At 65.2% G+C, this 113,389-nt stretch carries 109 protein-coding genes, 1 tRNA gene and 1 pseudogene (1 of these 111 running past the window's edge); 30 read left to right on the top strand and 81 right to left on the bottom strand.

What is annotated here, in order from left to right; translation table 11 throughout:
- The 5 genes from pimD to QX010_RS01565 form a co-directional block, all read right to left on the bottom strand.
- A protein-coding gene (gene pimD / locus QX010_RS01585) for a pimeloyl-CoA dehydrogenase small subunit (protein ID WP_316177193.1) crosses the window boundary here: on the bottom strand, positions 1–916 show its 5' portion. It extends 227 nt beyond the left edge of the window; 916 of the gene's 1,143 nt are visible here — the first part of the coding sequence; it begins with the start codon at positions 914–916; its stop codon lies off the left edge, out of view.
- Positions 917–1,061: 145 nt separating this feature from the next.
- On the bottom strand, positions 1,062–2,252 hold the full coding sequence (pimC, locus tag QX010_RS01580) for a pimeloyl-CoA dehydrogenase large subunit (RefSeq protein ID WP_315805747.1): 1,191 nt from the start codon (positions 2,250–2,252) through the stop codon (positions 1,062–1,064).
- Positions 2,253–2,514: 262 nt separating this feature from the next.
- Positions 2,515–3,702 (bottom strand): acetyl-CoA C-acyltransferase, encoded by a 1,188-nt coding sequence (locus QX010_RS01575; RefSeq protein WP_315805746.1) that lies wholly within the window; start codon positions 3,700–3,702, stop codon positions 2,515–2,517.
- 19 nt (positions 3,703–3,721) lie between these two features.
- The gene (gene pimA, locus QX010_RS01570; protein ID WP_316177191.1) at positions 3,722–5,386 is read right to left on the bottom strand and encodes a dicarboxylate--CoA ligase PimA; all 1,665 of its coding nucleotides are present in this window, start codon (positions 5,384–5,386) and stop codon (positions 3,722–3,724) included.
- Between the two features lie 175 nt (positions 5,387–5,561).
- A complete protein-coding gene (locus QX010_RS01565; protein ID WP_316177190.1) occupies positions 5,562–7,655 on the bottom strand; it encodes a 3-hydroxyacyl-CoA dehydrogenase NAD-binding domain-containing protein in 2,094 nt (697 codons plus the stop codon).
- 213 nt (positions 7,656–7,868) lie between these two features.
- Here QX010_RS01565 and QX010_RS01560 point away from each other — a divergent pair, with 213 nt between their 5' ends.
- The 9 genes from QX010_RS01560 to QX010_RS01520 all read left to right on the top strand — a co-directional run bounded on the left by QX010_RS01560 (position 7,869) and on the right by QX010_RS01520 (position 17,803).
- Complete coding sequence (locus QX010_RS01560; protein WP_315805743.1) at positions 7,869–8,765, top strand: IclR family transcriptional regulator; 897 nt, start codon at positions 7,869–7,871, stop codon at positions 8,763–8,765.
- 66 nt (positions 8,766–8,831) lie between these two features.
- Positions 8,832–9,629, top strand: a complete 798-nt coding sequence (locus QX010_RS01555; protein ID WP_316177188.1) for an ABC transporter ATP-binding protein — start codon at positions 8,832–8,834, stop codon at positions 9,627–9,629.
- Positions 9,626–10,339: an ABC transporter ATP-binding protein gene (locus QX010_RS01550; RefSeq protein ID WP_316177186.1), complete on the top strand. Its 714-nt coding sequence runs from the start codon at positions 9,626–9,628 to the stop codon at positions 10,337–10,339. Before QX010_RS01555 ends, QX010_RS01550 begins: the two co-directional genes overlap by 4 nt.
- Positions 10,340–10,352: 13 nt before the next feature.
- Entirely contained in the window at positions 10,353–11,231 is an 879-nt protein-coding gene (locus tag QX010_RS01545) for a branched-chain amino acid ABC transporter permease (RefSeq protein ID WP_316177184.1), read from the top strand.
- 2 nt (positions 11,232–11,233) lie between these two features.
- Complete coding sequence (locus QX010_RS01540; protein WP_316177182.1) at positions 11,234–12,250, top strand: branched-chain amino acid ABC transporter permease; 1,017 nt, start codon at positions 11,234–11,236, stop codon at positions 12,248–12,250.
- A gap of 10 nt (positions 12,251–12,260) precedes the next feature.
- Positions 12,261–13,484 carry an ABC transporter substrate-binding protein gene (locus QX010_RS01535; protein WP_315805738.1) on the top strand — a complete coding sequence of 408 codons (1,224 nt, stop codon included), beginning with the start codon at positions 12,261–12,263 and terminating at the stop codon, positions 13,482–13,484.
- A 313-nt stretch (positions 13,485–13,797) separates the two neighbouring features.
- Positions 13,798–15,021: an ABC transporter substrate-binding protein gene (locus QX010_RS01530; protein ID WP_315805737.1), complete on the top strand. Its 1,224-nt coding sequence runs from the start codon at positions 13,798–13,800 to the stop codon at positions 15,019–15,021.
- A 249-nt stretch (positions 15,022–15,270) separates the two neighbouring features.
- Positions 15,271–16,494 (top strand): ABC transporter substrate-binding protein, encoded by a 1,224-nt coding sequence (locus tag QX010_RS01525; protein WP_316177179.1) that lies wholly within the window; start codon positions 15,271–15,273, stop codon positions 16,492–16,494.
- A 28-nt stretch (positions 16,495–16,522) separates the two neighbouring features.
- Positions 16,523–17,803, top strand: coding sequence for a glycerate kinase (locus QX010_RS01520; RefSeq protein WP_315805735.1), 1,281 nt, complete (start codon positions 16,523–16,525; stop codon positions 17,801–17,803).
- Positions 17,804–17,821: 18 nt separating this feature from the next.
- Here QX010_RS01520 and QX010_RS01515 read toward each other — a convergent pair whose 3' ends face one another.
- Positions 17,822–18,328: a MarR family winged helix-turn-helix transcriptional regulator gene (locus tag QX010_RS01515; RefSeq protein WP_315713766.1), complete on the bottom strand. Its 507-nt coding sequence runs from the start codon at positions 18,326–18,328 to the stop codon at positions 17,822–17,824.
- A gap of 196 nt (positions 18,329–18,524) precedes the next feature.
- Here QX010_RS01515 and QX010_RS01510 point away from each other — a divergent pair, with 196 nt between their 5' ends.
- The 3 genes from QX010_RS01510 to QX010_RS01500 are packed head-to-tail and all read left to right on the top strand — an operon-like array spanning position 18,525 to position 22,060.
- The gene (locus QX010_RS01510) at positions 18,525–19,565 is read left to right on the top strand and encodes a branched-chain amino acid ABC transporter permease (RefSeq protein ID WP_316177177.1); all 1,041 of its coding nucleotides are present in this window, start codon (positions 18,525–18,527) and stop codon (positions 19,563–19,565) included.
- A gap of 3 nt (positions 19,566–19,568) precedes the next feature.
- Positions 19,569–21,338, top strand: coding sequence for a branched-chain amino acid ABC transporter ATP-binding protein/permease (locus tag QX010_RS01505; protein WP_316177175.1), 1,770 nt, complete (start codon positions 19,569–19,571; stop codon positions 21,336–21,338).
- Positions 21,335–22,060 (top strand): ABC transporter ATP-binding protein, encoded by a 726-nt coding sequence (locus QX010_RS01500; protein ID WP_315805732.1) that lies wholly within the window; start codon positions 21,335–21,337, stop codon positions 22,058–22,060. Before QX010_RS01505 ends, QX010_RS01500 begins: the two co-directional genes overlap by 4 nt.
- Positions 22,061–22,089: 29 nt before the next feature.
- Here the strand turns inward: QX010_RS01500 and QX010_RS01495 are convergent, their stop codons facing one another.
- The 7 genes from QX010_RS01495 to QX010_RS01465 all read right to left on the bottom strand — a co-directional run bounded on the left by QX010_RS01495 (position 22,090) and on the right by QX010_RS01465 (position 32,818).
- A complete protein-coding gene (locus QX010_RS01495; protein ID WP_316177173.1) occupies positions 22,090–22,896 on the bottom strand; it encodes a shikimate dehydrogenase in 807 nt (268 codons plus the stop codon).
- A gap of 99 nt (positions 22,897–22,995) precedes the next feature.
- A complete protein-coding gene (locus QX010_RS01490) occupies positions 22,996–24,141 on the bottom strand; it encodes an ABC transporter substrate-binding protein (RefSeq protein WP_316177171.1) in 1,146 nt (381 codons plus the stop codon).
- 213 nt (positions 24,142–24,354) lie between these two features.
- Positions 24,355–24,774 (bottom strand): thioesterase family protein, encoded by a 420-nt coding sequence (locus QX010_RS01485; protein WP_316177169.1) that lies wholly within the window; start codon positions 24,772–24,774, stop codon positions 24,355–24,357.
- Positions 24,775–24,925: 151 nt separating this feature from the next.
- Complete coding sequence (locus QX010_RS01480; RefSeq protein ID WP_316177167.1) at positions 24,926–25,690, bottom strand: SDR family NAD(P)-dependent oxidoreductase; 765 nt, start codon at positions 25,688–25,690, stop codon at positions 24,926–24,928.
- Between the two features lie 26 nt (positions 25,691–25,716).
- Positions 25,717–27,618 (bottom strand): feruloyl-CoA synthase, encoded by a 1,902-nt coding sequence (locus tag QX010_RS01475; protein WP_316177165.1) that lies wholly within the window; start codon positions 27,616–27,618, stop codon positions 25,717–25,719.
- A gap of 1 nt (position 27,619) precedes the next feature.
- Complete coding sequence (locus tag QX010_RS01470; protein ID WP_315805726.1) at positions 27,620–28,423, bottom strand: crotonase/enoyl-CoA hydratase family protein; 804 nt, start codon at positions 28,421–28,423, stop codon at positions 27,620–27,622.
- 903 nt (positions 28,424–29,326) lie between these two features.
- Positions 29,327–32,818: an indolepyruvate ferredoxin oxidoreductase family protein gene (locus tag QX010_RS01465; protein WP_316177163.1), complete on the bottom strand. Its 3,492-nt coding sequence runs from the start codon at positions 32,816–32,818 to the stop codon at positions 29,327–29,329.
- Between the two features lie 77 nt (positions 32,819–32,895).
- On the opposite strand from QX010_RS01465, the gene QX010_RS01460 reads away from it, so the two are divergent.
- Complete coding sequence (locus QX010_RS01460) at positions 32,896–33,072, top strand: hypothetical protein (protein ID WP_316177161.1); 177 nt, start codon at positions 32,896–32,898, stop codon at positions 33,070–33,072.
- 63 nt (positions 33,073–33,135) lie between these two features.
- Here the strand turns inward: QX010_RS01460 and QX010_RS01455 are convergent, their stop codons facing one another.
- Positions 33,136–33,780 (bottom strand): trimeric intracellular cation channel family protein, encoded by a 645-nt coding sequence (locus tag QX010_RS01455; protein ID WP_316177159.1) that lies wholly within the window; start codon positions 33,778–33,780, stop codon positions 33,136–33,138.
- Positions 33,781–33,930: 150 nt separating this feature from the next.
- Here QX010_RS01455 and QX010_RS01450 point away from each other — a divergent pair, with 150 nt between their 5' ends.
- A complete protein-coding gene (locus tag QX010_RS01450; protein ID WP_315800940.1) occupies positions 33,931–34,344 on the top strand; it encodes a hypothetical protein in 414 nt (137 codons plus the stop codon).
- Positions 34,345–34,557: 213 nt separating this feature from the next.
- Entirely contained in the window at positions 34,558–34,866 is a 309-nt protein-coding gene (locus QX010_RS01445) for a hypothetical protein (protein ID WP_316177157.1), read from the top strand.
- 67 nt (positions 34,867–34,933) lie between these two features.
- Here QX010_RS01445 and QX010_RS01440 read toward each other — a convergent pair whose 3' ends face one another.
- Together QX010_RS01440 and QX010_RS01435 are read right to left on the bottom strand one after the other, a co-directional pair.
- The gene (locus QX010_RS01440; RefSeq protein ID WP_316177155.1) at positions 34,934–35,752 is read right to left on the bottom strand and encodes an isocitrate lyase/phosphoenolpyruvate mutase family protein; all 819 of its coding nucleotides are present in this window, start codon (positions 35,750–35,752) and stop codon (positions 34,934–34,936) included.
- Between the two features lie 46 nt (positions 35,753–35,798).
- Positions 35,799–36,113 (bottom strand): NIPSNAP family protein, encoded by a 315-nt coding sequence (locus tag QX010_RS01435; protein WP_316177153.1) that lies wholly within the window; start codon positions 36,111–36,113, stop codon positions 35,799–35,801.
- A 75-nt stretch (positions 36,114–36,188) separates the two neighbouring features.
- Between QX010_RS01435 and QX010_RS01430 the strand changes: the two genes are divergently transcribed.
- Positions 36,189–36,887 carry a winged helix-turn-helix domain-containing protein gene (locus QX010_RS01430; protein ID WP_315714525.1) on the top strand — a complete coding sequence of 233 codons (699 nt, stop codon included), beginning with the start codon at positions 36,189–36,191 and terminating at the stop codon, positions 36,885–36,887.
- A gap of 105 nt (positions 36,888–36,992) precedes the next feature.
- On the top strand, positions 36,993–37,997 hold the full coding sequence (locus tag QX010_RS01425; protein ID WP_316177151.1) for an alpha/beta hydrolase: 1,005 nt from the start codon (positions 36,993–36,995) through the stop codon (positions 37,995–37,997).
- Positions 37,998–38,092: 95 nt separating this feature from the next.
- Here QX010_RS01425 and QX010_RS01420 read toward each other — a convergent pair whose 3' ends face one another.
- Both QX010_RS01420 and QX010_RS01415 read right to left on the bottom strand, forming a co-directional pair.
- Positions 38,093–38,452, bottom strand: a complete 360-nt coding sequence (locus QX010_RS01420; protein WP_316177150.1) for a twin-arginine translocation signal domain-containing protein — start codon at positions 38,450–38,452, stop codon at positions 38,093–38,095.
- Positions 38,453–38,580: 128 nt separating this feature from the next.
- Positions 38,581–38,894, bottom strand: a pseudogene (locus QX010_RS01415) (hypothetical protein).
- Between the two features lie 227 nt (positions 38,895–39,121).
- Between QX010_RS01415 and QX010_RS01410 the strand changes: the two are divergent.
- On the top strand, positions 39,122–40,396 hold the full coding sequence (locus QX010_RS01410; protein WP_316177149.1) for an STAS-like domain-containing protein: 1,275 nt from the start codon (positions 39,122–39,124) through the stop codon (positions 40,394–40,396).
- 18 nt (positions 40,397–40,414) lie between these two features.
- Here QX010_RS01410 and QX010_RS01405 read toward each other — a convergent pair whose 3' ends face one another.
- From QX010_RS01405 to QX010_RS01395, 3 genes are all read right to left on the bottom strand, one after another.
- Complete coding sequence (locus QX010_RS01405; protein WP_410051913.1) at positions 40,415–41,119, bottom strand: alpha/beta hydrolase; 705 nt, start codon at positions 41,117–41,119, stop codon at positions 40,415–40,417.
- Between the two features lie 176 nt (positions 41,120–41,295).
- Complete coding sequence (locus QX010_RS01400; protein ID WP_316177147.1) at positions 41,296–41,754, bottom strand: hypothetical protein; 459 nt, start codon at positions 41,752–41,754, stop codon at positions 41,296–41,298.
- Between the two features lie 384 nt (positions 41,755–42,138).
- Positions 42,139–43,671 carry an acyl-CoA carboxylase subunit beta gene (locus QX010_RS01395; protein WP_315800948.1) on the bottom strand — a complete coding sequence of 511 codons (1,533 nt, stop codon included), beginning with the start codon at positions 43,669–43,671 and terminating at the stop codon, positions 42,139–42,141.
- 125 nt (positions 43,672–43,796) lie between these two features.
- On the opposite strand from QX010_RS01395, the gene QX010_RS01390 reads away from it, so the two are divergent.
- The 3 genes from QX010_RS01390 to QX010_RS01380 all read left to right on the top strand — a co-directional run bounded on the left by QX010_RS01390 (position 43,797) and on the right by QX010_RS01380 (position 46,093).
- Positions 43,797–44,231 (top strand): DUF4260 domain-containing protein, encoded by a 435-nt coding sequence (locus tag QX010_RS01390; protein ID WP_316177145.1) that lies wholly within the window; start codon positions 43,797–43,799, stop codon positions 44,229–44,231.
- A gap of 307 nt (positions 44,232–44,538) precedes the next feature.
- Positions 44,539–45,507 carry a dienelactone hydrolase family protein gene (locus QX010_RS01385; RefSeq protein WP_316177144.1) on the top strand — a complete coding sequence of 323 codons (969 nt, stop codon included), beginning with the start codon at positions 44,539–44,541 and terminating at the stop codon, positions 45,505–45,507.
- 100 nt (positions 45,508–45,607) lie between these two features.
- Entirely contained in the window at positions 45,608–46,093 is a 486-nt protein-coding gene (locus tag QX010_RS01380; protein ID WP_316177142.1) for a hypothetical protein, read from the top strand.
- A 164-nt stretch (positions 46,094–46,257) separates the two neighbouring features.
- On the opposite strand, the gene blaOXA is transcribed toward QX010_RS01380, so the two are convergent.
- The 4 genes from blaOXA to QX010_RS01360 all read right to left on the bottom strand — a co-directional run bounded on the left by blaOXA (position 46,258) and on the right by QX010_RS01360 (position 49,930).
- Positions 46,258–47,076, bottom strand: coding sequence for an OXA-1091 family oxacillin-hydrolyzing class D beta-lactamase (blaOXA, locus tag QX010_RS01375; protein WP_316177140.1), 819 nt, complete (start codon positions 47,074–47,076; stop codon positions 46,258–46,260).
- An 82-nt stretch (positions 47,077–47,158) separates the two neighbouring features.
- Entirely contained in the window at positions 47,159–47,440 is a 282-nt protein-coding gene (locus tag QX010_RS01370) for an EscU/YscU/HrcU family type III secretion system export apparatus switch protein (protein ID WP_315714536.1), read from the bottom strand.
- Complete coding sequence (locus QX010_RS01365; protein ID WP_316177138.1) at positions 47,437–49,086, bottom strand: flagellar hook-length control protein FliK; 1,650 nt, start codon at positions 49,084–49,086, stop codon at positions 47,437–47,439. The genes QX010_RS01370 and QX010_RS01365 overlap by 4 nt, the downstream gene beginning before the upstream one ends.
- A 61-nt stretch (positions 49,087–49,147) precedes the next feature.
- Positions 49,148–49,930, bottom strand: a complete 783-nt coding sequence (locus QX010_RS01360) for an ATP12 family chaperone protein (protein ID WP_316177137.1) — start codon at positions 49,928–49,930, stop codon at positions 49,148–49,150.
- Between the two features lie 89 nt (positions 49,931–50,019).
- Between QX010_RS01360 and QX010_RS01355 the strand changes: the two genes are divergently transcribed.
- Positions 50,020–50,460 (top strand): hypothetical protein, encoded by a 441-nt coding sequence (locus tag QX010_RS01355; RefSeq protein ID WP_316177135.1) that lies wholly within the window; start codon positions 50,020–50,022, stop codon positions 50,458–50,460.
- A gap of 58 nt (positions 50,461–50,518) precedes the next feature.
- Positions 50,519–50,692, top strand: coding sequence for an RNA polymerase sigma factor region1.1 domain-containing protein (locus tag QX010_RS01350; RefSeq protein WP_316177133.1), 174 nt, complete (start codon positions 50,519–50,521; stop codon positions 50,690–50,692).
- A gap of 9 nt (positions 50,693–50,701) precedes the next feature.
- Here the strand turns inward: QX010_RS01350 and QX010_RS01345 are convergent, their stop codons facing one another.
- Positions 50,702–52,084: an RluA family pseudouridine synthase gene (locus QX010_RS01345; RefSeq protein WP_316177131.1), complete on the bottom strand. Its 1,383-nt coding sequence runs from the start codon at positions 52,082–52,084 to the stop codon at positions 50,702–50,704.
- 106 nt (positions 52,085–52,190) lie between these two features.
- On the opposite strand from QX010_RS01345, the gene QX010_RS01340 reads away from it, so the two are divergent.
- On the top strand, positions 52,191–53,138 hold the full coding sequence (locus QX010_RS01340) for an alpha/beta hydrolase (RefSeq protein ID WP_315800956.1): 948 nt from the start codon (positions 52,191–52,193) through the stop codon (positions 53,136–53,138).
- 156 nt (positions 53,139–53,294) lie between these two features.
- On the opposite strand, the gene QX010_RS01335 is transcribed toward QX010_RS01340, so the two are convergent.
- Genes QX010_RS01335 through QX010_RS01325 form a run of 3 tightly spaced genes read right to left on the bottom strand, consistent with a single transcriptional unit; the run spans position 53,295 to position 56,458 of the window.
- Positions 53,295–54,629 carry a replication-associated recombination protein A gene (locus QX010_RS01335; RefSeq protein ID WP_316177129.1) on the bottom strand — a complete coding sequence of 445 codons (1,335 nt, stop codon included), beginning with the start codon at positions 54,627–54,629 and terminating at the stop codon, positions 53,295–53,297.
- Positions 54,626–56,020, bottom strand: coding sequence for a DegQ family serine endoprotease (locus QX010_RS01330; protein WP_315800958.1), 1,395 nt, complete (start codon positions 56,018–56,020; stop codon positions 54,626–54,628). Before QX010_RS01330 ends, QX010_RS01335 begins: the two co-directional genes overlap by 4 nt.
- Before the next feature lie 60 nt (positions 56,021–56,080).
- On the bottom strand, positions 56,081–56,458 hold the full coding sequence (locus tag QX010_RS01325) for a helix-turn-helix domain-containing protein (RefSeq protein WP_315800959.1): 378 nt from the start codon (positions 56,456–56,458) through the stop codon (positions 56,081–56,083).
- A gap of 117 nt (positions 56,459–56,575) precedes the next feature.
- Between QX010_RS01325 and QX010_RS01320 the strand changes: the two genes are divergently transcribed.
- Entirely contained in the window at positions 56,576–57,592 is a 1,017-nt protein-coding gene (locus QX010_RS01320) for a zinc-binding alcohol dehydrogenase family protein (protein ID WP_316177127.1), read from the top strand.
- Positions 57,593–57,831: 239 nt separating this feature from the next.
- Here the strand turns inward: QX010_RS01320 and QX010_RS01315 are convergent, their stop codons facing one another.
- Positions 57,832–58,227 carry a hypothetical protein gene (locus QX010_RS01315; protein ID WP_316177125.1) on the bottom strand — a complete coding sequence of 132 codons (396 nt, stop codon included), beginning with the start codon at positions 58,225–58,227 and terminating at the stop codon, positions 57,832–57,834.
- A gap of 211 nt (positions 58,228–58,438) precedes the next feature.
- Between QX010_RS01315 and chrA the strand changes: the two genes are divergently transcribed.
- Positions 58,439–59,668 carry a chromate efflux transporter gene (gene chrA / locus QX010_RS01310; protein WP_316177123.1) on the top strand — a complete coding sequence of 410 codons (1,230 nt, stop codon included), beginning with the start codon at positions 58,439–58,441 and terminating at the stop codon, positions 59,666–59,668.
- Between the two features lie 78 nt (positions 59,669–59,746).
- Here the strand turns inward: chrA and QX010_RS01305 are convergent, their stop codons facing one another.
- Complete coding sequence (locus QX010_RS01305) at positions 59,747–60,043, bottom strand: hypothetical protein (protein ID WP_316177121.1); 297 nt, start codon at positions 60,041–60,043, stop codon at positions 59,747–59,749.
- Between the two features lie 362 nt (positions 60,044–60,405).
- On the opposite strand from QX010_RS01305, the gene QX010_RS01300 reads away from it, so the two are divergent.
- Complete coding sequence (locus QX010_RS01300; RefSeq protein WP_316177119.1) at positions 60,406–61,869, top strand: hypothetical protein; 1,464 nt, start codon at positions 60,406–60,408, stop codon at positions 61,867–61,869.
- A gap of 139 nt (positions 61,870–62,008) precedes the next feature.
- Here QX010_RS01300 and QX010_RS01295 read toward each other — a convergent pair whose 3' ends face one another.
- From QX010_RS01295 to rpsL, 34 genes are all read right to left on the bottom strand, one after another.
- Positions 62,009–63,346 (bottom strand): chloride channel protein, encoded by a 1,338-nt coding sequence (locus QX010_RS01295; RefSeq protein ID WP_316177117.1) that lies wholly within the window; start codon positions 63,344–63,346, stop codon positions 62,009–62,011.
- Between the two features lie 21 nt (positions 63,347–63,367).
- Positions 63,368–63,664, bottom strand: coding sequence for a DUF1330 domain-containing protein (locus QX010_RS01290; protein ID WP_316177115.1), 297 nt, complete (start codon positions 63,662–63,664; stop codon positions 63,368–63,370).
- A gap of 8 nt (positions 63,665–63,672) precedes the next feature.
- Positions 63,673–64,467, bottom strand: coding sequence for an SDR family oxidoreductase (locus tag QX010_RS01285; RefSeq protein ID WP_316177112.1), 795 nt, complete (start codon positions 64,465–64,467; stop codon positions 63,673–63,675).
- A gap of 322 nt (positions 64,468–64,789) precedes the next feature.
- Positions 64,790–65,203 (bottom strand): 50S ribosomal protein L17, encoded by a 414-nt coding sequence (gene rplQ / locus QX010_RS01280; RefSeq protein WP_006611863.1) that lies wholly within the window; start codon positions 65,201–65,203, stop codon positions 64,790–64,792.
- Positions 65,204–65,320: 117 nt separating this feature from the next.
- Complete coding sequence (locus QX010_RS01275) at positions 65,321–66,352, bottom strand: DNA-directed RNA polymerase subunit alpha (protein ID WP_315800968.1); 1,032 nt, start codon at positions 66,350–66,352, stop codon at positions 65,321–65,323.
- A gap of 112 nt (positions 66,353–66,464) precedes the next feature.
- Positions 66,465–66,854, bottom strand: a complete 390-nt coding sequence (rpsK, locus tag QX010_RS01270) for a 30S ribosomal protein S11 (protein ID WP_006611861.1) — start codon at positions 66,852–66,854, stop codon at positions 66,465–66,467.
- A 129-nt stretch (positions 66,855–66,983) separates the two neighbouring features.
- Positions 66,984–67,352: a 30S ribosomal protein S13 gene (gene rpsM / locus QX010_RS01265; RefSeq protein ID WP_315714555.1), complete on the bottom strand. Its 369-nt coding sequence runs from the start codon at positions 67,350–67,352 to the stop codon at positions 66,984–66,986.
- 195 nt (positions 67,353–67,547) lie between these two features.
- The gene (locus QX010_RS01260) at positions 67,548–68,417 is read right to left on the bottom strand and encodes an adenylate kinase (RefSeq protein WP_316177111.1); all 870 of its coding nucleotides are present in this window, start codon (positions 68,415–68,417) and stop codon (positions 67,548–67,550) included.
- Positions 68,418–68,501: 84 nt separating this feature from the next.
- Positions 68,502–69,836, bottom strand: a complete 1,335-nt coding sequence (gene secY / locus QX010_RS01255) for a preprotein translocase subunit SecY (protein ID WP_315714557.1) — start codon at positions 69,834–69,836, stop codon at positions 68,502–68,504.
- Positions 69,837–69,992: 156 nt separating this feature from the next.
- Positions 69,993–70,478 carry a 50S ribosomal protein L15 gene (gene rplO, locus QX010_RS01250; protein ID WP_009031841.1) on the bottom strand — a complete coding sequence of 162 codons (486 nt, stop codon included), beginning with the start codon at positions 70,476–70,478 and terminating at the stop codon, positions 69,993–69,995.
- A gap of 11 nt (positions 70,479–70,489) precedes the next feature.
- Complete coding sequence (gene rpmD / locus QX010_RS01245; RefSeq protein ID WP_006611856.1) at positions 70,490–70,681, bottom strand: 50S ribosomal protein L30; 192 nt, start codon at positions 70,679–70,681, stop codon at positions 70,490–70,492.
- Positions 70,682–70,725: 44 nt separating this feature from the next.
- Positions 70,726–71,298 carry a 30S ribosomal protein S5 gene (gene rpsE, locus QX010_RS01240; protein ID WP_006611855.1) on the bottom strand — a complete coding sequence of 191 codons (573 nt, stop codon included), beginning with the start codon at positions 71,296–71,298 and terminating at the stop codon, positions 70,726–70,728.
- A gap of 48 nt (positions 71,299–71,346) precedes the next feature.
- Positions 71,347–71,709, bottom strand: a complete 363-nt coding sequence (rplR, locus tag QX010_RS01235; protein WP_006611854.1) for a 50S ribosomal protein L18 — start codon at positions 71,707–71,709, stop codon at positions 71,347–71,349.
- Between the two features lie 11 nt (positions 71,710–71,720).
- Complete coding sequence (gene rplF, locus QX010_RS01230) at positions 71,721–72,254, bottom strand: 50S ribosomal protein L6 (protein WP_172108074.1); 534 nt, start codon at positions 72,252–72,254, stop codon at positions 71,721–71,723.
- Between the two features lie 13 nt (positions 72,255–72,267).
- Positions 72,268–72,666 carry a 30S ribosomal protein S8 gene (gene rpsH / locus QX010_RS01225; RefSeq protein WP_315714559.1) on the bottom strand — a complete coding sequence of 133 codons (399 nt, stop codon included), beginning with the start codon at positions 72,664–72,666 and terminating at the stop codon, positions 72,268–72,270.
- Between the two features lie 13 nt (positions 72,667–72,679).
- Positions 72,680–72,985, bottom strand: a complete 306-nt coding sequence (gene rpsN, locus QX010_RS01220; protein ID WP_315800970.1) for a 30S ribosomal protein S14 — start codon at positions 72,983–72,985, stop codon at positions 72,680–72,682.
- A 43-nt stretch (positions 72,986–73,028) separates the two neighbouring features.
- A complete protein-coding gene (gene rplE / locus QX010_RS01215) occupies positions 73,029–73,586 on the bottom strand; it encodes a 50S ribosomal protein L5 (protein ID WP_315800971.1) in 558 nt (185 codons plus the stop codon).
- Positions 73,579–73,893: a 50S ribosomal protein L24 gene (gene rplX / locus QX010_RS01210; RefSeq protein ID WP_315737601.1), complete on the bottom strand. Its 315-nt coding sequence runs from the start codon at positions 73,891–73,893 to the stop codon at positions 73,579–73,581. Before rplX ends, rplE begins: the two co-directional genes overlap by 8 nt.
- Entirely contained in the window at positions 73,893–74,261 is a 369-nt protein-coding gene (rplN, locus tag QX010_RS01205; protein WP_006611848.1) for a 50S ribosomal protein L14, read from the bottom strand. Before rplN ends, rplX begins: the two co-directional genes overlap by 1 nt.
- A gap of 99 nt (positions 74,262–74,360) precedes the next feature.
- Positions 74,361–74,609 carry a 30S ribosomal protein S17 gene (gene rpsQ, locus QX010_RS01200; protein ID WP_015667612.1) on the bottom strand — a complete coding sequence of 83 codons (249 nt, stop codon included), beginning with the start codon at positions 74,607–74,609 and terminating at the stop codon, positions 74,361–74,363.
- Positions 74,610–74,619: 10 nt separating this feature from the next.
- Positions 74,620–74,826, bottom strand: coding sequence for a 50S ribosomal protein L29 (gene rpmC / locus QX010_RS01195; RefSeq protein WP_006611846.1), 207 nt, complete (start codon positions 74,824–74,826; stop codon positions 74,620–74,622).
- A gap of 5 nt (positions 74,827–74,831) precedes the next feature.
- Positions 74,832–75,245 carry a 50S ribosomal protein L16 gene (rplP, locus tag QX010_RS01190; RefSeq protein ID WP_008963467.1) on the bottom strand — a complete coding sequence of 138 codons (414 nt, stop codon included), beginning with the start codon at positions 75,243–75,245 and terminating at the stop codon, positions 74,832–74,834.
- A gap of 40 nt (positions 75,246–75,285) precedes the next feature.
- Positions 75,286–75,996: a 30S ribosomal protein S3 gene (gene rpsC, locus QX010_RS01185; RefSeq protein ID WP_012045041.1), complete on the bottom strand. Its 711-nt coding sequence runs from the start codon at positions 75,994–75,996 to the stop codon at positions 75,286–75,288.
- 21 nt (positions 75,997–76,017) lie between these two features.
- Entirely contained in the window at positions 76,018–76,398 is a 381-nt protein-coding gene (gene rplV, locus QX010_RS01180; protein ID WP_315714562.1) for a 50S ribosomal protein L22, read from the bottom strand.
- Positions 76,399–76,408: 10 nt separating this feature from the next.
- Complete coding sequence (gene rpsS / locus QX010_RS01175; protein WP_006611842.1) at positions 76,409–76,687, bottom strand: 30S ribosomal protein S19; 279 nt, start codon at positions 76,685–76,687, stop codon at positions 76,409–76,411.
- Positions 76,688–76,699: 12 nt separating this feature from the next.
- Positions 76,700–77,533: a 50S ribosomal protein L2 gene (rplB, locus tag QX010_RS01170; RefSeq protein ID WP_006611841.1), complete on the bottom strand. Its 834-nt coding sequence runs from the start codon at positions 77,531–77,533 to the stop codon at positions 76,700–76,702.
- 12 nt (positions 77,534–77,545) lie between these two features.
- Complete coding sequence (locus QX010_RS01165; RefSeq protein ID WP_172108066.1) at positions 77,546–77,845, bottom strand: 50S ribosomal protein L23; 300 nt, start codon at positions 77,843–77,845, stop codon at positions 77,546–77,548.
- Positions 77,842–78,462, bottom strand: a complete 621-nt coding sequence (rplD, locus tag QX010_RS01160; protein ID WP_006611839.1) for a 50S ribosomal protein L4 — start codon at positions 78,460–78,462, stop codon at positions 77,842–77,844. The genes QX010_RS01165 and rplD overlap by 4 nt, the downstream gene beginning before the upstream one ends.
- Complete coding sequence (gene rplC / locus QX010_RS01155) at positions 78,463–79,182, bottom strand: 50S ribosomal protein L3 (RefSeq protein ID WP_006611838.1); 720 nt, start codon at positions 79,180–79,182, stop codon at positions 78,463–78,465.
- A 57-nt stretch (positions 79,183–79,239) separates the two neighbouring features.
- Positions 79,240–79,548, bottom strand: a complete 309-nt coding sequence (rpsJ, locus tag QX010_RS01150) for a 30S ribosomal protein S10 (protein ID WP_002712302.1) — start codon at positions 79,546–79,548, stop codon at positions 79,240–79,242.
- Positions 79,549–79,638: 90 nt separating this feature from the next.
- On the bottom strand, positions 79,639–80,829 hold the full coding sequence (gene tuf, locus QX010_RS01145; RefSeq protein ID WP_006611837.1) for an elongation factor Tu: 1,191 nt from the start codon (positions 80,827–80,829) through the stop codon (positions 79,639–79,641).
- A gap of 39 nt (positions 80,830–80,868) precedes the next feature.
- Complete coding sequence (fusA, locus tag QX010_RS01140) at positions 80,869–82,941, bottom strand: elongation factor G (protein ID WP_316177107.1); 2,073 nt, start codon at positions 82,939–82,941, stop codon at positions 80,869–80,871.
- Positions 82,942–82,974: 33 nt separating this feature from the next.
- Positions 82,975–83,445: a 30S ribosomal protein S7 gene (rpsG, locus tag QX010_RS01135; RefSeq protein ID WP_006611835.1), complete on the bottom strand. Its 471-nt coding sequence runs from the start codon at positions 83,443–83,445 to the stop codon at positions 82,975–82,977.
- 30 nt (positions 83,446–83,475) lie between these two features.
- Complete coding sequence (rpsL, locus tag QX010_RS01130) at positions 83,476–83,847, bottom strand: 30S ribosomal protein S12 (protein ID WP_006611834.1); 372 nt, start codon at positions 83,845–83,847, stop codon at positions 83,476–83,478.
- Between the two features lie 649 nt (positions 83,848–84,496).
- Between rpsL and QX010_RS01125 the strand changes: the two genes are divergently transcribed.
- Positions 84,497–85,729 carry an NAD(P)/FAD-dependent oxidoreductase gene (locus QX010_RS01125; protein ID WP_316177106.1) on the top strand — a complete coding sequence of 411 codons (1,233 nt, stop codon included), beginning with the start codon at positions 84,497–84,499 and terminating at the stop codon, positions 85,727–85,729.
- Here QX010_RS01125 and QX010_RS01120 read toward each other — a convergent pair.
- The 15 genes from QX010_RS01120 to QX010_RS01050 form a co-directional block, all read right to left on the bottom strand.
- Positions 85,657–87,981 carry an ABC transporter ATP-binding protein gene (locus QX010_RS01120; protein WP_316177104.1) on the bottom strand — a complete coding sequence of 775 codons (2,325 nt, stop codon included), beginning with the start codon at positions 87,979–87,981 and terminating at the stop codon, positions 85,657–85,659. The genes QX010_RS01125 and QX010_RS01120 overlap by 73 nt on opposite strands.
- Positions 87,982–88,067: 86 nt before the next feature.
- A complete protein-coding gene (locus QX010_RS01115) occupies positions 88,068–90,131 on the bottom strand; it encodes an FAD-dependent oxidoreductase (RefSeq protein ID WP_316177103.1) in 2,064 nt (687 codons plus the stop codon).
- Between the two features lie 338 nt (positions 90,132–90,469).
- Positions 90,470–94,669: a DNA-directed RNA polymerase subunit beta' gene (rpoC, locus tag QX010_RS01110; RefSeq protein WP_315800976.1), complete on the bottom strand. Its 4,200-nt coding sequence runs from the start codon at positions 94,667–94,669 to the stop codon at positions 90,470–90,472.
- A 131-nt stretch (positions 94,670–94,800) separates the two neighbouring features.
- On the bottom strand, positions 94,801–98,919 hold the full coding sequence (rpoB, locus tag QX010_RS01105) for a DNA-directed RNA polymerase subunit beta (protein WP_315800977.1): 4,119 nt from the start codon (positions 98,917–98,919) through the stop codon (positions 94,801–94,803).
- A gap of 548 nt (positions 98,920–99,467) precedes the next feature.
- The gene (gene rplL / locus QX010_RS01100) at positions 99,468–99,845 is read right to left on the bottom strand and encodes a 50S ribosomal protein L7/L12 (protein WP_172108050.1); all 378 of its coding nucleotides are present in this window, start codon (positions 99,843–99,845) and stop codon (positions 99,468–99,470) included.
- Positions 99,846–99,905: 60 nt separating this feature from the next.
- Positions 99,906–100,424 carry a 50S ribosomal protein L10 gene (rplJ, locus tag QX010_RS01095; protein ID WP_315801370.1) on the bottom strand — a complete coding sequence of 173 codons (519 nt, stop codon included), beginning with the start codon at positions 100,422–100,424 and terminating at the stop codon, positions 99,906–99,908.
- Between the two features lie 723 nt (positions 100,425–101,147).
- Positions 101,148–101,795, bottom strand: coding sequence for an Isoquinoline 1-oxidoreductase subunit (locus QX010_RS01090; RefSeq protein WP_315800978.1), 648 nt, complete (start codon positions 101,793–101,795; stop codon positions 101,148–101,150).
- The gene (locus tag QX010_RS01085; protein ID WP_316177100.1) at positions 101,792–103,975 is read right to left on the bottom strand and encodes a xanthine dehydrogenase family protein molybdopterin-binding subunit; all 2,184 of its coding nucleotides are present in this window, start codon (positions 103,973–103,975) and stop codon (positions 101,792–101,794) included. The genes QX010_RS01090 and QX010_RS01085 overlap by 4 nt, the downstream gene beginning before the upstream one ends.
- 2 nt (positions 103,976–103,977) lie before the next feature.
- A complete protein-coding gene (locus QX010_RS01080; protein ID WP_315800980.1) occupies positions 103,978–104,442 on the bottom strand; it encodes a (2Fe-2S)-binding protein in 465 nt (154 codons plus the stop codon).
- A 214-nt stretch (positions 104,443–104,656) separates the two neighbouring features.
- Positions 104,657–105,607: an NAD(P)-dependent oxidoreductase gene (locus tag QX010_RS01075; protein ID WP_316177099.1), complete on the bottom strand. Its 951-nt coding sequence runs from the start codon at positions 105,605–105,607 to the stop codon at positions 104,657–104,659.
- 76 nt (positions 105,608–105,683) lie between these two features.
- Positions 105,684–106,376: a 50S ribosomal protein L1 gene (gene rplA / locus QX010_RS01070; protein ID WP_315754183.1), complete on the bottom strand. Its 693-nt coding sequence runs from the start codon at positions 106,374–106,376 to the stop codon at positions 105,684–105,686.
- A 6-nt stretch (positions 106,377–106,382) separates the two neighbouring features.
- Complete coding sequence (gene rplK, locus QX010_RS01065) at positions 106,383–106,811, bottom strand: 50S ribosomal protein L11 (protein WP_012045056.1); 429 nt, start codon at positions 106,809–106,811, stop codon at positions 106,383–106,385.
- A 382-nt stretch (positions 106,812–107,193) separates the two neighbouring features.
- Positions 107,194–107,751, bottom strand: coding sequence for a transcription termination/antitermination protein NusG (gene nusG / locus QX010_RS01060; protein WP_009031827.1), 558 nt, complete (start codon positions 107,749–107,751; stop codon positions 107,194–107,196).
- The gene (gene secE, locus QX010_RS01055) at positions 107,751–107,942 is read right to left on the bottom strand and encodes a preprotein translocase subunit SecE (protein ID WP_315800982.1); all 192 of its coding nucleotides are present in this window, start codon (positions 107,940–107,942) and stop codon (positions 107,751–107,753) included. Before secE ends, nusG begins: the two co-directional genes overlap by 1 nt.
- 288 nt (positions 107,943–108,230) lie before the next feature.
- The gene (locus QX010_RS01050; protein WP_316177652.1) at positions 108,231–110,096 is read right to left on the bottom strand and encodes an invasion associated locus B family protein; all 1,866 of its coding nucleotides are present in this window, start codon (positions 110,094–110,096) and stop codon (positions 108,231–108,233) included.
- Between the two features lie 359 nt (positions 110,097–110,455).
- On the opposite strand from QX010_RS01050, the gene QX010_RS01045 reads away from it, so the two are divergent.
- Positions 110,456–111,676, top strand: coding sequence for an ABC transporter substrate-binding protein (locus QX010_RS01045; protein ID WP_316177097.1), 1,221 nt, complete (start codon positions 110,456–110,458; stop codon positions 111,674–111,676).
- Between the two features lie 89 nt (positions 111,677–111,765).
- Here the strand turns inward: QX010_RS01045 and QX010_RS01040 are convergent.
- Positions 111,766–111,841 (bottom strand) — tRNA-Trp (locus tag QX010_RS01040).
- Between the two features lie 150 nt (positions 111,842–111,991).
- On the opposite strand from QX010_RS01040, the gene QX010_RS01035 reads away from it, so the two are divergent.
- Entirely contained in the window at positions 111,992–113,227 is a 1,236-nt protein-coding gene (locus QX010_RS01035) for a serine hydrolase domain-containing protein (protein WP_316177095.1), read from the top strand.
- Positions 113,228–113,389: the final 162 nt, after the last annotated feature.

Genomic DNA, 113,389 nt, shown 5'->3' with positions numbered 1-113,389 from the left:
AGTCGGCGGCCATGGTGGCGAACATCGACATCGAGCGGGCCTGCTCCAGCGCGACGAACATGTCGGAGGCGCGGTGCTGCAGCGACTGGAACGAGCCGATCGCGACGCCGAACTGCTTGCGCGTCTTGATGTACTCGACCGTGGTCTTGAGCGACTCGTCCATCAGGCCGACGGCTTCCGCACACAGTGCGATGCGGGCCTCGTCGACGACGCGCTCGATCAGCGGCAGAGCGTTGGCAGGATCGCCGATCGCGGCGTCGGCGCCCACTTCCACACCGGTGAAGGTGATGTCCGCCGCGTGCAGGCCGTCCTGGGTCGGATAGCCCTTGCGGGTGACGCCCTTCGCGTCGGCCGGCACGATGAACACGCCGATGCCGGACTTGTCGCGCTGGCCACCGGAGGTGCGCGCGGAGACGATCAGGGTGTCGGCATTCTCGCCGTTGAGCACGACGAACTTCTCGCCGTCGATGACCCAGCCGTCGCCCTTCTTCTTGGCGGAGGTGGCGACATCGAACAGGTCGTAGCGCGACTGCTTCTCGAGCTGCGCGAACGCAAACGTCTTGCTGCCGTCGATGATTCCGGGCAGGTGCGCCGTCTTCTGCGCTGCCGAGCCGCCATGGCGGAGGAAGCCGCCGGCCAGCACGACCGTGGCGAGATACGGCTCCAGCACCAGCGCGCGGCCCATCGCTTCCATCACGATCATGGTCTCGACGCCGCCGGCGCCGAAGCCGCCGTCGTCCTCGGAGAACGGCAGACCGAGCAGGCCCTGCTCGGCGAGCTTGGACCACATCGTCCGGCTCCAGCCGCCCTTCTCCTTCATGTACAGCTTGCGCTTGTCGAAATCATAGGCATCCGCCAGCAGGCCGTCGATGCTGTCCTTGAGGAGACGCTGCTCCTCGGTGAGATCAAAATCCATTGGTTGACTCTCCAGTATCCCCATTCTCCGTCATGCCCGCGCTTGTCGCGGGCATCCACATCGGGCCTTCGCGGGGCTCCGCGTGGACGGCCAGGTCAAGCCCGGCCATGACGGCGTGCGTTGTCGAAGCGCTGCGGCTCACAGGTCAGAGCCCCAGCACCGCCTTGGCGATGATGTTGCGCTGGATCTCGTTGGAGCCGCCGTAGATCGAGACCTTGCGGTTGTTGAAGTAGCTCGGCGCGATCTGCGCGGTCCAATCCATGGTCTCGTTGCTGTCGTCGTCGCCATGGATGTCGTAGGGCGCGGCGAACGGACCGATCACCTCCATCAGCAGCTCGGTCGTGGTCTGCTGAATCTCCGAGCCCTTGATCTTCAGCACCGAAGACGCCGGATTGGGCTTGCCCTTGCCGTGCTTGCCCTCGTCGGCGACGACACGCAGCTGCGTCAGCTCCAGCGCCTTGAGCTCGACCTCGCACGCGGTGAGCTTCTCGCGGAACGACGGGTCTTCCAGCACCGGACGGCCGCCCGCCTCGATCTTGGCGGCGAGCTCCTTGATGCGGCGGATGCGCTCCTTGGAGACGCCGACGCGGGCGATTCCGGTGCGCTCATTGCCGAGCAGGAACTTGGCGTAGTCCCAGCCCTTGTTCTCCTCGCCGATCAGGTTCTCATAGGGTACCTCGACGTCGTCGAAGAACACCTCGTTGACCTCGTGGCCGCCGTCGATGGTCTGGATCGGACGCACGGTGACGCCCTTCGACTTCATGCTGAAGACGATGAAGGAGATGCCCATCTGCTTCTTCGCGGAGGGATCGGTGCGGCATAGGCAGAAGATCATGTCGGCGTGCTGGGCCAGCGTGGTCCAGGTCTTCTGGCCGTTGATGATCCACTTGTCGCCGCGGCGCTCGGCCTTGGTCTTCAGCGAGGCCAGGTCGGAGCCGGAGCCCGGCTCCGAGAAGCCCTGGCACCACCAGTCGTCGACATTGGCGATGCGCGGCAGATACTGCTTCTTCTGCGCCTCGTTGCCGAAGGTGTAGATCACCGGGCCGACCATGCTGACGCCGAAGGCGAGCGGCTGCGGCGCCGGATAGGCCTGCAGCTCCTCGTTGAAGATGTAGTGCTGCACCGAGGTCCAGCCGGTGCCGCCATATTCCGTCGGCCAGTGCGAGACGCCCCAACCCTTCTTGTTGAGGATGCGCCACCAGGTCACCATCTCGTCCTTCGACAGATGGCGGCCCTCGATCATCTTCCGCCGTGTCTCCGGCGGCACGTTGTCCTTGAAGAACTGCCGGACTTCCTCGCGGAACGCCTGCTCTTCCTTCGTGAATGCAAGATCCATTGGATCGCTCCCTTAGGTACTCGAATGGTTCGTTTCGCTCCGCTGTCGTCCCTGCCTAGTGCGCAATTGCGCACGCGGCGCAAGCGACCCATAACCACCGGCTAACGTTGGAGGCACAGGCGACTGCCATTGTGCCCCAAGCAACATCACGCGGTATGGGTCCCGGGTCTGCGCCCGCGAGCGCTGTTGCGCGCGCGGGCTTGCCCGGGACGACAGCTGTTTGAAATCCCGCGCGACGCTCGCCCGGGATGACGGCTGTTGTTTACTGCAGCACCTCGAACAGGCCGGCGGCGCCCATGCCGCCGCCGACGCACATGGTGACGACGGCGTACTTGGCCTTGCGGCGGCGGCCTTCGATCAGGGCGTGGCCGGTGAGCCGCGCGCCCGACATGCCGTAGGGATGGCCGACCGCGATGGCGCCGCCATTGACGTTGATCTTGTCGGGGTCGATGCCGAGCTTGTCGCGGCAGTACAGCACCTGCACGGCGAACGCCTCGTTGAGCTCCCACAGGCCGATGTCGTCGACGGTCAGCCCGTGGCGCTTGAGCAGGCGCGGCACCGCGAACACCGGGCCGATGCCCATCTCGTCGGGCTCGCAGCCATGCGCGACGAAGCCGCGGAAGATGCCGAGCGGCTGCAGGCCGCGCTTCGCCGCAGTGGCGTCGCTCATGATGACGCAGGCCGAGGCGCCGTCGGAGAGCTGGCTGGCATTACCCGCGGTGATCGAGAAGCCGTCGCCGCGCACGGCCTTGAGGCCGGCAAGACCTTCGGCGGTCGTCTCGGGACGCGGCCCCTCGTCCTGCGACAAGGTGACGTCCTTGAACGAGACATTGCCGGTGGCCTTGTCGGTGACCGCCATCTTGGTGGTGATCGGCGCCAGCTCGTCGTTGAACTTGCCGCCCTGCTGCGCGGCCGCGGTGCGGCGCTGGCTCTCCAGCGCATATTCGTCCTGCCGTTCGCGGGAGATGCCGTAGCGCTTGGCGACGATCTCGGCGGTGTCGATCATCGGCATGTAGACGTCGCCCTTGATCTCGAGCAGCGCCGGATCGGTGGCCTGGAAGCTGTTCATCTTGTCGTTCTGGACCAGCGAGATCGATTCGCCGCCGCCGCCGACTGCGATCTCGACACCGTCGAAGATCACCGAGCGCGCCGCGAGCGCAATCGCCTGCAGACCGGAGGCGCATTGGCGGTCGATCGTGGTGCCGCCGACCGACACCGGCAGGCCGGCACGCAGCAGCGCCTTGCGCGCGATGTTGCCGCCGGTCGAGCCCTGCTGCAAGGCCGCGCCCATCACGACATCCTCGACCTCTGCCGGATCGACCTTGGCGCGCTTGACCGCCTCGCCGATGGCGTGGCCGAGCAGCGTCGCGCCGCCGGTGGCATTGAGCGCGCCGCGATAGGCCTTGCCGATCGGCGTGCGGGCGGTGGAAACGATGACGGCATCGGTCATGGGCGACCTCCTGTTGTTGTCACTGATGTTTGATTTGAGACGCGGGTGATTGCTGCTGGCGCAGTTCGTGACGCGACAGCTTGCCGACCGGCGTGCGCGGCAGCTCGTCGACGTACTCGACCGCCGCCGGCAGCTCGTGCTTGCCGAGCTTGCCGGTGAGGAAGGCGCGGAGATCCTCGACCGGGAACGGCGCAAAGCCGTCGCGCAACTTGATGAAGGCCTTGGCCGCCTCGCCGCGATAGGCGTCGGGAATACCGATCACGATGACCTCCTGCACCGCCGGATGGGTGTAGATCGCCTGCTCGATCATCTGCGGATAGACGTTGAAGCCGCCGGAAATGATCATGTCCTTCTTGCGGTCGACCAGGAAGTAGAAGCCGTCGGCGTCGACATAGCCGATGTCGCCGGTCAGGAAATGATCGCCGACGAACGACTGCGCCGTTTCCTCCGGCCGGTTCCAATAGCCCTTGGTGACGTTCGGCCCCTTGATCCGGATCTCGCCGACCTCGTTCACGCCGAGCACCTTTGCGGGATCCTCGAGCGACACGACGTCCATCTCGATGCCGGGCAGCGTGATCCCGATCGAGCCGGGCTTGTCCGGGCCACCCTTGGGATGGGCGGTGCCGGGCGAGCAGGTCTCGGTCATGCCCCAGCCGCTCTTCAGCTTCATGCCGACGCGTCGCTCCAGGATGCGCGCGACCTCGACCGGCAGCGGCGCGCCGCCGGAGCCGACGCTGGTCAGCGACGACAGATCACGCTTGTCGAGATCGGGCAGGTTGGCGATCGCGATCCACATCGTCGGCACGCCGGGAAAATAGGTCGCGCGCTTGACCTCGATGTCGCGCATCACGGCGTCGAGATCGAAGCGCTGGTGCAGCGAGATCAGGCTGCCGAGGCGCAGCGAGGTCAGCAGCACCACCGTCAGTGCATAGATGTGGAACAGCGGCAAGACGCAGATCACGCGGTCGGAGCCGTTACCGTTTGCACGCGTCGCGCGGCCCCAGACTTCGGCGATCGACACCGCGGAGGTGAGATTGCCATGGGTCAGCATCGCACCCTTGGGCAGGCCGGTGGTGCCGCCGGTATATTGCAGCAGGGCGATGTCGTCGGGCGAGATCGAAGGCCACGCCATAGGCGCAACGGCGCCTTCGACGAAGGCGCGGTGCGTGATCACCGCGGGACTGTCCGGCAGCGCCGTCTGCGGCGTACCGACTTTGCCCCAATTATCATCCTCGCAGACGATCAGGCGATCGATCAGTCCCTTGGCGAGGAACTTCAGCGCGGTCGGCAGCAGCGCTGATAGGTTCGACGTGACGAGAATGCGCGCGCCGGAATCGCTGAGCTTGTGCGACAGCGCGATCTCGCCATCGAGCGGCGACAGGTGCACCACGCGGGCGCCGGCCTTGAGCGCGCCGAAGAAGTTGATCGGATGATCCGGCGTATTGCCGAGGAACAGCGCGATCGACGCGCCCTTGCCGAAGCCGGCGCGCAGGAACGCCGCGGCGGCCTGGTCGACGAGCGCCGCGAGTTGCTTGAAAGTGATGGGGCGGTCGCGGAATTCCAGCGCGTCGCCATCGCCGAAGTCACTGACCGCCTTTGCCAGCAGATCCGGCAAGGTGCCACGCGCGATCGGCGCGTCCCAGCGGACGCCTTCGGGATAGAACTGTTCGCCAGGATGGGTCATGCGAGCTCAATGTCCGTTGGCGTAAGACGGCCCCGCTGTCTCCGTTCCCTCCCCCCTTGTGGGGGAGGGTCAGGGAGGGGGGTGGCCCCGGGCGAGACTGCCCGTGTGGACCCCCAACCCCTCCCCGCAAGGGGGAGGGGAGCGCAGCCGGGCGCAGAGTGATAGTTGGGCCGCCTCAAGCGGCCTTCCCCTGCGCCAGCGAGGCGAAGGTCTTGCCTTCGTCGGCGAGCTTCTTCAGCAGCGGCGCTGGCTCCAGCGACGGGTCATTGGTCTCCTTGGCATAGAACGCCAGCCGCTCGGCAATGTGCTTCAGGCCGACGCTGTCGGCCCAGTACATCGGGCCGCCGCGATAGATCGGCCAGCCATAGCCGTAGAGCCAGACAACGTCGATGTCGGACGGACGCGCGGCGATGCCCTCGGCGAGGATCTTCGCGCCCTCGTTGATCATCGGATACATCATGCGCTCGAGGATCTCCTCGTCGCTGACCGCGCGGCGCTTGAGGCCGAGCTTGGCGAGCGTCTCGTCGATCAACTTCTCGACATCGGGATCCGGCAGCGGCGCACGCGAGCCGGCCTCGTATTTGTAGTAGCCCTTGCCGGTCTTCTGGCCGAAGCGGCCGGCTTCGCACAGCGCATCCGCGATCTCGCTCTTGATGCCGCGGTCCTTGCGCGAGCGCCAGCCGATGTCGAGGCCGGCGAGATCGCCCATCGCGAACGGGCCCATCGGCATGCCGAACTTGGTGACGACGGCATCGACCTGCTGCGGCAGCGCGCCTTCGAACAACAGCTTCTCGGCCTGCTTGCCACGCTGCGCCAGCATGCGGTTGCCGACGAAGCCGTCGCAGACGCCGACCACGGCCGGCACCTTGGCGATCTTGCGGGCGATCGACACGGCGGTGACGAGCGCATCCGGCGCGGTCTTCTCCGCGCGCACGATCTCGCACAGCTTCATGACGTTGGCCGGCGAGAAGAAATGCATGCCGAGCACGTCCTGCGGACGGCTGGTCTCGGCGGCGATTGCGTCGATGTTCAGATACGAAGTGTTCGAGGCCAGCACCGCGCCCGGCTTGGCATATTGATCGAGCTTGCCGAACACTTCCTTCTTCACGGCCATGGTCTCGAACACCGCCTCGATGACGAGGTCGGCGTCCTTGACGTTCTCAAGACCGACCTTGCCGTCGATCAGCGCCATGCGCTTGGCCGGGGCGTCCGCCGGAATGCCGCCGCGCGCGGCGGTCGCCTCCCAGTTCTTCTGCATGATGCCCATGCCGCGCTTGAGCTGCTCCTCGGCGGTCTCGATCAGGGTGACCGGGATGCCGGCATTGGCGAACGACATCGCGATGCCGCCGCCCATGGTGCCGGCGCCGATGATGGCGACGCGCTCGACCTTGCGGCCCTTCGTGCCCTCGGGCACGCCGGCAATCTTGGCCGCCTCGCGCTCGGCAAAGAACGCGTAGCGCTGCGCCTTGGACTGGTCGCTGGTGAGCAGCTTGAGGAAGCCCTCGCGCTCCCGCTTCAAGCCCTCGTCGAACGGCAGATCGATCGCATAGCCGACCGCATCGGCCGCCGCGAACGGCGCCTCCAGCCCGCGCGACTTCTTGGTGATCGCAGCGACCGCATTGGTGAAGATCGAGCGATCGGCCTTGGCCGCGGCGATCTTGGAGTCATCGTCGCGCAGCTTGCGCAGCGGACGGTTCTCCGCCACCACCTTGCGCGCGAAGGCTTCGCCGCCCGATGCCGACCCCTCGACGATCTCCTCGATCAGGCCCGCCTTCAGCGCTTCGGCTGCGCCGATCGGATCACCGGCGACGATCATCTTGACCGCGAGCTCCGGCCCCACCGCGCGCGGCAGGCGCTGGGTGCCGCCCGCGCCCGGCAGCAGGCCGAGCTTCACCTCGGGCAGTCCGAGCTTCGCTTCCTTGGTGGCGACACGATAATGACAGGCGAGCGCCACTTCGAGACCACCGCCCAGCGCCGTTCCATGAATCGCCGCGATGACCGGCTTGGGGCTGTTCTCGATCGTGCTCAGCACGTCGTTGAGCGCCGGCGGCTTCGGCGGCTTGCCGAACTCGGTGATATCGGCGCCGGCAATGAAGGTGCGTCCGCCGCAGGTCAGCACGATGGCCTTGATTGCGGGATCGTCGATCGCCGCCTTGACGTTGTCCAGGATGCCGCCGCGAACTGCGGCACTCAGCGCATTGACGGGCGGACTGTCGATGGTGACGATGCCGATGATGTCATGACGATCAAGCTTTGCCACTTCGCTCACGCGTAAGCTCCTTGGGATGTCGTTTCTTTGCGGCCGGTTAACGTTCCGACCCCTTCTTGGCTCTTCATTTGCGCAGAGGTTCAGCCTTGCTTGCGTCTACCCGCTGCCGGACATCAATTCCGCAGTGCGAAATCTAATTCCACATCTTGACAGCCAGGGTTATTTTGAAGCACGAGCGTTGTCAACGAGGCTCATCAATCAACAGCCGATGACATGAAACGCCCAGGGAAGAAAGCTGCGACCGATCGCAACTTCGTCGTTGCGCTGTCGCGCGGCCTCGAGGTGCTCAGGGCTTTCCGGCCCAATGACGGCCTGCTGGGCAACCAGGAGATCGCGGCGCGCACCAACCTGCCCAAGCCGACCGTGTCGCGCCTGACCTACACGCTGACCAAGCTCGGCTATCTCACGCCCGTTCCCCGCTTCGAGAAATATCAGCTGGCGCCGTCAGCGCTGCTGCTCGGCTACGCCGCGCTCGCCAATCTCGGCGTGCGCCAGCTCTCCGAGCCGTTCCGCGAGCAGCTGATGCGCGAGACCGGCGGTGCGGTGGCAATCGGCGGCCGCGACCGGCTCAGCATGATCTATATCGGCCAGAGCCGGCACGGCGTCGTCAACGTCGAGCTCGACGTGGGCTCGCGCATTCCGATTGCGACCACCGCGATGGGCCGGGCCTATCTCTGGGCGCTGCCCGAAGAGGAACGCGCCGTGCTGATGCGCGAGATGCGCGAGCATTACGGCAACCGCTGGCCCAAGATCCGTGACGGGATCGAGCGCGCCGGCGAAACCGTCGCCAAGTACGGCTTCACGATCTCGGCCGGCGAATGGCAGGATGACGTTCACGCCGTCGGCGCGGCGTTGAGGCTCAACGATGGAACGGGTCCTTACGCGATCAATTGCGGCGCGCCTGCATTCCGCTTCACGGAAGAGCGCCTGCTCACCGACATTGGACCTCGTCTCGTGGCGATGGTAAGGAAAATCGAAGCAGCGCTTGGCGGACTTGCGCCGCAAACTAATCAGACGAATGTTCATGCGAACAATTCGTCTCACAAAGAACTCAATAAAAAGCCGAAGCCAGGAGGAAAAGTTGCCCGTGTTGCCGAGGGTATCAGATAGCCTGCATCATCGCGGTCGGCTGGCGCCGCGTCCTGACCTGAACGATTTCGGGAGGGGCGAGACGAGATGACGCAGGCACAACTCGCCCAGACCAACGATCCGCTGCTCGCCGTCCGCGACGTCAGCGTCGTGTTCGGCGGCATCGTGGCGCTCAACGGCGTCTCGTTCGACATGCGCCAGGGCCAGATCCTCGGCCTCATCGGCCCGAACGGCGCCGGCAAGACCACGCTGTTCAACTGCCTCAGCCGGCTCTACCAGCCGAGCTCCGGCGACATCCTGATGGAAGGCCACAGCATCCTGAAGCGGCCGCCACACCGCATCGCCGAGATCGGCATCGGCCGCACCTTCCAGAACGTGGCGCTGTTCCCGAACCTGTCGGTGCTCGACAACGTCCGCGTCGGCACGCATGCGCGGACCTCGAGCGACATCATCTCCGATTCGCTTCGTCTCGCCTGGATCCGCCGCAGCGAGACTTCGGTGAATACCAAGGTTCACGAGATTCTCGCCTATCTCAATCTCGAGGAGGTCGCGCACAAGACCGTGTCCGGGCTGCCGTTCGGCACGCAGAAGCGCGTCGAGCTGGCGCGCGCGCTCGCCGCTGACCCGAAGATCCTGCTACTTGACGAGCCCGCCGGCGGCCTCAATCACGAGGAAGTCTATGTGCTCGGCGACCTGATCCGTCGCATCCGCGACGAGCGCCATGTCACTGTGCTGCTGGTCGAGCATCACATGGGACTGGTGATGTCGATCGCCGACCACGTGGTGGCGCTGAATTTCGGCCGCAAGCTCGCCGAGGGCACGCCCGCGCAGGTGCAGGCCGATCCCGACGTCATCAAGGCCTATCTCGGGAGCAAGGATCAATGACGGCGCTGCTCAACGTCAAGGACCTGCGCGCCTATTACGGCCAGGTCCAGGCCCTGCACGGCCTCTCCTTCTCGCTCAACGAAGGCTCGCTGACGACCCTGCTCGGCGCCAATGGCGCCGGCAAGACCACCACCCTGCGCGCGATCTGCAACATGGTGCGCTCGACCGGTGCGATCGAGTTCGAGGGCAAGCCGCTCAACAACAAGTCGACCGAGAGCATCGTCCGCTTCGGCATCGCGCACGTCCCGCAGGGTCGCGGCACCTTCACCAACATGACGGTGGAGGAAAACCTGCAGCTCGGCGCCATCACCCGCTCCGACAAGGCGGGCATCGTCGCCGACATCGAGCGGATGTACTCCTACTTCCCCAAGCTGAAGGAGCGTCATACGCAGCAGGCCGGCACCCTGTCCGGCGGCGAGCAGCAGATGCTGGCGGTGGCGCGGGCACTGATGCTGCGTCCCAGGTTGATGCTGCTCGACGAGCCGTCGTTCGGCCTCGCGCCGCTGGTGGTCCGCGACCTCTTCGGCATTCTCGGCAAGATCAACCGCGAGGAAAAGGTCTCGATCCTCGTCGTCGAGCAGAACGCGCAGCTCGCGCTGGAGCTCGCCGATCGGGCCTATGTGATCGAGACCGGGCGCATCGTCATGTCCGGCGCGGCCTCGGACATTGCGAACGACGAGAACGTCCGCAAATCCTATTTGGGCTACTAACGGAGGCGGGACAATGGAGCTGTTCACCAACCAGGTCCTGGCCGGCATTGCGACTGGCGCGATCTACGCCTGCATGGCGCTCGCGGTCGTGATGATCTACCAGGCGATCGACCATCTCAACTTCGCGCAAGGCGAGATGGCGATGTTCTCGACATTCATCTCCTGGCAACTGATGCAATGGGGCCTGCCCTACTGGGTCGCCTTCGTGGCGACGCTGGCCATCTCCTTTGCCGGCGGCATCGCGATCGAGCGCGTGCTGTTCAAGCCGCTCACCAAGGCGCCCATCCTGACCCAGGTCGCCGGCTTCATCGCGCTGTACTCGATCATCAACTCCTTTGCCGGACTGACCTGGGACTTCACCATCAAGCAGTATCCGACGCCGTTCGGATCGTCGCCGTTCCTGGGCAGCCAGCTGATCTCGACGCACCAGGCCGGCATGATCGGCATCACCTTGCTGCTGCTGATCGGCCTGTATTTCTTCTTCCAGTACACCAGGGTCGGGCTTGCGATGCGAGCGGCGGCGGCGGTGCCTGAGTCGGCACGGCTGGTCGGCATCAACACGTCTTGGATGATCGCGCTTGGCTGGGGCATGGCGGCAGCGATCGGCTCGATCGCCGGCATGCTGATCGCGCCGGTGGTCTTTCTTGAGCCGAACATGATGGGCGGCGTGCTGATCTACGGGTTCGCCGCCGCCGTGCTCGGCGGCCTGACCAGCCCGTTCGGCGCGGTGCTCGGCGGCTTCCTGGTCGGCATCTTCGAGAATCTCGCCGGAACCTACATCCCGCATGTCGGCAACGAGATGAAGCTGCCGATCGCGCTGGCCCTCATCATTTCCGTCCTGGTCATCAAGCCCGCCGGCCTGTTCGGCCGCAACATCGTGAAGCGAGTCTGATCATGAGCGCATTCGAGGACATCACATCCCAGGCGCCCGCGGTCGAGGCCGTTCCGAAGCGGGCCATGACCTTGAGCTCGGGCACGACCTTCGTGGTCGTGCTGCTGCTCCTGGTGGTGCCGCTGTTCGTCAAGAACTTCATCATCTTCCAGATGACGATGCTGCTGATCTACGGGCTGGCCGTGCTGGCGCTGAACATCCTGACCGGCGGATCCGGCCAATTCTCGCTCGGCAACAGCGCCTTCTACGCCATCGGCGCCTATACGTCGGCGATCCTGATGGAGCAGTACAATGTCAACTACGCGCTGACCCTCCCGATCGCCGGCGTGATCTGCTTCGGCGCCGGCTTCCTGTTCGGCCAGCCGGCGCTGCGGCTCTCTGGCGTATATCTCGCGCTCGCCACCTTCGCGCTCGCCACCGCGATGCCGCAGATCCTCAAGCTCGGCTTCTTCGAGGAATGGACCGGCGGCGTGCAGGGCCTCGTCGTCACCAAGCCGGACGCGCCGTTCGGCCTGCCGATGTCGCAGGACATGTGGCTGTACTACTTCACGCTGGCGATCACGATCGCGATCTACATCTTCTCGGTGAACCTGCTGCGCTCGCGCTCCGGCCGCGCCTTCATGGCGATCCGCGACAACGAGATCGCGGCATCCGCCATGGGCATCGACGTCGCGACCTACAAGACGCTGGCGTTCGGCGTCAGCGCCGGCATCACCGGCGTCGCCGGCGGCCTCGGCGCCATCGCCGTGCAGTTCGTGGCACCCGACAGCTACACGATCGTGCTCGCGATCTCGCTGTTCCTCGGCATGGTCGTCGGCGGCGTCGGCTGGCTGCCCGGATCGTTCGTCGGCGCGGCCTTCATCATCTTCGTTCCCAACATCGCCGAAGGCATTTCGAAGGGCCTGTCCGGCGCGGTGTTCGGCGTGCTGCTGTTCCTCGTCATCTTCCTCGTGCCGCACGGCTCGCGGCAGGTGGCGATGGTGGCGCAGCAGCTGCTCGGCAAACTCAGAAAGAACTAAGGAGGAACTCTTGCAGGTCGTTCAACAACTACGAATCGCCGCGATCGCGACGGCGGTCATCGCCCTCACCTCGGGCGCAGCACTCGCCCAGAAGAAATACGATACCGGCGCGTCGGATACCGAGATCAAGATCGGCAACATCATGCCCTATAGCGGACCGGCGTCCGCCTACGGCGTGATCGGAAAGACCGAGGAGGCGTATTTCAAGAAGATCAACGCCGAGGGCGGCATCAACGGCCGCAAGATCAACTTCGTCAGCTATGACGATGCCTATTCGCCGCCCAAGGCGGTCGAGCAAGTGCGCAAGCTGGTCGAAAGCGACGAGGTCCTGTTCGTCTTCAACCCGCTCGGCACGCCCTCGAACTCGGCGATCCAGAAATATCTCAACGGCAAGAAGATCCCGCAACTGTTCGTCGCCACCGGCGCCACCAAGTGGAACGACCCGAAGAACTTCCCCTGGACCATGGGCTGGCAGCCGAGCTACCAGAGCGAGGGCCGCATCTACGCGAAGTACCTGCTCAAGGACAAGCCCGGCGCCAAGGTCGGCGTGCTGTTCCAGAACGACGATTTCGGCAAGGACTATCTGAAGGGCCTCAAGGACGGCCTCGGCGACAAGGCCGCGTCCATGATCGTCATGGAGGAGAGCTACGAGACGTCCGAACCCTCGATCGACGGCCACATCGTCAAGCTGAAGGCCTCCGGCGCCGACGTCTTCTTCAGCGTCACCACGCCCAAGTTCGCGGCGCAGGCGATCAAGAAGCTTGCCGAGATCGACTGGCATCCGACGCATCTGGTCGTCAACGTGTCGGCCTCGGTCGGCAGCGTGATCAAGCCGGCCGGCTTCGAGAACTCGCAAGGGATTCTTTCGGCCGCCTACGCCAAGGATGCTGCGGATCCGCAGTGGAACGATGATCCCGGCATGAAGAAGTTCTTCGACTTCCTCGCGCAGTACTATCCCGACGCCAACAAGCTCGACAGCTCGACCGTCTACGGCTACGGCGCCGCGCAGACGCTGGTGAAGGTGCTGCAGATGTGCGGTGACGACCTGACCCGCGCCAACGTGATGAAGCAGGCCGCGAGCCTGAAGGACTTCGCGCCCGACACGCTGCTGCCGGGCGTCAAGATCAACACCTCGGCTACCGACTTCGCGCCCATCGAGCAATTGCAGATGATGCGGTTCAAGGGCGAGAAGTGGGAGCTGTTCGGCGAGGCGATCAGCGGCGCCATCGAGTAATCGCGCATCGCCGCAGAAAGCGGTGCCGATCTCCACTGGCCCTCCGCGCCATCGGCGCGGAGGGCTTTTTCATATCTGGATCGGCGTCGAACTATTCATCTCAGGCTGTTCTTGCAGAGCACTCACCCGCCGAGATTGCGGAGACCTCTCGCAGTTGCACATGATATGGACCGCCAAGGCACCGCGAAAACACGGACCGTGCCGTGATGTCGCAACCACCCCGGTGCAGCTCTGCTATAGTTCCAGCCAGAACAAGAGCCGCCATCAAGGCGGCCGAGACACGTCAACCAAACCAACACGGGAGAAACGCACCATGATGATCACGCGAAGGGCCGCCCTCGCCTCGGCTGCCGCCATCGTTCTCGCCTCGAGCTCCGCAATCGCCGCCGACAAGAAATACGATACCGGCGCCTCCGACACCGAGATCAAGATCGGCAACATCATGCCCTATAGCGGGCCGGCCTCGGCCTACGGCATCATCGGCAAGACGGAAGCGGCCTACTTCAAGAAGATCAACGCCGAGGGAGGCATCAACGGTCGCAAGATCAACTTCATCTCCTATGACGACGCCTATTCGCCGCCGAAGACGGTCGAACAGGCACGCAAGCTGGTCGAGAGCGATGAAGTGCTGTTCATCTTCAATTCGCTGGGCACGCCGCCGAACTCGGCGATCCACAAATACATGAACTCGAAGAAGGTCCCGCAGCTGTTCGTCGCCACCGGCGCCACCAAATGGAACGATCCGAAGGACTTCCCCTGGACCATGGGCTGGCAGCCCAACTACCAGAGCGAATCCAGAATCTACGCAAAATATCTGCTGAAGGAAAAGCCGGACGCGAAGATCGCGGTGCTGTATCAGAACGATGATTACGGCAAGGACTATCTGAAAGGGCTGAAGGATGGGCTTGGAGCCAAGGCCGCCTCAATGATCGTCATGGAGGAGAGCTACGAGACCGCCGAACCCTCGATCGACAATCACATCGTCAAGCTCAAGTCCACCGGCGCCGACGTATTCGTGAACATCACCACGCCGAAATTTGCGGCGCAGGCAATTAAGAAGGTCAAGGAGATCGAGTGGAAGACGCTGCATATCCTCAACAACGTCTCCGCCTCCGTCGGCAGCGTGCTGAAACCGGCCGGCTATGAGAATTCACAGGACATCCTCTCGGCGGCCTATCTCAAGGACGTCTCCGATCCGCAATGGAAGGATGATGCCGGGATGAAACAGTTCCTCGACTTCATGGCGAAGGATTTCCCGGATGGCGACAAGCTCGATGGCGGCACCGTCGTCGGCTACAGCGTGGCCCAGACGCTTGTGCAGGTGCTGAAGCAGTGCGGCGACAACCTCACCCGCGAGAACGTCATGAAGCAGGCCGCATCCCTGCGCAACTTCCGCACCGAGATGCTGCTGCCTGGCATCACGATCAACACCTCGGCAACCGACTTCGCGCCCGTCAGCCAGTTGCAGCTGATGCGCTTCAAGGGCGAGAAGTGGGAGCTGTTCGGCGACGTGATTTCCGCCGACGTCGGCGGCTAACGACGGAACGCAATTGAAACCGCCTCCTGCGGCTTCGCGCCGCAGGAGGCGCTCTCTCCAGGCATCTTTGCTGTCTTTGCCAAGAATTTCTTAAGCTAGGAGTTGAAAGAGAGGCGGTCATGCAGCGGCGGCGGTTACGCCGAGCGCGCGGCTGCGCTATGGGGACTCGTCCGGAGTGAAACGAGTCGCCCGTGCTGCGGGCGAATCCAACAACAAGGCCAAGCTCCAAGGCCGAGAAGGAGTCCCCACGTGACCACTGCCCTCACCCGCCGCACACTCTCCAGCCTGCTCGGCCTCGCCTTGGTTGGCGCCGCTGCCGGCAGCGCCTATGCCGACAAGAAATACGACACCGGCGCCAGCGACACCGAGATCAAGATCGGCAACATCGTGCCCTATAGCGGCCCGGCCTCGGCCTACGGCTCGGTCGGCAAGGCGATGTCGGCTGTGTTCAAGAAGGTCAATGATGAGGGCGGCATCAACGGCCGCAGGATCAATTTCATCTCGTACGACGACGCCTATTCGCCGCCGAAGACGGTGGAGCAGGCACGCAAGCTGGTGGAGAGCGACGAGGTGCTGTTCCTGTTCGGCGTGCTCGGCACTGCGCCCAACACGGCGATCCAGAAATACATGAACGCCAAGAAGGTGCCGCAGCTGTTCGTCGCGACCGGCGCCACCAAGTGGAACGAGCCCAAGACCAATCCGTGGACCATGGGCTGGCTGCCGAGCTATCAGTCGGAAGCCCGCATCTACGCCAAATACCTCACCGCGCAGCAGCCGACCGGCAAGATCGCGGTGCTCTACCAGAACGACGACATGGGCAAGGACTATCTGAAGGGTCTCAAGGACGGCCTTGGCGACACCTCCCTCGTCGTGCTGGAGGAGAGCTATGAGATCGCCGAACCCACGGTCGAGTCGCACATCGTCAAGATGAAGTCGGCCAATCCCGACATCGTCGTGCTGTTCACCACACCGAAGTCCGGCGCCCAGGCGATCAAGAAGCTCGGCGAGATGAACTGGAAGCCGCTGACCATCATCTCGAACGTCAGCGCCTCGACCGCGGCCGTGATGCGGCCGGCCGGCGTCGAGAACTCGCAAGGGGTGATCTCGGCCGCCTATGCCAAGGATGCCTCCGATCCGCAATGGGCCAACGACCCCGGTCTCGGCGCGTTCAGGGAACTGCTCGCCAAATATCTGCCGGAGATCAACCCCGTGGATTCGTCGGCGCTGACCGGTTACAACATCGCCACCACGATGGTCGAGGTGCTGAAGCGATGCGGCGACGAACTGACCCGCGCCAATGTCATGAAGCAGGCGGCAAGCCTAAAGCAGTTTGCGCAGGGCGGGCTGTTGCCCGGCATCACGCTGACCACCGGTCCGGACGACTTCCAGCCGATCGAGCAGCTGCAGCTGATGCAGTTCAAGGGCGAGCGCTGGCAGTTGTTCGGCGAGGTCATGAGCGGCGAACTGAAATAGGCTGCGCACGGCACGCGGGCGGCGCCGCATGACCAGCCGCCGTCCGTTGTTGCGCGCGATCTTCGATGCCGCGGTCGCCGCGGCGCATCCTGACATGGTGCTGCCGGCATTCCTGCCGGCGGCTCCCAAAGGACGAATCATCTGTCTCGCCGCCGGCAAGGGCGCGGCCGCGATGGCGGTCGCGGCCGAGCGCCACTACCTGGACACGCTGGGATTCGATCCCGCGAAGCTGACCGGCATCGCAACCACCCGCCATGGCCATGGCGTGCCGACCCGGCGGGTGAAGGTCATCGAGGCCGGACATCCGATGCCAGACGAGGCCGGGCTGAAGGCCGCCGACGAGACGCTGCAACTGGCGGCAACCGCCGAGCCCGGCGACCTGATGCTGGTGCTGCTCTCCGGTGGTGGGTCCGCCAATTGGGTCGCGCCGGTGAACGGCGTCAGCTTCGCGCAGAAGCAGCAACTGACCCGCGCGCTGCTCCGCTCGGGCGCACCGATCGGCGAAATGAATACGGTCCGCAAGCATCTGTCGCGGATCAAGGGCGGCCGGCTGGCGCGGGCCGGGCAGAAGGCCGAGATCGTGACCCTGGCGATCTCCGACGTGCCGCATGACGATCCCTCGGCGATCGCATCGGGTCCGACGGTGCCCGATCCGACCACGCTGGCCGATGCCCGCGGCATCGTCGCCAAATACAAGCTCGAGGTCGACCCGGCGATCAGCCGGGCGCTCGATGATGCCGCCAATGAGAGCTGCAAGCCCGGCGATGCCGCCTTCGCCCGCGCCTCGTTCGAGCTGATCGCGCGCCCCGCCAGCTCGCTCGAGGCCGCCGTGGCCAGCGTCAAGGCGGCGGGCTACGACGTGCTCGATCTCGGCGCCGATCTCGAGGGTGAGGCCCGCGATGTCGCGGCCGATCACGCCAAGCTGGCGCGCGAGGCCCGCGCGCTCGGCCGCCGCATGGCGATCATCTCCGGCGGCGAGCTCACCGTGACGGTGCGCGGCCAGGGCCGCGGCGGCCCGAACCAGGAATATGCCTTGGCGCTCGCCGACCTCCTCAAGGACATGGAGGGCATAGCGGCGCTCGCCGGCGACACCGACGGCGCCGATGGCGGCGGCGGCAGCGCCTCCGATCCGGCCGGTGCACTTGTCGATGCCGAGGTCATCGCCGCGATGCGGGCGCAGGGGCTGGATCCGCAGGCCTATCTCGCCAACAACGACGCCACCGCATTTTTCGCCGCGACCGGCGGCCTGCTGCAGACCGGACCGACGCTCACCAACGTGAACGACGTCAGGGTCATCCTGGTCGATTGAGGGGCGCGCCTGCGTCCTTCAGAACTCCTCCGCGATCTTGGTGAGCATCGCCAGTAGCGCGTCGCGCCCATCCGGGCCCAGCAGCTCGTTGAGCCGCGCCTCGTGCTTCGACACCACCAGCTTCTTGGCGCGGGCCAGCACGGCGCGGCCCTTCTCGGTCAGCATCAGGATGTGCGAGCGCCGGTCGTTGGCCGAACGCACTCGCGCACACAGGTCGCGGCTCTCGAGGCTGTCCAGCAGGGACACGAAGTTCGGCCGCAGGATGCCCAGGGTGTTGGCGATCTCGGTCTGGTTCCGGCCCGGATTGGCGTCGAGCAGCAGCAGCACCGAGAACTGGGCCGGCGTCAGTTGCAGCGGCGCGACGCAGCGCAGGAAGTCTTCGAACACCTTCAACTGCGCCCGTTTCAGCACATAGCCAAGCAGATCCGACAGCTCGCCGAGCTGGACCGCTTGCGTCTCATCGGCCGCTACGGCAGCTTCCTTGCGGCTTTCCCTCTTGCTGACGGGCTTGGCGCTATCGGCCATCACGGTCCGCCAAATTCATCGCATTTGCTTCCATCCCTGGTCTCGAACGCCGCAGCCGGAACAGCGGCCTTGAGATTATAATCGATAATTGTTATCCACTATATCAAACACGGGCAGCCCAATTCAACTGCCCCGACCTGCGGACGGCGCATGGCGTCGCCCGCATCCGGTCACCACAGAGGGGGAGCGTCCGGTCTTGAACACAACGATCCTGCTGTTCCTGTTGCAGGACGGCATTACCAATGGCGCGATCTACGCGCTGCTCGGGCTGGCGCTCGTGCTGGTGTTTGCCGTCACCCGGGTGATCCTGATCCCGCAGGGCGAATTCGTCACCTACGGCGCCCTCACCTATGCCTCGCTCGCTGCCGGCCAAATGCCGGGCACGGCGAAGCTCGCCGTCGTGATCGGGCTCGTGGCCTTCGCCTTCGACCTTTACGCCATGCGCAAGACGCTGCACGCGCCGAAGATCGCGCGCACCTTCGGCCTCAACGTGGTCCTCCCGGTGGCCATTCTGCTCGCCAGCATGTGGGCGGCGAACCAGCGCATGCCCGCCGGCGTCAGCCTGGTGCTATCGCTGCTGATCGTGGCCAGCATCGGCCTGTCGCTCTACCGCATCGTGTTCCAGCCGCTCGCGCACACCTCGGTGCTGGTGCTGCTGATCGCCTCGGTCGGCGTTCACTTGGCGCTGCAGGGCCTCGGCCTGCTGTTCTTCGGCGCCGAAGGCCAGCGTGGCCCGACGCTGCTGAATGCCAGCGCGACGCTCGGCTCGCTGCGCTTTACCGGACAGGGCATGGCGGTCTACGGCATCACCATCGCCTTCATCGTCGGCCTCTGGCTGTTCTTCGGCCTGACCCTCTACGGCAAGGCGCTGCGCGCCACCGCCGTCAACCGGCTCGGCGCCCGCCTCGTCGGCATCCGCACCACGCTGTCCGGCCAGATCGCCTTCCTGCTGGCCTCCAGCATCGGCGCGCTCTCGGGCATCCTGATCGTCCCGATCACGACGCTCTATTACGACACCGGCTTCCTGATCGGCCTCAAAGGCTTCATCGCCGCGATCATCGGCGGCCTGATCAGCTATCCCCTGACCGCCGTCGCCGCGCTCGTCGTCGGCATCGTCGAGGCGTTCTCCTCGTTCTACGCCTCGAACTTCAAGGAAGTGATCGTCTTCACGCTGCTGATCCCGGTCCTGCTGCTGCGTTCGCTCGCCGCGCCCGCGGTCGAAGAAGAGAAGGATTGAGCCGTGCGCGAGCGTTGGCCTCTCATCATCTTTGCCGTCATCGTTGCGGCGATCCCGTTCATTCCGGGCATGCCGCCGTTCTGGATCGTGCTGCTCGACAATATCGGCCTGTCCGCGCTCGTCGCGATGGGCCTGGTGCTGTTGACCGGCGTCGGCGGCCTCACCTCGTTCGGCCAGGCCGCCTTCGTCGGCTTCGGCGCCTACACGACCGCGGTGCTCTCGGCGCAGTATGGCATCTCGCCCTGGCTGACCTTGCCACTGTCGCTGCTGGTCTCCGGCCTCGCCGCGGTGCTGCTCGGCCTCGTCACGGTCAGACTGTCCGGCCACTATCTGCCGCTCGGCACGCTCGCCTGGGGTCTCGGCCTGTACTACCTGTTCAGCAAGCTTGCCTTCCTCGGCCGCAATGACGGCATCTCCGGCATCCCGCCGCTGTCGATCGGCAGCCTCAAGATGCTCGATCCCGGCACGATCTATTTCGCGATCTGGGCCGCCGTTCTGATCTCTGCGCTGCTGACGATGAACCTGCTGGACTCCCGCACCGGCCGCGCCATTCGCGCCCTGCGCCGCGGCCACATCGCGGCGGAAGCGTTCGGCGTCTACGCACCCCGCGCCAAGCTGCTGGTGTTCATCTATGCCGCCGTGCTCGCCGGCCTCTCGGGCTGGCTCTATGCGCACTTCACCCGCGCCGTGAACCCGACGCCGTTCGGTGCCCAGGCCGGCATCGAATATCTGTTCGTCGCCGTCGTCGGCGGCGCCGGCTATGTCTGGGGCGGCGTGCTGGGTGCTGCGATCGTCGTTGTGCTGAAGGAGGTCCTGCAAAGCTACCTCCCGCTGCTGCTGCATGGCGAGGGCCAGCTCGAGACCATCGTGTTCGGCATCCTGCTCGTGACGCTCCTCCAGCTCGCTCCGACCGGCCTGTGGCCGTGGCTGACGGCGCGCCTGCCGTTCAAGCCGCTGGCGAAGAAGCCGGACACCACAATCAAGCTGCCGGCCCGCGAGCGGTCCGCGACGACGCCCAACGTCCTGCTGCAGGTCGACAACGCGCGAAAGCAGTTCGGCGGCGTGGTTGCGGTCAACAACGTCTCCTTCGACGTCCAGGCCCGCGAGATCGTCGCGCTGATCGGCCCGAACGGCGCCGGCAAGAGCACGACCTTCAACCTGATCACCGGCGTGCTGCCGCCGACCTCCGGCAACATCTCGGTGCTCGGCAAGGCCGTCGGCAACGCCCCGCCGCAGGACGTCGTCAAGCTCGGCATTTCCCGCACCTTCCAGCACGTCAAGCTGGTGCCGGACATGACGGTGCTGGAGAACGTCGCGATCGGCGCCCATCTGCGCGGCCATTCCAATGCGCTTACCAGCATGTTCCGGCTAGATCGCGCCGACGAGGCCAAGCTGCTCGCGGAAGCCGCGCGCCAGATCGAGCGCGTCGGGCTCGGCGACCAGATGCACCAGCTTGCTGGCTCGTTGTCTCTCGGCCAGCAGCGCATCGTCGAGATCGCCCGCGCGCTGTGCGTCGATCCGATGCTGCTCTTGCTCGACGAGCCGGCCGCGGGATTGCGCCACATGGAGAAGCAGCGCCTCGGCGCGCTGCTGCGCGACCTCCGCGCCGGCGGCATGTCGGTGCTGCTGGTCGAACACGACATGGGATTTGTCATGGATCTCGCCGACCGCATCGTGGTGCTCGATTTCGGCACCAAGATCGCCGAGGGCACACCAGCCGCGATCAAGACCAATCCCGAGGTGATCAAGGCATATCTCGGAGCCGCTGCATGAGCACCTTGCTGGAAGTCGCCGACGTCCACGTCTCCTACGGCAAGGTCGAGGCTGTCAGATCGGTCTCGCTGACCGTCGCCGAGAACGAGATCGTCACCATCATCGGCGCCAACGGCGCCGGCAAGACCACGCTGCTCAGTGCCATCATGGGCGTGTTTCCGCTGAAGGGCCGCGTCTCCTTCCTGGGCGAGGACATGGCCCGACTGGAGATCGAGGACCGCGTCGCGCGCGGTCTCTGCCTGGTGCCCGAGCATCGCGAGCTGTTCGCCACCATGAACGTCGAGGACAATCTGCAGCTCGGCGCCTTCAGAATGTCGAAGGCCCACGCTTCCAGAGGCTTCGAGCACGTCTACACGCTGTTTCCGAAGCTCAAGGAGCGGCGCAAGCAGCTCGCCGGCACGCTCTCGGGCGGCGAGCAGCAGATGCTGGCGATGGGCCGGGCGCTGATGGGCGCGCCGAAGATGCTGATGCTGGACGAGCCGAGCCTCGGTCTGGCGCCGATCATCGTCGCCGGCATCTTCGAGATCGTCGCCAGGCTGCGCCAGGAAGGCGTCTCGGTGCTGCTGGTCGAGCAGAACGCCAAGGCCGCGCTCAAGGTCGCCGACCGCGCCTATGTCATGGAGCTCGGCGAGTTCGTGCTCAACGGCAAGGCCAGCGAGATCGCCACCGACGAGCGCGTGGCGGCGAGCTATCTCGGCTTTGCCGAGGCGGCTGCGAGCTGAGCCTGTTGGCGATGGGGTGAGGCGCGGCTTCAGGAGGGCGCCTCCTTCGACAGCAGGAAATCGACCATTACGCGTTCCAGCGCCTGGTACATGTCGGTGCCCGTCGCCGTCAGGCAGCCGCGCTGGCGCGCAGCGGAGATGAACGGCGACACCTCCGGCCGGGTGATCACGCAGCCGCAATAGGCCGACGGGCTGACGGTCGCCATGTCGACCGGCAAGGGATCGCCGGGCTGCATGCCCGCCGGCGTCGCATTCGCGACCAGGTCGAAGCCGCTGGCATCGGTGCCGCCGACAACGGCGCGGCCTTTGCCCCGCTCGTTGAGGCGCGCGATCAGCACATCGCGGCGTCCGGGATCGCTGTCGTGAATGGCAAGCTCGCGCACGCCGGCATCGATCAGCGCCAGCGCAATCGCCGAACCCGCTCCGCCCGCGCCGATCTGCAACGCCCGGCATCCTGCGGGATCGAAGTCCTTGGCTTTCGCCGCGCCGACGAAGCCGAGGCCATCGACCATGTCACCGTGCCACCCGCCGCTTTCACCACGCCGCATCAAGTTGACGGCGCCGATGAACTGCGCACGCTCGGTGGCGGTCGCGCAGGCGCGGTAGCAGGCGAACTTGTGCGGGATCGTCGCGACGATGCCGTCGAGATTCCTGACCCGAGTCATTGCCGCCAGGAAGTCCGCGAGAACGCCCGGCGCGACCTGGACCGGGACGAGGATCGCATCGCTGCCCTGCTCGGCAAACGCCTGGCTCACGCCGGCCGGCGCACGCACCTGTGCGATCGGATCGCCGATGATGATGTGGAGCCTTGTGGCGCCGGTGGGGGCTGGGATCATGGCGGGCCTCTCGGAAAACTACAAAGATCCTCGTCCAAATGGCCGAAAGGCCGGCTCACGGAGCCGGCCTTTCTCAATCAAACGCTATGGTCTCGCGGCTCACTTCGCCGGGACGTACTTCCCGTCCTTCACGGTCAGGATGATGCGGGCTCGGTCGTCGAGGCCCGAGCGATCCTTTTCGGTGAAGTTGTAGACGCCCTGCGAGGCCGCCAGGTCCTTCTCGGTCAGCAGAGCCTGGCGGATGGCCTCGCGGAACTCCGGCGTGCCGGGCTTGGCGGTCTTCAGCGCCACCGGGATGATGCGCTTGAGGATCTCGAACGCATCGAAGGAATGACCGGCGAACTGGCTGCGGCTGTTCGGGCCGTACTTGGCCTCATACGCCTTGTTCAGCTCCATGCCGGGCTTCTTGGTGAGCGCGCTGTCGTCCTGCGTCTCCGGCGACATCACCGGACCCGACGCCATGATCACGCCCTCCGCCGCCTTGCCGGCGATGCGGATGAAATCCATGCTCGCGGCGCCATGGGTCTGATAGATCAGGCCGGTGTAGCCACGCTCGCGCAGCTCGGTCTGCGGCAGCGCGGCCGCGGTGCCGGAAGCGCCGACCAGGATGGCGTCCGGATTGGCGGCGACCAGCTTCAGCACCTGGCCGGTGACCGACGTATCGGGGCGCGCGAACCGCTCCTCATCGGCAATCGTGATGCCCATCGGCACCGCCTGGTTCTTGAGATCGTTGAACCAGAGATCGCCGTAGGAGTCGGAGTAGCCGATGTAGCCGACGGTCTTGATGTTGTGCGCCTTCATGTGCTCGTACAGCACCTTGCCCATGATCGGCACCGGCTGCGGCATCACCACCGACCATTTCATCCGCTCGGGCGTGACCGGGAACGGTGCCAGGCCGAAATGCGGGATGCCGGCCTCATTGGCGACGTTGGACACCGCGATGGTCGGCGGCGTCAGCGCCGAGCCCATGATGATGTCGGCTTTCGACTCCGTCACGAAGCGGCGCGCATTCGTCGTCGCCGTGGTCGGATCGCCGCCGTCGTCGAGCACGATCACCTTGAGCGGCACGCCGCCGATCTCCTTCGGCACGAACTCGAGCGCATTGCGCTCGGGGATGCCGAGCGCAGCGCCCGGCCCCGTCGTGGTCGTGGTGATGCCGATGGTGATCTCGCTGGTCTGCGCCAGCGCAGGAGCAGCTGCGAGCATCGCGATGACGCCTGCCGCCGCCAGATAGGCCTTCCTCATAAAATCCTCCCTTAATCTTTTCGGTTCAGCTCGTGATCCGCCGATCCTGTTTGCAGTCCCGCCCCGTGTCCGGGGCGCCTTCCAACACGGCCGGCCGATATGTGTCCAAACGTGATCATAGCATTGAACACGAGAAGATCACTCCTCACCAGTCGACCAAAGCATGACAGCTGAACATCCTTAAGACGGTCGCATGTCGCACCTATTCCAGCCTCATCCGCCGAGAAACTTGGCTCGCATCTCCTCCGGGAACGGCGCCGATTTCAGTCTGTCCGGGTCGGCCGGATCGCGGCCGACCAGCACCCGGGTCTCGAACCCTTCGATCGCCAGCGCCTCGCCCTTGAACACCTTGTGGATGACGTCGAAGGACGAACGCTTGATGCTCTCGACCCGGCTCTCGATCGTGATCCAGTCACCATAGGTCGAGGGGATGTAGAACTTGGCGCGGGTGTCGACCATGGGGATGCCGACCAGGCCGTAGCGACGGACGATGTCCTGCTTGGAGAACCCGGCCGCCTCGAACATGACGGAAGTCGCATCGTCGAACATCGCGAAATAGCGCGGATAGTAGACGATGTTGGCGGGGTCGCAGTCGCCCCACTGGATCTGCACGTCGCGGCGGTTGACGAACATTTTTTTAGCCTCACTCCGTCGTCATTCCGGGGCGCGCGGAGCGCGAGCCCCGAATCCATTTATCCATTGCGCCAGACGCCAAATGGATTCCGGGGCCGACGCTTTCGCGTCGTCCCGGAATGACAACCATGAAGACGTCCGCGGGCGGCACCTACTTCGGCGCCATGCGCAGCGAGCCGTCGAGGCGGACGACCTCGCCGTTGAGGTAGGCGTTCTCAACCATGTGCAGCGCCAGCGCGGCAAACTCGTCGGCGTGACCGAGACGGCGCGGGAACGGGATCGCGGCGGCGAGCGAGTCCTGGGCCTCCTGCGGCAGGTTGGCGAGCAGCGGCGTCAGGAACAGGCCGGGCGCGATGGTCAGCACGCGAATGCCGAACTGTGCGAGCTCGCGCGCGATCGGCAGGGTCATGCCGACGATGCCGCCCTTGGAGGCCGAATAGGCCGACTGTCCGATCTGCCCGTCATAGGCGGCAACGGACGCGGTGTTGATGACCACGCCGCGCTCGCCGGTCGCCTGCGGCTCCAGCTTGGTCATGCCGTTGGTCACCAGGCGCAGCATGTTGAACGAGCCGATCAGGTTGACCTTGATGACCTTCTCGAAATCGGCCAGCGGCATCGGGCCGTCACGGCCGACGACGCGCTTGGCGACGCCGATGCCGGCGCAGTTCACCAGCACGCGCGGCTGCTGGCCGAGCGCCTTGACCGCCTCGGCGACACCGGCTTCAGCGCCGGCGGCGTCGGACACGTCGCACACCACCGAAACGCCCTTGATCTCAGCGGCGACCTCCTCGGCCAGCTTAGCGTTCAGATCGAACACCGCAACCTTGGCGCCCTGCGACGCGAGCTTGCGGGCGGTGGCGGCTCCGAGGCCGGAGGCGCCGCCGGTGACGATGGCGGCCTGATCCTTCAACAACATTGTCGTTTCTCCCTTGGATGCGTCGATCAGCCAGCGATGATGATGTCGTCGTCCGGCGTCGCGGCGTAGATGCGTTCGATCAGGTCCTTGCGGTTCTCCAGCACGGCGCGCTGGTTGATCGATCCCTTGTCGGTGACCTCGCCCTTGTCGATCGACAGCGGCACGCCGAGCAGGACGGCGCGCGTGATGCGCGTCGACGAGCCGGTCGCGGTGCCCTGGAACTTGGCGAAGCGCTCGCGGAACGCCTGGACGATGAGCGGATCCGCCGCCGTCGCGGCGAGATCGTCCATCGGCAGGGTCGCATTGATGAGCCGGCAGCCGTCGAGATCGAGCACGACGATGGCCGCGATCTCGTCGCGGTTGATGCCTGCGATGATGACGTCGCGCGCCAGCGGCGCGCAGGCGGCGATGAAGCGCGCCCTGAGAGGACCGACCGAGACCCAGGTGCCCGACGCCAGCTTGAAGTCCTCGGCAACACGGCCGTCGAAATCGAAGCCGGCATTGAAGTCGTCGGGATCGACGGGCTTCAGCGCGTCGCCCATCTTGTAGTAGCCTTCGTCATCGAAGGCCGCGGCCGAGACCTCCGGCAGGCGCCAATAGCCCGACGTCACGTTCGGCCCCTTGGCGCGCACTTCCATCTTGCCGTTGTTGGGAACGAGCTTGGCCTCGTTGCCGGAGACCGGCAGGCCGACATGGCCGGAGCGGCTGGTGCGCGGATTGACCGACATGAAGAACGGTGCGGTCTCGGTGGAGCCGAGGCCCGTCAGCATCGGCACGCGAGTGCCCGTCTCGGCCACCGAGAGCTCGTCGAGCTCGTTCCAGACATGTGGCGCGAGTGCGGCGCCGGAGAAGAACATCGCGTGCAGCCGCTGGAAGAAGGACTTCCGCAGCGCCGGGTCCTCGCGGAAATAGGGCAGCAGCGACTCGTAGCCCTTGGGGACGTTGAAATAGACCGTCGGCGAGATCTCGCGCAGGTTTCGCACGGTCTCCTCGATGCCGCCGGGCACCGGTTTGCCCTGGTCGAGATACATCGAGCCGCCGTTGAACAGGGTCAGGCCGATATTGTGGTTGCCGCCGAAGGTGTGATTCCATGGCAGCCAGTCGATGATCACGGGCGGCTCGTCCTTCAGGAAGGCGAGTGTCTCGCGGATCATCACCTGGTTGGCACAGATCATCCGCTGGGTGTTGATCACGGCCTTCGGATTGCCGGTCGAGCCCGAGGTCAGCAGGAATTTCGCGATCGTGTCGGGGCCGATCTTGTCATGGGCGGCGTCGAGGCCAGGAAACAGCGGCGATGCGATCAGATCGGCGAGCATCGTGATCTTGCGGCCCGGCACCGAGCCGAACGACGCCACGATCTCGGTGCCGTCGGGTACGTTGGCGATGAGCGCGTCGGCGAACTTGTCGGCGTCGTCGACGAAGACGAGGCCCGGCGTCAGCAGCTTCATCAGATAAGCGAGCTTGCCGTAGTCGCGCGACACCAGCGAATAGGCCGGCGACACCGGGCAGAAGGGCACGCCGGCATAGAGCGAGCCGAACGCGACCAGGGCATGATCGATCGAATTGCCCGACAGGATCATCACCGGGCGGTCCGGCGAGAGTCCGCGGGCGAGCAGCCCCGAGGCGATGTGCCGGCTCGCCGCCAGCAGTGTGGCATAGGTCAGCTCGCGCCAGCCCTCGGGCCCGACGCGCTCGGCCATGAACACGCGCTCTGGTGTGGCTTTGGCGAAGTGATGCAGCCGATCCGTGATCCGCTGCGGATAGTCGCCGAGCGGCTGCTTCGGACGGAGATAGATGGTGCCGTCGTCGCGGCGATCGACGGTGACCGCGGGATCGTTGAACGAGATCGCGCGCAACGGATGAACACTGGCGGTGCGCGCCGTGTCGTCCGTTCCTCCCTGTGTGCTTCTTATTGTTTGTGTGGTCATGTCACGTCGGCTTCACTTTGGCGGTCTTGTGATCGAGGAAGGCGCGGATGCGACTCTTGGCCTCCTTGTCGCTCTGCGCGACGGTGGCCATCAGCGATTCCATCAGCAGACCGGTCTGCGGATTGGCCTCCGCGATCATCGGCAGCGCCTGCAGCACCGCGAAATTCGTCAGCGGCGCGTTACCCGCGATCTTGGCGGCCAACTCCATGGCCTTGGTCATCGAGGCACCGGCCTCGACGAGATATTGGGCGAAGCCGTAGGACGAGCCTTCGGTCGCGGAATAGACGCGACCGGTCAGCATCATGTCCATCATGCGGGCGACGCCGATCAGGCGCGGCAGCCGCACCGAGCCACCGCCTCCGACGAAGATGCCGCGCTGGCCTTCGGGCAGCGCGAAGTAAGCCGACGGCTCGGCGACACGGATATGCGCGGCGCAGGCGAGCTCGAGACCGCCACCGATGACGGCCCCCTTCAGTGCGGCGATCACCGGCACGCGGCAATACTGGATGCGGTCGAACACGCGATGCCACATCTGCGAGTGCACCAGGCCCTCGGTCGCGTCGCGCTCGCGCAATTCGGAGAGATCGAGGCCGGAGGAGAAATTGTCGCCGAGGCCGTGGATCACGACGCAGCGGACGTCGTCGGGCAGGCTGGTGAAGCGCTCGCCGATGGCGAGGATGATGCCGTCATTCAGCGCGTTGCGCTTGGCCGGGCGGTTGAGCCCGATCGTCAGGACGGCGCCCTGCTGTTCGATCTGCAGCAGAGACGGATCGCCCGCTGGCGTGGCGGTGTCGGCGTTTCCCATCGCTTGATTGTGTCCTGTTCAGAATAGTTATGTTTTATAACGATCTTCGCGGGAGTCAATAAGCGGCGCCCGACATCATGTTGTGCGATGCAAAACAACAAGCCGCGGGGGGCGCGGCCAGACGCAGCATGGTAAGGCCCGCCTGCGCGCAAAGGCAAATGACATGATCCGGCATTCCCGCGGCGAAATCACGCCCGGGGCTTTGCTGATCGTGTTCACCCTCCGGTGCGGAGGGCGCAGGGAAGGCCAGGCGTCGGCTGACGCCTGCGGCCCGCCTGCGAAAAAAATGCAGGCGGCAGGTACCACAGGTGCAGCCGAGAACACCCGGCCTTCCCTGCGCGATGGTCTTCACGCTTATACGCAGTCTGCCTGGTGCGCCGGGCTTGTTGGCCACCATGATCCGCGCGGCGCGTCAGCGCCGTCACGAACGTGACACCAGCGTCGGGGTGCCAGCACGCTGCGACTTCACGTCCGCGCCGAACCGTTCGTCCGCGCATCCCTCAAGGACACGCTGCGGCTCCATCGCGGCCATCGCTCCCCGCCCCGCGTGTCGTGACGATCGCGCGCAACGCCCCTTCCGAGTGAGGCGGGATGGCGGCAATAAAGCATGATTTCCGATATTCGTCAATATAAATCTGTAAATCAGAATTTGAACGAGGCCTGTCACCCGGGTGAGCGCAGCGACACCCGGGACAGCCGTCCCGCATATCGCTTCGCTCATGCGGGCTACGGCTCTCTCCGCGTCATTGCGAGCGAAGCGAAGCAATCCAGGACGGCCCGTAGGACTCTGGATTGCTTCGTCGCTGCGCTGTTCGCAATGACGTTGAAACCGTAGGGTTCCGAGCTTGCGGTGAGACGGTGGGCACGCGCCGCCAGGGGCGGCGCTTTGCCTACCCTACGGCCCTACTCCGCCGCCATCTGGCGTGGCGCCGACGGCGGGTTGGCGAGGTCGGCCGCCAGTTGCGCGTAGCGCGCCTTGGCGTCCTGCACGGCCTTGTCCTTCACCGGGCCGTAGCCGCGGATCTTGTCGGGCAGCGACAGGAATTCGACGGCGATGTCGGCATTGGCGGGCGACAAGAGGCTGAGCACCGTCGCGACGTCCTTTTCGTAGCCGGCGATCAGGTCGCGCTCCATCTTGCGCTCGGCGGAATAGCCGAAGATGTCGAGCGGCGTGCCGCGCAGGCCCTTCAGCCTCGCCAGCAGCCGGAACATCTTCATCATGCCCGGGCCATAGCTCTTCTTCTTCGGCCGGCCCTGGGGATCGAGGCCGGAATTGAAGATCGGCGGCGCCAGGTTGAAGGAGATCTTGTAATCGCCTTCGAAGGCGTCGTGGAGCTGCTTCTCGAAGGTGCCGTCGGAGAACAACCGCGCCACCTCGTACTCGTCTTTGTAGGCGAGCAGCTTGGCGTAGTTGATCGCAACGGCGCGCGGAAGTGCCTCGCCGTAGCCGCCCTTGTCGGCGGCCTCGCGCACCTGGTCGACCAGCTTGCGGTAGCGCTTGGCGAGCCGGGCGTTCTGGTAGGCCGCGAGATAGGTCATGCGATGGGCGATGATCTCGTCCAGCGTCATCGCGTCGAGCGATTTCGGCGGCACCGTCTCGTCCTGTCCGGTCATCATGCCGGCGACGCGCTCGGGGTTGACCACCACGAGGCGGCCGAGCCGGAATGCCTCGGTGTTCATCTTGACCGCGACGCCGTTGATCGCGATCGCCTTCTCGATGGCCTCGGCCGAGAGCGGCAGCAGGCCCTTCTGATAGGCATAGCCCATCATCATCATGTTGGTGGCGATGGAGTCGCCGAGCAGTGCCTCTGCCGGCTTGGTGAAGTCGAAGAACGTCGAGTCCTTGCGCAGCGCCGTTTCCAGCAGGCTCGTCACCTTGCGGTTCTGGAAGTTGAAGTCGCGGTTGAGCACGAAGTCGGCGGTGGGAATGAGATGGCTATTGATGACGCCATGGGTGCGCTCGGCATCGCACAGCGTGATCGTCTCCTTGGCACCCGCGACCACCTCGTCGGCGGCGATGACGAGATCTGCGGTGCCGGTGACGATGCGCGAGCAGGTCACGTCGGCGGTGTTCTCCGACAGGCGGACGTGGCTGAGCACCGCGCCGCCCTTTTGCGCGAGGCCCGACATGTCGAGGATCATCGAGGCCTTGCCCTCGATATGGGCGGCCATGCCGAGCAGCGCGCCGATGGTCAGCACACCGGTGCCGCCGACGCCGCCGACGGCGACATTGTAGGGCCGCTCCAGCGACGGCTTGGTCAGGGGCTCCGGCATCACGCCGATGTCGCCGAGCTCGGCCGGAGCCCGCGAGCGCGGCTTGCCGCCGTCGATGGTCACGAAGGACGGGCAGAAGCCCTTCACGCAGGAATAGTCCTTGTTGCAGGACGACTGGTTGATGACGCGCTTGCGGCCGAGTTCGGTCTCCAGCGGCTCGACCGAGATGCAGTTCGACTGCACCGAGCAGTCGCCGCAGCCTTCGCAGACGGCCGGGTTGATGAAGACGCGGCGCTGCGGATCCTCCATCGTGCCGCGCTTGCGGCGGCGGCGCTTCTCGGCGGCGCAGGTCTGCACGAACACGATGGCGGAAGCGCCTTTGGTCTGGCGCAGCGTCTTCATGACGTTGTCGAGCTCGTCGCGATGCGCCAGCTTGACGCCGGGCGCGATGCTGTCGGCCGGATAGGCATCCGGGTTCTCTGAGACCAGGTAGATCTCGCGGATGCCCTCGGAATGCAGCTGGAAGGTGATCTGCTGCGGCGACAGATCGCCGTCATGGCGCTGGCCGCCGGTCATCGCGACGGCGTCGTTATAGAGAATCTTGTAGGTGATGTTGGCCTTGGAGGCGACCGCCTGGCGGATCGCGAGGCTGCCGGAGTGGAAATAGGTCCCGTCGCCGAGATTGGCGAAGATGTGCTCCTCATTGGTGAACGGCGCGATGCCGACCCACGGCACGCCCTCGCCGCCCATATGCGTGAAGGTCTCGGTGTTGCGGTTCATCCACAGCGACATGAAGTGGCAGCCGATGCCGGCGAGCGCGCGGCTGCCCTCGGGCACTTTCGTCGAGGTGTTGTGCGGACAGCCGGAGCAGAAATACGGCGTGCGCGCCACCGGCGAGACCAGCTGCATCTGCGAGGCGTCGCGGCCGTTGAACCAGTCGGCCTTGGCGCGCAGCATCGCCTTGATCTCGGGATTGAGGTCGAGGCGAAGAAGCCGCTCCGTGAGCGATGTCGCGAGCGAGGCGACGGAGAGCTCGGTCGCGAACGGCAGGAAGCGCTTGTCGTGGTCGTCCATCTTGCCGACGATGCGCGGGCGGACGTCATCGCGCCAGTTGAACAGCTCCTGCTTGACCTGGTTCTCGACGATCTCGCGGCGCTCCTCGACGATGAAGATCTCCTCGAGCCCGACCGCGAACTGGCGCACGCCCTCCGGCTCCAGCGGCCAGGGCATGCCAATCTTGTAGAGCCTGAGACCGATCTTGGCGGCGACCTCCTCGGTGATCCCCAGCTCGCGCAGCGCCTGACGGATGTCCTCGTAGCTCTTGCCCGACGCCATGATGCCGTAGCGGGCGTTCGGCGAGTCCATCGTGATGCGGTTGACCTTGTTGGCGCGGGCGAAGGCGATCGCGGCAAAGCCCTTGTAGTCCTGCAGCCGGCGGTCCTGGTCGAAGCGATCGTCGGGCCAGCGCAGATTGAGGCCGCCCGGCGGCAGCTCGAAGTCGGTGGGGATGACGAACGGCGTCATCTCGTCGTTGAGGTTGATCTCCGCGGTCGTCTCGACCGTCTCGGTGATCACCTTCATGCCGACCCAGCAGCCGGAGTAGCGCGACATGGCGATGCCGAGCAGGCCCATCTCGATCATCTCGTGGATCGAGGACGGATAGAGATAGGGCATCAGCGCCGACATGAAGGCGTGGTCGGACTGGTGCGGCACGGTAGAGGACTTGGCGCCGTGGTCGTCGCCGGCGAGACAGAGCACGCCGCCGTTCTTGGCGGAGCCCGCGGCATTGCCGTGGCGGAACACGTCACCACAGCGGTCGACGCCGGGGCCCTTGCCGTACCAGATGCCGACCACGCCGTCATACTTGCCGCCGGGCGACAAATGAAGCTGCTGCGAGCCCCACACGGCGGTCGCTGCCAGGTCCTCGTTCACCCCGGGCTGGAACTTGATGTTGTACTGCTGGAGATGCTTGCGCGCGGAGAACAGCTGCTGGTCGTAGCCACCGAGCGGCGAGCCGCGATAGCCGGAGATGAAGCCGGCGGTGTTGAGGCCGGCGGCGCGGTCGCGCCGGATCTGGGCCATCGGCAGCCGCACCAGCGCCTGGATGCCGGTCAGGAAGATGTGGCCGGAGCTTGCGGTGTATTTCTGGTCGAGATTGATCTCGCTCTCGTTGATGCCCATTCCGCCCTCTTGCCGTGCTTTATCAGGGGTGCGCCGCTGCCGCCGGACGGCGGAAGCGCGCGTTCTGCCAATCATTTATGTCTGCTTTTGAAGAATGCGCATCACAAATCTCGTCCGCGCAGGGCAGCCAACCGAAATCGCAATTTCATGGCGGCAGCCGGCTGCGGCTTTTGCGGTTTGTGTCGAAAACGGCGGCTGCCGCGAAATGGGATGATGCGCGCCATGGCTTTGGCGGCTCGGCGGACGGTGACTGAACCGTTGTGGCCGGCGCGATTCTGGCCCCAACGAATTGTGCAATGCGATAAGACCGCCGCCGTTCAGCCACGCTCCTCACCTGAAAAGACGAAGCGCGGCATGTTCCATTTATAGCGGATCGCGAGCAGCCGGAACGACAGTCCGAGCGCGAAGGTCAGCGCCGTCCACCATCCGCTGGCGATGCCGAGCGACAGCCCCGTCGCATAGACCAGGCCCGTGACGAGGGAGACGCTGGCGTAGAGCTCGGCGCGAAACAGCAATGGCACGTCATTGCACAGGATGTCGCGCAGCACGCCGCCGGCGCAGCCGGTGATCATCCCGGCGACGATGACGATGCCGATCGGCACGTTCATCTGCCAGGCGATGTCGCAGCCGGTCATCGTGAACACGACGAGGCCGACGGCATCGAGAACGAGGAACGCCATCGTCAGCCGGTGAACCAGGCGCGCCATGGCGATCGTCACGAACGGCGCCAGCACGGTGAGCAGCAGCAGGGACGGCCGCTCGACCCAGGCGAGCGGATAGTGGCCGAGCAGAACGTCGCGCAAGGTGCCGCCGCCGAGCGCGGTGATCGCCCCCAACAAACAGACGCCCATCCAGTCCATGCTGCGGCGTCCCGCCGCGAGCGCGGCCGTCATCGCCTGCGCCGCCAGCGCCACCCAGGTCAACAGATGCAGCACGCTGTCACCGGGCGGCAGGTTCCACATCGAGGGGGCTCCAGCTGGACAGAGAATCGCAAAGCAGGCGAGGAACCTTAGCGCGGCACGCAACGGATCGACTGGGGGAATTCGCAAGGTTTCGCGGAACAGAGCCGGGGCTGCGCTGGTTGTCGGGTGACAATCGCAAAGGAGGACATCATGGCCAACGAACGGCTCCCGAACGAACGCTATCCCGACGGCATCAACCGGCCGGACATGACCACGCGCCCCGGCATGGCCGGTGCTGACATGACCGCTGCCGAGTACGAGCGCGCGGCGCGGATGGACAGCCAGCTGCAGCCCGATCCCGAGCTGAGGGAAGGCTCCGCCTCGACCGGCCGTATTGCCGCCTACGCCCTGGGCATCGCGATCCTGCTCGGCGCCGTGTTCTACGGCCTCAACAACATGTCGATGCGTAGCGATCAGGCGAGCACGACGCCCGCCTCGCAGTCGGCGTCGACGAGCAATGGCAGCAGCAACAGCTCGTCCGGCGTGACCACCGGCGCCGCGGGCGACCGCACCACGCCGCCGCCGGCCCCGAAGGCTCCGACCAACACCAACAACGCGAAGTAATTCGTCAACTATCCCACGAACGGCGTGCCGCCGTTCTCAACTCGGGCGGCGGATGAGCGATCGTCCGCCGCCTTTTTGCGCCCGCTCATCACCAAGGCTGATATCGGCGCGCGCGTTATGGCGCCAACAAACGAGTTTCAAGGTGGAACGATCTGCGCGCTTGCCGATTGCCTGTGCGGCACTTTGACCCACACTGATTGGAGGAGATTTGTGATGAAGGCTTTCATTTTCGCGGCCGCAGCAGGCACGCTCGTGATGACCGCAGCACAGGCTGCGCCGCTCTCGGTCGACGTCTCGGCCGTCCCCCAGCGCGACGTCCAGACCGTCCGCATGGTCTGCAACGAGGACGGCCATTGCTGGCGCGAGCGCCATGAGCGCCGTGTGATCATTCACGAAGACCGCGACTCCTACGCCTATGCGCCGCGCGAGCGCTACATCGAGCGTCGCACCTATGAACACCGCGACGGCATCGGCATCCGCGCCCCCGGCGTGAGCGTCGGCATCGGAACGGACCGCTACTGAACAGTCGTAGCGAACGGATTGGAAAAGCCGCGGCAAGTCCGCGGCTTTTCTACATGCGTGGCCCAACTCAACCGAAGAGCTTGTTCAGCTCGCCGCCGGGATAGCCGCCTGCCAGCTCGGTGAAGGTGCCCTGCTCGGCCATCTCCCTGGCCGCGCGCATGAAGCCGGCCCAGGCCATCCGAGCCAGCGAACCGCCGACGCTGATGCGGCGCACGCCGAGCTCGGCGGCCTGGCTGAGTGAGAGACCGGACGCCCCGATCAGCAGGTTGACCGGCTTTGGCGCCACCGCTTTGACGACCGCCATGATCTCCTCGACCGACTTGATCCCGGGGGCGTAGAGACAATCCGCGCCAGCCTCGGCATAGGCCGTGAGACGCTCGGTCACCAGCGCGAGGTCGGGCTTGCCCCAGAGAAAAGCCTCGCAGCGGCCGGTCAGCAGGACATCGCCGCCGCTGGCATCGATCGCCTGGCGCGCGGCGCGGATGCGCGCCACCGCCAGTTCGCGTTCGTAGAGCGGATCATCCTTGTCACCCGTGGAGTCCTCGATCGACAGACCCGCGACGCCGGTCGCGACCGCACGCGTGACGTTGGCGGCCACGCCCTCGGGGGCATCGGCGAAGCCGCCCTCGAAATCGGCATTGACGGGAATGTCGACCGCCGCTGACAGCGCCGCCAGATGCGCGAGCATCTCATCGAGCGTCGTGCCGGTGTCGGCCTTGCCAATCGACCACGCGAAGCCGGCGCTGGTCGAGGCGATCGCCTTGAAGCCGAGATGCTGCAGCATTTTCGCCGTGCCGGCATCGAACGGGTTCGGCAAAATAAAGCAGCCGGCCTCGTGCAATTTGCGAAAGGCCGCGCGCTTGTCCGCCGTGCTGGTCACCGTCATGTCATCCTCCCATGCATCTCTTCGTTGCACCAGGATAGTCCCGCTCTCATGGCGCCGCCACGACATTGCGCAGAAATGTTCGTTCTTCGCCCAGAATGAGTTTGTGCTCCTCCGCGAGTGCGAAGTTCGCCCGTCCCTCGCCATCGCTTCGCAAGGTTGCGCGATAGCGCTCGTAAGCCGCGAGACTGTCGAATGAAATCAGGCCATAGGCGACGTCGTTGGTGCCTTCATGAGGCATGAAATAGCCGATCAGGTCGCCGCCGCAGCGGGGAATGATCGACAGCCAGCGCCTGGCGTAGGCTTCGAACACGTCGCGCTGATGCGGATCGATGCGATAGCGGATGAAGACGGTGATGGCCATGACAACCTCCGGTAAGTTTCGTATCATCGACACTATCCGCTTGCGGGGCGAGAATGCTTCGGCTAGCATCGAACTATGAAATCGGGTCCGGACATTGCGATGGTGGCGGCGCTGGTCGGCGATCCCGCCCGCGCCAACATGCTGACGGCGCTGCTCTCGGGCCGGGCGCTGACCGCGACCGAGCTCGCCCAGGAAGCGGGCGTGACGCCGCAGACGGCGAGCTCGCATCTTGCCAAGCTCGAAGGCGGCGGCCTGGTCGAGCCGGAAAAACAGGGCCGTCACCGCTACTACCGGCTCGCCGATCCGGACGTCGCCGACGTGCTGGAGAAGCTCGCCGGCCTTGCCGCGCGCGCCGGCCACATGCGGGTGCGCACCGGACCGAAGGAGCCGGAGCTGCGGCGGGCGCGCATCTGCTACGATCATCTTGCCGGCGATCTCGGCGTGCAGATGCTCGACAGCATGACCCGGCAGAAGCTGGTGCGCCGGCGCAAGCAGGAGATCGTGCTGACCGAGGACGGCAAACATTTCCTGGCGCAGCATTTGCGGATCTCGCCGGAAATGCTGGCGCATCCGCGCCGGCCCGTCTGCAAGGCCTGCCTCGACTGGAGCGCGCGGCGGCATCATCTCGCCGGCACGCTCGGCGCAGCGTTGATGAAGCGCTTCACCGAGCTGAAATGGGCGGCGCGCGATGCCACTCCAGGCAGTCGCGTGGTCAATTTCAGCCGCGCCGGCGAAAAGCATTTCGCGGCGCTGTTCGGTCCGGCCGAGGACTGACGATCACGTGCTGTTTATCGCAGCAATGCCTTCGTGCATTGCGGCCAGAGCGAACGCAGGGCACGGCGAGACGGTTGACGACCCCATCTCGCTCCCGGAGTCTCCATGTCCCGTTTCGCTGCCGCGCTCTGCGCTGCCCTGCTCACCGTCGCGCCGATCGCCGCCCGCGCTGTGGAGATGCCGCGCGAGCCCTATGGCATCAACCTCGAAGGCTTCGCCTATCCCTACCCGGTCAGCCTGCTGCCCTTGGTCAACGACAGCGAGCAGCTGCGCATGGCCTACATGGATGTCGCGCCGGCGCAGCCGAACGGCCGCGTTGCGCTGCTGCTCCACGGCCGCAACTTCCCCTCGAGCTACTGGGCGCCCGTGATCAAGACACTGACCGACGCCGGCTTCCGCGTCGTGGTGCCCGACCAGGTCGGCTTCGGCAAATCAACCAAGCCGTCGGGCGAACTGCATTTCGACACGCTGGCGCGCAACACCATGACGCTGCTCGATCACCTCGGCATCGCCAAGGCCGACATCGTCGCGCATTCGATGGGCGGCATGCTGGCCGTCCGCATCGCCCGCGCCTATCCCGACCGGGTCGCGCATCTCGTGCTGACCGCGCCGATCGGGCTCGAGGACTACCGCGCCTACGTGCCGCCGGTCCCGTCGGAAAAGATCAGCGAGAGCGAGGACCGGCTGACGTCGGACGGCTATCGCAAGCAGCTGGAGACCAACTACGCGCTGAAGCTGCCGCCGGAGCAGGTCACGCCGTTCATCGATGCCCGCTTCAACCTGAAGCAAAGCGCCGACTATCCGCGCTGGCTGAAGAGCTTCGTCAGCTCCTATCAGATGATCTACCGCGAGCCGGTGGTGCACGAGATCCCGCTGCTGACGCAGCCGACGCTGTTCATCATGGGCGCGGACGATCACAACGCGCCGGGACGGCCGAACGCGCCGGAAGCCTTGAGAGCGAAGATGGGCCAGAACGCCGAGCTGGCAAAGGACCTGGCCAGCCGGATGCGCGATGCCCGCGCCGAGGTGGTCGCCAATGCCGGCCACCTCGTCTTCCTCGACGCGCCGGACAAATACGACGCGCTGCTGCTGGACTTCCTCGGCAGGTAGTTCAAACGGACACGACCGGCAGGGATCGCGCCGATCCCTGCCGTGCCGCAATCACGAGTCCGAAACGGCGCCTGGCCGCAGCGCGGCCGGGCCGATCACCAGGAGTGGCGCCGATGCCAATGGCGGCGCCAGTGCCGATGATGGTGACGCCAGCCCCAATGGCGGCGCCGCCAACCCCAATGCCGCCGGCGCCAGCCCCAGTGATGGCCGTGGCCGTGATGTCCGTGATGATGACCGTGGTGTCCCCAGTGCACCTGCTCCGGCGCGAGCCGATCGGCCTCGTCCTGCGAGCCGACCGCGCGATCGACGTGCTGATCCCTGGCTGAAGGCGCGGCTTCGTTCAGCGGCGACGGCGAGAGCGGCGCGGCGACCGCATCGCTGGTGCGAAGCACGGCGCCGGCCGCCGCTGCACAGCCGAGCCCCAATGCCAGCTTGAGGAAATTCCGTCGTTCCATCGCACGCCTCCATGATCCACGAGCCAGAGCATGACGGAGTATTCGGCCGATCACCTGAACGTGAGCTGAACCGGATCGCAGTACGGTGATGGAAGCGCCACGCCTTCGTCGTCGAAGGCAACGCAAGCTCAGCCGTCGACCGTCTGCGCCAGCACGAAGCTCTCGCGCGTCCGGGTCACGTCGGGCCAGTCGCGATTGAAATCGGCGGTCAGGCGTTTCATCTCGCGCCGCCGATCGCACGCTCCACCGCGGCGATGGCATCGAACTGATACATCGCCTGATGCACCCTGGGATCAGCGAGACTCCACACCCGCCACGCCTTGCGCACGCCGAAGCTCCTGATCGCGTCGGGCAGATGAACGTCGCGATACCAGCGATCGAACGCATCGCGCCGGGCGGGATCAGGCACGGTCGCGCGCACGACGAAGATGGCTGACGGCACTACTCGCAAACCGCCGTCCCCCCGGCAGCCTGATGAACCGCCTATTTGGGCCATCGAATCATTAACGGCCGCATGACCGGAATGTACTGCCCCGCTCGGTACAACCATACGACTTAGATAAGGGGCGGACCAGAGGCGCATGACACATTGCCAGCACCGATTGAATCACTTCGACTTAAAATCCCCGGTCGAATATAGTGCAACTGCTCAGAATCATGAGGTTCGGCATGCCGCCAAATTCCAAATCCGTCGACCGCTCCTTTGAGCTGACCACGTTAGGCCCGCGTGTAGAATTCAAGGGGCACTACGATATAACGCAATTTCGACGGGCTGTTGGAGCAATTCGTGAGCTCACGCTAGATCGGGGCTACATGGATCTGATATTAGATTTTTCTAACTGCACATTTACGCACGCACCTCCAATGCTCGCGCTCGCCACAGCCACGGAGTACTATCGCGAAAACAAAATTGACTTCGAACTAATTCTTCCAGACGACGAAAATCTCAATCGCCTGTTTCGAAACTCGAACTGGGCGCATCTTATTGAGCCTGAAAACCATCCTCACTCTGAATTCTCAAGCCCAGTACATTTGCCCGCCGTCCGATACCGCACCTCGGATGAACAGCACCGCATTGTAGATGACATCTTAAACAAGATTCTAGCTAGCATAACGGACTTCAACCGCTCGCACTTTAAGGCAATCGAATGGTCGATAAATGAGATAACGGACAACGTATTAGTTCATTCAGAATCACCTAAGGGTGGACTAATTCAGCTCACAGCAATGAAAAACGCAAAGAAAGTCGAATTTGTAGTTTGCGATTGCGGCATCGGAATCCCCCAGTCACTTAAGTCCTCTGGGCTAAAAATCGGCTCCGACGTTGACGCACTGGCAAAAGCAATCGAACAGGGAGTTACCCGAGATAAATCCATTGGACAGGGGAACGGTCTGTATGGCAGCTACCAAATTGCTGTCAAGAGTGGCGCAAACTTCAGTCTACACTCCGGAAACGCAACACTCTACTACGCGCCCAAGACGGGAATGCACACGCGCAAAGAAACAGCCTTTTTTCCCGGATCGGTGGTTGTCTGCGCAATCGACTACACTCAACCCCTTCTTCTTGAAGAAGCACTGAACATCAAGTCGAAGGGCTATGTACCAGTTGACATGATTGAATTGAAGTACGAGTCGACGGAAGATGGCAACATTGCTTTTATTCTGAGAGATGAAAGTGTCTCATTTGGCTCGAGACCTGCCGGCACGCCCGTACGAAAGAAGTTGAAGAACTTGATCAGTTTCCTTGAGGGAAAAAGGGTGGTTGTTGATTTTTCTGATATTCACCTTGTCTCAAGCAGCTTCGCCGACGAGGTATTTGGAAAACTCTTTGTGGATCTGGGTCCAGTGGAATTTTCTACTAAGGTCGAGCTCAGAAATATCGACCCGACGGTCAAACTATTGATAGAGAAAGCCATAATTCAACGAATGGCCGCCACTAGATGAATTCTGTGCACTGACCGCTCAGCGAAACCCCGCGGCCAGGCCGACCACCTGCCCGTCGAGCCCGTTGAAGCCGTGATGGCCGCGCGCCTGACAGGGATCCCCCTCTTCCGCGCCGCCCGACAGCCACTTCGCGCGCGCCCGGCCGCCGGACCATCTGATGAACGGGTCGACGCCTGCCGGCAGCGTGAACTTGCAGGCGTCGCTGGTGTGATGGATGACCAGCGTCCGCGGCAAGGCGGAGGGCGAGCCGAGGATCGACATCACGTTCGAGGAGCTCCCCGACTCCGGACTGAGGAAGCCCGAGGTCAGCACCAACGCATCCGGCCGGGCACCGCGCGCGATGCCTTCCGCGGCGCGCAACGTGCCGCGGCTGGTGCCGATCACCGTCACCGGCCGCTTGATCGTGGCCATGTAGTCCACCGCGGCCTTCAGATCGGTACTGGTGTCCGCGACCATCACGGCGAGCCCGCGTGCGGCATAAGCGTTGCGCGTGCGCACCAGCTGGTTGCCGAGCAGGCCGTGAATGTCGCCGCGCTCGCCGACATGGATGGCGCCGTCACCGCCGGGCAGCAGGATCACGCTGGCGCGCACCGAGGCCGGCCTGATCAGCGCGACGCGGGAGCCGCCGATCGTCACGGTCTCATCGGCGAAGGCTGCTCCGGCTGCGACAGCCGACATCGCAACTGCCAGCCAGATCCGTATCCAATTCGCCGGTCTGATCATCGGAGCCTCCCCGCGCGGACTCGCGCTGCCGCGGGAGACTATCAGAAATCAACGAGGCCCGGAGTGCCTAGGAGTCCGGGCCTCGTCACCTCGCGACCTCGCGCGAGCGAAGCCGGTCGGTATTTGACAATGTCTAGCGTCCGATCACGCCGATCGCATTGAGCTGGCTCAAGCCGTCAGTAGCAGCGCGTGATCGTGACGGTGTGATCGCCACCCCGGCGTCCCGGCACCGTCACGGTCTGCATCGGACAGCTCGATACGTAGGGGCGATCGGATGGCACGACGTTCGGTGGAAAGCGGTGGGCCCAGTCCCACGGGACGTCGTAGGTATAGGTGTAACGCACGTCGGCCGAGGTCCGCTCCGGGATCTGCTGCGGCACGGGCTCGTCATAACCGCCATAGGCGAATGCGCCGGCGGCCGGCAGATAGGCGCGAGCGCCGCGATAATGGTGATGACGCAGGCCGGGCCTGATCCCAGGCGCCGGCCGGACGACCTGGCTCGGTCCAACGGGACCGGCAGCCACCGCGGCGCCAGACCGGGCCGATGCGGCCTCGGTCGAGAAGATCAGCGCAGCGGCCGCCGCGCAGACGACGAAAACGCCTGAATTCCGAAATGCCGATGTTCTGTCAGCCATGATACGCGACCCTACTCTTCCGACCCACCCGACAAGGCTAGGCCAGCGGCCCAGTTCCCGCAAACCCATCGTTAAAGGTTAGTTAAGCGACAGGCTTAACGCCAGGGCCCGACCCGGCTCCGGATTGCCGCAATTCCCGCAATGCGACCAGCAACCCAGAGCCGGGCACGAGGCCCCCGGATTGCTTCGTCGCTGCGCTCCTCGCAATGACGATGGGTGCGGCGGGCTCTCATCCCCCGGCCGACGCAGCAGGACGGCGACGGCGCCCGGCGCGCGCGCCGCGTTCTCCGTCATTGCGAGCGAAGCGAAGCAATCCAGGGCCACGCGGCAGCTCGCAATGATTTTGTCGCCGCCGCCCGCGAGGACGACGGCTCGAGCCGATGCCTACAGCGGCAGATTGTCGTGCTTCTTCGCCGGCATCTCCATCTTCTTGTCGCGGAGCATCGCGAGCGCACGCGCGATGCGGCGGCGGGTGGAGTGCGGCATGATGACGTCGTCGATATAGCCGCGCTCGGCGGCGATGAACGGCGACAGGAAGCGGTCCTCGTACTCCTTGGTGCGCGCGGCGATCTTGTCCGGGTCCGCCATGTCGGCGCGGAAGATGATCTCGACCGCGCCCTTGGCGCCCATGACCGCGATCTGCGCCGTCGGCCAGGCGTAGTTCATGTCGGCGCCGATCTCCTTCGACGCCATCACGTCGAAGGCGCCGCCATAGGCCTTGCGGGTGATGACCGTGACCAGCGGAACGGTGCACTGCGAGTACGCGAACAAGAGCTTCGCGCCGTGCTTGATCAGGCCGCCATATTCCTGTGCTGTGCCCGGCAGGAAGCCGGGCACGTCGACGAAGGTGACGATCGGGATGTTGAAGGCGTCGCAGAAGCGCACGAAGCGCGCGGCCTTGCGCGACGCGTCGGAGTCGAGCACGCCCGCCAGCACCATCGGCTGGTTGGCGACGAAGCCGACGGTGCGCCCCGCAATGCGGCCGAAGCCGGTGACGATGTTCTTGGCGAAGGCGTCCGCGATCTCGAAGAAGTCGCCCTCGTCGACGACCTTCAGGATCAGCTCCTTCATGTCATAGGGCTTGTTCGGATTGTCCGGGATCAGGGTATCGAGCGACATGTCGACGCGCTCGATGTCGTCGAAGCTCGGCCATTCCGGCACGCCGTCGCTGTTGTTGCTCGGCAGGAAGTCGATCAGCCGGCGCATCTGCAGCAGCGTCTCGACGTCGTTGTCGAAGGCGCCGTCGGCAATCGAGGAGCGCGTCGCGTGCACCGAGGCGCCGCCGAGCTCCTCCGCGGTGACGACCTCGTTGGTGACGGTCTTCACGACGTCGGGGCCGGTGACGAACATGTAGCTGGTGTTCTTCACCATGAAGATGAAGTCGGTCATGGCCGGCGAATAGACGTCGCCGCCGGCGCAGGGACCCATGATGACGGAGATCTGCGGGATCACGCCCGAGGCCAGCACATTGCGGCGGAACACGTAGGAATAGCCCGCGAGCGCCGCGACGCCCTCCTGGATGCGGGCGCCGCCGGCGTCATAGAGGCCGATGATGGGGCTACGCGCCTTCATCGCCATGTCCTGCAGCTTGGTGATCTTCAGCGCGTGGGTCTCGGACAGCGAGCCGCCGAACACGGTGAAATCCTTGGCGAAGACGAAGGTCTTGCGGCCGTTGACGGTGCCCCAGCCGGTGACGACGCCGTCGCCGGGGACCTTGGTCTTCTCCATTCCGAACTCGGTCGAGCGGTGCTCGACGAACATGTCGAACTCCTCGAACGAGCCCTTGTCGAGCAGCAGCTCGATGCGCTCCCGGGCGGTCAGCTTGCCGCGCGCATGCTGCGCCTCGATGCGCTTCTCGCCGCCGCCGAGCTTGGCGCCTTTGCGCCGTTCCTCGAGGGTGTCCAGAATGTCCTTCATGCGCTTCCCGCCCGTTCCCGATGTCGTGACTGTTGGCGGCCTTCTAACACGGCTATTTCGAAGCCGGAAAGCCGCTTTCGGCAGTGCCGCCCCTCCTCCCACAGCTCGGAATTGGAAGCAGAATCATGGATATGGCCGCGCAACCGGACCTGGTCACTGAGCCCTTGGGCACATCGCGTGGCGCCGTCCAGGGCGGCCTGCGCCTGCTGCTGCGGCTCGAAGGGTTGGTGCTGGCGGCCGCGGCGATCGCCTTCTACGCCCACCAAAGCGGCTCGTGGTGGCTGTTCGCGGCCCTGTTCCTGGCGCCCGACGTCAGCTTCGCCGCCTATCTCGGCGGCCCGCGGATCGGCGCCGTGGCCTACAATGCCGTCCACAGCACGCTGGCACCCGCCGCCCTGCTCGCGATCGGGCTGGCGGCCGGACAGCCACTGGTGGTCGAGATCGCCACGATCTGGCTGGCCCATGTCGGCGTCGACCGGCTCGCCGGCTACGGGCTGAAATATGCCGACGGCTTCGGCTTCACCCATCTCGGCCGGATCGGCGGAGTTCGTCGACCCTGACACCGCGGTCCGAGATGCCGGAGTCTCAAAGAGGCGCGCCGCCCCTTGTTTCGCGGCGCACCAGGCTCGGTGTTGTCCACCGCTGTCAGCCAGCGCGCCGCGCACGGCTGTTTGACAGCTCCGCGATCGCTCGTTCTACTTGGTTGCAAAGCCGCGCCACAAGCGGCGAGCCAGGAGGACGGTCATGGAGCGACTCATTGTTGCTGCCTCATCGATGCTTGCCGTGGGCGCTCGTGTCGCCCTCTCGCATCGACCGCGCCGCGCCGTTGGAGGGTCCCGTTGCCGACAGGCGGCGGTGGCCGTGACGATGCTGCTGACAGCCTTGGCCGGTGACTTCGGCAGCAGCGCCAGCGCCCAGGGCTTCACCAAGGATATGCCCGCCCGGGTCGAGATGTATCCGATCCCGTCGCTGACCTTATCCGATCGGCAGTTCCTCTCCGGCGACGACGGCGGCAAGCCGGTGACCGTCGTCGGCGAAATGCGCGTCGCGCAGGGCAGCGGCAGGCTGCCGGTGGTGGTGCTGATGCACGGCTCCGGCGGCGTCGGCGCCAACATCGCGGCGTGGAGCCGCACCTTCAATGCGATGGGGATCTCGACCTTCGCGATCGACGGCTTCACCGGGCGCGGCATCACCGCGACCAGCACCAACCAGGCCCAGCTCGGCCGGCTGAACCTGATCATGGACATCTACCGTGCGCTGGACGTGCTGGCGAAGCATCCGCGCGTCGATCCCGAGCGCATCGTGCTGATGGGCTTTTCACGCGGCGGTCAGGCGGCGCTGTATGCGAGCCTCGAGCGCTTCCACAGGCGCTGGAACAATTCCGGGCTGCAGTTCGCCGCCTATATCCCGTTCTATCCCGACTGCTCGACGACCTATCTCGGCGACACCGACGTCGTGGCGCGGCCGATCCGGATCTTTCACGGCGGGCCGGACGACTACAATCCGGTGCGGACCTGCAAGGCCTATGTCGAGCGGCTGAAGGCCGCGGGCCGCGACGTCGCGCTGACGGAATACGCGGACTCGCCGCACGGCTTCGATCTCGGCCTGCTCGGCGCCAACATGCTCGCCGTCGCGCCGAAGGCGCAGACCGTGCGCAACTGCCGCATCAAGGAGAGCGACGGCGGGATGCTGATCAATGCCGACACGCAGCAGCCCTTCACCTATCAGGACGCCTGCGTCGAGTTCGATCCGCATGTCGGCGGCAATCCGGCCACGGCCGAGGCGGCGCGCCAGGCGGTGACGGATTTCCTGCGCGCGCTGTTCAAGCTGTCGTGAGCAAAAATAGAACGATTTGGATCAATTTTTGAGGTGACAGATCGAACGTATCGGGTCTTGCTGCGTTGTCGCTCGCTTTTCGACGATGAAACGGAGCCCGATGATGCGCGCCTCTCGCCTTGCGATCCCCACTTTGCTGACCGCCCTCGCCTTGGGCGGCACGGCCCATGCGGCGCCTGCCGCGCCGTTCCGGGGGCTGCAGGGCTCCTGGACCGGCGGCGGCGTGATCAGCCTGTCCGACGGCAACCAGGAGCGGCTGCGCTGCCGCGCGGCCTATGACGTCGGCGGCGCCGGCGAGCAGCTCCGGCTCAACATCCGCTGCGCCAGCGACAGCTACAACATCGACCTCTCCAGCGACGTCGCCTATCGCGGCGGCGAGATCTCGGGGCAATGGAGCGAGTCGAGCCACAACGCGTCCGGCACGATCGAGGGCCGCGCCGTCGGCAACCGCATCGAGGCCCAGGCGCGCGGGCAGACGTTTTCCGCCGGGCTGTCGCTGACGACGCAGGGACGCCGGCAGACCGTGTCGATCCGCCCGGCCGGCACGGACATCAGGGGCGTCGACCTGGAGCTGGCGCGGCGGTGACGTACGCTAGGTCGCCACGCTATCGTTGCTTCGCGTAGCAACACGCCGCTCTATCCACGTCATTGCGAGCGCAGCGAAGCAATCCAGAGTCTCACACACCACACTGGATTGCGTCGCTGCGCTCGCAATGACGGTGGCGAGAGCATGCGCGCCTCACGATACGCTCACAACGCGCCGATCTCCTTCAGGCACGCTTGGGTCAACGTCATGCGGGCTTCGACGTGGCGCGGCTCCGGGCAGTCCATGTTGAGCGCGAACACGGTCGGCTGATCCCCCTTGTCGACCCAGCCGACCATCCAGCCGAGTGAGCCCTGCTCCTTGCCGAGCAATCCCGACTTGAAGTGAATGACGGCGTCGCCGACCTTGGTCGTCGGAATGATGTCGCGCGTCAGATCCTGGCTGCGCTTCGACACCGTCAGCGCGCCACGGCGCAGGCGATCGATGAAATCGACCTGCTCCACCGGATCGATGCGAAGCGCGCCGGTGAGCCAGAACTGGTCGATGCCGCCGCCGATGTCGTGATTGCCGTAGTCGAGCTCCTCGAGATATTTTTGCATCCGCTCGGGACCGATGCGGCGCGCGATCTCCTGATAGACCGGCACGGCGGAGACCGCGATCGCGCTGCGCAAGGTGTGATCCTTGTTCCAGGCCTCGATCGATCTCGTGACGCCATCCCATTTGAACACGTCCTTGTCGGGATCCTCGACGACGCCGGTCTCCAGCGCGATCAGGGAGTTCGCGATCTTGAAGGTCGAGGCCGGCAGCTTCGCCTCGCCGGAGCGATCGGCATCGCTGGCGATGATGAGATATTCCTCGACCTTGTACGCCAGGAACGTGCCCTTGGTGTTCTCGTCGGCGAAGCGCTTGGCGAGATCGCCGCGGATCTCGTTGCGCGGCGGTGCGACATGCGCAAATGCGCGCGCGGGCAACAGGCTGGCGCCGGTCATCAGGGCGAGCGCGTGGCGGCGGCTCATCATGGGCATCGCAAATCTCCGTCGTCGTTCGCCCTCCCTACCACAGGGCGGTGACGACCGACGCATGACGGAGATCACAAATGCGGCGCGCTCAGCGCATCGGCCGCGACAGGTTGAGCACGAACACCAGCACCTCGGCGACGGCCTTGTAGAGCTCCTCCGGGATCTCGTCGCCGAGCTCGACATTGGAGAGCGCGCCGGCCAGCACCTCGTTCTCCTCGATCGGGATGTCGTGCGCCTTCGCGACCTCGATGATCTTGGCGCCGATCGTGCCCTTGCCCTTGGCGACGACGCGCGGCGCGCCCTGGCCCTTGTCGTAGTGCAAGGCGACGGCGAGCTGGGTCTTGTTGGCGGCCTTCACCTCGATGCTCATAGCGCGCGATCCAGGAAATGGCCGGCCCTGGGCGGCATCACGGCCGGCGGCGCGCCGTCCTGCACCACGAGATCGCCCGGCGAGAGCTCGGCACGGCTGAGGGCCTGGCTGAGGTCGGCAAGGCCGGCGCGCAGCCGCGCGGCGGTGACCGGACGCTCGGCCCACATCCGCACGGAGGTGCGCTCGGCGCTGAATGAGATCATCGCATGCACCGGGCCGGCCGGCTCGACGTCGAGCGAGAAGCGCGCCCGCCAGACGCGCTTGGCCGCGTCCGGCGATTGCGTGCCGCCGTCGCGCGCGATCTCGAACTGCGCCATGGCCGTGCCCTGCGGGGTGGCGAAGGGAATCTCGAAGTTCCAGCGCGGCGGCGCCGGGTCGGTGCGCGCGGTCGAGGCGTCCGGGCGATCCGGCAGCGAGGCGACCTGCAGCAGGGTCTGGCGCGACAGCGCCTGGTCGGTCTCGTCGAGCAGCCGGTGCGCGATCGCCGACAGCGGCGTGTCGGGACCGAGCGTCGGCATCGCCACGGCCTGCGGCATCGGTGCAGCCCCGCGGAACGGCGGCGGCGGGGTGTTGGTGCGCACGACCATATCGGCGCGGCCGTTGGCGTTGCGTCCGGGAACGAGGCCCGCGGCGCGCGGAATCTGCTGCTGCGCTTCCTGCAGCACGGCCAGCACCGTGCCGGGCGTGAGCGACTGCGCCTTGGCGCCCGTCAGGGCCTCGATCAGCGCCGAGCCGGTGAAGCCGGCAGACGCGGCGTCGGGCCGCCCCATTCCCGTGGCCCAGGGCTGGGGCGGCAGCTCGATCTCGATGTCGGGCACCAGCGAGGGAGCGCCGCTCTGTTGCTGCGCGGCGGCGGCGCGGCCGGCCTCCGACAGCACCGAGGCATAGGAGCCACCGGGCGACGGCTGCGCCGATGCCGCCATACCGGGATCGGCGGTCTGCAGCACCGTCGCCAGCGTCTGGCGCAGCACGATCAGCGCCGCCTTCAGGTCGGGCGTGCCGGTGCCGGTAGTGCCATTGGCGAGCGAGGATTCCAGGAACAGGCCGGATTGCTGCACGGCGGTCTGCACATCCTCCGCAGTCAGCGCCGGCGAGAGCGGGGTCTGCTGCGCCAGCACCTGGGCCACGGCGGCTCGCAAGGCCGGTGGAAGGTTCGGCGAGTCGGCGACGGCCTGGAGATCGGCGAACAATTGGCCCTGGCTGCCCTGGCGGGTCGCCGCCTCCTCGCTGGCGATCGACAATGCGAGCCGCTCCAGCCCGGTCAGCGGATCCGGCGGTGGCGGCAGCGCCGGTGCCAGCCGGCCGGTGACGTCGACGACGGTGGCGGCCGGCGTCGGGGTGCCGGTGGTGCCAGTGGCAGCGCTGCCGCCCTGCCCGACGATGGCGAGCTGCAGCCCTTGCGCGGTCTGCGACACCGCGACCTGCACGGTCTGGCCGGCCTGCAGCGGCAGCTCGCTCGCGAGCTCCATCGACAGGTTTCCGATCGCGACCTGGACCAGGTTCTCGGCGAGCACCTGCTGCACCCTGGCGCTGACCAGTGCGCCGGCCTGCAGCGTGGTCGCTGCCGCCACCGTGGTTCCGGCCGGCGAGCTGCCGACGCCGCGGACGGCGCTCACGGAAGGCGACGGGGTGACACTCTGGACCATGCGCGTACTCGGGTTACGCGCACAGCCTAGCGGGTGCCCCTAAACCCGGCGTTAACCGGCCTCAGAGCGCGGCGTCGACTGCCCGGAGGATGCGGACGGCGGCTTGGTAGTCGATCTGCTTGGCGGCGCGGCGGCTCATCGCCTCCTCGTCGGCCCCCCATTGCGCGACGTTCCAGTCCTCGTCGACATGGGCTGCCGCCCAGACCTGATCGGCGTCGCGCACCCCATGCACCAGCGCCAGCGCCAGCAGCGCCGAGCCGGTCAGTGTGGTGACGACATGCGCGGCCGCCACCGTCCACGGGCCGGTCGGCAGCGCAGCGCGCGCGGCCTGGACCGCAGCCTCCGGCTGGGCCACATGCATGATGCCTTCGGACAGGATGAAATGCGCGCCCAGGCCGTCGCGCGCCCAGTCCAGCACCGGGTCCCAATGCTCGGCCTCGCGCGCGACCAGCCCCTCGGGATGACCGGCCCGGTAGAACAGCAGGTCGGACTGGAGATATTTGGCAATGTCCTCGCGCACCGCGTCGGTGCGGTCGACCACCGACTGCACGACGCTGTTGGCGAACCGCGTCAGCGGCATCGTGGCGGGATCGATGTTCTCACCCTGGGCCTGCCACTCGGCGGCGACGGCCTCCGCCAGCTCCCCGGCGGGAACGATGACGACGCGCCCCGACGGCGTGCGGATCGGCCGGCCATCGAGGGTGACGTTGAAGCCGCCCTCGGCCGCGGCGGTCCCGGCCTCCTTATAGAAGCGCTTGCGCAGCGGCGTCCGCATCGCCTGGCGCGCCGATTCCTGCGGATCGAGCGGCGACCGGCCGACGACCTCGTCAAACAGTTCACGCATCAGAATTCCAGCCCTCTCGCGGGATGATCACACGGGATCCGTTGTTTTCGCGGTAGATAAGCCCTGTCCGCCCGAAATGCGAGCTGCCGATGCGTCCGCTGCTCTCCGCCCTCGTCCTGCTCGGCAGCGCCGTTGAGGCCGCCGCCGGCTTCCGCTCGCCGGAATCGCTGGTGCGCAACGTCTATGCGCATTACGGCCGGGGCGCGCCGGAGCTCTCCGCCGGGCTGCCGCGGACGGCCGAGACCGCGCGGCAGTTCTTCGATCCGAGCCTCGCCGGGGCCTGGGCGGCGCCGCGGCGTGAGCCCTACGATTTCCTGGTGCAGAGCCCACGCTGGAAGCTCGGCCCGGTCGCGATCTCGATCTTGCGCAAGCAGTTCGACAAGACCTATGTCGCCGCCAGCTTCGACAACCAGGGCCACCGCGTGACGATGAACTTCATCGTGGTCAAGGGGCCGGACGGCTGGGTCATCCTCGACGTCGAAACGCCGCACGATTCGCTGCGGTTATTCCTGGAGCAGTTCCGGAAGTGAGCCGCGGCGGGATCGACTCTCCTCGCCTTAGATAGAGGCCCACCTCAGGAGGATAACCATGACTGTGGCCGAGATCATTCGTCGCGCGATCGCGCTGAGTGAGCCGGACGGCGAGATCACGTTCGACGAGCTGAACGACCTTTTCGGTCCGGAACGCCCGCCCGAGGACGTCGAAGACGTGTTCTTGGCGCTTCATGACGCGGGCATTCAGCTCGTTGAGCAGAGGAGCTGAATCTGCCGCTCACTCCTCCGGCGCGTTCTCGATCGGGTCGAAGCGGTCGTGCTCGAGGCCGAGCAGGTTCCAGGACTGCAGCATGTGCGGCGGCAGCGGCGCGGTGGCGTCGATCACGCCGCCGCGCGGATGCGGGATGACGATGCGGCGCGCCAGCAGATGCAACCTGTTCTGCAGGCCGCCGGGCAGCGCCCAGTTCTCGATGTTGAAATATTTGGGATCGCCGACGATGGGATGGCCGATATGGGCCATGTGCGCACGCAGCTGATGGGTGCGCCCCGTCACCGGCTTCAAGGACACCCAGGCGAGCTTGCTGGCGGAGGCCTCGACCACGGCGTAATAGGTCACGGCGTGGCTGGCGCCCTCGTCGCCATGGGCGGCGACGCGCATGATGGTGTCGTCCTCGCTCTCCTCCTTGGCAAGATAGGTGGAGATGCGGCCCTGCTTGGGCTTGGGCACGCCCGCCACCAGCGCCCAGTAGATCTTGCGCGCCGAGCGGCTGCGGAAGGCGCCGGTCAGATGCGTGGCAGCGAAGCGGGTCTTGGCGATCAGCAGGCAGCCGGAGGTCTCGCGGTCGATGCGGTGCACGAGCCGCGGCTTCTGGCCCTTGGCGTCGCGCATCACCTCCAGCATCTGGTCGATGTGGCGGGTCATGCCGGAGCCGCCCTGCACCGCGAGCCCGGCCGGCTTGTTGAGGACGAGCACGTCGTCGTCCTCGTACAAGGTCATTGCCTTGAGGCTCTCCAGCGTCTTGCGCTCGCCCTCGGTGAGGCCGGCGCGCTCCTTCGGCGCGTCCAGCTTGAGCGGCGGAATACGCACGCTCTGGCCTTCTTCAAGGCGATCCTTGGAGTCGGCGCGCTTGCCGTCGACGCGCAGCTCGCCTTTGCGGACGATGCGCTGGATGTGCGAGAACGACAGGCCGGGAAAGCGCGCCTCGAGGAAGCGGTCGACGCGCATGTTGTTCTCGTCGGCCGTGACCACCACGGTCTGCACCTTCGTCGGCAGCAGCGGCGTCTCCGGCTCGACCTTCTTCGGCGGCAGCGCCGCAGGCCTGCGCTCGGCACGCTCCGAGCTGAACCGCGCGGGCTTGCCGGCACCGGCGCGCTTGGCCGGCGGCCGCTCGCGCGGGGCGAAGCTGTCGCGGCGATCCTCTCCCTCGGCGCGCGGCGCACGGCTGCGCTCGGCCTTGCCGCGCCCGAAATCGCCGCGCGGTGCCGCCTCGCGGTCACCGGCAAAACGGTCGCGCCGCGGCCGCTCGGCATCGGGACGCTTCGCAGACTCACGCTTGGCCGCGGCGCCTGCGCTGCGGGCGGCCTCGGCCTTCGGCCGCTCGCTGCGGCGATCGGTCGGGCGATCGGATCGGGTCTGGGTTCGCTTGATACGGCGGCTCATGGCAGGTTGCGTATCGCAAAAGCCCCTGCCAGTCACGGCGAAATCGCGATAAATCCGCTTGTGAGTCGGCCGCTTGGGCCATCGATACTGATCGGAGCGAATTCGAATGACGCTCACGCGACTGGGCCTGGCGATCCTGGCAGCCACGCTGGCGACGACCGCCACGCAGGCGCAGCAGAGCCCCATGCCCGACGACATCGCCTGGAAGCTGATCGAGATCGGCCGAGTCATCGCCCCGCCGAAGACCGCCGCGATCTACGCGCCGCTGCAGGCCAAGGAACCCTACACCGGCGTCAAGGTGCAGCGCGATGTGAGATACGGCACGGCCGAACGCAATCTGCTCGACGTCTTCACGCCGGATGCCGCGGCCGCGCCCCGGCCCGTGCTGATCTTCGTGCATGGCGGCGCCTTCATCGGCGGCAACAAGCGCACCACGCCGGACGGCCCGTTCTACGACAACATCATGCTGTGGGCGGTGAAGAGCGGCTTCGTCGGCGTCAACATCACCTACCGCCTGGCGCCGAAATTCTCCTGGCCTGCCGGCGTCGAGGATGTCGCCAGCGCGGTGCAATGGGTGGCCGCCCACGCCGCCGAGAACGGCGGCGATCCCGCGCGCATCTATCTGATGGGCCATTCGGCCGGCGCGGTGCACGTCGCGACCTATGTGGCGCATCCCGAATTCCACAAGGTCGCCGGCGGCGGCCTTGCGGGCGCGATCATGGCCTCGGGCGTCTACGACCTCACCGCGACGCCGCTTGGCGACCAGGAGATGGCCTATTTCGGCACCGATCCCTCGCGCTTCAAGGAGCGCTCGTCGCTGCAGGGGCTGCAAGCCTCGCCCTTGCCGCTGATGATCGTCTCCGCCGAGCTCGACCCGCCGCGCTTCGTCGAGCAGTTCGATCTGCTCAAGCAGGCCGCCTGCAAGCGACCGTCCGGCTGCGCCCGCGCGGTGATGCTGCCGCAGCACAGCCACATGTCGGAGGTGTATGCGATCAACACCGAGGACGACCGGCTGACGCGGGAGATTGCGGAGTTCGTCAAGACGGGGAAGTAGTAGCACGCTCCCTCCACCGTCATTACCCGCAGCGAAACAATCCAGGGCGTCGCGAGGACTCGGGATTGCTTCGCTGCGCTCGCAATGACGTGGAGAGAGCATGACGCAACATAAGCAGCGCGACACGCGGTGACAGAACGAGCGGCGTCGGGGCTCCTACCCACCCCGCTCCTTCCGCAGCTTGGCCCAATATTCCAGCCGCTTCCTGATCTCGCGCTCGAAGCCGCGCTCGGGGGGATCGTAGAACTGCTGGCGGCCGAGGGCGTCGGGGAAGTAGTCCTGGCCCGAAAACGCGTCCGGCGCATCGTGGTCGTACTGATAGCCCGCGCCGTAGCCTTCGCCCTGCATCAGCTTGGTCGGCGCGTTCAGAATGTGCTTCGGCGGCAGCAGCGAGCCGCCCTCCTTCGCCACGCGCTTGGCAGCGCCGAACGCTTTGTAGGCGGCGTTCGATTTTGGCGCGGTCGCGACGTAGATCACGGCCTGCGCGATCGCGAGCTCGCCCTCGGGAGAGCCCAGGAAATCATAGGCGTCCTTGGCGGAGTTGGCGATCACCAGCGCCTGGGGATCGGCGAGGCCGATGTCCTCCACCGCCATCCGAACGATGCGGCGCGCGAGGAACAGCGGATCCTCGCCGGCGTCGAGCATGCGGGCGAAGTAGTACAGCGCCGCATCCGGATCGGAGCCGCGCACCGATTTGTGCAGGGCCGAGATCAGGTTGTAGTGGCCGTCGGCCGATTTGTCGTAGATCGGCGCACGGCGCTGCAGGATGTCCTGCAACTGCACCGCGTTGAAGATCTCGTCCTTGCGCGCCGAGCGCCAGACTTCCTCGGCGAGCGTCAGCGCAGCGCGGCCGTCGCCGTCGGCCATGCGGATCAGCACGGCGCGCGCCTCGTCGTCGAGCGGCAGCTTGCGGCCCTCGACCGCCTCGGCGTTGCCGTAGAGCTTCTCGATCGCGGCGGCGTCGAGCGAGTGGAACACCAGCACGCGCGAACGCGACAGCAGAGCGGCGTTGAGCTCGAACGACGGATTCTCGGTGGTGGCGCCGACCAGCACGACGGTGCCGTCCTCCATCACCGGCAGGAAAGAGTCCTGCTGCGCGCGGTTGAAGCGATGCACCTCGTCGACGAACAGCAGCGTGCCCTGCCCGGTCTCGCGTCGCGCGCGTGCCGCGTCGAAGACTTTCTTCAGGTCGGCGACGCCGGAGAACACCGCCGAGATCTGCTCGAAATGCAGCTCGGTGGCGTCCGCCAGCAGCCGCGCCACCGTCGTCTTGCCGGTGCCGGGCGGGCCCCAGAAGATCAGCGAGCCCAGCGTGCGCGTCTCCAGCATGCGGGTCAGCGCGCCGTCAGGGCCGAGGATGTGATCCTGTCCCACCACATCCGACAGCTTGTGCGGACGCAGCCGCTCGGGCAGCGGCCGCGGCGCATCCTGCTCCATCCCCGCCGCGGCGAAGAGGCTCGGGCCTCCCTGCTGGGGACGCTTCGGGCTCATCCGCCGAGCGTGACGTTGATCTGCTGGCCGCCGCGCAGCACGGTGATGCGCCAGATGCGCGCGGCCTCGCGCGACGCCTTGTCGAGGTCGGCGGTCTTGGCGATCTTCTGGTTATTCACGGCCATGATCACGTCGCCCTTCTGGAAGCCGACATTGGCCGCGGTGGTGCCGTCGCCCGGCTCGAGCACGACCACGCCCTCGGTGTCGGCATCGAGATGCAGCTCATCGGCGACCGCCGGAGAGATGTTGGCGACCTTGGCGCCCTGGAACGGCGAGCGGCCGTTGATCACCATCTCGTTGCGTCCGGTGTCCGGCGCGGTCTCCAGCGCGACCGCGACCTTCACCGGCTTGCCGCCGCGCTGCAGCTCGATCTGCGCCGTGCCGCCGAGCGGCCGGGTCGCGAAGCGATAGTCGAACGCGTTCGGGTCATCGACGGTCTGGCCGTCGATCGACACGATCAGGTCCGACGACTTGATGCCCGCCTTTGCCGCCGGGCTGTTCGCGACCACGGAAGCGACCAGCGCGCCGGTCGGCGAGCGCAGGCCGAGGCTCTCGGCGATCTCGGGCGTCACCGCCTGCAGCCGCGCGCCGAGCCACGGGCGCTTCACCGCCTTGCCGCCGCTCTTCGCCGAAGCCACGACCACGCGCACCATGTTGGCAGGGATCGCGAAGCCGATGCCCTGCGAGCCGCCGGACTTGGAATAGATCGCGGTGTTGATGCCGACGAGACGTCCGGTCATGTCGACCAGCGCGCCGCCGGAATTGCCGGGATTGATCGCGGCATCGGTCTGGATGAAGAACTGATAGTCGGTGATCCCGACCTGCGTGCGCGCCAGCGCCGACACGATGCCGTGGGTCACGGTCTGGCCGACGCCGAAGGGATTGCCGATCGCTAGCACGACATCGCCGACCAGGAGATCATCGGAGTTGGCGAGGTCGAGCGTCGGAAACTGCTCCTTGGTGCCCTTCAGCTTGAGCACGGCCAGATCAGTGCGGCTGTCCTTCAGCACGATCTCGGCTTCGAACTCGCGCTTGTCGGCGAGCGAGACCTTCACCTCGTCGGCGCCCTCGATCACGTGCACGTTGGTGACGACGAGACCGGACGCATCGATCATCACGCCCGAGCCGAGCGAGCGCTGCATCTGCTCCTGCGGCCCGCCCTGCAGGCCGAAGAAGCGGCGGAAGATCGGATCGTCGAGAAAGGGATTGCGGTTCTGCACCACCTTGGCGGCATAGACGTTGACGACCGCCGGCTGCACGCGCTGCACGATCGGCGCATAGGACAGCCGCAGCTCGGCCGCGGACTGCGGCACGCGCCGGTCCTGCGCCGCGAGCGGAGTGGCTGCCAGCAGAGACAGCAGCAGGACCAGTGTGGAGCGAATCAACGTCATGCGAACAATCCTGGGAAAATGACGGCTTGGATATAGGCGGAACGGCCGCCGCGGCCAAGCTCAGGCGGCCTGATGCGGCGTTTTGATGGTCTCTGCAACGGGGCCGCAGGACAGCCGTTCCTGGTGCCGCTCGCCCCAGCTCCTGAGGACCTCGATCACCGGCCGCAGGCTCTCGCCGACCTCGGACAGGGTATAGTCCACCCGCGGCGGCACCTCGGCATAGACCTTGCGAACCACCAGCCCGTCGTCCTCGAGCGCCCGCAGCTGCTTGGTCAGCATGCGCTGGGTGATGCCGGGCATCAGCCGGCGCAGCTCGCCGAAGCGCCGGCTGCCGCCCTGCAGGTGGTAGAGGATCACGCCCTTCCACTTGCCGTCGATCAGATCGAGCGTGGCTTCGACCGCGCAGCCCGGACGGCGGGTGAAATTCTTCCGTTTCATCGCGTTTTGGCCCAATAGTATCCAAACGGGGACTAGTTCCCCATTTTTACAGTACTTGCTGAAATGACGCCAGAAGGACAAACAGATCCTATCGCCAAGCCAACCAGGAGGTTGTTCATGAAGGCCGTCGGATACCAGCAGTCGCTCCCCATCACCGAGGACCGCGCGCTGTTCGACTTCGAGACCGCCAAACCCGAGCCGAAGGGACGCGACATCCGCGTCGCAGTGAAGGCGGTGTCGGTCAATCCGGTCGACACCAAGGTGCGCAAGCGCGCCGCACCGCCCACCGGCGAAACCAAGATCCTGGGCTATGACGCCGCTGGCGTGGTCGAGGCTGTCGGCCCGGACGTGAGCCTGTTCAAGCCCGGTGACGAGGTGTTCTACGCCGGCTCGATCCTGCGCCAGGGCACCAATGCCGAATTCCATCTGGTCGACGAGCGCATCGTCGGTCGCAAGCCGAAGAGCCTGTCGTTCGCCGAGGCCGCCGCCCTGCCCCTGACCTCGATCACCGCGTGGGAGCTGCTGTTCGACCGGCTCGGCGCCGTCCCCGGCAAGAGCCTCGATGACCGCACCTTGCTGATCACGGGCGCCGCCGGCGGCGTCGGCTCGATCCTGATCCAGCTGTCGCGCCGCCTCACCGGCCTGACCGTGCTCGCCACCGCCACCCGGCCCGAGTCGCGCGACTGGTGCCTGAAGCTCGGCGCCCATGCCGTGATCGATCATGGCAAGCCGATGAAGGCGCAGATCGACGCGCTGAAGCTGCCGCCGGTCAGCATCATCGCGAGCCTCACCCACACCGACCAGCACTACAAGGCGATCGCCGACTTCATGGCGCCGCAGGGCAAGTTCGGCCTGATCGACGATCCCGCCGAGTTCTCACTCGCAGCCTTCAAGGGCAAGGCGATCTCGATCCACTGGGAATCGATGTTCACGCGCTCCTCGTTCACGACGCCCGACATCATCGCGCAGCACAACCTGCTCAACGATGTCTCTGATCTCATCGACAAGGGCGTGATCCGCACCACCCTCGGCGACAACTACGGCACCATCAACGCCGCCAACCTCAAGCGCGCCCATGCGCTGATCGAGAGCAACACATCGCGCGGCAAGATCGTGCTGGAGGGGTGGGGTTAAGTAATAGCGCTCATAGGGTGGGCAAGAGGCGCAGCTCAGGTCTCTCCACGTTCGAGGTCGCGGTGGCGCCGTGCCCACCATCTCGCCGGTGCGCTCGCTGACGGACGGTGGGCACGCTGCCGCCTGACGGCGGCCGCTTTGCCCACCCTACGGCACCGCTCCCCCTCAACTAACAAGCCTCATAGGTCCCAAAGCGCGATGGCCATCTTCTCCCCGCGGCGGCAACGGCGTCCGGTCGCTCATTGCCGCGCTGGTCCCCAAGCGTAGGCCTCATCGGGAGTGCTGAACGCCCTGATCACCGGCTCGGAAAAGCCGAGCGCCTCGTAGCAGTACTCACTGCCGACGAAACTGAAATGCCGGGGTCGACGGCCGACCGGATCGATCGCCTCATAGGCATTCAACAAGGCCGATTGCTCGGCCTCCTTGATATAGACGCCGCCGTCGTACACGACGGTGTCGGCGCCATGCGCCGACACCGCGTAAGCGACCTCTTCGAACCCGGCATAGATCTGGCACGCGATCTCGATGCCGTAGGCGCGCAAACCGGGCGGCGATGCCACGACGATCAGGTGGAGCACGCCGCGCCAGAGACCTTGATCGAAGACCGCAGGCGGTCGTTCGATGCCGTCGATCATCGAGGGGTAAGGACGCCATTTGATGGAAGGGTCCGGAAACAAGAAACCTCCAGGCAGATCTTGATCATGGATCATAGCGCGGCATGTAGGGGCTGCATATTCGCCCTGCATTCGATAATTCGGAGGGCCGCGAGGCCATGATGGGCGAGGACTGGCCGGCCGGGCCGATCTTCTTTAACGAAGCGCGACATTCGCATCTGGAACGGCGTCCGTGAGCAGCCTCGAGCAAGAGACCCATTCGTCCGCCGATCGCGGCCCGCGCAGCGGATCGCCGCTCGAGGTCCTCAGCATCTTCCTCAAGCTCGGCCTCACCTGCTTCGGCGGGCCGATTGCCCATATCGGCTATTTCCGCGACGAGTTCGTCGTCAGGCGAAAATGGATCGACGAGCATGCCTATGCCGATCTGGTCGGGCTGTGCCAGTTCCTGCCCGGTCCCGCCAGCAGCCAGGTCGGCTTCTCCATCGGGCTGATGCGCGCCGGCTATCTCGGTGCGCTCGCGGCCTGGACCGGCTTCACTTTGCCGTCGGCCGCCGTGCTCATCCTGTTCGCCTATGGTGCGGGCCGATTGAGTGGACCGATCGGCAGCGGCCTGCTGCACGGGCTGAAGCTGACCGCAGTCGCCATCGTCGCACAGGCGGTCTGGGGCATGGCGCGCACGCTCTGTCCCGATCGCACGCGCGCCTCGATCGCGGTCGCCGCAACGTTGATCATTCTGCTCAGTTCGGCCTCGGCCGCGCAGATCGGGGCCATCGTGCTCGGCGGACTCGCCGGCCTCTGGCTGTGCCGCGGCGAGGCGGCGCCGTCGGGACACGTCGCGATCCCGGTGTCGCGGAGCGTGGGGTTCATGGCGCTCGTGCTGTTCGTCGTCCTGTTGGCGGGACTTCCGCTGCTGCGCGGCGCAACGGGATCGACGCCGCTTGCCTTGTTCGACGCGTTCTATCGCTCCGGCGCGCTGGTGTTCGGCGGTGGACATGTCGTGCTGCCGCTGCTGCGCGAAGCCTTCGTCGGACCTGGCTGGCTGAGCGACGACGCCTTTCTCGCCGGCTACGGTGCGGCGCAGGCCGTCCCGGGCCCGCTCTTCACCTTCGCCGCCTATCTCGGCACCGTGGTCGCTCCGGAGCCGCATGGGATCATCGGGGCCGCGCTCGGTCTCCTCGGAATCTTCCTTCCGGGCATGCTGGTCCTGCTCGCCGCGCTGCCGTTTTGGGACTCGTTCCGCAAGCGCGCCGGCGCCCAGGCCACGATGCGGGGTGTCAACGCCGCGGTCGTCGGCGTGCTGGGAGCGGCTCTGTACAACCCGGTCTGGACAACCACCGTCCATAACGCGGCAGATTTTGGCATCGCGCTGGTCGGTTTCGTCCTCTTGGTCGCCTGGCGCGCGCCGCCGCTCGTCGTGGTGACGTTCAGCGCGATTGCCGGCGTCGCGGCCGCGCTGGTGTAAGCGGCGGCGCCGCCGCATCACATGGTTGGCAAAGCGCCGCCGCGGCGGCGCTTTGCCCCAGCGAGCTGCCGTGCGCGGCTAGTTGTGCTTCTTCCAGAAGATGCGCGCGCCCTGCACGGATTGCGCGACGTTGATGCGGGCACGCTCGAACGGCGTCACCACGCCGTCGGCCTTGGCCTTGTTTTCCAGCTTCTGCACGTGGATCTGGCCGCGGACGAGCTGCTGGGCCTCCGGATAGGTCAGCCGCCCGCTCGCGATGCCGTTGTAGATGCGATGTGACTGGTTGTGCTGACGCGCATCGATCAGCGGCGTGCCCGCAAGGCTTGCGCCGGACGTCAGCGCGAGCAGCAACGCACCGGCCATGATGGACTTCATTTCACTCTCCTGTGGTTGTCGTCCACTGGCGTGAAGACGTCATTGTCCGCACTCGTCCAGCGAACGGCCGCCAGGATGCGCGCGATCGGCCGCGTCGACCGTGCCCGGGCTCACACGCGGCCGTGTCGTCCGATGACGACGAATGCTGCAGTGATCGATCGTCGGGTGGAGCCGCATGTCACGCCGCGGGGGCCTCCGCAAAAAAATTGCGAATTGCGTGAGCTGCCGGTCTTGCAAATCTCACCTTTGGGTGCATGTTCGCCGCGCACTACTTTTGAATGAATCATTTTTAACAATCATTGGCGACGCATGGCGGCGAGACCAACGGCTCATCCCAGCGCGCACATCCATGGAGACCGGCCATGAGAACGATTCAGTGGCTCATGCTCACTTTCGCGACGACCGTCACCGCAAGCGGCCTTGCCGGCGCCCTCAGCCCTGCGAGCGCCGCCCCGCCTCCGCCGGCGAAGAACTGCCCGGCCTTCGGCTGGTCGGAGGGACTTGGCAGTTATCTCAAGCCGGACGCCGCCTTCCCCACCTCCGACACCAAGACCATCCCGACGCCGGACTGCAATTTCCATCAATGGTCGTGGGAGGCCTTCGTCTGGGCGACGGCTCTGGTGAAGGATTCGGGCTCCGGCGCCGCCGTGCCGCGGTTCATGACCTTGGCGACGCCCGACGAGTTGCTCAACAACGCCGAGAATGCCGGCGCCCCACGGCCGCGCCCGCTGACCTTGGCGGCCCGTGCCCAGGTCTTCCACGGCATGGCCGGCTTCACCGAAGGCGCCGGCGCCATCGTCGAGGCCGACGGCAACATGCTGGTCGCGCAGAACGGCTATCCCGTCTACGCCTCGGTTCACATGAACCAGAGCTATTTCAACACCGCGCGCAAGAACCTGATCGCGACCGGCGGCTACCAGAGCCAGCCGGCAGATTCCTCCTTCGCCGTGGGCGATGCGGTGTTCAAGGCGACGTGGCTGCGGCTCGACCCAGGCCAGGCGCCGCCCGCGGGCGCCTATACGACCCAGGCACAGGTGCCGGTGCTGGAGAACAACGTCACCCCCGGCCTGATCACGATACGGCCGGCGCCCGGCAAATTCGTCACGGTGACGGTGGCGCTGGTCGGCCTGCACGTCGTCGGCTACACCGAGAACCACCCTGAATTCCTGTGGGGCACGTTCGAGCTGAAGAACAACTCGCCGCAGACGCCGGACAACACCTTCGCGCCCTCGGCAAGCCGCTCGGATCCGAAGAACTATACGCTCTACAAGGGCAGCACGCCGTTCTCGCAGGTCAACATCGCGGCGCAGCCCGGTGCCAACCGGCCGCAACTGCGGCTCGATCCGGCGACCCAGAAGCTGACGCCGGTGACCAACGTCGTGCTCGAAAACCAGACCGGCGGCGAGAACCAGCCCAACGGCGTCGGCAACATCTTCGCGATCACGGCGCAAGCCCAGGGCTTTCTCTCCGGCCTGAAGGGCCCGCAATCGACGTTCGCGAACTACGCCCTCGACGGCACCGTCTGGATGCTCCCCAACTCGTACAATCTGAACAGCAACCAGACCAATGCGGTCGGTTCGGTCAATCTCGCCAACGCCACCGCCGAGACCTTCGTGCAGAACGCCGACAACACGCCGATCAAGAACGTGCTGAACTGCTTCCTGTGCCACAACCCGACGTCCTATTCGTTCCAGACGCCGCCGCCGGCCAAGCTGCCGAACCGGCTGATCGCGCTCAGCCACGTGCTGTCGATCGGCTCGCCCTACGAAGTGCCGAACTCGATCTCCGGCCGGCTCCTGATGCGGCCGGATCCGTTCAGGAAGTAGATCGACGACGCTTGCGCAGCGGTGCCGGCAACGGGACCGCTGCCGTTTCGAGCCGATGGCAGATCTCAGGATCTGCCATCAAGCGATTGAACCGACGCCGGCTATCGGCGCGCTCCGAACCGCTGCTTGAGCGCTGGGGTCAGGATGGCGCGGCAACCTGCTTCGGCTCCTGCGCTGCCTCAGCCTTCGTCTCAGCTCTGGCGACGAAGCCCTTGGCAAGCGCGTGATAGAGCCCCTCCTCGCAGATCAGGCGCGAGGTGCCGTAGGCGATCAGCGACGCCATCATCAGCGGCACCACCATGGCGTGGTTGTCGGTCATCTCGGTGACGATGACGAAGGCGGTGATCGGCGCCTGCACCACGCCGGCGAAATAGGCGACCATGCCGAGCAGCATGATCGGCGCCAGCGGCGACTGCTGGAACAGGCTGGCGACGTTGGCGCCGATGCCCGCCCCGACCGCCAGCGACGGCGCGAAGATGCCGCCGGGAATGCCGCTGATCGCGGCAAAGGTGGTGGCGAGGAATTTCAGCACGCCGAAATCGCTCGGCAGCGGCGTGCCGGTCTCCAGCGCGCCTTTCACCTGTGCATAGCCGGTGCCGTAGACCGTATCGCCCGAGGCCAGCCCGCACAGCGCGACGGCAAAGCCGCAGGCGAGCGCGAACGGCAGCGGGTGGCGTTTGATGAGGCGGCCGCCAGCGCCGGGCAGTCCGCGCGCCATGGTGATCAGGATGCGGCTGAACAGGCCGCCGGCGGCGCCGCCCAGGACCCCGCAGACGGGCACCGCCAGCCAGTCGATGCCCTTGCCGAGCGCGATCGGCGTCGTGCCGAAATAGGCGTAATTGCCCATCAGGGCCAGCGAGGTCAGGCCCGCGGCGATCACGGTGGCGATGATGAGGCTCGAGGTCCGCGTCTCGAAGGCACGACTCATCTCCTCGATGCCGAACACGATGCCGGCGAGCGGTGTGTTGAAGGCGGCCGCGACCCCCGCGGCGGCGCCGGCCAGGATCAAGCCCGGCTGCCGCCGCGGCGACAGCCGGCCGAGCGCGAACATGATGGAGGCGCCGACCTGCACTGTCGGGCCCTCGCGGCCGACCGAGCCGCCGCACAGCAGCCCCAGCAGGGTCAAGAGCACCTTGCCGATGGCGATGCGGATCGACACCAGCGGGCTGCGCGCGCTCGTGTCGGTCAGGTGCCGAGCGGCGATCGCCTGAGGGATGCCGCTGCCTTGCGCGTTCGGGAAGAAGCGCTGGGTCAGGTAGACCGACAGCGCGAAGCCGGCGGGCGTCACGATCAGTGAGGCATAGCGTGATTTCGACAGCAGCCAGTTGAAGACGAGCTGGGCCAGGTCGGCGAGCTCCGCCAGGGCCACGGCCGCCGCGCCCACCACCAGGCCGCCGGCCACGAACAGCACCCGCCGCTGCCAGCGCGCCGAGGTCAGCTTGAGCCAACGCTTGCGGCGGGGGGTGATGGTCAGCATGGGCGCAACGGAGTCCGTTCTCTACGCAGGTGCAGCACCCTCGACGAAAATCAGCCGGCGGTCCAGGGCCTTCCCGCGCTCGCCCAGGGCGTCGGCGTATTCAGCCGACGCATACCATTCGCGCAGCCGGGCCATCGACGGGAACTCGACGATGATGAGGGTCTTGGCCTGCGGACCGCCTTCGACCGTCTCGGAGATCCCGCCGCGGACCAGATAGCGCCCGCCATACTGCGCGATCGAGCGCGCCGCGAGCATGCGGTAGCGCTCCATCGCTTGGGCGTCGCGAACCTCAGCCTCGGAGATGACGTAAGCCGCCATGGCCGGCCTCAGGCGATGGTGTCGAGGATACCGCCCTCGGCGCGTAGCGCGGCTCCGTTGGTGGCGGAGGCCTGCTGCGAGGCGGCATAGACGACCATGTTGGCGATCTCGTCGACGCTGGCGAAGCGCTGCAGCAGCGAGGCTGGCCGGTGCTGCTTGACGAAGGACGAGGCCGCCTCCTCCTCCGACTGGCCGTTCTGGCGGGCGAGATCCCTCACAAAGGTCTCGACGCCTTCCGACATCGTCGGACCCGGAAGCACGGCATTGACTGTGACGCCGGTGCCGCGGGTCAGCTTGGCAAGCCCGCGCGAGATCGCGAGTTGGGCGGTCTTGGTCGTGCCGTAGTGGATCATCTCGGTCGGAATGTTCACCCCGGACTCCGAGGAAATGAAGATGATGCGGCCCCAGTTGCGCTTCAGCATGCCCTGCATGTAGGCGCGTGCCATGCGCACGCCGGACATCACGTTGGTCTCGAAGAAGCGGCTCCAATCCTCGTCGGGAATGTCGAAGAAGTCCTTCGGCTCGAAGATGCCGGCATTGTTGACGAGGATGTCGACCTCGGGCAGCGCGGTGACGATGGCGTTGCAGCCGTCGATCTGAGCGACATCGCCGGCGACGCCGCGCAGGCTGGCGGCCGGGACAAGCTGCTTGAGCTTCGCGACCGCCTCATCGACACGGGCTTGGCTGCGACCATTGACGACGACCTCCGCGCCTGCCGCGGCCAGCCCCTTGGCGATGGCAAAACCGATGCCGGCGGTCGAACCCGTGACGAGGGCGGTCTTTCCCGAGAGGTCGATGTGCATGAGCAGCTCTCCGTTGTGCTGAAGCAACGGATGTGGGGCGTCGTCGCGCCAACGCAACGCAGAGCTGATCCTCGAGAAGAACGGTGAATGGCGCGCGCAAATGCCGCCGGCGGCCTCCGTAGGGTGAGCAAAGCGGCCGCCGAAGGCGGCGGCGGGCCCACCATCGATCGACGAATTCTCGGTGAGATGGCGGGCGCGGCGCCGCCAAGAGCACGTGTGAGGGGACGGCGTCGACCCGCCTTTGCCCACCCTAGAAGCGACCACCCTCAAACGAAAACGGCGCCCGAAGGCGCCGTTCTGAAAACTCGGGTCGGATCGCCGCTTACGCGGCTTCCGAGGTCTCCTGCACCGGGCCGGAATCCTGACCCTTGGCATCGACGTCGCGGTCGACGAACTCGATCACGGCCATCGCGGCGTTGTCGCCGTATCGGAAGCCGGCCTTGATGATGCGGGTGTAGCCGCCGTTGCGGTCCTTGTAGCGGGGCGCCAGCACGTCGAACAGCTTCTTGACCTGGTCGACGTCGCGCATCTCGGCGATCGCCTGACGGCGCAGCGCGAGTCCGCCCTTCTTGCCGAGGGTGACGAGCTTCTCGACGATCGGCCGCAGCTCCTTGGCCTTCGGCAGCGTGGTGACGATCTGCTCGTGCTTGATCAGCGCGGCGCACATGTTAGCGAACATCGCCTTGCGGTGCTCGGCGGTGCGGTTGAGCTTCCGATGAACCTTGCCGTGACGCATAGTGTTAGTCCTTCATTTCAATCTGCCGCGACGGTTCGTCGGACATGTTGCTCAGGTGGGCTGCCTGCGTTCGCCCGGGTGGTTACGGTGGCGGGTAGGACCCTACCCGCCCTCCGCTCAGTAGTGATCCTCGAAGCGCTTGGCCAGCTCGTCGATGTTCTCCGGCGGCCAGCCGGGCACTTCCATGCCGAGATGCAGACCCATCTGGGCCAGCACTTCCTTGATCTCGTTCAGCGATTTGCGGCCGAAGTTCGGGGTGCGCAGCATTTCCGCTTCCGACTTCTGCACGAGGTCGCCGATATAGACGATGTTGTCGTTCTTCAGGCAGTTCGCCGAACGCACCGACAGCTCAAGCTCGTCCACCTTCTTGAGGAAGGCCGGGTTGAAGGCGAGGTCCGGGATGATCTCCTGAGCGACTTCCTTGCGCGGCTCTTCGAAGTTGACGAACACGTTGAGCTGATCCTGCAGGATGCGCGCGGCATAGGCCACCGCGTCCTCCGGCGAGATCGCGCCGTTGGTCTCGATCGTCATGGTCAGCTTGTCGTAGTCGAGGATCTGGCCCTCGCGGGTGTTCTCGACCTTGTAGGAGACCTTGCGGACCGGAGAGAACAGGCTGTCGACCGGGATCAGGCCGATCGGCGCGTCCTCGGGACGGTTACGATCGGCGGCGACATAGCCCTTGCCGGTCGCGACCGTGAACTCCATGCGGATCTCGGCGCCCTCGTCCAGAGTGCAGAGCTGCAGGTCGGGGTTCAGAACGACGATATCGCCGACGGTCTGGATGTCGCCGGCGGTGACCGCGCCCGGACCCTGCTTCTTCACGACCATCCGCTTCGGGCCTTCGCCCTGCATCTTGATCGCGATGTCCTTGATGTTCAGCACAATGTCGGTGACGTCCTCGCGGACACCGGCGATCGAGGAGAACTCGTGCAGCACGCCGTCGATGTGCACCGACTGCACAGCGGCGCCCTGCAGCGACGACAGCAGGATGCGGCGCAGCGCATTGCCGAGCGTCTGGCCGAAACCGCGCTCCAGCGGCTCGGCAACCACGGTGGCGAAACGGGTCGCGTCGGAGCCCGGCGTGACCTGGAGCTTGTTCGGCCGAATCAATTCTTGCCAATTCTTCTGGATCGTCACTGTTTCACCCATGGGCCAGTCATGGGATCTGACTGACTGGCGTTGGAGAACCGCGCTTCAGATCGCGGCAGTCGAAATGTCTCAAAAGCACGACGAGGCGGACATGCTGTCCGCCTCTTTCAGATTAGACGCGCCGACGCTTGCGCGGGCGGCAACCATTGTGCGGGATCGTCGTCACGTCGCGGATCGAGGTGACGGTGAAACCCGCAGCCTGCAGCGCACGGAGCGCCGATTCACGGCCGGAGCCAGGGCCGGCAACCTCGACCTCGAGGGTGCGCATGCCGTGTTCCTGAGCCTTCTTGGACACGTCCTCCGCCGCGACCTGCGCGGCATACGGGGTCGACTTGCGCGATCCCTTGAACCCCATCGTGCCGGCCGACGACCAGGCAATGGTGTTGCCCTGCGCATCGGTGATGGTGATGGTGGTGTTGTTGAACGACGAATTCACGTGGGCGACGCCGGAGGCGATGTTCTTACGCTCACGACGGCGGACGCGTGCGGCTTCCTTGGCCATATAAGTACCTTTCTCGAGATCTCAACGCCGCCGTAGTGCCAGCGGCTACACCAGAAAGGCGAATGGTGAATAGCGAGTAGCGAATAGGGATCGCCCCTATCCGCCACCCGCCATCAGCAGTTCGCCAGATTACTTCTTCTTGCCGGCAATCGCCTTGGCCGGTCCCTTGCGCGTGCGCGCATTGGTGTGGGTGCGCTGGCCGCGCACCGGCAGACCGCGGCGATGGCGCAGGCCGCGATAGCAGCCGAGGTCCATCAGACGCTTGATGTTGATGCCGGTCTCGCGCCGCAGGTCGCCCTCGACGACGTAGTCGCGGTCGATGATTTCGCGGATCTGCAGGACTTCCTGGTCGCTCAGCTGGTTGACGCGACGATCCTCGGCGATCTTGACCTTGTCAATGATCTCGCCCGCGATCTTCGGGCCGATGCCATGGATATACTGGAGCGCGATCAGAACGCGCTTGTTGGTCGGGATGTTGACACCGGCAATACGGGCCACGGACTTCTCTCCTGTCACCGATCCCAGGATGGACCGGCCTTCGTTCTCGCTATCTCGGGCAGGCGTCCGCAAACGCGAACAAGACGCCCACCCCTCGATTCGTGGGGCCCGGCATCTTTGGAAAACCATCCGACTTGGATGCGGGCTTATTAATGGATTCACACGGCGGTCGTCAACCGCCCCTACAAGATTCGATCACCTCTTGGCGCGCTTTTTTGCAGCCTTTGCAGAGGTTTTCCGGGTTCCCTTGGCCGCCTTGGCAGCGAGCTTGGGAGCCTTCTTCGAGGCCTTGGAGGCTTTCTTGGGGGCCGCCTTTGCTCCCTTTTTGGCTGTCTTTGCGGCCTTTTTCGTCGGCGCAGGCGCCTTCGGAGCCTTTTTAGCGACCTTCTTGGCCGATTTGGCCGGCGCGGTCTTCCCCGCAGCCTTGGCACTGCGCTTGGCCGGGCTCGCCTTCTTCGCCGCCCGGCTGCCGCCGGTGTTACCGACGGCGGCCAGGATCCGTCCGATCTCCTCGGTGACCTGCTCGATCGGCATCATGCCGTCGACGGTCGCCAGCATCCGGTGGTCCGAATAATAGTGGATCAGAGGCTCGGTCTGGTCGCGGTAGCTGGCGAGGCGCTTGGTGAGGACCTCCGGCGTATCGTCGGCCCGCACGGCCTCGCCGCGCGCGCGGGTCTCGGCGGCCCGGCGCTCGACGCGCTCGAGCAGAACGCCCTCGTTGACGCGGAGCTCGATCACCGCGTCGAGCTTCATCTGCTTCTGCTTCAGCAGCGCATCCAGCGCCTCCGCCTGCGGCACCGTGCGCGGGAAGCCGTCAAGGATGAAGCCATTGGCAGCGTCCGGCTGCTCGATCCGGTCCGCGATGATGCCGACCACGACCTCGTCAGGCACCAGACCGCCCGCCGCCATGATGTCCTTGGCCTTGAGCCCGATCGGCGTCTGAGCGGCGACCGCGGCGCGCAGCATGTCGCCGGTCGACAGCTGAACGATGCCGTATTGCTGGACCAGGCGCTGCGCCTGCGTCCCCTTGCCCGAACCGGGCGGCCCCAGAAGAATGAGTCTCATCGAATTTCGCCCCCCGGCACACGGTGAGCGACCCTCCCGCACACCTTGTTCTTGGCTTGGTGGTTCCCGGGCCGCGATCCGCCGCTATCCGCGGCGGCGCCCCCGCAACTTCGACTTCCTGATCAGCCCCTCATACTGATGGGCGAGCAGATAACCCTGAACCTGCGCCACGGTATCCATCGTAACGCTGACCACGATCAGAAGCGAAGTGCCACCAAAGTAGAACGGGACGGAAGCGTAGGAAATCAGAATTTCCGGGATCAGACACACGATCGCCAGATAGATGGCGCCGAGCACGGTGATCCGCGACAGCACGTAATCGATATATTCCGCGGTGCGCTCGCCCGGCCTGATGCCCGGGATGAAGCCGCCATGCTTCTTCAGATTGTCGGCGGTCTCGGTCGGGTTGAACACGATCGCGGTGTAGAAGAAGGCGAAGAACAGAATCAGCGCCAGATACAGCACCAGGAACAGCGGCCGGCCGTGGCCGAGCTGGGTGGTGATCCACTGGAACCACTCGGGTCCCTTGCCGGCGTTGAAATTGGCGACCGTGGTCGGCAGCAGCAGCAGCGACGAGGCGAAGATCGGCGGGATCACGCCCGATGTGTTCAGCTTCAGCGGCAGATGCGAGGACTGGCCCTCGAACATCTTGTTGCCGACCTGGCGCTTCGGATACTGGATCAGGAGCCGGCGCTGGGCGCGCTCCACGAACACGATGAAGGCGATCACGGCAACCGCCATCACGATGACGATCAGGATCAGGCCGGTCGACAGCGCGCCCTGGCGGCCGAGTTCCAGCATGTTGGCGAGTGCAGAGGGCAGCTCCGCGACGATGCCGGACAGGATGATCAGCGAGATGCCGTTGCCGATGCCGCGCGAGGTGATCTGCTCGCCGAGCCACATCAGGAACATGGTGCCGCCGGTCAGCGTGATCGCGGTCGAGAGGCGGAAGAACAGGCCGGGATCGGCGACGACGTTGCCGGCGCCTTCGAGGCCGACGGCGATGCCGTAGGACTGCACGGCAGCCAGGATCACCGTCAGATAGCGGGTGTACTGGTTCAGCATCTTGCGGCCAGCCTCCCCCTCTTTCTTGAGGGCTTCGAGCTGGGGCGAGACGGTGGTGAGCAGCTGAATGATGATCGATGCCGAGATGTACGGCATGATGTTCAGCGCGAAGATCGCCATGCGGTGAATGCCGCCGCCGGCGAACATGTTGAACATGCCGAGAATGCCGCCGGCCTGGGTGCGGAACACCGAGTCCCAGATGTTCGGGTCGATGCCGGGCAGCGGAATGTAGGTGCCGAGGCGGTAGACCAGCAGCGCGCCGAGGGTGAACCAGATGCGCTTCTTCAGCTCATCGGCCTTCGCGAGCGCGCCGAAATTGAGGTTTGCCGCCAGTTGTTCCGCTGCTGAGGCCATGTCTAGCTTTCTCCCGCCGCCCTTCTTGACCGCATCAGCCCCGCGAGGGCTCGCGAGGCTTGGGCAGACGTCGGATATTATCTGGTACGCGAGCGCGTTCTGTCCATTGCCCTGCCCTCTCCAGCACAAGCCGGCAGCAGGGCAATGACGCAGATGTTACGCCGCCTCGCCTTCGTCCTTGGCTGGCGCCAGGAGCTTGACGGTGCCGCCGGCCTTCTCGACCGCCGCGATCGCCGACTTCGAGGCACCATGCACCTCGATGTTGATCTTGGCCTTGAGCTCGCCGCGGCCGAGCAGACGCACGCCGTCCTTGGCGCGGCGCAGCGCACCGGACTTCACGAGGGACTCGGCGTTGATCACGCTGCCGGCATCGAGCTTCTTGGCATCGATCGCCTGCTGGATCCGGTCGAGATTGATCTCGACGAAATCGAGCGCGAAGATGTTGTTGAAGCCGCGCTTCGGCAGACGGCGATGCATCGGCATCTGACCGCCTTCGAAGCCCTTGATGCGCACGCCGGAGCGCGCGGTCTGGCCCTTGCCGCCACGGCCCGAGGTCTTGCCCTTGCCGGAGCCGATGCCGCGGCCGACGCGCATGCGCTTCTTGCGCGCGCCGGCGTTGTCGGCGATATCGCTGAGCTTCATCGCCCTTCTCCTTACTTCTCGTCGACGATGCGGACGAGATGATGAACCTTGGTGATCATGCCGCGGACCGCCGGCGTATCCGGCAGCTCGGTCACGCGGCCGATCTTGTTGAGCTTCAACCCGATCAGCGTCTCGCGCTGCGAGTGATGCCGGCGGATCGGGCTGCCGATCTGCTCGATCTTGATCGTCTTGGCGCTAGCCATGGTCTTCACTCCGAGATGCGCCGGCCAGAGGCGGCGCGCGTTCGTTAGTCGGCAGCTGCCTCGGCATCGCCACCGACGCGGCGGGCCTGCAGGGTCGACACCTTGATGTTGCGGCGCGCGGCAACCGAGCGCGGTGAATCCTGGTGCTTCAGCGCGTTGAAGGTCGCGCGCACCATGTTGTACGGGTTGGACGAGCCGATCGACTTCGCCACCACGTCCTGGATGCCCAGCGTCTCGAACACGGCGCGCATCGGGCCGCCGGCGATGATGCCGGTACCGGCCGGAGCCGCACGCAGATAGACGCGGCCCGCACCGTGACGACCGAAGATGTCGTGGTGCAGGGTCCGGCCCTCGCGCAGCGCGACGCGGGTCAGGTTGCGCTTGGCGGAGTCCGTCGCCTTGCGGATCGCCTCCGGCACTTCGCGCGCCTTGCCGTGGCCGAAGCCGACCCGGCCCTTCTGATCGCCGATCACGACGAGCGCCGCAAAGCCGAAGCGCTTACCGCCCTTCACGACCTTCGCGACTCGGTTGATGTGGACGAGCTTGTCGACGAACTCGCTGTCGCGCTCCTCGCGCTCCTTGCGATCGCGACCGCCTCGTTCCCGTTCACCTGCCATGGTGCTATCCAATCTTCTGAGGGGCTCTCGCGCCCATATCCATTGATGTTAGAAGCTCAGCCCGCTCTCGCGCGCCGCGTCGGCCAGGGCCTTGACACGACCGTGATAGAGATAGCCGCCGCGATCGAACACGACTTCCTTGATCCCCGCCTTCACCGCGCGCTCGGCGAGCAGCTTGCCCACCGCCTTCGCCGCATCGATGTCGGCACCGGTGTTGCCGGCCGAGCGCATCTCCTTCTCCATCGACGACGCAGAGGCGAGCGTCTCGCCCTTCTGATCGTCGATGACCTGAGCGTAGATGTGCTTCGACGAACGGAACACCGACAGGCGTGGACGGCCGCCGGCGGAGCGGCGCAGCGACAGCCTCACGCGCTGCTTGCGCCGGGCATTCGTAACCTTTGCTCTCGACATGTCCGGCTCCGTTACTTCTTCTTGCCTTCCTTGCGGAAGATGAATTCACCCGCGTACTTCACGCCCTTGCCCTTGTAGGGCTCCGGCGGCCGGTAGGCGCGGATTTCGGCGGCCACCTGGCCGACGCGCTGCGGGTCGATGCCCGTGACCGTGATCTCGGTCGGCTTCGGCACGGCGATCGTGATGCCTTCCGGGATCTGGTAGACGACGTCGTGGCTGTAGCCGAGCGCGAGCTGCAGGTTCTTGCCCTGCATCGCGGCGCGGTAGCCGACGCCGGTGATCTCGAGCTTCTTCTCGAAGCCCTTGGTCACGCCTTCGACCAGGTTGGCGATCTGGGCGCGCGCGGTGCCGTACAGCGACCGGGCGCGCTTGGTCTCGGCGCGCGGGGCAACCTTAACCTGGCCGTTCTCGAACTTCACGTCCACGTCGTCATGGACGATGAACTGAAGCTGGCCCTTCGGCCCCTTCATCTTGACGGTCTGTCCGTCGACGGAGGCCGTCACTCCGGACGGCACCGCCACAGGCTTCTTGCCAATACGTGACATGGCTCAATCCTTCTTAGAACACCGTGAAGAGAACTTCACCGCCGACATTCGCGTCACGCGCGCTATGGTCGGCCATGATTCCCTTCGGCGTCGACAAAACAGAAATTCCGAGCCCGTTGTTTACGCGCGGCAGGTTCTTCACCGAGGTGTAGACGCGGCGGCCGGGCTTGGAGACGCGCTCGATCTCGCGGATCACGGGCTCGCCGTCGAAATATTTCAGCTCGATCTCGATCTCGCTGCGGCCCGACGGATGCTCCAGCGTGGCATAGCCGCGGATGTAGCCTTCGGACTTCAGCACCTCGAGCACGCTGGCGCGCATCTTGGAGCCGGGAGTCGAGACCTTCGACTTCGAGCGCATCTGCGCGTTGCGGATGCGGGTGATCAGATCGCTGATGGGATCGTGCGTTGACATGGTGCGATCCTCCTTACCAGCTCGACTTCACGAGGCCCGGAACCAGGCCCTTGGACCCGAGCTCGCGCAACGCGATGCGGCTCAGCTTGTTCTTGCGATAGTTCGACCGCGGACGGCCGGTCAGCTCGCACCGGTTGCGGATGCGGGTCGCCGACGAATTGCGCGGCATCTCGGCCAGCTTCAGGGTCGCGGCAAAGCGCTCCTCCATCGGCTTTTCCTTGTCGGCGATGATCGCCTTCAACCGGGCGCGCTTCGGGGCGGCGTTCTTGGCCATCCGCTTGCGCCGGTTGTTCTTCTCGACTGAACTCTTCTTTGCCATGCTTGGCTCCTGGGTATCCGCGTTTGAGAGGCTGTTCAGCGTCTCACTGCCGGAACGGGAAATTGAATGCGGTCAGAAGGGCACGGGCCTCGTCGTCGGTCGTCGCGGTGGTGCACACCGTGATGTCCATGCCCCAGCTCTCCCCGGCCTTGTCAAAGTCGATCTCGGGGAAAATGATGTGCTCCTTGATGCCGAGCGAATAGTTGCCGCGGCCGTCGAAGCTCTTCGGGTTCAGGCCGCGGAAGTCGCGGACGCGCGGCAGCGCGACGTTGATCAGGCGGTCGATGAACTCGTACATCTTGGTCTTGCGCAAGGTGACCTTGCAGCCGATCGGCTGGTTCTCGCGCAGCTTGAAGGTCGCGATGGCGACGCGCGAATAGGTCACGACCGCCTTCTGGCCGGCGATCAGCGACAGGTCGGCCGCCGCCGTCTCCGCCTTCTTGCGGTCGTTGACCGCCTCGCCGATGCCCATGTTGAGCACGACCTTGTCGAGCCGCGGCACCTGCATGACGTTGGCGTAGCCGAACTTCTCGGTCAGCTGGCTCTTGATCTTGCGATCATATTCCTCGCGCAGGCGCGGGGTGTAAGCGGTCTCAGCCATCGATCTCAACTCCCGAGCTCTTGGCAACGCGGACCTTCTTGCCGTCCGCCTGAATCTTGAATCCAACGCGCGTCGGCTTGCCGTCCTTGCCGACATACGCGACGTTAGACAGGTTGATCGGCGCCTCCTTGGAGATGATGCCGCCTTCCTGGTTCTGGGTCTGCTTCTGGTGACGCTTCACCAGGTTGATGCCGCGTACCAGCGCGGTGCCCTCGTCGGGACGCACCTCGAACACCTCCCCGGTGCGACCCTTGTCGCGGCCGGTCAGGACGATCACCTTGTCGCCCTTGCGGATCTTGGCAGCCATCACAGCACCTCCGGCGCAAGCGAAATGATCTTCATGTGGTTCTTGGCGCGCAGTTCGCGCGGCACCGGCCCGAAGATGCGGGTGCCGACCGGCTCCGACTGGTTGTTGATCAGGACGGCCGCGTTGCGGTCGAAGCGGATCACCGAGCCGTCGGCGCGGCGGATGTCCTTGCGGACGCGCACCACGACGGCCTTCATGACGTCGCCCTTCTTCACCTTGCCACGCGGAATGGCTTCCTTGATCGACACCACGATGATGTCGCCGACGGTGGCATAGCGGCGCTTCGAGCCGCCCAGCACCTTGATACACATGACACGGCGTGCGCCGGAATTATCGGCCACGTCGAGGTTGGTCTGCATCTGAATCATTGATGCACCTCGTCCTCTTCATCTGCTGCGCAGGAAAGCTGCGCCTTGTTTGATCCCGAAAGCGAAACCGGCCCCTTTGACAGGGCCGCGTCTCGCGCCTCAGGCGGTTTTCTTGTGCTCGCCCCGGATCACGGTCCAGCGCTTGAGCTTCGAGATCGGCTTGCTCTCCTCGATCCACACCATGTCGCCCGGCTTGAACTCGTTGTTCTCGTCGTGCGCGTGGTAGTTCTTCGAGCGGCGGATGGTCTTCTTGTAGATCGGGTGGGTGAAGCGCCGGTCGACGCGCACAACGATCGTCTTGGCCTGCTTGTCGCTGACGACGACGCCCTGAAGGGTCCGTTTCGGCATGTCGAGCCTCTTACTTCGTCTTGGCGCGCTGCTGCGCGGCGATGGTCTTGATACGGGCGATGTCGCGGCGCGCCTCACGCAGCCGCGCGGTATTCTCCAGCTGCCCGGTGGCACGCTGGAAGCGCAGGTTGAAGCGCTCCTTCTTCAGATTGACGATCGCATCGTCCATCTGGTCGGGGCTCATCGCGCGAATGTCGGCAATCTTCATCTCGGCCATGACCATTACTCCGCAATGCGTTCGACGAAGCGCGTCTTGATCGGCAGCTTGGCGGCCGCCAGCAGCAGCGCCTCGCGCGCGATCTGGTTGCTCACGCCGTCGATCTCGAACATCACCCGGCCCGGCTTGACGCGGGCCACCCACAATTCCGGCGAGCCCTTGCCGGAGCCCATGCGGACCTCGGCCGGCTTCTTCGACACCGGAAGATCCGGGAACACGCGGATCCAGACGCGGCCGGCGCGCTTCATGTGACGGGTCAAGGCACGACGAGCGGCCTCGATCTGGCGCGCGGTGACGCGATCCGGCTCCATCGCCTTCAGCCCGAACTGGCCGAAGGCCAGCGTCGCGCCCGAGGACGCAACGCCGTGGATACGGCCCTTATGCGCCTTTCGGAACTTGGTCTTCTTTGGTTGCATCATGGCTTTGAGCCCTCAAACCTGTCTTGTCGCGGCTGATCGATCAGGCCGCGTCGCGGCGCGACCGAGGCTGCGAGCTCTCGCCGCCGCCTTCGTTCATCCGCTTGTCCTGTGCCATCGGATCGTGCTCGAGGATCTCGCCCTTGAAGATCCAGACCTTCACGCCGCAGGTGCCGAAGGTGGTGAACGCGGTGGCCACACCGTAGTCGATGTCGGCGCGCAGCGTGTGCAGCGGCACCCGGCCCTCACGATACCACTCCATGCGGGCGATTTCCGCGCCGCCCAGACGACCCGAGCAGTTGATGCGGATGCCCTCGGCGCCGAGACGCATCGCCGACTGCACGGCGCGCTTCATGGCGCGGCGGAACGCAACGCGACGCTCGAGCTGCTGCGCGATCGATTCGGCGACCAGCGTGGCATCGAGCTCCGGCTTGCGGATCTCGACGATGTTGATGACGACGTCCGACGAGGTGATGTCGGCGACGCGCTTGCGCAGCTTGTCGATGTCGGCGCCCTTCTTGCCGATCACTACGCCCGGACGTGCCGAGTGGATCGTGACGCGGCACTTCTTGTGCGGACGCTCGATCACGATGCGGGCAACGGCCGCCTGCTTGAGCTCCTTGTGCAGGATCTCACGGATCTTGACGTCTTCATGCAGCAGCTTGCCGTACTCGGCCTTGCCGGCGAACCAGCGCGAATCCCAGGTCCGGTTGATGCCGAGACGCAGACCGATCGGATTGATCTTTTGACCCATCGTATTCTCCCAGCGCCTGCTTTAAGCGCTCGCCTCGACCTGACGCACAATGATCGTCAGCTGCGAAAACGGTTTGAAAACTCGGCCCGAACGGCCACGGCCGCGCGGCGAGAAACGCTTCATCACGATTCCCTTGCCGACGAAAGCCTGCGATACGACGAGATCGTCGACCTCGAGCTCGTGATTGTTCTCGGCATTGGCGATCGCCGATTCCAGGCACTTCTTGACGTCGACCGCAATCCGCTTGCGCGAGAACTGCAGGTCGGCGAGGGCGGCCGACGCCTTGCGGCCGCGGATCATCTGCGCCACCAGGTTCAGCTTCTGCGGGCTCACCCGAAGCATCCGGGCCACAGCCTTGGCCTCGTTTTCGGGGAGGCTCCGTTCGCGCTTTGGTTTGCTCATCGCTTAATCCTCAAGCCTTCTTGGCTTTCTTATCGCCCGAATGGCCGTGGAAGGTGCGGGTCGGCGAAAACTCACCGAACTTGTGGCCGACCATCTCTTCGTTGATCGCCACCGGCACGTGCTTCTGGCCGTTGTAGACGCCGAACGTCAGACCGACGAACTGCGGCAGGATGGTCGAGCGGCGGCTCCAGATCTTGATGACGTCGTGACGGCCGGACGCTCGCGCCGCATCTGCCTTCTTGAGCAGCGACGCCTCGACGAACGGGCCTTTCCAGACTGAACGAACCATGTCCGTCGTTCCTTACTTCTTCCGCTTGTGGCGGCTCAAGAGAATGAATTTATCGGTCGACTTGTTGGTGCGGGTCTTCTTGCCCTTGGTAGGCTTGCCCCACGGAGTGACCGGGTGACGACCGCCCGAGGTACGGCCTTCGCCGCCGCCGTGCGGATGGTCGATCGGGTTCATCGCGACACCGCGGTTGTGAGGCCTGCGGCCCATCCAACGCTTGCGGCCGGCCTTGCCGATCGAGGTGTTCATGTGGTCCGGGTTCGACACCGCACCGATGGTGCCGCGGCAGCGGCCGTGCACCAGGCGCTGCTCGCCCGAGTTCAGGCGGACGATCACGTAGTCCTGGTCGCGGCCGACGATCTGGGCGTAGGTGCCGGCCGAACGCGCGAGCTGGCCGCCCTTCCCGATCTTGACCTCGATGTTGTGCACGATCGTGCCGACCGGCATGTTGCCCAGCGGCATGACGTTGCCCGGCTTCACGTCGACATAGTTGCCGGCGACGATGGTGTCGCCGACCGCCAAGCGCTGCGGCGCCAGGATGTAGGCGAGCTCGCCGTCCTGATACTTGACCAGGGCGATGAAGGCGGTCCGGTTCGGATCATACTCCAGGCGCTCGACGGTCGCGGGAACGTCGACCTTGTCGCGCTTGAAGTCGACCGTGCGGTACGACTGCTTGTGGCCGCCGCCGAGGAAGCGAACCGTGATGCGGCCGGTGTTGTTGCGACCGCCGCTCGACTGCTTGCCTTCGGTCAGCGCCTTGACCGGCTTGCCCTTGTACAGGGCCGAACGATCGACCATCACCAGCTGGCGCTGGCCGGGCGTCGTGGGATTGAATGTCTTCAGTGCCATGGCAGCTCAGCCTTACAGTCCGGTGGTCACGTCGATACGGTGGCCCTCTTCGAGGGTCACGATCGCGCGCTTGCTGTCCGATTGCGAACCGAAATTGCCGCGGAACACCTTGGTCTTGCCCTTGCGGACGAGCGTGTTGACGCTCTTGACCTTGACGTCGAACAGCTTCTCGATCGCTTCCTTGATCTGCGGCTTGGTCGCCTTTGCGGCCACCTTGAACAGAACCTTGTTGTGCTCCGAGGCGAACGTCGCCTTCTCGGTCACGACCGGCGCGATGATGATGTCGTAGTGGCGCGGATCGATGGTCTTCATTTGAAGCGCGCCTCCAGCGCATCGATCGCCGCCTTGGTCAGCACGAGCTTCTGACGGCGCAGGATGTCGTAGACGTTGATGCCCTGGATCGGCAGCACGTCCAGGTTCGGGATGTTGCGGGCCGCAGCGGCGAAGCCGTTGTGCAGCTCGGCGCCGTCGATGATCAGCGCGTTGGTCAGGCCGAGACCCGAGAAGTGGCCGATCAGCGCCTTGGTCTTCGCCGCCTCGAGGGTGGCGTTCTCCAAGACGACCAGATCACCGTCCTTGGCCTTGGCCGACAGCGCATGCTTCAGAGCGAGCGCACGGACCTTCTTCGGCAGGTCGGTCGCATGCGAGCGCACGACCGGACCGAAGGCGCGGCCGCCGCCACGGAACTGCGGCACGCGAGCCGAGCCGTGACGAGCACCGCCGGTGCCCTTCTGCTTGTACATCTTCTTGCCGGTGCGCCAGATCTCGGCGCGCCCCTTGGCCTTGTGAGTGCCGGCCTGGCGCTTGTTCAGCTGCCACTGGACGCAACGCTGAATGATGTCAGCGCGCGGCTCCAGACCGAAGATGGCGTCGGACAGCTGGACGGAGCCGGCTTCCTTGCCCTCGAGGGTGGTGACTTTCAGTTCCATTTATGCGCCCTCCTGCACGGCCGGCGCTTCGGCAGCCTGCTCACCCGCGACCTTGAACTTGCCGGGCTTCGGCGCTTCCTTCGGCAGCGGCTTCTTGACGGCGTCCCGCACCGAGATCCATCCGCCCTTGGAGCCGGGCACTGCGCCTTCCACCAGGATCAGGCCGCGCTCGACGTCCGTCTGCACCACACGCAGGTTCAGCGTGGTGATGCGATCGACGCCCATGTGACCGGGCATCTTCTTGTTCTTCCAGGTCTTGCCGGGGTCCTGACGACCACCGGTCGAACCGATCGAACGATGCGAGATCGACACACCGTGCGTGGCGCGAAGACCGCCGAAGTTCCAGCGCTTCATGCCGCCGGCGAAGCCCTTACCGACCGAGGTGCCGGTAACGTCGACGAACTGGCCGACGACGAAGTGGTCGGCCTGGATCTCGGCGCCGACCGGGATCAGCGAATCCTCGCTGACACGGAATTCGGCAAGCTTGCGCTTCGGCTCGACCTTGGCGACCGCGAACTGGCCGCGCTCCGCCTTCGGCATGTAGACCGTCTTGCGGCTGCCGCTGCCGAGCTGCAGCGCGACATAGCCGTTCTTCTCGGTGGTGCGGTGACCGACCACCTGGCAATTGCCGAGCTTCAGCACGGTCACGGGGATATGTTCGCCGGTCTCCGTGAAGACCCGCGTCATCCCGACCTTTTGTGCGATCACTCCGGAGCGCATCGGCGTGCTTCCTGTTCTTCTCTATGTCCGCGATGGGGCGAACGTGAATCCAAAAACTTAGAGCTTGATCTCGACGTCGACGCCGGCGGCCAGGTCGAGCTTCATGAGAGCATCGACGGTCTGCGGGGTCGGATCGACGATGTCGAGCAGGCGCTTGTGGGTACGCATCTCGAACTGCTCGCGGCTCTTCTTGTCGACGTGCGGCGAACGGTTCACGGTGAACTTCTCGATGCGGGTCGGCAGCGGAATGGGTCCGCGAACCTGCGCGCCGGTCCGTTTCGCCGTGTTGACGATCTCGCGCGTCGACGTATCGAGGATACGATGGTCAAACGCCTTGAGACGGATGCGGATATTTTGGCCGTTCATTGCCGTATCTTTCTTTGAGTAGTGAGTGGCGAGTAGCGAACGGCGAATGGATATCTCCATTCGCCACCCGCCATTCCCTATTCGCTGTTGTTACTCGATGATCGAGGCGACGACGCCGGCGCCGACGGTGCGGCCGCCCTCGCGGATGGCGAAGCGCAGCTTCTCCTCCATCGCGATCGGCACGATCAGGTGCACTTCCATCGCGATGTTGTCGCCCGGCATCACCATCTCGGTGCCTTCCGGCAGGTGAACGACGCCGGTCACGTCGGTCGTGCGGAAGTAGAACTGCGGACGATAGTTGGTGAAGAACGGCGTGTGACGGCCGCCCTCTTCCTTGGTGAGGATGTACGCCTCAGCCTTGAACTTGGTGTGCGGCTTGACCGAACCCGGCTTGCACAGCACCTGGCCGCGCTCGACGTCCTCGCGCTTGGTGCCGCGGAGCAGCGCACCGATGTTGTCGCCCGCCTGGCCCTGATCGAGCAGCTTGCGGAACATTTCAACGCCGGTGACGGTGGTCTTCTGCGTCGGACGGATGCCGACGATCTCGATTTCCTCACCGACCTTGATGATGCCGCGCTCGACACGGCCGGTCACGACGGTGCCGCGGCCCGAGATCGAGAACACGTCTTCGACCGGCATCAGGAAGGGCTGATCGATCGGACGCTCCGGCTGCGGAATGTACTCGTCGACATTGCGCATCAGCTCGAGGATGGCGTCGTGGCCGAGCTTCTTGTCCGAATCTTCCAGAGCGGCGAGCGCCGAGCCCTTGATGATCGGGATCTTGTCGCCCGGGAACTCGTACTTCGAGAGCAGCTCGCGGACCTCGAGCTCGACGAGCTCGAGCAGCTCCGGATCGTCGACCATGTCGCACTTGTTGAGGAACACGACCAGCGCCGGCACGCCGACCTGGCGGGCGAGCAGGATGTGCTCGCGGGTCTGCGGCATCGGGCCGTCAGCAGCCGACACGACCAGGATCGCGCCGTCCATCTGCGCGGCGCCGGTGATCATGTTCTTCACGTAGTCGGCGTGGCCGGGGCAGTCGACGTGCGCGTAGTGGCGGTTCTTGGTCTCGTACTCGACGTGAGCGGTCGAGATGGTGATGCCGCGAGCCTTCTCTTCCGGCGCCTTGTCGATCTGGTCGTAGGCAGTGAACGTCGCACCGCCCGTCTCGGCCAGGATCTTGGTGATTGCAGCCGTCAGCGAGGTCTTGCCGTGGTCGACGTGACCGATGGTGCCGATGTTGCAGTGGGGCTTGTTACGTTCAAACTTAGCTTTGGCCATTTGACTCTCCGTTCAGTCGCTAACTTGAGCTAACGACAATCAGGCAAACTTCTTCTGGACTTCGGCCGACACGTTGGCCGGCGCTTCAGCGTAGTGCGAGAACTGCATCGTGAAGGTCGCGCGGCCCTGGCTCATGGAGCGCAGGTTGTTCACGTAACCGAACATGTTCATGAGCGGCACCATCGCGTTGATGACGTTGGCATTGCCGCGCATGTCCTGGCCCTGGATCTGGCCACGACGCGAGTTCAGGTCGCCGATGACCGAGCCGGTGTAGTCTTCCGGGGTCACCACCTCGACCTTCATGATCGGCTCGAGCAGAACCGACTTGCCCTTCTGCAGCGCCTCGCGGAAAGCCGCGCGAGAGGCGATTTCGAAGGCCAGCGCCGACGAGTCGACGTCGTGATACTTGCCGTCGACCAGCGCCACCTTGACGTCGACCACCGGGAAGCCGGCGACCACGCCCGCGCCGAGCACGCTCTCGATGCCCTTCTCGACGCCCGGGATGTATTCCTTCGGAACCGCACCGCCGACGATCTTGGACTCGAACACGTAGCCGCCACCCGGCTCGTTCGGCTCGACCACGAGGCTCACGGCCGCGAACTGGCCGGTGCCGCCGGTCTGCTTCTTGTGGGTGTAGTCCACATTGGCCGGCTTGGTGATGCGCTCACGGAACGCCACCTGCGGCGCGCCGATGTTCGCATCGACCTTGTAGGTACGCTTCAGAATGTCGACCTTGATGTCGAGATGGAGCTCGCCCATGCCCTTGAGGATGGTCTGGCCCGACTCGTGATCGGTCGAGACGCGGAAGGACGGATCTTCCGCGGCCAGCTTCGCCAAGGCGACGCCGAGCTTCTCCTGGTCGGCCTTCGACTTCGGCTCGATCGCGATCTCGATGACCGGCTCCGGGAATTCCATCTTTTCCAGGATCACCTGGTTGGACGGATCGCACAGCGTGTCACCGGTGCGGGCTTCCTTGAGGCCTGCGAGGGCGACGATGTCGCCGGCATAGGCTTCCTTGATGTCCTCGCGATTGTTCGCATGCATCAGCAGCATGCGGCCGATGCGCTCCTTCTTCTCGCGGGTCGAGTTCACGACGCCGGTACCCGAGGTCAGGATGCCCGAATAGATGCGGCAGAAGGTGATGGTGCCGACGAACGGGTCGTCCATGATCTTGAACGCGAGCAGCGCCAGCGGCTCCTTGTCGTCCGCCTTGCGCACGACCTCGTTGCCCTTGTCGTCGGTGCCCTTGATCGCGGGCACGTCGAGCGGCGACGGCAGATAGTCGACGACGGCGTCGAGCAGGGGCTGCACGCCCTTGTTCTTGAAGGCCGAGCCACACAGCACCGGATAGAACGCACCGGTCAGCACGGCCTTGCGGATCAGGCGCTTCAGGGTCGCCTCGTCCGGCTCCTTGCCGTCCAGGAACGCGGTGAGCGCGTCGTCATCGAGCTCGACGGCGGCTTCCACCAGCTTCTCGCGATATTCCTTGGCCTGATCGGCCAGATCAGCCGGGATCTCGGCGTAGTCGAACTTCGCGCCGAGCGCCTCGTCGTTCCAGACGATCGCCTTCATGGTCACGAGGTCGATGCAGCCCTTGAAGTTGTTCTCAGCACCGATCGGCAGCTGGATCGCAACCGGCTTCGCGCCCAGGCGGTCGACGATGTCGGCCAGGCACTTGAAGAAGTCGGCGCCGGTCTTGTCCATCTTGTTGGCGAAGACGATGCGCGGCACCTTGTACTTGTCGCCCTGGCGCCAGACGGTCTCGGTCTGCGGCTCGACGCCCTGGTTGGAGTCGAGCACGCACACGGCGCCGTCGAGCACGCGAAGCGAACGCTCGACCTCGATGGTGAAGTCGACGTGGCCAGGGGTGTCGATGATGTTCAGGCGCTTGCCGTTCCAGAACGCGGTGGTGGCAGCCGAGGTGATCGTGATGCCACGCTCCTGCTCCTGCTCCATCCAGTCCATCGTCGCGGCACCTTCGTGCACTTCGCCGATCTTGTGGCTCTTGCCGGTGTAATAGAGGATGCGCTCGGTCGTCGTGGTCTTACCGGCGTCGATATGCGCCATGATACCGAAGTTACGGTAGTCCTCGATGGCATGTTGGCGGGGCATGAAGGTGTTCCCTGATTTCCGTTCGGGCCGCTGTTACCAGCGGTAGTGCGAGAAGGCGCGGTTGGCTTCCGCCATCCGGTGCACGTCTTCACGCTTCTTCACGGCGTTACCCCGATTGTTCGAGGCGTCGAGCAGCTCCGCCGAAAGCCGCTCAGTCATCGTCTTCTCGTTGCGGTCGCGCGCGGCCGAGATCAGCCAGCGGATGCCCAGCGCCTGCCGGCGGGTCGAACGAACCTCGACCGGCACCTGGTAGGTCGCGCCGCCGACGCGGCGGGAGCGAACCTCGATGGTCGGCATGACGTTTTCGAGGGCCTGCTCGAACACCGTCAGCGGGCTCTGCTTGGTCTTGGCCTCGATGATGCCGAACGCGCCGTAGACGATACCTTCGGCGACCGACTTCTTGCCGGCGTACATCACCGAGTTCATGAACTTGGTGACGATGATGTTCCCGAACTTCGGATCCGGAAGCACTTCACGCTTTTCGGCTGAATGGCGACGCGACATGTGATCTTGTTCCCGCTTCTCTCGAACGTCTTACTTCGGACGCTTCGCGCCGTACTTCGAACGGCGCTGCTTACGGTTCTTGACGCCCTGGGTATCCAGCACGCCGCGGAGGATGTGGTAGCGCACGCCCGGCAAGTCCTTGACGCGGCCGCCACGGATCATGACCACCGAGTGCTCCTGCAGGTTATGGCCTTCACCCGGAATGTAGCCGATCACCTCGAAGCCGTTGGTCAGGCGCACCTTGGCGACCTTACGAAGCGCCGAGTTCGGCTTCTTCGGGGTCGTGGTGTAGACGCGCGTGCAAACGCCACGCTTCTGCGGCGACTGCTGCAGCGCCGGCACCTTCTTGCGCGACTTCTGCACTTCGCGCGGATTTGCGATCAGCTGGTTGATCGTCGGCATCTTGGCCTTCACCCTTCTCAACGTTCGCACGGAGACCGCGACCGGCTTCCGCAAATTCTGTTCGAGGTTCCCCGCCTCACCGGGCCGTTTCGCGCGATCAAAACCCACGCAAAACGAAATCGCGCCAACCGTTCATCGCTGAACGGAAAGCGCTTGACGCCACAGAGGACCGCGATCACCACCAGTCAGCTTGCGCTGGCTTGCGGCCTACCGAGGTCATGCATCCGAAATTGGTCTCAGGAGAACGAGCTCGAGAGATCTAATATCGTTTTGGCATTGCCTAGCTATGATCGACAGCGTTTGAGCGGCATTCGTCGAGGGTGGTGCCCGTCCCGCCCTGTTCCGGGTGGTCTGGGTGATCCGTACCGACGCTGGCGAAGCTCACCGCCTGTCGTTGAGTGCCGGCCTTTTATAAGCGGTAAATATCCAAGTCAAGCAAAACGACGCCGCAGGACGCGCAAAGAAGCGCTTCTGGCCGCTGCAGTTTCCGCTCCGACCGCGCCCCTACATCCTAAGGTATCTGTAGACCGCAGAGCCCTGCCCGCGCCGGCCCAGCCCCTCTCCAACCCAGGGACATATCCAGAGACATTGAAGATAAGGCTTTTTTTGGCTTTGGCCGACAAGGATGGCGCCCACGACGAGGCGCCCCGTGACAGACTATACCGATATTGCGATCATTGGCGGCGGCTTGGCCGGCTCGATCACGGCCGCCATGCTCGGGCGTGCCGGCATCCCGGCGATTCTGGTCGATCCCCACGCCATCTCCCCGCCCGACTTTCGAATCGAGAAGATCTCCGGTGCCGGGCAGATCGGCCGATTCCGTCGCACCGGGATCGCCGACAAGGCGTTAACCCAAGCCACCCTGACCCCGGAGAACTGGATCGCCCGATTCGGCTACGTGCTCGAACGGGCTCCGGTCCCGCAATACGGCATCCTTTACGACACGCTGGTGACGGCCGTGCGCGACGAGATCCGCGGCCGCGTGACGCGAATCGTCGCCAAGGCCGTGGCGATCACGCCAGGCGAGGATCGCCAGTCGGTCGTGCTGTCCAACGGGCAGACGATCTCCGCCCGTCTCGTCGTGCTCGCCAACGGGCTGAACGTTGGGCTGCGGCACATGCTGGGAATCACCCGCAAGATCACCAGCCCCGCCCATTCGATCTCGATCGGGTTCGACCTGACGCCGGCCGGCCGCGCCGCCTTCCCGTTCCCGGCCATGACCTACTTCCAGGAGCGGGCCGACGCGCGGGTGCCCTACATCACCCTGTTCCCGATCGGCGAGCGCATGCGGGCGAACCTGTTCGCCTATCGCGAGGTGGACGACCCCTGGCTGCGGGCGATCCGGCGCGCCCCGGTCGAAACGCTGATGGCCGCCCTGCCCGGCCTGCGGCGGATCACCGGCCCGTACGCCGTGAGGGGGGAAGTGAAGGTCCGCCCCGCCGACCTCACCATCAACACTGGATACCGCATGCCGGGCGTCGTGCTCGTCGGCGATGCCTTCTGCACCACCTGCCCCGTCACCGGCACCGGCTCCGACAAGGTGTTCACCGACGTCGAGCGCCTCTGCAACGTCCACATTCCGCGCTGGCTGGCGACTGACGGCATGGGCGAGGCCAAGATCGCGGCCTTCTATGCCGACCCGGTCAAGATCGCCTGCGATGCGTGGTCGCTCGACAAGGCCTGGAATTTCCGATCGGTCTCGATCGGGGCCAGCCCCTATTGGCAGGCACAACGCTGGGCGCGCTTTGCGGTCTCGCTCGGCCGCGGGATTCAGCAGCGGCTGACGAAGACCAATGCGCCGCTCAACGTCTATTCCTCATCATCGTCATCATCCTCCTCGTCGTCGTCATCCTCCTCATCATCGCTGTCGTCGTCGGCCTGATCGAGCCGGCTCGGCTGATGGCCCTGGTCGTCCCAGAGCTTGCGATAGGTCCCGTTCTTCGCCAGGAGCTCGGCGTGGCTACCGCGCTCGATCGCCTGGCCGCCGGAGATGACGATGATCTCGTCCATCTCGACCACCGAGGTCAGGCGGTGGGTCGACCAGATCATGGTACGGCCCTTGGCGACCTTCAGCAGGGTGCGGTTGATCGCGGCTTCCGTGGTCTGGTCCAGCGCCGAGGTCGCCTCGTCGAGCAGCAGCACGGACGGGTTGCGGATGATGGCGCGGGCGATCGCGATGCGCTGGCGCTGGCCACCGGACAGCGTGTCGCCGCGCTCACCGACGATGGTGTCGTATTTCTGCGGCAGGCTCATGATGTAGCGGTGGATCTCGGCCTTCTTGGCCGCCTCCTCCACCTCCGCGTCGGTGGCGCCCTCCTTGCCGAGCCGGATGTTTTCCCGCAGCGACATGTTGAACAGCATGTTCTCCTGGAACACCACGGCCATGCTGCCGCGCAGCGAATCGCGCGTCACCTTGCGGATGTCGACGCCGTCGATGGTGACGCGGCCTTCATCGGGCACATAGAGCCGCAGGATCAGGTTGAGCAGCGTGCTCTTGCCCGAGCCCGACGGACCGACGATCGCGATCCGCTTGCCGACGTCGAGCTTGAGGCTCAGATTGTCGAGCACCGGCGTCTGGCTACCCTCGTACTGGAAGGTCACGCGCTCGAAGGTGATGTCGTGGCTGATGCGGGGCAGATCCGGCGCGCCGGGCCGGTCGGCACCGCGGGTCGGCTCGTCCAACAACTCCTGCATGTGCCGGATCGCGGCCGCCGACGAGATCGACACCGGCACGAAGTGCATCACATGGGCGATGTTGTAGGACACCTCCCAGAATGCGCTTTCGAAGGTAACGAAGGTGCCGATCGTGATCTGGCCCTTGGTGGCGAGATAGGCGCCGAGAGCGAGCACGACGAGATGCAGCAGCAGCACCGAGATCGTGACGGTGCGCTCGACCATGGTCGACAGGAACATCGCATCGGCCATCTTGCGCCGCGCCGCGTCGTTGCGGAAGCTGAACCAGCCGAACACCTTGCGGTGCAGGCTGAAGGCCTTGATGACGGCTTGCGCCGCGATGTTCTCCTGGATCACGCCGAGCAGCGACGCTTCGTTCAGTTTCTGCTCGTAATTGGCCTGAACCGCCTTCGGCGTCAGGATGCGCGGGCCGATCAGGGTGATCGGAAACACCAGCAGCGCGATCGCAGCGAGCTGCCAGTTCAGGAACAGCATCAGAATGATGCCTGCAATCAACTCGAGGAACGGCAGCACGGCGCTGTTGGCGAAACTCTTCACGACGTTCTCGAACGCCGACATGTCGACCGAGAAGCGCGACAGGATCTCGCCGCGCTTGGTGCGCTGGAAATAGGCCGCCGGCAGGTTCTGCACGTGGTCGAACAGCCGGGTGCGGACATCCGAGATGACGCAGGCCGCCAGCCGCGCATCCCAGCGCTCGTAGAGCACGGCAATGATCGAGGTGACGATGCCCGCAACCGCCAGCACGCCGAGGATGCGGTAGAGCGCCTCGAAATCCTCTTCGCCAAGCGCATCGTCGATCAGGAACTTGAGGCTGAGCGGCATGATGACGTTGAACAGCGTCTCGATCAGAACGCCGATCGACACGAAGGCCAGCATCTTCTTGTATTTGGCGAGCAGCGGCGAGACGAAGCCGTAGATGGTCGCGAGCGCGCCGGCGGCCTCCCGCGCGGTGTAGACGACGAGATCCTCGTCGTCATCGTCGTCGTCGAGATCGTCGTCCTCGTCCTCGCCGTCCTCGTCGCCATCATCGTCGGAAGGCGACGGCGCAGGCTTGCTGGCTTGTGGCGGCTTTGAGGGCTGCGCCGGCTTTGAAGGCGGCGCCGGCTCTGGCGGCTGTGCCGGCTTGGTCGCCTCCGGCGGCGTGCCGGCCAGTAACGGCTCGGAGGGCTGCAGCGCTTCGGTGGTCGGCGGCAGGGCGGCGGCCGGTGCTTGAGTTGCCGGCGGCGATTCGGGTGTCGTTGGCGTCGCGGCGGTTCCGGAAAGCCGCTTTGCGATCTCGGCAGCGGCGCCGGCGGCAGCCGCAATTCGTTCGCCAGCGATCCGATCGTCTTCGGTCTGACCGGGCGCAGCCGAGGCCGAACCGGGTTTCGAGCCTCGCTTCGAGCCTGATTTGGAGGCCGGACCCGACCCTGACTTGGACTCTGGTTTCTTGGGCGCCATGCAACCAACCGAAGCAGCGTGGCCGACGACGCGCCAGCCTTGCGCGTCAGGCCTTTAACATCTGCACGGCGCCGCGGCCAGCGTCCTCAGTCTTCGTCCTCGACCTTGTCGAAGAACGAGTAACGCAGGCTGTCCGCGTCGGCGTACCATTGGCCCGGGCCTTTGTTGGCCGCGAGCGTCGCGGCCCACACCTCGTCGGTGCAGTCGCGGCGATGCATGGCAAGATCGAAGCCGTTGCCGAAGAACAGCTCTGACCACTCCCACCAGGTGCCGAGCTTCTTCACCCCGCGCAGCAGATCGTAGCGGTCGACCAGCGTCGGAGCCATGTCCGAGGTGATCGAGCCGAACACGAGGCCAGTCTTGACGACGCGGTTGAGCTCCCGGATCGCGCGCGCAACCTGCCTGTCGCCGAGATGGCAGAGGCTGGTCTCGAACACGAAATCGAACTCACCGGTCTTGAACGGCATGTCAGTGATCGAGCCGAGCTTGTTGTACTTCTTGAGCGCCTTCGGCGTCTTGCCGTGGATGTAGCGGTTGTTTTCGATGCCCCAGGCATCGATGCCGCGCTCGCGGAGCGCTCCTACCAGTTCACCGCTCGCGGAGCCGGCGACCAGGAGCTTGTAGCCTTTGCCCTTGCCGGCCCGGTTCCAGACGATCTTGATCAGGCTGGTCAGATAGTCCGGATCGGTGAACTGCGACCACGCTTCGCTGTACGGCCCCTGCCCGCGATAATTGTCGAAATAGTCTCGGTCGATCTTGTCCGACAGCGGCATCTCGGCCTGCGAGCGGACGCGGCGCAGCCGCATCATTTCGGTCAGGATGATGTCGGTGGCGGCGTCCGAGGAATCGAGCAGTCCGTTCAAGGTCGAATCGAACAGGTAGTCACCGACCACGACGATGCCGGGGTGCTCCTTCGGCTCAGGCCGGTGATTGGTCATGACGTCGCGTACCGGCAGACCGCCGGGCAGCGCGTTGACGGACGACAGCCAGCGATGGATCTTGCCTTCCATGAAGTGCGCGCGCGCGTCGCCGAGCGCCGCCGGGAGCGACTTCAGCGCGGCATCGATCAGTTCCTGGTCCGACAGGTTGGCGAAGGCGAGCGCATCCGAGCCTGCGATCAGCCAGTTGAGCACGCCGTGCTTGCCGACATCGTGGCGCGAGCCCTCGTTGTAGATGCAGCAGCCGCCGAACGCCTCAGACATGAACCAGGAGCCCGGAATCTTCTCGCCCCAGAACGGCTCGTCGAACAGGATCGAGACGCGCAGGTAGTGCGCGGGACGATCGAAATAGGCGATGTGCTTGATCATCGACTGGCGCAGCTTCTCGCCCTCCCAGCCGACCGTCGACAGCCAGGAATGCGGCAGGCACACCAGCACGAGATCGAACTCGCGCGTCTCCGGCCCCTTGCCGTTCATCATGTTGAGCCGGTAGCGGCCCGCCTCCGTCTTGCCGATGCGGAGCACGCGATGATTGAGCTGGATGTCGGCATCGACCTCGGAGCGCAGGCACTCGATCAGTTGCTCGTTGCCGTTCTGAATCGAGTACAGGCCGATATAGTCGTCGATATCCATCACGAAGTTCTTGAGCGCATTGAGGCCGTTGGTGTTGTGGGCCTCGGTCGCGAGGTCGGAGCGCGACATCACCTTGAAGAAGCGCTTGGCGGTGGGATCCTCGACCTCCTCATCGAGCAGCTCCTCGCAGGTCTTGTAGGCCCAGGGGTGCTCGTTGTCGTGGGCGCCGACGCCCTCGTAATATTCGACCGGCGACATCACGTCGGTGCAGCGCTTGCGGAACGCCTCGACCGCGGCAGCCGTCTTCGGCCCGTATTTGCGGCGCAGCCCCGGCACGTCGTCGAGCAGCTCGCCGTCGAGCTGGACCTGCAGCGCATCCATCGGGATCGTCTGCAGCCCGAAATGCTGGATCAGCTCGCGCAGCGGATCAGGGCCGGTCATCGAGTAGTCGTAGATTTCTGCGACACCAGCCTCGTACATCGCCGGAGCGGTATCGAACTTGCGCGTCACGATCTTGCCGCCGAGCCGGTCGGATGCCTCGTAGATCGTCACCTTGCAGAGATCGCCGAGTTTGCGCCTCAGATACCAGGCGCTCATCAGGCCACCCGGACCGCCACCAACAATCGCAAGGTCAAGCATCGAAGTTCCGCCATCTCCGGCTGTCAGCGACGTTGCCGGTCGTCCATATCAGGGGTCCTGCCACCCTCGGGGCTCGATCGGCCATAGCCTACCCGGCCCGCAGAAGGTTTGCGCCGGAGCAAATCGGCGCATCGCCACGGGAGTCGACGGAAATCAGCTCAGCGGATCTGATGCTTCCAAAAGCGCCTCTGTCCCTGAAGGGAAGATGAACAACGGGGCAGCAGCGCGGCAACAGGAGAAGAAAATGTCAAAAAAAGGCCGGCAAACGCCGGCCTTTTCTACGCGTGATGAACGCACGGCAGACCCCGACACCGTCAGGGTCATGCCGCAACCGTCCGTTACTCTGCCGGCGGCAGCGCGAGCGGCTGAGGCTCGGGCTGCGCCGGCACGATCGCCGCCTGCTTCTCGCGCTCGTCGAGAATCAGCTTGTCGCGCTTCAAGGCGACCTCGCGGATGCGGGCCATCGAGGCGCCGGTGCCGGCCGGGATCAGACGGCCGACGATGACGTTCTCCTTGAGACCCTCGAGCGGATCGATCTTGCCGTTGACCGCCGCCTCGGTGAGGACGCGGGTGGTCTCCTGGAACGAGGCCGCCGAGAAGAACGACCGGGTCTGCAGGCTCGCCTTGGTGATGCCGAGCAGAACCGGAGTGCCCGTGGCCGGCTTCTTCGCCTCCTCCACGGCCTTCGCGTTGAGCAGGTCGAACTCGATCTTGTCGACCTGTTCGCCCGAGATCATGTCGGTATCGCCCTGGTCGGTGATCTCCACCTTCTGCAGCATCTGACGGACAATCACCTCGATGTGCTTGTCGTTGATGAGCACGCCCTGCAGCCGGTAGACCTCCTGGATCTCGTTGACCAGATAGGCCGCGAGTTCCTCGATGCCCTTGATCGCCAGGATGTCGTGCGGCGCCGGGTTGCCTTCGACGATGAAGTCGCCCTTCTCGACGATGTCGCCATCCTGCAGATGGATGTGCTTGCCCTTCGGGATCAGGTACTCGCGCGGCTCCTCGGTCTTGTCGACCGGCTCGATCGAGATGCGACGCTTGTTCTTGTAGTCGCGACCGAACCGGATGGTGCCGGCGATCTCGGCGATGATCGCGGCATCCTTCGGCTTGCGCGCTTCGAACAGCTCCGCCACCCGCGGCAGACCGCCGGTGATGTCGCGCGTCTTGGCGCTTTCCGTCGAGATACGCGCCAGGATGTCGCCCGGCTTCACCGTCGAACCGACGTCGACCGACAGAATCGCGTCGACCGACAGCATGTAGCGGGCATCGCCGCCGCGGGCGAGCTTGAGCACCTTGCCGTCCTTGCCCTTGATCACGATTGCCGGACGCAGATCCGCGCCACCGCGCGTTCCACGCCAGTCGATGACCACGCGCTTGGCGATACCGGTGGATTCGTCGAGCGTTTCCGAGATCGACAGACCCTCGGTCAGATCCTCGAACCCGATCGTACCCTCGGCTTCCGTGAGGATCGGACGGGTATAAGGATCCCACTCGGCGATGCGCTGGCCGCGCTTGATCATGTCGCCGTCGTCGACATGCATGCGCGCGCCGTACTGGATGCGGTGCGTCGCACGCTCGGTGCCGTCGGGGTCGACGATCGTCACGACCATGTTGCGGACCATCGCGATCAGGTGACCCTCGCTGTTGCGGGCGATCGCCTTGTTCTTGATGACCACCTTGCCTTCGAAGTTCGATTCCACGAAGGACTGCTCGTTCAGCTGCGCCGCACCACCGATGTGGAAAGTGCGCATCGTCAGCTGGGTGCCGGGCTCACCGATTGACTGCGCGGCGATGACGCCGACGGCCTCACCGTGGTTGACCGGCGTACCGCGCGCCAGATCGCGGCCGTAGCACATCTTGCAGATGCCGTTGACCAGCTCGCAGGTCAGCGCCGAGCGGATCTTCACCTCCTGCACGCCAGCCTGCTGGATGGCGTCGATGTGGCTTTCCTCCATCAAGGTGCCGGCCTTGACCAGCACCGCGTTGGTCGCGGGATCGCGCACGTCGTCGCAGGGCACGCGGCCCAGGATGCGCGAGCCGAGCGAGGCCACGACCGTGCCGGCATCGACGATGGCGCGCATCTTGATGCCGAGATGGGTGCCGCAATCGTCCTGCGTGATGATGCAGTCCTGCGCCACGTCGACCAGACGGCGGGTCAGGTAGCCCGAGTTCGCGGTCTTCAACGCGGTGTCCGCGAGGCCCTTGCGGGCGCCGTGGGTCGAGTTGAAGTACTCGAGAACCGAGAGACCTTCCTTGAAGTTCGAGATGATCGGCGTCTCGATGATCTCACCCGACGGCTTGGCCATCAGGCCGCGCATGCCGGCGAGCTGACGCATCTGGGCCGGCGAACCGCGGGCACCGGAATGCGACATCATGTAGATCGAGTTGATGTCGGCATCCGCCCCCGTCGCCGTCTTCTTGGTGACGGAGATCTCCTTCATCATCTCCTTGGCGATCTCTTCCGAGGCCTTCGACCAGGCGTCGACGACCTTGTTGTACTTCTCGCCATGGGTGATCAGACCGTCATTGTACTGCTGCTCGAAATCCTTCGCCAGCGTACGGGTGGTGTCGACGATCTTCCACTTGCCCGCCGGCACGACCATGTCGTCCTTGCCGAACGAGATGCCTGCCTTGAAGGCGTTGTAGAAACCGAGCGCCATGATGCGGTCGCAGAAGATCACCGTCTCCTTCTGGCCGCAGTGACGATAGACCTGATCGATCACGCCCGAGATCTCGCGCTTGGTCATCAGCTTGTTGATGACCTCGAACGTCACGCGCGGATGCTTCGGCAGGAGATTGCCGAGCATCACGCGGCCCGCGGTGGTCTCGATCCAGCGCTTGGCGATCTTGCCTTCCTCGTTCATTCCCTCCCAGCGGTACTTGATCTTGCTGTGGAGATGGATGGCCTTGGCGTGCAGCGCATGCTCGAGCTCGGCCATGTTGCCGAACGCCATGCCCTGGCCGGGCATGCCTTCGCGCATGATCGAGACGTAGTAGAGACCGAGCACGATGTCCTGCGACGGCACGATGATCGGCTGACCATTGGCCGGATGCAGGATGTTGTTGGTCGACATCATCAGGACGCGCGCTTCCAGCTGCGCTTCGAGCGACAGCGGAACATGCACGGCCATCTGGTCGCCGTCGAAGTCGGCGTTGAACGCCGAGCAGACCAGCGGATGCAGCTGGATCGCCTTGCCCTCGATCAGCACCGGCTCGAACGCCTGGATGCCGAGACGATGCAGGGTCGGGGCGCGGTTCAGCAGCACCGGATGCTCGCGGATGACCTCGTCCAGGATGTCCCAGACCTCGGGGCGCTCCTTCTCGACCAGCTTCTTGGCCTGCTTGACGGTCGTCGAGAGGCCCTTGGCGTCGAGCCGCGAGTAGATGAACGGCTTGAACAGCTCGAGCGCCATCTTCTTCGGCAGGCCGCACTGATGCAGGCGCAGCTCGGGACCGACCACGATGACCGAGCGGCCGGAATAGTCGACGCGCTTGCCGAGCAGGTTCTGACGGAAGCGGCCCTGCTTGCCCTTCAGCATGTCGGCGAGCGACTTCAGCGGACGCTTGTTGGCGCCGGTGATGACGCGGCCGCGGCGGCCGTTGTCGAACAGCGCATCCACCGCCTCCTGAAGCATGCGCTTCTCGTTGCGGATGATGATGTCCGGCGCGCGCAGCTCCATCAGCCGCTTCAGGCGGTTGTTGCGGTTGATGACGCGGCGGTAGAGGTCGTTGAGGTCCGAGGTCGCGAAGCGGCCGCCGTCGAGCGGCACCAGCGGCCGCAGATCCGGCGGGATCACCGGAACAACGGTCATGATCATCCATTCCGGCTTGTTGCCGGAGTGGCGGAACGCCTCGACGATCTTCAGGCGCTTGGCGAGCTTCTTGTGCTTGATGTCGGAGTCGGTCTCCTGCATCTCGGCACGCAGCGTCTGCTCGAGCTTCTCGAGCTCGAGGCCGCGCAGCAGCTCACGGATGGCCTCGGCGCCGATCATGGCGGTGAAGCTGTCCTGGCCGTATTCGTCCTGCGCCTTGAGGTACTCGTCCTCCGACAGCAGCTGACGGTCCTTGAGCGCGGTCAGACCCGGCTCGAGGACGACGTAGTATTCGAAGTACAGGATCCGCTCGAGATCCTTCAGCGTCATGTCGAGCAGCAGGCCGATGCGCGACGGCAGCGACTTCAGGAACCAGATGTGCGCGACCGGAGCGGCGAGCTCGATATGGCCCATGCGCTCGCGCCGGACACGCGACAAGGTCACCTCGACCGAGCACTTCTCGCAGATGATGCCCTTGTACTTCATCCGCTTGTACTTGCCGCACAAGCACTCGTAGTCCTTGATCGGCCCGAAGATGCGGGCGCAGAACAGGCCGTCGCGCTCGGGCTTGAAGGTACGGTAGTTGATCGTTTCCGGCTTCTTGATCTCGCCGTAGGACCAGGACAGAATCTTCTCCGGAGACGCAATCGAGATCCGGATCTGGTCGAAGACCTGAGCCGGCGTCGTCGGATTGAAGAGATTCATAATTTCTTGGTTCATCGTATTCTCCTCGCGGGCCGATCGGGGGTCGGCCGCAAATTCGAAAATCTCTCAACGGGCGCCTTGTCCTGACCCGCGGGGGAAGGCGCCGGCACCCGGCCATCCGAGACGGCCGGGCCTGATCTCTTGACCTACTCGGCGGCTTCCGACGTCGGCGCCGGTCCGAGCTTGGAGTTGTGCAGGTCGACGTTGAGGCCGAGCGAGCGCATTTCCTTGACCAGCACGTTGAACGATTCCGGAATACCGGCCTCGAACGTGTCGTCGCCGCGCACGATCGCCTCGTAGACCTTGGTGCGGCCGGCGACGTCGTCCGACTTCACCGTCAGCATCTCCTGCAGCGTGTAGGCCGCGCCGTAGGCTTCGAGCGCCCACACCTCCATTTCGCCGAAACGCTGGCCGCCGAACTGGGCCTTGCCGCCCAGCGGCTGCTGGGTGACCAGCGAGTACGGGCCGATCGAACGCGCATGGATCTTGTCGTCGACCAGATGGTGCAGCTTCAGCATGTAGATGTAGCCGACCGTCACCTTGCGATCGAATGCATCGCCGGTGCGGCCGTCATAGACCGTCGACTGACCGGATGCGTCGAGGCCGGCGAGCTTCAACATCTCCTCGATGTCGGCCTCCTTGGCGCCGTCGAACACCGGCGTGGCGATCGGCACGCCGCGGCTCAGATTGTGACCAAGCTCGATCAACTCGTTGTCGTTGAGCGACTTGATGGTCTCGTCGTCGCCGTAGATCCGCTTCAAGGTCTCCTTCAGCGGCTTGACGTCCTGCTTCGACAGGTAGGCATCGACCGTCTGGGCGATACGCTTGCCGAGGCCGGCGCAAGCCCAGCCCAGATGGGTCTCGAGGATCTGCCCGACGTTCATGCGCGAGGGCACGCCCAGCGGGTTCAGCACGATGTCCGCATGGGTGCCGTCCTCGAGGAACGGCATGTCCTCGATCGGCACGATCTTGGACACGACGCCCTTGTTGCCGTGACGGCCGGCCATCTTGTCGCCCGGCTGGATCTTGCGCTTCACGGCGACGAAGACCTTGACCATCTTCATCACGCCGGGCGGCAGCTCGTCGCCACGCTGCAGCTTCTCGACCTTGTCGAGGAAGCGCTGTTCCAGCCCCTTCTTCGACTCGTCGTACTGCTTCCGCATGGCCTCGATCTCGGCCATCAGCTTGTCGTTCGGCGATGCGAACAGCCACCACTGCGACTTCGGATACTCGTCGAGCACCGCGCGGGTGATCTTGGTGTCCTTCTTGAAGCCCTTCGGACCGGAGATGCCCTGGCGGCCATCCAGCATGTCGGCGAGACGGCTGTAGACGTTGCGGTCCAGGATCGCCTGCTCGTCGTCGCGGTCCTTGGCCAGACGCTCGATCTCTTCCCGCTCGATCGCCAGCGCACGCTCGTCCTTGTCGACGCCGTGGCGGTTGAAGACGCGGACTTCGACGATCGTGCCCTGCACGCCCGGCGGCACCCGCAGCGACGTGTCGCGGACGTCCGAGGCCTTTTCGCCGAAGATGGCGCGCAAGAGCTTCTCTTCCGGCGTCATCGGGCTCTCGCCCTTCGGCGTGATCTTGCCGACCAGGATGTCGCCGGCGCGCACTTCCGCGCCGATATAGACGATGCCGGCTTCGTCGAGGTTCTTCAGCGCCTCTTCCGACACGTTCGGAATGTCGCGCGTGATTTCCTCCGGACCCAGCTTGGTGTCGCGGGCCATCACCTCGAATTCCTCGATGTGGATCGAGGTGAAGACGTCCTCCTTCACGATCCGCTCGGAGAGCAGGATGGAGTCCTCGAAGTTGTAGCCGTTCCACGGCATGAACGCGACCAGCACGTTGCGGCCGAGCGCGAGCTCGCCGAGATCGGTCGACGGACCGTCGGCGATGATGTCGCCCTTCTTGACGATGTCGCCCACCTTCACCAGCGGGCGCTGGTTGATGCAGGTCGACTGGTTCGAGCGCTGATACTTCATCAGCCGATAGATATCGACGCCCGACTTGGTCGGATCGAGATCCTCGGTGGCGCGGATGACGACGCGGGTGGCGTCGATCTGGTCGATCACGCCCGAGCGGCGCGCCGCGATGGCGGCGCCCGAGTCACGGGCGACCACGCCTTCCATGCCGGTGCCGACGAACGGCGCCTCGGCGCGAACCAGCGGCACCGCCTGGCGCTGCATGTTCGAGCCCATCAGCGCGCGGTTGGCGTCGTCGTTCTCGAGGAACGGGATCAGCGCCGCGGCCACCGAAACGAGCTGCTTCGGCGACACGTCCATGTAGTCGACCTTGTCGGGCGTCATCGGCACGACTTCGCCGGCATGACGGCAGACCACGAGGTCCTCGGTGAAGCGGCCCTTGGCATCGAGCGGCACGTTGGCCTGCGCGACGCGATAGCGCCCCTCCTCCATCGCGGACAGATACACCACCTCGTCGGTGACCCGGCCGTCCTTGACCTTGCGGTACGGCGTCTCGACGAAGCCATACTTGTTGACGCGGGCGAACGTCGCCAGCGAGTTGATCAGGCCGATGTTCGGACCTTCCGGCGTCTCGATCGGGCAGATGCGGCCGTAATGCGTCGGATGCACGTCGCGCACCTCGAAGCCGGCGCGCTCGCGGGTCAGACCGCCCGGTCCAAGCGCCGACAGGCGGCGCTTGTGGGTGATCTCCGACAGCGGGTTGGTCTGGTCCATGAACTGCGACAGCTGCGACGAGCCGAAGAACTCGCGCACCGCGGCCGCGGCAGGCTTGGCGTTGATCAGGTCCTGCGGCATCACGGTGTCGATGTCGACGCTCGACATGCGCTCCTTGATGGCGCGCTCCATGCGCAAGAGACCGATGCGGTACTGGTTTTCCATCAGCTCGCCGACCGAGCGGACGCGGCGGTTGCCGAGATGGTCGATGTCGTCGATCTCGCCCTTGCCGTCGCGCAGGTCGACCAGGGTCTTGATGACCGCCAGGATATCTTCCTTGCGCAGCGTGCGCTGGGTGTCCGGCGCATCGAGCTCGAGGCGCATGTTCATCTTGACGCGGCCGACCGCGGAGAGGTCGTAGCGCTCGGCATCGAAGAACAGCGACTGGAACATCGCCTGCGCGGAATCCAGCGTCGGCGGCTCACCCGGACGCATCACGCGATAGATGTCGAACAGCGCGTCCTCACGCGTCATGTTCTTGTCGGCCGACAGCGTATTGCGGATGTAGGGGCCGACATTGACGTGGTCGATGTCGAGCAGCGGCAGGTCCTTGTAGCCCTGCTCGTTCAGCACCTTGAACAGCTTGTCGGTGATCTCCTCGCCGGCCTCGGCGTAGATCTCGCCGGTCTTCGGGTTGACGAGATCCTCGGCGATGTAGTTGCCGAGCAGCTCCTCGTCCGACATGCGCAGCGCCTTCAGCCCCTTCTCCTGGAGCTGGCGGGCGGCACGGACGGTGAGCTTCTTGCCGGCCTCGAGCACGACCTTGCCGGTGTCGGCGTCGATCAGGTCGTTGACGGTCGAATAGCCGCGGAAGCGGTTGGCGTCGAACGGAACGCGCCAGCCTTCCTTGATGCGCTTGTAGATCAGCTTCTTGTAGAAGGTCGACAGGATGGTCTCGCCGTCGAGGCCGAGCGCGAACATCAGCGACGTCACCGGCAGCTTGCGGCGACGGTCGATGCGCGCGAACACGATGTCCTTGGCGTCGAACTCGATGTCGAGCCAGGAGCCGCGATACGGGATGACCCGGGCGGCGAACAGCAGCTTGCCCGACGAATGGGTCTTGCCCTTGTCGTGGTCGAAGAACACGCCCGGCGAACGGTGCATCTGCGAGACGATGACGCGCTCGGTGCCGTTCACGATGAAGGTGCCGTTCATGGTCATGAGCGGGATGTCGCCCATGTACACGTCCTGCTCCTTGATGTCCTTGACCGACTTCGCGCCGGTCTCCTCGTCGATATCGAACACGATGAGGCGCAAGGTCACCTTGAGCGGCGCAGCGAAGGTCATGCCACGCTGACGGCACTCGTCGACGTCATATTTCGGCGGCTCGAATTCGTAGCGGACGAACTCCAGCATCGAGGTGCCGGAGAAGTCGGAGATCGGGAACACCGAGCGGAACACCGCCTGCAGGCCCTCATCCGGCCGCCCGCCCGTGGGCTCGTCCACCATCAGGAACTGGTCGTAGGACGCCTTCTGAACCTCGATGAGGTTCGGCATCTCCGCGACTTCCTTGATGTGTCCAAAGAACTTGCGAACGCGTTTGCGACCGGTGAATGTCTGCTGCGCCATCGTGGCCTCTCATTTCGTCGCCCGGAGGGGCGAACCTTCCGAAACAGCGGCTGCCACCGCCCCTTCGGGTTGAATTTCGATCCATTTCGAGGATCTGAGGCTCAAAGCCGGAACGGAAACGTCCCAGATCTGTTCTTCAGACCAGCAAAACGCAAAACGACGCGCGAGGCGCGAGGACGCACCCGCTCGTCACAACCATCTCGTCACGGACTGCAAAAGCCCGAAATTGCCTATCTCCCAGCGGCTTACGGACGGAGACGCCACTCCACCGATCAACCGGCTTTTCGTGCTGCCGACCCAATATGGGTTGACAATAATCGAGATTCGAGAGCGAAGCCCCCAAATCTCCACACTTTTCCGTGTTCAGCCCACAACAGACGGTTCCGTTGCACGCCTTTTGCAGTGATTCCGAGCCGCGCCCAATACCCCTGCAAAACTCCTTGTCCACATGATGACCGGGCGATGTTACCACCCGGCCATCATAATCTCTCGAAAGCCCCGGACCTGCCCATGGCAGCCCGGGGACTTCGTTCGCGTAATCGAAGCGACTACTTGAGCTCGATCTTGGCGCCAGCCTTCTCGAGCTGAGCCTTGATCTTCTCGGCCTCGTCCTTGTTGACGCCTTCCTTGACCGGCTTCGGAGCGCCCTCGACGAGGTCCTTGGCTTCCTTCAGGCCCAGGCCGGTGATGGCGCGGACTTCCTTGATGACCTCGATCTTCTTGTCGCCAGCCGAAGCCAGGACAACGGTGAACTCGGTCTTCTCTTCCGCCGGAGCGGCAGCGGCGCCACCGGCACCCGGAGCAGCGACGGCCACGGCGGCCGCGGCGGACACGCCCCACTTCTCTTCCAGGAGCTTGGCGAGCTCAGCGGCCTCGAGAACGGTGAGGGCCGAGAGGTCGTCGACGATCTTCTGCAGGTCAGCCATTGAAGTAGTTCCTTGATTTGGTTCGGTTCGAAACCAGGTTGTGAGTGTTTGCGAAGGGCGTCAGGCCGCTTCTCCCTTTGAGGCATGAGCCTGAATGACGCGCGCGACCTTGGCCGCGGGTGCATTGGCGAGCTGGGCGAGCTTGGTCGCCGGAGCCTGGATCAGGCCGACGAGCTTGCCGCGCAGTTCGTCCAGCGACGGCAGCGAGGCCAGAGCCTTGACGCTGTCGACATTCAGGACGGTTGAGCCCATCGAGCCGCCGAGGATGACGAACTTTTCGTTCGCCTTGGCGAATTCGATGGCAACCTTGGGCGCCGCGACAGGATCGTTCGAAGTTGCGATCACGGTCGGCCCCTTCAACAGGGAACCGATGCCGACGACGTCCGTGCCTTCAAGAGCAATTTTGGCGAGACGGTTCTTCGAGACCTTCACCGACGCGCCAGCCTGCTTCATCTGCATGCGCAGCTTCTGCATCTGGGCCACGGTGAGGCCGGAATAGTGAGCGACGACGGCAACGCCCGTGGTCTTGAAGACCTCGTGCAGCTGCTCGACCGCCTCTTTTTTTGCCGCTCGTTCCACAGCAAGCTCTCTCCGGTTGGCGGCCTTCGCCCGAAAGCGGGACCGCCGGGTTGCACCCGCCGTCCCACCAAACCTGACCTCCGGACGGAAGAACCCGAGGACACGCAAGGCAAAACGGCGATGAATAGCCTGCCCTTCCGAAAGCCCCAGGGATCCCTAGGAGGCTCGCGGAGTGTCGAGGTTCGAACCAAACCTGCATGCCACCACGACGAAGGCAGTGGACATGCCGAAATCCGGTCTTCACCCGTCTATGCAGGCTGGATGATTAAGCCATTGAGGAAATTGGATTCCACGCCGGCGCCTGCAGTCTCGGACAGGATCGGGGTGATCGGCGGACCGACCTCCCCTGCGGCATTTTCGAGAGCAGAAAGATCCTTCTTCCTTCCGAGAAATCCAAACGGATATCCTCAAAAGGAATGCTGGCTCCTCTCAACTTTCGGAATGCGCGCACAGGCGCGCCAGCAACAGCCGGCCCGCCTGGAAGCCGGTTCTTTAACCGCTCGATCGCGACTTGCCAAGACCCCAAGAGCAAAAATCGCACCAGTTGGGCCATGCCGTGGCGCCGGGTAGGAGCCCCGTCGCCCGGATGAGCGACAGCCGGCGCGCGGGACGCGCGTTCGGCGATAGCGACGTGCGGGGTCTCACGTGCCCTGCCGGAGAACCCGGATGTCGCTGCGCTCATCAGGGCCACCGGGCATTGCGCGCGCAGGGCGCAATCCCGCCTCAGCCCTTCGGACAGGCCGCTCCGGCGTCGGCCCAGGCCTTGATCAGCTCGCCGAACTGCTTCTGGGTTCCCGGGGCCGGGGTCCGCCCTGCTCCCGGATTCCAGCCCCAGCCGACCAGCTCATCCTCAGCCATATGGTGAATCAGCTGCGCCATGGTCTTGCCGCCGTTGCGATTTGGATCCTTGATCTGTGCGCAGATCTGGCCGAGCGACTTGCCCTGCCAAGCCATCTCGATCGGAGCCAGCTGCCATTTGGGATTACCCGGCACGCGCGCCGCGTCGAAATTGGCCTCGTGGTGGCAGGTCGTGCAGGCGAGCCCGCCGGGCGCACCCATGCCGGCCTCGCCGCGGACCACCAGCGGCTGATGCGGAATCATCCTGTCGGTCTGGGTCGGCCGGTCGCCGGCCGGATGGCAGTTCATGCATCGCGGCGACTGCAGCACCTTTCCGGCCTCTTCGAACAGCGCCACGGCGCGCTCGTCCTTGCTCTTGATCCTGGCGAAGTCCGCCACCGGCTTGAGCCCGCCGGCGACGCGCGTCGCCTCGGGCGCCGCATCGGCGCGCCGCAGTGCCGGCAGGGCTACGATCGCAACCGCAGCCAGGCTGCCAGCGAGCAGCGCCATCGTCGCCGTTCTGAACAGGCTCATGCGGTGTCTCCCGGCCGGATCGGCAGTTGGGTGGGCCGCGGCAGACCTAGCCTGGCCATGGCGTTGGCGACGGCAGGTCCCAGCGGTGGCACGCCGGGCTCGCCGACTCCCGAGGGTTTCTCGGCCGACGGCACGATCGCAACCTCGATCTGCGGCATCTCGTGGATGCGCAGCGAGCGGTAGGTGTCGAAATTGCCCGACACCGGTCGTCCCTCGTCGAGCGGCTGCTGCGCATAGAGGATGTGGCCTAGCGCAAAGCCGATGCCGCCCTCCATCTGGGCGCGGATGATGTCGGGATTGACTGCGACGCCACAGTCGACAGCGCACCAGACCTTATGCACGACCGGTCCGTCGGCGCCCATCGACAGCTCGACCACCTGGGCGACGTAGGTGTTGAAGCTCTCGACCACGGCCACGCCGCGGGCGCGGCCCGCTTCGAGCTTGGCTCCCTTCCAGTCCGCGAGCTCGGCGACCGCCTTGAGCACACCGGCGTGACGCGGCTTGTCGGCCATCATCGCCAGTCGTCCCTCCACAGGATCCTGGCCGGCGGCTTCGAGCAACTGATCGACAAACGCCTCGACGGCGTAGCCGGTATGGGTGTGGCCGACCGAGCGCCACCACAGCACGGGCACGCCGACATCGACCTGATGCAGGTCGCAGCGGAAATTCGGCACCTGGTAAGGGATCTCGTTGGAGCCCTCATAGGCCGTCGAATCGAGGCCGTTCTTCATGGTCATCGCCTCAAACGGCGAGCCCTTCATGATCGACTGCCCGACGATCGTATCCGACCACGCCACGATCTTGCCGTCGCGGACCACACCACGCATCCGGTGCAGGCTGAACGGTCGGTAGTAGCCGCCGCGCATATCATCCTCGCGGGTCCACACCAGCTTGACCGGACGTCCCGGCCCGATCGCCTTGGCGACCTGCGCCAGCTCTGTGGCGACGTGGGTCGACTGCTGCGCCCGCCGGCCGAAGCTGCCACCAGCAAGAATCGTCTTGAGATCGACCTTGGCGATGTCGAGCCCAAGCACCTGCGCGATCACGGCGTGATCAGGCGTCGGAAACTGGCTGCCATAGCGCGCCGAGGCGGTGTCGCCTTTCCAGTGGATGAAGGCGTTGATCGGCTCCATCGGCGCATGGGCCAGATACGGGAAGACGAACTCGGTCTCGATCAGCCTGCCGCCCCTGGCGATCTCGGCGTCAACGTCGCCCTCCTGCTTCACCAGCGCGCCCTGCTTCTTTGCGCGCGCGCGAAACTCCTCCAGCAGTTGCGCCGTCCCGCGCGTCTCCGCCTTGCTGTCGTCCCAGGAGATCTCGAGCAGGTCGCGCGCGGTCTTGGCCGGCCAGAAGCCCTCGGCATAGACGGCGACACCATTTGGCACCTCCTTGACGTCGACGACGCCAGGCACGGCCTTCGCTGCGGATGCCTCGAACGAGGCCACCTTGCCGCCGAAGCGCGGCGAGCGCGCCACCAGCACGGTCAAGGTCCCCGGATCCTTGATGTCGAGCGTATACTCGGCCGAGCCGTTCGACTTCGCCACGCTGTCGAGCCGGGTCACGGCGCCTTCCTTGCCGATCAGCTTGAAGGCGGAGGGATCCTTGAGCTGCGGATTCGCCGGCACCGGCTGCTGCATCGCCTTGGCGGCCAGCGCGCCGAAACCGCTCTGCTTGCCCGAAGCGTGCTTGATGATGCCCTTCTCGACCGTGATCTCCTCAGCCGGCACCTTCCATTCGTCGGCGGCCGCAGCCACCAGCATCGCGCGCGCGGCGGCGCCGACCTTGCGCATCTGCTCGTAGGAATTGGCGATCGCACTCGAGCCACCAGTGCCCTGCACCCCGAACAAGAGATTCTTGTAGAGCACCGGATTCGAGGGCGCGTGATCGGCGCGCATCTGCGACCAATCGGCATCGAGCTCCTCGGCCACCAGGGTGGCCATGCCGGTGAACGGGCCCTGTCCGAACTCGATGTGCTTGCAGAGAACGGTGACGGTGTCGTCCTGGCCGATCACCAGAAACGTGTTCGGCGCGATGTTGACGGACTTGGCCGCGGCGCCATCCTGCGCGTAAGCCACACCGTTGCGGGCGACATAGGTGGCGAGCACCAGGCCTGCGCCGGCTTTCAGGAGCGAACGCCGGGACAATGCGGTTGAGGCAGCGGGCTTCACATATGCATTCATCGTCAGCCCTCCAGCGACTTGGCGGCGGAATGGATCGCGGCGCGGATGCGGACATAGGTCGCGCAGCGGCAGATGTTGCCGTTCATCGCCAGGTCGATGTCCTGGTCGGTGGGCTTGGGATTGAGGCCGAGCAGCGCGGCCGCGCTCATGACCTGCCCCGATTGGCAGTAGCCGCATTGCGGCACATCGTGCGCGGCCCAGGCCTTCTGCACGGCGACGGCTTCAGTGGAGGTCAGCCCCTCGATCGTGGTCACCTCGCTCTTTCCGACCGCCGAGACGGGCAACGAGCAGGAGCGGACGGTCTGGCCATCGACATAGACGGTGCAGGCGCCGCACTGCGCGACGCCACAGCCATACTTCGTGCCGGTCAACCCGACATTGTCGCGGATGGCCCAGAGCAAGGGAGTTCCGGGATCGACATCGACCTGATGCTCGCGCCCGTTGATCTTCAATGTGAACGCCGCCATTGCCGCCCTCGCTATCTTTCGTTCGACAACGCGAGTTAGATGCATTCGAGAATGGCTCGCAATTCACAGAGCTGTGCAGTGCGTCAAAATATTTCTGCACCGGCGCGGAACGATCCGGCAGCGACGGAGCGAGATCCGTAGCCCGAATGAGCGGACGGCTGCGCCCGAAAGGGCGAAGGCGAAGCTCATCCGGGCTACGACACGCGTCCTGCGGCTACTTCACCGGATGCGGCATCGGCTCGCCGGCGAAGAACGCGGTAAGATTGGCGACCACGCAGGCCTGCATGGCGACGTGCGCCTCCCTGGTGTTGCCGCCGATATGCGGGGTCACCACCACGTTCGGCAGCATGGTCAACTCATCCGGCGCATGCGGCTCGGTTTCGAACACGTCGAGGCCGGCGCCGGCGATGGTGCCGTCCTGTAGCGCCGCCAGCAGCGCGCGCTCGTCGATGACGGAGCCGCGCGAGATGTTGACGACATGGCCGTCGGGCCCCAGCCGCTTCAGGAGCCCGGCGTTGACGACGTGAGTGGTCTCGGTGCTGGCACGGACCGCGATCATCAGCACGGTGCACCATTCGGCGAGCGCCTCGAGGCTCGGAAAATATTGATACGGCAGGTCGTCGTAGCGCGTGCGGCTGAAATAGCCGATTTCGGTCTCGAACGCCGCGACCCGGGCCGCGATCTTGCGGCCGATCTCGCCCATGCCGTAGACGCCGACCTTGCAGCCGGCGAGGCTCGGCGGCGGCTTCATCAGCGGCGATGGTTTTGCGGACGCCCAGCCCCCGTCGCGGACGTAAGCGTCTGCCACCATCAGCCGCCGCGTGCTCGCCAGCATCAGCATCACAGCGACGTCCGCGACCGCCGCGGCATTGGCGCCCGGGCTATGTGCGACGGCGATGTTACGGGCCGCGGCCGCCTTCAGGTCGACCCCGTCATAGCCGGTGCCATAGCAGACGATCGCCCCGAGCGCCGGGAGCCTGTCCATGTCGACTGCGCCGAGCGGCGTGCCGCCGGCCGTGATCAGCGCCCGGATCCGCGCGACCTCGTCCGCCGGAAAAACCTCGTGCGCCGGCTTGCCGCCGCTGTCGAGCAGTTCGAAGCGGTCGGCAAAGCGCTGGGTCAGCGACTTCGGCAGGCGGGAATAGATCAGGACCTTGTCGGGCATGGCGGCAGGCACTCCAAATGCGAAGGGCGGGATCGATGAACGATCCCGCCCTTCTAACTAACCTATGCCCGGCCGCTTACGCGAGCACGGTGCCCGGCTCGACCTTGACGCCGGGGCCCATCGTCGAGGACACAGCGACGCGCTGGACGTAGGTGCCCTTGGCGCCGGCCGGCTTGGCCTTCACCACCGCATCCGCCAGCGCCTTGATGTTCTCGACCAGCTTGTCCTCGGCGAACGAGGCCTTGCCGACGCCAGCCTGGATGATGCCGGCCTTCTCGACGCGGAACTCGACCGAGCCGCCCTTGGCGCCCTTGACGGCACCGGCGACGTCCATGGTCACGGTGCCGATCTTCGGGTTCGGCATCATGCCGCGCGGACCGAGCACCTTACCGAGACGGCCGACCAGCGGCATCATGTCGGGGGTGGCGATACAGCGGTCGAAGTCGATGTTGCCGTTCTGCACCTTCTCGACCAGGTCCTCCGCGCCAACCACGTCGGCACCGGCGGCCTTGGCTTCCTCGGCCTTGGCGCCGCGGGCGAACACGCCCACGCGCAGCGTACGGCCGGTGCCGTTCGGCAGCATGACGACGCCGCGGACCATCTGGTCGGCGTGGCGCGGATCGACGCCGAGGTTGATCGAGACCTCGATGGTCTCGTCGAACTTCGACACGGCCCGCTCCTTGATCATCTTGATCGCGTCAGCAAGCGGGTAGAGCTTGGTGCGGTCGATACCCTCGCGGGCCTTCTTCAAACGCTTTCCGAGTGCCATGGCCGCTTACCCCGCAACTTCCAGACCCATCGAGCGGGCGGAGCCCTCGACCATCTTCATGGCCGACTCGATCGAGTCGCAATTCAGGTCCTTCATCTTCTTCTCGGCGATCTCGCGCACCTGCGCCTTGGTCACCTTGCCGGCCTTGTCGCGACCCGGGGCCTTGGAGCCCGACTGGATCTTGGCGGCCTGCTTGAGGAAGTAGGACATCGGGGGGGTCTTCATCTCGAAGGTGAAGGACCGGTCCGCGTAAATGGTGATGACCACCGGGATCGGGGTGTTCTTCTCTTCCTTCTGGGTCTGCGCGTTGAACGCCTTGCAGAACTCCATGATGTTGAGACCGCGCTGACCGAGCGCCGGGCCGATCGGCGGCGACGGGTTGGCCGCGCCGGCCGGCACCTGAAGCTTCAGGTAGCCGGTTACTTTCTTTGCCATTGGGATTCTCCAATGCGCTCGCGACCTTGCCTGATGCGAACGCAACGCCTTGGGGCGACAAAACCCGTCGGGCGAGGTTTGGGACCGTGGTCCGGCGCGCTTGGCCCGGCTGGCAAAGCCGGTCACGCCTCCCACGAACGAAATCGCCCCCGTCCGGGGAGCGAAGCGCGCCCGATACACGAGATCGGACGAAAAGGAAAGGGTTGAGGGCAAAGCTCCCTCCTCCCGTCATTCCGGGGCGCCCGCAGGGCGAGCCCGGACTCCATAGCCACAGGGTGCCGCGTGAGGCACGCTGGAGCTGGCACTTCGCCGTCCCATTCCCGATCGAGGCTATGGATTCCGGGCTCAGCTCTGACGGCGGAGAAAGCGTGGATCGCCGGCCTCAGCCGACGACCTTCTCGACCTGGTTGAACTCGAGTTCGACCGGGGTGGCGCGGCCGAAGATCGACACCGCGACCTTGAGGCGCGAGCGGGCCTCATCGATTTCCTCGACCACGCCGGAGAACGAGGCGAACGGGCCGTCGGCGACGCGGACGTTCTCGCCGATCTCGAACGACACCGACGATTTCGGCCGCTCCACGCCTTCCTGCATCTGGTTCAGGATGCGCATCGCCTCGCCTTCGGAAATCGGCATCGGCTTGTTCTCGGCACCGAGGAAGCCGGTCACCTTGGGCGTGTTCTTGATCAGGTGGAACGCCTCGTCGGTCAGCTTCATCTTCACCAGCACGTAGCCGGGGAAGAACTTGCGCTCGGCGTTGATCTTTCGGCCGCGGCGCACCTCGGTGACGTTCTCGATCGGCACCAGCACCTGCTCGAACAGATCCTCGAGATTGCGCTGCTTGGCCTGCTCGCGGATCGACTCCGCGACCTTCTTCTCGAAGTTCGAATAGGCGTGGACGATGTACCAGCGCTTGTCGGAGCTTTGCGTTGCGATTGCCATCAGTGGATGCCCAGCACGAGGGTGATGAGATAACGGATGATCTGATCGGCGGCGAAGAAGAAGATCGAGGCCAGCGCCACCATCACGAACACCATGATCGTGGTGATGGTGACCTCGCGACGGCTCGGCCACGAGACCTTGGCGGTCTCCGAGCGCACTTCCTGCAGGAATTTGAACGGGCTGGTAGCCATCGTCAGGGGTCCTCGTCCGTCATCGGACGATTGAAGAGTTGACTGGGAAAACCGAACAGCCGACCGTGGCCCACCCTCTTGTCGGAGAGATGAGCCGAATCCACGGGCTCGCTTGTTCGGGGAGTGAAAAGCCGCGCCGGATATCCGCGTGTAGCGGGCCGGCTGCAGGTCCTCGATATCTACTGTCGACCCGGCCGAAGGTCAAGGTACCGAGGTGAACGACGCTCCTACGGCCCTCCGGCCCGGTCGGTTGGTGGATCTGCCCCAGGCGCGTGCGGCCGACGCGTTTCACTTCGGCGTCGCAAAATAGAAGTCGACCCGCCCCGGCACCGAGCCATAGGTATACGGCTGCTGCCGGCGTTCGGTCATGTCCATCACGTCGTCGCGCACGTTGTCGAACAGGCGGCGAACCTCGAGACCCGGAACCTGCATGTTCTTGACGAAGGCCGTGGCGAACGGCGAGTTCGCTGTATCGCCGTCGAGAGCGGTCTCGCCATGCTTTGCGGCGAACACGACCAGCGTCCCGGGATCGGGCTCCATCTGCGCCAGACCGCGGCTGACGGACCTGGACGCCACCGTCATGGTTCGCTTCATCTGACTGGCGAAGGGATTGTCGCGACATGCATCCAGCAGCACCAGGCGCAGTTGCTTGGCCCGCTCCGCAGAGTTGAGCACCTGATCGATCGAGACCGCTTCGAGGCTGATGTCGCGATCGCTTGCGATCCTGGCATCGACCGGGATGAGATAGTTGACTCCTGCGACCTCCATGCCATGTCCGGCGTAATAGACGACGGCCCAGTCGGCGGACTCGGCCTGCCGTGCAAACTCGCGCAGCGCACCGACGAGTTGATCTCTGCCCAGGTCGTTCTCCAGCATCACGGTCTGAAAATTCGCCCGGCGTAGCGCGTCCGCCACCAGAGCGGCGTCCCGGCCAGGATTGGGGAGCGCCGGAACGTTCTGATAGGCCGAATTGCCGATCACCAGAGCGATCCGTTTGCCGGGTGAGTGGCCGGAAGCAAGAACGGCACCGAGGGCAGCCGGCTTGGTCTGGGCGGGCGGCGCAGCGTCGGCGCCGATGGCGTCGGCGATGTTGGCCTGCTGCCCCGTCTTGGATCCCTTCGCGCGCTGCGCCAGCTCCTGCTGCAGCTTCTTCTGCTGGGCTTCGAACGCTTTTGGGTCCGTCGGAGGCCCGTCATAGGCCTTGTTGAAGTCACGCAAGGGCAGGCTCATCGAAACCACCTGCCCGGTATTCATCGTGGCCTGAACGTTGATGGTCTGACCGCGGCGCAGGCTGCCCAACAGTTCCGGGGTGAGCTCGTAGTCCGACATACAACCGTTCTTGAAGCAGATGATGAACGGCTTCTGCAGACTCCGCTCGCTGTCGATCATCAACCGGGTGCCTTCGGCGAAATCCATGCCCAACGGCAGCGTGATCCGCAGCAGCCTCTTCGGGTCGGCTTCCGGCTCGATGACCACGGCCGCGAGCAAGGGTTGGCCCGTTTCGATCCGGCCGTCCTTGCCCGTGAAGCAGACCAACTTGGCATCGGCGTCCTTGCCCTTCAGGCAGAACTTGGTCCAGGGCGCCATGACAGAGAGATTCGGTTTCAAAATCGGGAGGCTCTTGTTGTTCCTGATCTTGAACAGAGCCACGAACATCTTTCTTTGCTGCTCGTCGACAGCATTCCAGTTGCCTGCCTTGGCACCGAGCGCCTGGGCCAAATCGGCGAGCGGAAGCGGAAGCGACAGCGGTGCGCCATTCGCATTGATGGCTTGAACGACCAGGCTCTTGCCGTTCTTCAGCATTTCGATCAGCTCAGGCGTCGCATTGTAGTCCGAGACGCAGCCGTCTGCGCCGCAGAACAAATAGGTGCTCTGGATCGGCTTCTCCGCGTCGACGATGATCCGCGTTCCGTGAACGGTTTGCAGACCGAGCGGGAGAACCACCCTTAAGACCTTACGGGCCTCCCCGTCTCTCTCGACGAGCACGGCCACGACAACTCGCTCGTTCTCGGCGGACCGCGCTGTCTTGGTGGTGAAACAGATCTGCTTGCCGTCAACATCTGCTTCGCGCGTACAGGCCTTCGCCCATGGGGAATACGACAGCTTGATCTCCTGCGCGGGCTTGGTCTGCGCTATCGCGGGTGAGGCCAGCACCGACAACAAGCCGAGCGCCAGTGCGATGCCGCTCCCGACCGCCAGCGCAGCAAAACTCCTCATACTCCCAACCTCTTTCGCGCCTTCAATGCAGGGTTGAACGGCAGCCTACCGTGTTGCCGGGTTCGCGGCACGGAAAAAACAGCGCCTGCCCGACCGACATCGAGCATTCGCTCAACGGCCGCGCGGGCCTCGAAGACTGGCCACGGATTACCGCTGCCGACCCTGTCTTTCCGCGCGATGGGAGAACGGCGGAGCACCGCAACGAAATGCCGTGGTTCATGCGCAGCCCGCGCTTGCTCATGATGATTCGGGCCCGCATGCTGCAGCCCATAAGAACAATGATCCGGAGGAAATCCATGATGTCTGCCCCGCGGAAGGGCGTGATGAGCCTTGCGGCCATCGGCCTTGCCACTCTCGTCCTCACCGCCGTCCCCGCCCGCGCCCAGGCGCCGCTCAAGATCGGCGTGCTCAGCGACTTCTCGTCGGTCTATTCGGACATTGGCGGCCAGGGCAATCTCGAGGCGACCAAGCTCGCCATCGAGGAATTCGGCGGCACGATGTTCGGCAAGCCGATCGAGGTGATCAGCGCCGATCCGCAGAACAAGGCCGACATCGCCGCCGCGATCGTGCGCAAATGGTATGAGAACGAGGCCGTCGACATGGTCATAGACATGCCGACCTCGGCCACCGCGCTCGCCGGCATGGAGATGTCGAAGCAGTTCGAGAAGCTGATGATCGTGACGGATGCCGCGAGCTCCGACATCACCGGCAAGTCCTGCTCGCCCTACGCCGTGCACTGGACCTACGACACCTACGGCAATGCGCACACGGTCGGCAGCGCCATCGTCAAGAACGGCGGCAACACCTGGTTCTTCATCACCGCCGACTATCTGTTCGGCCATTCGATCGAGCGCGACACCGGCGACGTCGTGCGCGCCGCCGGCGGCACGGTGGTCGGCAGCGCCCGCCATCCCCTCAACAACCAGGACTTTTCGTCCTTCCTGCTGCAGGCCCAGGCCTCCAAGGCCAAGATCATCGGCATGGCCAATGGCGGTGGCGACACCATCAACACCATCAAGCAGGCCGCCGAGTTCGGCATCGTCGCTGGCGGCCAGAACCTCGCCGGCATCGTGATGTTCATCTCCGACATCCACAGCCTCGGCCTGAAGCTGGCGCAGGGCCTGATCATCACCGAGGCCTATTACTGGGACCTCAACGACCGCACCCGCGCCTTCGGCAAGAAGTTCTTCGACAAGATGAAGCGGATGCCGACCATGAACCAGGCCGCGACCTACAGCGCCACCCTGCACTATCTCAATGCCGTCAAGGCCGCCGGCACCCGCGACACCAGGCCGGTGCTCGCCAAGATGCGCGAGACCCCGGTGCGCGACGCCTTCACCGACAACGGCGTGCTGCGCGAGGACGGCCGCATGGTGCACTCGATGTTCCTGTTCGAGGTGAAGAAGCCGGAGGAATCGAAGGGCCCGTGGGACTATTACAAGGTGCTGGCGGAGGTGCCCGGCGACCAGGTGTTCCGGCCGCTGAAGGACGGCAACTGTCCCTATGTGAAGCAATAAGAGGTCGCCGAAACGCATTCGGGGCTCGCGCATCGCGGGCCCCGGCCTCACCTGTCTCGTCGATTTTTGGCTTAAGTGCTTGATCTCGCTGGCAGGAGTGGAGAGGCTCGAACTCCCAACCCCCGGTTTTGGAGACCGGTGCTCTACCAATTGAGCTACACTCCTAGCGAGCCGGGACAGTGTCGCCGGTTCGCGCGCTTTGAAGCATAGACCTCCCCCCGAATGCAAGGGTGCAATGGGGCAAATCGACTGGTCAGACCACAACTTCCGCGCCAGACTTGATGCAAACCGACAACAGGACTTCAGGGAGAGCCCATGACCCCGCCGACTGCCGCATCCAGCGCGCCCCTTTCCGCGCTCCGCTCGCTGACGCCGCCGCTGCCGGATGACCGCCCCGAGGCGCTGGGCCTGTCCCAGGCTCGGCTGCAGCGGGCCTCCGATGCATTCAAGCGCGAGGCCGACAAGGGAACCATTCCCGGCGCCTCCCTGCTGGTCGGCCGCCGCGGCCGGATCGGCTGGTTCGACGCCATCGGCCGGCAAACGCCCGACGCCGACACGCCGATGCGGCCGGATTCGATCTTCCGCATCTTCTCGATGACCAAGCCGATCGTCTCGCTCGGGATCATGATGCTGGTCGAGGACGGCGAGCTGCTGCTGTCCGATCCGGTCGCCAAGTTCATCCCGGAATTCGGCGAGCAGAAAGTGGGCGTCGAGACCGGCGGCCAGCTGGAGCTGGTGCCGGTCGCCCAGCCGATGACGGTCCAGGACCTGCTGCGCCACACCTCGGGCCTCGCGTATGAGCACACCGGCACCGGGCCGGTGCACCAGCTCTACCAGCAGTCGCGGGTGCGCAGCCGCAAGATCACCAATGCCGAGCACGCGACAATCGTCGCCGGCCTGCCGCTGATCTGCCAGCCGGGCGCCGAGTTCAACTACAGCCGCTCGACCGACATTCTCGGGCGCATCATCGAGGTCGTCTCGGGCCAATCGCTCGGCGCCTTCCTCGCCGCGCGCATCCTCAAGCCGCTCGGCATGAACGAGACCGCCTTCTTCACCGCGGAGGTCAATGCCGGCCGGCTCGCCGAGCCGTTCGCCAAGGACCCGTGGACCGGCGAGGCGGTCAACCTGTTCAAGATGACCGAGCAGCCTCTGATGGAATCCGGCGGCGGCGGCCTTGTCGCGACCACCATGGACTACGCGCGGTTCTGCGCCATGCTGCTCAACCGCGGCAGCCTCGATGGCATCAGGCTGGTCGGCCGCAAGACGCTGGAGCTGATGGCCTCGGACCATCTCGGACCCCACGTGAAGACGCAGGGCACCCTGCTGTCGCCCGGTCACGGTTTCGGTCTCGGCTTCGCCGTGCGCCGCGAGGCCGGCATCGCCCCCTTCCCCGGCTCGCCCGGCACCTTCTTCTGGAGCGGCATCGCCGGCACGTTCTTCTGGATCGATCCGAAGGAGGAGCTGTTCTGCGTGTTCATGGCCCAGGCTCCCGGACAGCGCGACTACCTGCGCACGCTGGTGCGCGACGTGGTGTATGCCGCGGTGGAGTGAGGGGGCGTTTGTAGCCCGGATGAGCGCAGCGACATCCGGGATCTCCCGTACTCTTCGTGTGAACCCGCATGTCGCTTCCGCTCATGCGGGCTACGGGGCCTATGACGTTTGCCCGGATGCAGCGACAATCACAACTGTCGTCCCGGCGAACGCCGGGACCCA

Source organism: Bradyrhizobium sp. SZCCHNRI1009 (genome assembly GCF_032487575.1).
In the GTDB taxonomy this organism is placed as follows: domain Bacteria; phylum Pseudomonadota; class Alphaproteobacteria; order Rhizobiales; family Xanthobacteraceae; genus Bradyrhizobium.
This window is presented reverse-complemented; position numbering and strand designations above follow the sequence as displayed.

Coding starts and splice junctions, on each gene's coding strand:
- QX010_RS01080 (WP_315800980.1), bottom strand. CDS start 104,442: ATGGCGGCGTTCACATTGAAGATCAACGGGCGCGAGCATCAGGTCGAT.
- secE (WP_315800982.1), bottom strand. CDS start 107,942: ATGGCTACCAGCCCGTTCAAATTCCTGCAGGAAGTGCGCTCGGAGACC.
- QX010_RS01550 (WP_316177186.1), top strand. CDS start 9,626: ATGACGGCGCTGCTCAACGTCAAGGACCTGCGCGCCTATTACGGCCAG.
- QX010_RS01575 (WP_315805746.1), bottom strand. CDS start 3,702: ATGACCGATGCCGTCATCGTTTCCACCGCCCGCACGCCGATCGGCAAG.
- QX010_RS01475 (WP_316177165.1), bottom strand. CDS start 27,618: ATGACCACACAAACAATAAGAAGCACACAGGGAGGAACGGACGACACG.
- QX010_RS01380 (WP_316177142.1), top strand. CDS start 45,608: ATGATGCGCGCCTCTCGCCTTGCGATCCCCACTTTGCTGACCGCCCTC.
- rplP (WP_008963467.1), bottom strand. CDS start 75,245: ATGATGCAACCAAAGAAGACCAAGTTCCGAAAGGCGCATAAGGGCCGT.
- QX010_RS01430 (WP_315714525.1), top strand. CDS start 36,189: ATGAAATCGGGTCCGGACATTGCGATGGTGGCGGCGCTGGTCGGCGAT.
- QX010_RS01330 (WP_315800958.1), bottom strand. CDS start 56,020: ATGACGTTGATTCGCTCCACACTGGTCCTGCTGCTGTCTCTGCTGGCA.
- QX010_RS01410 (WP_316177149.1), top strand. CDS start 39,122: ATGCCGCCAAATTCCAAATCCGTCGACCGCTCCTTTGAGCTGACCACG.
- rpsG (WP_006611835.1), bottom strand. CDS start 83,445: ATGTCGCGTCGCCATTCAGCCGAAAAGCGTGAAGTGCTTCCGGATCCG.
- QX010_RS01385 (WP_316177144.1), top strand. CDS start 44,539: ATGCTGCTGACAGCCTTGGCCGGTGACTTCGGCAGCAGCGCCAGCGCC.
- QX010_RS01315 (WP_316177125.1), bottom strand. CDS start 58,227: ATGATCGACGGCATCGAACGACCGCCTGCGGTCTTCGATCAAGGTCTC.
- QX010_RS01345 (WP_316177131.1), bottom strand. CDS start 52,084: ATGAGCCGCCGTATCAAGCGAACCCAGACCCGATCCGATCGCCCGACC.
- QX010_RS01120 (WP_316177104.1), bottom strand. CDS start 87,981: ATGGCGCCCAAGAAACCAGAGTCCAAGTCAGGGTCGGGTCCGGCCTCC.
- rplC (WP_006611838.1), bottom strand. CDS start 79,182: ATGCGCTCCGGAGTGATCGCACAAAAGGTCGGGATGACGCGGGTCTTC.
- QX010_RS01325 (WP_315800959.1), bottom strand. CDS start 56,458: ATGAAACGGAAGAATTTCACCCGCCGTCCGGGCTGCGCGGTCGAAGCC.
- QX010_RS01090 (WP_315800978.1), bottom strand. CDS start 101,795: ATGAGCCTGTTCAGAACGGCGACGATGGCGCTGCTCGCTGGCAGCCTG.
- rplV (WP_315714562.1), bottom strand. CDS start 76,398: ATGAGCAAACCAAAGCGCGAACGGAGCCTCCCCGAAAACGAGGCCAAG.
- QX010_RS01400 (WP_316177147.1), bottom strand. CDS start 41,754: ATGGCTGACAGAACATCGGCATTTCGGAATTCAGGCGTTTTCGTCGTC.
- QX010_RS01480 (WP_316177167.1), bottom strand. CDS start 25,690: ATGTTGTTGAAGGATCAGGCCGCCATCGTCACCGGCGGCGCCTCCGGC.
- QX010_RS01450 (WP_315800940.1), top strand. CDS start 33,931: ATGGCCAACGAACGGCTCCCGAACGAACGCTATCCCGACGGCATCAAC.
- rpsE (WP_006611855.1), bottom strand. CDS start 71,298: ATGGCAGGTGAACGGGAACGAGGCGGTCGCGATCGCAAGGAGCGCGAG.
- QX010_RS01075 (WP_316177099.1), bottom strand. CDS start 105,607: ATGCCCGACAAGGTCCTGATCTATTCCCGCCTGCCGAAGTCGCTGACC.
- QX010_RS01485 (WP_316177169.1), bottom strand. CDS start 24,774: ATGTTCGTCAACCGCCGCGACGTGCAGATCCAGTGGGGCGACTGCGAC.
- QX010_RS01490 (WP_316177171.1), bottom strand. CDS start 24,141: ATGAGGAAGGCCTATCTGGCGGCGGCAGGCGTCATCGCGATGCTCGCA.
- rpsC (WP_012045041.1), bottom strand. CDS start 75,996: ATGGGTCAAAAGATCAATCCGATCGGTCTGCGTCTCGGCATCAACCGG.
- rplE (WP_315800971.1), bottom strand. CDS start 73,586: ATGGCTGAGACCGCTTACACCCCGCGCCTGCGCGAGGAATATGATCGC.
- QX010_RS01365 (WP_316177138.1), bottom strand. CDS start 49,086: ATGGTCCAGAGTGTCACCCCGTCGCCTTCCGTGAGCGCCGTCCGCGGC.
- QX010_RS01445 (WP_316177157.1), top strand. CDS start 34,558: ATGAAGGCTTTCATTTTCGCGGCCGCAGCAGGCACGCTCGTGATGACC.
- QX010_RS01320 (WP_316177127.1), top strand. CDS start 56,576: ATGAAGGCCGTCGGATACCAGCAGTCGCTCCCCATCACCGAGGACCGC.
- QX010_RS01455 (WP_316177159.1), bottom strand. CDS start 33,780: ATGTGGAACCTGCCGCCCGGTGACAGCGTGCTGCATCTGTTGACCTGG.
- QX010_RS01295 (WP_316177117.1), bottom strand. CDS start 63,346: ATGCTGACCATCACCCCCCGCCGCAAGCGTTGGCTCAAGCTGACCTCG.
- secY (WP_315714557.1), bottom strand. CDS start 69,836: ATGGCCTCAGCAGCGGAACAACTGGCGGCAAACCTCAATTTCGGCGCG.
- rplX (WP_315737601.1), bottom strand. CDS start 73,893: ATGGCTGCCAAGATCCGCAAGGGCGACAAGGTGATCGTCCTGACCGGC.
- rplF (WP_172108074.1), bottom strand. CDS start 72,254: ATGTCACGTATTGGCAAGAAGCCTGTGGCGGTGCCGTCCGGAGTGACG.
- QX010_RS01395 (WP_315800948.1), bottom strand. CDS start 43,671: ATGAAGGACATTCTGGACACCCTCGAGGAACGGCGCAAAGGCGCCAAG.
- QX010_RS01465 (WP_316177163.1), bottom strand. CDS start 32,818: ATGGGCATCAACGAGAGCGAGATCAATCTCGACCAGAAATACACCGCA.
- rplB (WP_006611841.1), bottom strand. CDS start 77,533: ATGGCACTGAAGACATTCAATCCCACGACGCCCGGCCAGCGCCAGCTG.
- rplD (WP_006611839.1), bottom strand. CDS start 78,462: ATGGAACTGAAAGTCACCACCCTCGAGGGCAAGGAAGCCGGCTCCGTC.
- QX010_RS01440 (WP_316177155.1), bottom strand. CDS start 35,752: ATGACGGTGACCAGCACGGCGGACAAGCGCGCGGCCTTTCGCAAATTG.
- QX010_RS01300 (WP_316177119.1), top strand. CDS start 60,406: ATGAGAACGATTCAGTGGCTCATGCTCACTTTCGCGACGACCGTCACC.
- QX010_RS01350 (WP_316177133.1), top strand. CDS start 50,519: ATGACTGTGGCCGAGATCATTCGTCGCGCGATCGCGCTGAGTGAGCCG.
- pimC (WP_315805747.1), bottom strand. CDS start 2,252: ATGGATCTTGCATTCACGAAGGAAGAGCAGGCGTTCCGCGAGGAAGTC.
- nusG (WP_009031827.1), bottom strand. CDS start 107,751: ATGGCAATCGCAACGCAAAGCTCCGACAAGCGCTGGTACATCGTCCAC.
- rpsL (WP_006611834.1), bottom strand. CDS start 83,847: ATGCCGACGATCAACCAGCTGATCGCAAATCCGCGCGAAGTGCAGAAG.
- QX010_RS01530 (WP_315805737.1), top strand. CDS start 13,798: ATGATGATCACGCGAAGGGCCGCCCTCGCCTCGGCTGCCGCCATCGTT.
- QX010_RS01545 (WP_316177184.1), top strand. CDS start 10,353: ATGGAGCTGTTCACCAACCAGGTCCTGGCCGGCATTGCGACTGGCGCG.
- QX010_RS01360 (WP_316177137.1), bottom strand. CDS start 49,930: ATGCGTGAACTGTTTGACGAGGTCGTCGGCCGGTCGCCGCTCGATCCG.
- rpsS (WP_006611842.1), bottom strand. CDS start 76,687: ATGGTTCGTTCAGTCTGGAAAGGCCCGTTCGTCGAGGCGTCGCTGCTC.
- rplA (WP_315754183.1), bottom strand. CDS start 106,376: ATGGCACTCGGAAAGCGTTTGAAGAAGGCCCGCGAGGGTATCGACCGC.
- tuf (WP_006611837.1), bottom strand. CDS start 80,829: ATGGCCAAAGCTAAGTTTGAACGTAACAAGCCCCACTGCAACATCGGC.
- pimA (WP_316177191.1), bottom strand. CDS start 5,386: ATGACCCATCCTGGCGAACAGTTCTATCCCGAAGGCGTCCGCTGGGAC.
- rplL (WP_172108050.1), bottom strand. CDS start 99,845: ATGGCTGACCTGCAGAAGATCGTCGACGACCTCTCGGCCCTCACCGTT.
- QX010_RS01520 (WP_315805735.1), top strand. CDS start 16,523: ATGACCAGCCGCCGTCCGTTGTTGCGCGCGATCTTCGATGCCGCGGTC.
- rpsH (WP_315714559.1), bottom strand. CDS start 72,666: ATGTCAACGCACGATCCCATCAGCGATCTGATCACCCGCATCCGCAAC.
- QX010_RS01305 (WP_316177121.1), bottom strand. CDS start 60,043: ATGAAGTCCATCATGGCCGGTGCGTTGCTGCTCGCGCTGACGTCCGGC.
- rplQ (WP_006611863.1), bottom strand. CDS start 65,203: ATGCGTCACGGCAAGGTTCATCGGAAGCTCAACCGCACCGCCGAGCAC.
- QX010_RS01470 (WP_315805726.1), bottom strand. CDS start 28,423: ATGGGAAACGCCGACACCGCCACGCCAGCGGGCGATCCGTCTCTGCTG.
- rpmC (WP_006611846.1), bottom strand. CDS start 74,826: ATGGCCGAGATGAAGATTGCCGACATTCGCGCGATGAGCCCCGACCAG.
- QX010_RS01555 (WP_316177188.1), top strand. CDS start 8,832: ATGACGCAGGCACAACTCGCCCAGACCAACGATCCGCTGCTCGCCGTC.
- QX010_RS01425 (WP_316177151.1), top strand. CDS start 36,993: ATGTCCCGTTTCGCTGCCGCGCTCTGCGCTGCCCTGCTCACCGTCGCG.
- blaOXA (WP_316177140.1), bottom strand. CDS start 47,076: ATGCCCATGATGAGCCGCCGCCACGCGCTCGCCCTGATGACCGGCGCC.
- QX010_RS01500 (WP_315805732.1), top strand. CDS start 21,335: ATGAGCACCTTGCTGGAAGTCGCCGACGTCCACGTCTCCTACGGCAAG.
- rpsN (WP_315800970.1), bottom strand. CDS start 72,985: ATGGCAAAGAAGAGTTCAGTCGAGAAGAACAACCGGCGCAAGCGGATG.
- QX010_RS01285 (WP_316177112.1), bottom strand. CDS start 64,467: ATGCACATCGACCTCTCGGGAAAGACCGCCCTCGTCACGGGTTCGACC.
- rpsQ (WP_015667612.1), bottom strand. CDS start 74,609: ATGCCGAAACGGACCCTTCAGGGCGTCGTCGTCAGCGACAAGCAGGCC.
- rpsJ (WP_002712302.1), bottom strand. CDS start 79,548: ATGAACGGCCAAAATATCCGCATCCGTCTCAAGGCGTTTGACCATCGT.
- fusA (WP_316177107.1), bottom strand. CDS start 82,941: ATGCCCCGCCAACATGCCATCGAGGACTACCGTAACTTCGGTATCATG.
- QX010_RS01260 (WP_316177111.1), bottom strand. CDS start 68,417: ATGAGACTCATTCTTCTGGGGCCGCCCGGTTCGGGCAAGGGGACGCAG.
- QX010_RS01390 (WP_316177145.1), top strand. CDS start 43,797: ATGGATATGGCCGCGCAACCGGACCTGGTCACTGAGCCCTTGGGCACA.
- QX010_RS01335 (WP_316177129.1), bottom strand. CDS start 54,629: ATGAGCCCGAAGCGTCCCCAGCAGGGAGGCCCGAGCCTCTTCGCCGCG.
- QX010_RS01460 (WP_316177161.1), top strand. CDS start 32,896: ATGTCTGCTTTTGAAGAATGCGCATCACAAATCTCGTCCGCGCAGGGC.
- QX010_RS01045 (WP_316177097.1), top strand. CDS start 110,456: ATGATGTCTGCCCCGCGGAAGGGCGTGATGAGCCTTGCGGCCATCGGC.
- rplK (WP_012045056.1), bottom strand. CDS start 106,811: ATGGCAAAGAAAGTAACCGGCTACCTGAAGCTTCAGGTGCCGGCCGGC.
- QX010_RS01165 (WP_172108066.1), bottom strand. CDS start 77,845: ATGAAGACCATCGATCCGCGCCACTACGACATCATCATCGCGCCGGTC.
- QX010_RS01290 (WP_316177115.1), bottom strand. CDS start 63,664: ATGGCGGCTTACGTCATCTCCGAGGCTGAGGTTCGCGACGCCCAAGCG.
- QX010_RS01540 (WP_316177182.1), top strand. CDS start 11,234: ATGAGCGCATTCGAGGACATCACATCCCAGGCGCCCGCGGTCGAGGCC.
- rplN (WP_006611848.1), bottom strand. CDS start 74,261: ATGATTCAGATGCAGACCAACCTCGACGTGGCCGATAATTCCGGCGCA.
- QX010_RS01085 (WP_316177100.1), bottom strand. CDS start 103,975: ATGAATGCATATGTGAAGCCCGCTGCCTCAACCGCATTGTCCCGGCGT.
- QX010_RS01340 (WP_315800956.1), top strand. CDS start 52,191: ATGACGCTCACGCGACTGGGCCTGGCGATCCTGGCAGCCACGCTGGCG.
- QX010_RS01115 (WP_316177103.1), bottom strand. CDS start 90,131: ATGCTTGACCTTGCGATTGTTGGTGGCGGTCCGGGTGGCCTGATGAGC.
- rpoB (WP_315800977.1), bottom strand. CDS start 98,919: ATGGCGCAGCAGACATTCACCGGTCGCAAACGCGTTCGCAAGTTCTTT.
- rpoC (WP_315800976.1), bottom strand. CDS start 94,669: ATGAACCAAGAAATTATGAATCTCTTCAATCCGACGACGCCGGCTCAG.
- rpmD (WP_006611856.1), bottom strand. CDS start 70,681: ATGGCTAGCGCCAAGACGATCAAGATCGAGCAGATCGGCAGCCCGATC.
- QX010_RS01495 (WP_316177173.1), bottom strand. CDS start 22,896: ATGATCCCAGCCCCCACCGGCGCCACAAGGCTCCACATCATCATCGGC.
- QX010_RS01035 (WP_316177095.1), top strand. CDS start 111,992: ATGACCCCGCCGACTGCCGCATCCAGCGCGCCCCTTTCCGCGCTCCGC.
- rplO (WP_009031841.1), bottom strand. CDS start 70,478: ATGAAGCTCAGCGATATCGCCGACAACGCCGGCGCGCGCAAGAAGCGC.
- QX010_RS01560 (WP_315805743.1), top strand. CDS start 7,869: ATGAAACGCCCAGGGAAGAAAGCTGCGACCGATCGCAACTTCGTCGTT.
- QX010_RS01275 (WP_315800968.1), bottom strand. CDS start 66,352: ATGGGTGAAACAGTGACGATCCAGAAGAATTGGCAAGAATTGATTCGG.
- QX010_RS01355 (WP_316177135.1), top strand. CDS start 50,020: ATGCGTCCGCTGCTCTCCGCCCTCGTCCTGCTCGGCAGCGCCGTTGAG.
- QX010_RS01420 (WP_316177150.1), bottom strand. CDS start 38,452: ATGGAACGACGGAATTTCCTCAAGCTGGCATTGGGGCTCGGCTGTGCA.
- QX010_RS01370 (WP_315714536.1), bottom strand. CDS start 47,440: ATGAGCATCGAGGTGAAGGCCGCCAACAAGACCCAGCTCGCCGTCGCC.
- QX010_RS01435 (WP_316177153.1), bottom strand. CDS start 36,113: ATGGCCATCACCGTCTTCATCCGCTATCGCATCGATCCGCATCAGCGC.
- rpsK (WP_006611861.1), bottom strand. CDS start 66,854: ATGGCCAAGGAAGCCGCACGCGTCCGCCGTCGTGAGCGTAAGAACATC.
- rplR (WP_006611854.1), bottom strand. CDS start 71,709: ATGTCGAGAGCAAAGGTTACGAATGCCCGGCGCAAGCAGCGCGTGAGG.
- QX010_RS01405 (WP_410051913.1), bottom strand. CDS start 41,119: ATGATCAGACCGGCGAATTGGATACGGATCTGGCTGGCAGTTGCGATG.
- QX010_RS01515 (WP_315713766.1), bottom strand. CDS start 18,328: ATGGCCGATAGCGCCAAGCCCGTCAGCAAGAGGGAAAGCCGCAAGGAA.